This is a genomic window from Kocuria sp. KD4 (genome assembly GCF_011769905.1).
Lineage (GTDB): Bacteria > Actinomycetota > Actinomycetes > Actinomycetales > Micrococcaceae > Kocuria > Kocuria marina.
The window spans coordinates 1,834,336-1,949,678 of sequence record NZ_CP050449.1; the positions used below are offsets into that span (position 1 = coordinate 1,834,336).

General features: G+C 68.5%; 106 protein-coding genes, 2 tRNA genes, 3 rRNA genes, 2 pseudogenes and 1 riboswitch (2 of these 114 only partly in view). Of the genes and pseudogenes, 21 read left to right on the forward strand and 92 right to left on the reverse strand.

What is annotated here, in order from left to right:
- On the forward strand, positions 1–123 hold the end of the coding sequence (locus tag HBK84_RS08230) for a response regulator transcription factor (protein WP_167318633.1). It extends 492 nt beyond the left edge of the window; 123 of the gene's 615 nt are visible here — the last part of the coding sequence; its start codon lies off the left edge, out of view; it ends in the stop codon at positions 121–123.
- A 403-nt stretch (positions 124–526) separates the two neighbouring features.
- Here HBK84_RS08230 and rrf read toward each other — a convergent pair.
- The 10 genes from rrf to HBK84_RS08280 form a co-directional block, all read right to left on the reverse strand.
- Positions 527–643, reverse strand: a 5S ribosomal RNA gene (rrf, locus tag HBK84_RS08235).
- Between the two features lie 212 nt (positions 644–855).
- Positions 856–3,983: ribosomal RNA gene (locus HBK84_RS08240) — 23S ribosomal RNA — on the reverse strand.
- Between the two features lie 437 nt (positions 3,984–4,420).
- A 16S ribosomal RNA gene (locus HBK84_RS08245) occupies positions 4,421–5,952 on the reverse strand.
- The 16S, 23S and 5S rRNA genes sit together here, the layout of an rRNA operon.
- A 624-nt stretch (positions 5,953–6,576) precedes the next feature.
- Positions 6,577–7,884, reverse strand: coding sequence for a tyrosine--tRNA ligase (gene tyrS / locus HBK84_RS08250; protein ID WP_144998790.1), 1,308 nt, complete (start codon positions 7,882–7,884; stop codon positions 6,577–6,579).
- Between the two features lie 13 nt (positions 7,885–7,897).
- Positions 7,898–10,195, reverse strand: coding sequence for an AAA family ATPase (locus tag HBK84_RS08255; RefSeq protein WP_370520521.1), 2,298 nt, complete (start codon positions 10,193–10,195; stop codon positions 7,898–7,900).
- Positions 10,196–10,282: 87 nt separating this feature from the next.
- Entirely contained in the window at positions 10,283–10,810 is a 528-nt protein-coding gene (locus HBK84_RS08260; protein WP_064845919.1) for an adenine phosphoribosyltransferase, read from the reverse strand.
- Between the two features lie 40 nt (positions 10,811–10,850).
- The gene (locus HBK84_RS08265) at positions 10,851–11,561 is read right to left on the reverse strand and encodes a DNA-3-methyladenine glycosylase (protein ID WP_167318635.1); all 711 of its coding nucleotides are present in this window, start codon (positions 11,559–11,561) and stop codon (positions 10,851–10,853) included.
- On the reverse strand, positions 11,558–13,003 hold the full coding sequence (argH, locus tag HBK84_RS08270; protein WP_064845921.1) for an argininosuccinate lyase: 1,446 nt from the start codon (positions 13,001–13,003) through the stop codon (positions 11,558–11,560). The genes HBK84_RS08265 and argH overlap by 4 nt, the downstream gene beginning before the upstream one ends.
- 140 nt (positions 13,004–13,143) lie before the next feature.
- Positions 13,144–14,349 (reverse strand): argininosuccinate synthase, encoded by a 1,206-nt coding sequence (locus tag HBK84_RS08275; protein ID WP_064845922.1) that lies wholly within the window; start codon positions 14,347–14,349, stop codon positions 13,144–13,146.
- Between the two features lie 86 nt (positions 14,350–14,435).
- The gene (locus HBK84_RS08280; protein WP_144998793.1) at positions 14,436–15,950 is read right to left on the reverse strand and encodes a long-chain fatty acid--CoA ligase; all 1,515 of its coding nucleotides are present in this window, start codon (positions 15,948–15,950) and stop codon (positions 14,436–14,438) included.
- A gap of 199 nt (positions 15,951–16,149) precedes the next feature.
- Between HBK84_RS08280 and HBK84_RS08285 the strand changes: the two genes are divergently transcribed.
- Positions 16,150–16,581, forward strand: coding sequence for an ankyrin repeat domain-containing protein (locus tag HBK84_RS08285; RefSeq protein ID WP_085106711.1), 432 nt, complete (start codon positions 16,150–16,152; stop codon positions 16,579–16,581).
- A 109-nt stretch (positions 16,582–16,690) separates the two neighbouring features.
- Here the strand turns inward: HBK84_RS08285 and HBK84_RS08290 are convergent, their stop codons facing one another.
- From HBK84_RS08290 to argC, 6 genes are read right to left on the reverse strand one after another with little or no spacing between them, the layout of a single operon-like run.
- Positions 16,691–17,185, reverse strand: coding sequence for an arginine repressor (locus HBK84_RS08290; RefSeq protein ID WP_064845925.1), 495 nt, complete (start codon positions 17,183–17,185; stop codon positions 16,691–16,693).
- The gene (gene argF / locus HBK84_RS08295; protein ID WP_167318636.1) at positions 17,182–18,153 is read right to left on the reverse strand and encodes an ornithine carbamoyltransferase; all 972 of its coding nucleotides are present in this window, start codon (positions 18,151–18,153) and stop codon (positions 17,182–17,184) included. Before argF ends, HBK84_RS08290 begins: the two co-directional genes overlap by 4 nt.
- 36 nt (positions 18,154–18,189) lie before the next feature.
- Complete coding sequence (locus HBK84_RS08300; RefSeq protein ID WP_167318637.1) at positions 18,190–19,452, reverse strand: acetylornithine transaminase; 1,263 nt, start codon at positions 19,450–19,452, stop codon at positions 18,190–18,192.
- Complete coding sequence (gene argB, locus HBK84_RS08305; RefSeq protein ID WP_085106707.1) at positions 19,449–20,399, reverse strand: acetylglutamate kinase; 951 nt, start codon at positions 20,397–20,399, stop codon at positions 19,449–19,451. Before argB ends, HBK84_RS08300 begins: the two co-directional genes overlap by 4 nt.
- Before the next feature lie 10 nt (positions 20,400–20,409).
- Complete coding sequence (argJ, locus tag HBK84_RS08310; protein ID WP_167318638.1) at positions 20,410–21,615, reverse strand: bifunctional glutamate N-acetyltransferase/amino-acid acetyltransferase ArgJ; 1,206 nt, start codon at positions 21,613–21,615, stop codon at positions 20,410–20,412.
- 44 nt (positions 21,616–21,659) lie between these two features.
- The gene (argC, locus tag HBK84_RS08315; protein ID WP_064845981.1) at positions 21,660–22,709 is read right to left on the reverse strand and encodes an N-acetyl-gamma-glutamyl-phosphate reductase; all 1,050 of its coding nucleotides are present in this window, start codon (positions 22,707–22,709) and stop codon (positions 21,660–21,662) included.
- 204 nt (positions 22,710–22,913) lie between these two features.
- Here argC and HBK84_RS08320 point away from each other — a divergent pair, with 204 nt between their 5' ends.
- The gene (locus HBK84_RS08320; RefSeq protein ID WP_167318639.1) at positions 22,914–23,891 is read left to right on the forward strand and encodes a quinone oxidoreductase; all 978 of its coding nucleotides are present in this window, start codon (positions 22,914–22,916) and stop codon (positions 23,889–23,891) included.
- Between the two features lie 69 nt (positions 23,892–23,960).
- Here the strand turns inward: HBK84_RS08320 and HBK84_RS08325 are convergent, their stop codons facing one another.
- The 8 genes from HBK84_RS08325 to infC all read right to left on the reverse strand — a co-directional run bounded on the left by HBK84_RS08325 (position 23,961) and on the right by infC (position 31,571).
- Positions 23,961–24,572, reverse strand: coding sequence for a hypothetical protein (locus HBK84_RS08325; protein WP_144932657.1), 612 nt, complete (start codon positions 24,570–24,572; stop codon positions 23,961–23,963).
- Positions 24,573–24,603: 31 nt separating this feature from the next.
- Positions 24,604–27,156: a phenylalanine--tRNA ligase subunit beta gene (gene pheT / locus HBK84_RS08330; RefSeq protein WP_167318640.1), complete on the reverse strand. Its 2,553-nt coding sequence runs from the start codon at positions 27,154–27,156 to the stop codon at positions 24,604–24,606.
- A gap of 4 nt (positions 27,157–27,160) precedes the next feature.
- On the reverse strand, positions 27,161–28,219 hold the full coding sequence (gene pheS / locus HBK84_RS08335; RefSeq protein ID WP_064845938.1) for a phenylalanine--tRNA ligase subunit alpha: 1,059 nt from the start codon (positions 28,217–28,219) through the stop codon (positions 27,161–27,163).
- Between the two features lie 149 nt (positions 28,220–28,368).
- On the reverse strand, positions 28,369–28,812 hold the full coding sequence (locus HBK84_RS08340; RefSeq protein ID WP_085106701.1) for a (deoxy)nucleoside triphosphate pyrophosphohydrolase: 444 nt from the start codon (positions 28,810–28,812) through the stop codon (positions 28,369–28,371).
- Positions 28,813–28,860: 48 nt separating this feature from the next.
- Positions 28,861–29,817 carry an RNA methyltransferase gene (locus HBK84_RS08345; protein ID WP_240505629.1) on the reverse strand — a complete coding sequence of 319 codons (957 nt, stop codon included), beginning with the start codon at positions 29,815–29,817 and terminating at the stop codon, positions 28,861–28,863.
- An 8-nt stretch (positions 29,818–29,825) separates the two neighbouring features.
- On the reverse strand, positions 29,826–30,212 hold the full coding sequence (gene rplT / locus HBK84_RS08350; RefSeq protein ID WP_035963276.1) for a 50S ribosomal protein L20: 387 nt from the start codon (positions 30,210–30,212) through the stop codon (positions 29,826–29,828).
- Positions 30,213–30,304: 92 nt separating this feature from the next.
- Complete coding sequence (rpmI, locus tag HBK84_RS08355; RefSeq protein WP_035963278.1) at positions 30,305–30,502, reverse strand: 50S ribosomal protein L35; 198 nt, start codon at positions 30,500–30,502, stop codon at positions 30,305–30,307.
- A gap of 118 nt (positions 30,503–30,620) precedes the next feature.
- Positions 30,621–31,571, reverse strand: coding sequence for a translation initiation factor IF-3 (infC, locus tag HBK84_RS08360; RefSeq protein WP_240505628.1), 951 nt, complete (start codon positions 31,569–31,571; stop codon positions 30,621–30,623).
- A 362-nt stretch (positions 31,572–31,933) separates the two neighbouring features.
- Between infC and HBK84_RS08365 the strand changes: the two genes are divergently transcribed.
- Entirely contained in the window at positions 31,934–32,404 is a 471-nt protein-coding gene (locus HBK84_RS08365; protein ID WP_167318642.1) for a DUF1844 domain-containing protein, read from the forward strand.
- A gap of 116 nt (positions 32,405–32,520) precedes the next feature.
- On the opposite strand, the gene HBK84_RS08370 is transcribed toward HBK84_RS08365, so the two are convergent.
- The 7 genes from HBK84_RS08370 to HBK84_RS08400 form a co-directional block, all read right to left on the reverse strand.
- Entirely contained in the window at positions 32,521–33,357 is an 837-nt protein-coding gene (locus tag HBK84_RS08370) for an SseB family protein (protein WP_167319172.1), read from the reverse strand.
- Positions 33,358–33,466: 109 nt separating this feature from the next.
- Positions 33,467–34,216, reverse strand: coding sequence for a bifunctional 1-(5-phosphoribosyl)-5-((5-phosphoribosylamino)methylideneamino)imidazole-4-carboxamide isomerase/phosphoribosylanthranilate isomerase PriA (priA, locus tag HBK84_RS08375; RefSeq protein ID WP_144998825.1), 750 nt, complete (start codon positions 34,214–34,216; stop codon positions 33,467–33,469).
- 108 nt (positions 34,217–34,324) lie between these two features.
- Positions 34,325–34,486, reverse strand: a complete 162-nt coding sequence (locus tag HBK84_RS08380) for a hypothetical protein (protein WP_167318643.1) — start codon at positions 34,484–34,486, stop codon at positions 34,325–34,327.
- Positions 34,483–35,178: an imidazole glycerol phosphate synthase subunit HisH gene (gene hisH / locus HBK84_RS08385; protein ID WP_085106727.1), complete on the reverse strand. Its 696-nt coding sequence runs from the start codon at positions 35,176–35,178 to the stop codon at positions 34,483–34,485. Before hisH ends, HBK84_RS08380 begins: the two co-directional genes overlap by 4 nt.
- A gap of 17 nt (positions 35,179–35,195) precedes the next feature.
- Positions 35,196–35,813, reverse strand: coding sequence for an imidazoleglycerol-phosphate dehydratase HisB (gene hisB, locus HBK84_RS08390; RefSeq protein WP_085106697.1), 618 nt, complete (start codon positions 35,811–35,813; stop codon positions 35,196–35,198).
- Positions 35,814–35,969: 156 nt separating this feature from the next.
- Positions 35,970–37,073 (reverse strand): histidinol-phosphate transaminase, encoded by a 1,104-nt coding sequence (locus HBK84_RS08395; RefSeq protein ID WP_085106696.1) that lies wholly within the window; start codon positions 37,071–37,073, stop codon positions 35,970–35,972.
- A 151-nt stretch (positions 37,074–37,224) separates the two neighbouring features.
- Positions 37,225–37,656, reverse strand: a complete 432-nt coding sequence (locus HBK84_RS08400; RefSeq protein ID WP_167318644.1) for a LysM peptidoglycan-binding domain-containing protein — start codon at positions 37,654–37,656, stop codon at positions 37,225–37,227.
- Positions 37,657–37,936: 280 nt separating this feature from the next.
- Here HBK84_RS08400 and lexA point away from each other — a divergent pair, with 280 nt between their 5' ends.
- A complete protein-coding gene (gene lexA, locus HBK84_RS08405) occupies positions 37,937–38,710 on the forward strand; it encodes a transcriptional repressor LexA (RefSeq protein WP_206069141.1) in 774 nt (257 codons plus the stop codon).
- An 83-nt stretch (positions 38,711–38,793) separates the two neighbouring features.
- Here lexA and HBK84_RS08410 read toward each other — a convergent pair whose 3' ends face one another.
- A complete protein-coding gene (locus HBK84_RS08410; RefSeq protein ID WP_167318645.1) occupies positions 38,794–40,848 on the reverse strand; it encodes an ATP-dependent DNA helicase in 2,055 nt (684 codons plus the stop codon).
- The gene (gene hflX, locus HBK84_RS08415) at positions 40,845–42,548 is read right to left on the reverse strand and encodes a GTPase HflX (RefSeq protein WP_167318646.1); all 1,704 of its coding nucleotides are present in this window, start codon (positions 42,546–42,548) and stop codon (positions 40,845–40,847) included. The genes HBK84_RS08410 and hflX overlap by 4 nt, the downstream gene beginning before the upstream one ends.
- Before the next feature lie 86 nt (positions 42,549–42,634).
- Here hflX and HBK84_RS08420 point away from each other — a divergent pair, with 86 nt between their 5' ends.
- Entirely contained in the window at positions 42,635–43,252 is a 618-nt protein-coding gene (locus tag HBK84_RS08420; protein WP_167318647.1) for a class I SAM-dependent methyltransferase, read from the forward strand.
- Positions 43,253–43,459: 207 nt separating this feature from the next.
- Here the strand turns inward: HBK84_RS08420 and dapF are convergent, their stop codons facing one another.
- The 17 genes from dapF to rpsO form a co-directional block, all read right to left on the reverse strand.
- Complete coding sequence (gene dapF / locus HBK84_RS08425) at positions 43,460–44,404, reverse strand: diaminopimelate epimerase (protein ID WP_240918907.1); 945 nt, start codon at positions 44,402–44,404, stop codon at positions 43,460–43,462.
- Positions 44,397–45,338, reverse strand: a complete 942-nt coding sequence (miaA, locus tag HBK84_RS08430) for a tRNA (adenosine(37)-N6)-dimethylallyltransferase MiaA (RefSeq protein WP_167318649.1) — start codon at positions 45,336–45,338, stop codon at positions 44,397–44,399. The genes dapF and miaA overlap by 8 nt, the downstream gene beginning before the upstream one ends.
- Before the next feature lie 7 nt (positions 45,339–45,345).
- A complete protein-coding gene (gene miaB / locus HBK84_RS08435) occupies positions 45,346–46,851 on the reverse strand; it encodes a tRNA (N6-isopentenyl adenosine(37)-C2)-methylthiotransferase MiaB (protein ID WP_167319174.1) in 1,506 nt (501 codons plus the stop codon).
- A gap of 74 nt (positions 46,852–46,925) precedes the next feature.
- On the reverse strand, positions 46,926–47,675 hold the full coding sequence (locus tag HBK84_RS08440) for a regulatory protein RecX (RefSeq protein ID WP_167318650.1): 750 nt from the start codon (positions 47,673–47,675) through the stop codon (positions 46,926–46,928).
- A gap of 17 nt (positions 47,676–47,692) precedes the next feature.
- The gene (gene recA / locus HBK84_RS08445) at positions 47,693–48,838 is read right to left on the reverse strand and encodes a recombinase RecA (RefSeq protein WP_167318651.1); all 1,146 of its coding nucleotides are present in this window, start codon (positions 48,836–48,838) and stop codon (positions 47,693–47,695) included.
- Positions 48,839–49,005: 167 nt separating this feature from the next.
- Positions 49,006–49,227 carry a DUF3046 domain-containing protein gene (locus tag HBK84_RS08450; RefSeq protein WP_035963868.1) on the reverse strand — a complete coding sequence of 74 codons (222 nt, stop codon included), beginning with the start codon at positions 49,225–49,227 and terminating at the stop codon, positions 49,006–49,008.
- Positions 49,228–49,388: 161 nt separating this feature from the next.
- Positions 49,389–49,814: a helix-turn-helix domain-containing protein gene (locus tag HBK84_RS08455; RefSeq protein ID WP_064845953.1), complete on the reverse strand. Its 426-nt coding sequence runs from the start codon at positions 49,812–49,814 to the stop codon at positions 49,389–49,391.
- Between the two features lie 149 nt (positions 49,815–49,963).
- Positions 49,964–50,461 (reverse strand): CinA family protein, encoded by a 498-nt coding sequence (locus tag HBK84_RS08460; protein ID WP_240918908.1) that lies wholly within the window; start codon positions 50,459–50,461, stop codon positions 49,964–49,966.
- The gene (gene pgsA, locus HBK84_RS08465) at positions 50,458–51,090 is read right to left on the reverse strand and encodes a CDP-diacylglycerol--glycerol-3-phosphate 3-phosphatidyltransferase (RefSeq protein WP_064845955.1); all 633 of its coding nucleotides are present in this window, start codon (positions 51,088–51,090) and stop codon (positions 50,458–50,460) included. The genes HBK84_RS08460 and pgsA overlap by 4 nt, the downstream gene beginning before the upstream one ends.
- The gene (locus HBK84_RS08470) at positions 51,087–54,026 is read right to left on the reverse strand and encodes a DNA translocase FtsK (RefSeq protein WP_167318653.1); all 2,940 of its coding nucleotides are present in this window, start codon (positions 54,024–54,026) and stop codon (positions 51,087–51,089) included. Before HBK84_RS08470 ends, pgsA begins: the two co-directional genes overlap by 4 nt.
- Before the next feature lie 82 nt (positions 54,027–54,108).
- Entirely contained in the window at positions 54,109–55,803 is a 1,695-nt protein-coding gene (locus HBK84_RS08475; RefSeq protein WP_085106683.1) for a ribonuclease J, read from the reverse strand.
- A gap of 15 nt (positions 55,804–55,818) precedes the next feature.
- Complete coding sequence (dapA, locus tag HBK84_RS08480) at positions 55,819–56,754, reverse strand: 4-hydroxy-tetrahydrodipicolinate synthase (protein WP_167318654.1); 936 nt, start codon at positions 56,752–56,754, stop codon at positions 55,819–55,821.
- A gap of 9 nt (positions 56,755–56,763) precedes the next feature.
- Complete coding sequence (locus HBK84_RS08485) at positions 56,764–57,399, reverse strand: hypothetical protein (RefSeq protein WP_144998838.1); 636 nt, start codon at positions 57,397–57,399, stop codon at positions 56,764–56,766.
- Positions 57,396–58,154: a 4-hydroxy-tetrahydrodipicolinate reductase gene (gene dapB, locus HBK84_RS08490; RefSeq protein WP_167318655.1), complete on the reverse strand. Its 759-nt coding sequence runs from the start codon at positions 58,152–58,154 to the stop codon at positions 57,396–57,398. Before dapB ends, HBK84_RS08485 begins: the two co-directional genes overlap by 4 nt.
- Before the next feature lie 11 nt (positions 58,155–58,165).
- Entirely contained in the window at positions 58,166–59,569 is a 1,404-nt protein-coding gene (locus HBK84_RS08495; RefSeq protein ID WP_167318656.1) for a pitrilysin family protein, read from the reverse strand.
- A 21-nt stretch (positions 59,570–59,590) separates the two neighbouring features.
- Complete coding sequence (locus HBK84_RS08500; protein ID WP_167318657.1) at positions 59,591–61,849, reverse strand: polyribonucleotide nucleotidyltransferase; 2,259 nt, start codon at positions 61,847–61,849, stop codon at positions 59,591–59,593.
- Positions 61,850–62,094: 245 nt separating this feature from the next.
- Positions 62,095–62,364: a 30S ribosomal protein S15 gene (gene rpsO, locus HBK84_RS08505; RefSeq protein WP_035963435.1), complete on the reverse strand. Its 270-nt coding sequence runs from the start codon at positions 62,362–62,364 to the stop codon at positions 62,095–62,097.
- Positions 62,365–62,690: 326 nt separating this feature from the next.
- Here rpsO and HBK84_RS08510 point away from each other — a divergent pair, with 326 nt between their 5' ends.
- From HBK84_RS08510 to HBK84_RS08520, 3 genes are read left to right on the forward strand one after another with little or no spacing between them, the layout of a single operon-like run.
- Positions 62,691–63,149, forward strand: a complete 459-nt coding sequence (locus tag HBK84_RS08510) for an S-ribosylhomocysteine lyase (protein WP_085106677.1) — start codon at positions 62,691–62,693, stop codon at positions 63,147–63,149.
- Positions 63,146–63,922, forward strand: a complete 777-nt coding sequence (locus HBK84_RS08515; RefSeq protein WP_240505625.1) for a 5'-methylthioadenosine/adenosylhomocysteine nucleosidase — start codon at positions 63,146–63,148, stop codon at positions 63,920–63,922. Before HBK84_RS08510 ends, HBK84_RS08515 begins: the two co-directional genes overlap by 4 nt.
- The gene (locus HBK84_RS08520) at positions 63,915–64,787 is read left to right on the forward strand and encodes an aldo/keto reductase (protein WP_064845962.1); all 873 of its coding nucleotides are present in this window, start codon (positions 63,915–63,917) and stop codon (positions 64,785–64,787) included. Before HBK84_RS08515 ends, HBK84_RS08520 begins: the two co-directional genes overlap by 8 nt.
- A gap of 19 nt (positions 64,788–64,806) precedes the next feature.
- Here the strand turns inward: HBK84_RS08520 and HBK84_RS08525 are convergent, their stop codons facing one another.
- The 9 genes from HBK84_RS08525 to rimP all read right to left on the reverse strand — a co-directional run bounded on the left by HBK84_RS08525 (position 64,807) and on the right by rimP (position 73,736).
- On the reverse strand, positions 64,807–65,820 hold the full coding sequence (locus tag HBK84_RS08525; protein WP_167318658.1) for a bifunctional riboflavin kinase/FAD synthetase: 1,014 nt from the start codon (positions 65,818–65,820) through the stop codon (positions 64,807–64,809).
- Positions 65,821–65,868: 48 nt separating this feature from the next.
- Complete coding sequence (locus HBK84_RS08530; protein WP_186317216.1) at positions 65,869–66,339, reverse strand: hypothetical protein; 471 nt, start codon at positions 66,337–66,339, stop codon at positions 65,869–65,871.
- A 41-nt stretch (positions 66,340–66,380) separates the two neighbouring features.
- A complete protein-coding gene (locus HBK84_RS08535) occupies positions 66,381–66,752 on the reverse strand; it encodes a hypothetical protein (protein WP_167318659.1) in 372 nt (123 codons plus the stop codon).
- Entirely contained in the window at positions 66,752–67,993 is a 1,242-nt protein-coding gene (gene truB, locus HBK84_RS08540) for a tRNA pseudouridine(55) synthase TruB (protein ID WP_167318660.1), read from the reverse strand. Before truB ends, HBK84_RS08535 begins: the two co-directional genes overlap by 1 nt.
- Complete coding sequence (gene rbfA / locus HBK84_RS08545) at positions 67,959–68,414, reverse strand: 30S ribosome-binding factor RbfA (protein WP_167318661.1); 456 nt, start codon at positions 68,412–68,414, stop codon at positions 67,959–67,961. Before rbfA ends, truB begins: the two co-directional genes overlap by 35 nt.
- A 217-nt stretch (positions 68,415–68,631) precedes the next feature.
- The gene (gene infB / locus HBK84_RS08550) at positions 68,632–71,547 is read right to left on the reverse strand and encodes a translation initiation factor IF-2 (protein ID WP_167318662.1); all 2,916 of its coding nucleotides are present in this window, start codon (positions 71,545–71,547) and stop codon (positions 68,632–68,634) included.
- Between the two features lie 116 nt (positions 71,548–71,663).
- Positions 71,664–71,996, reverse strand: a complete 333-nt coding sequence (locus tag HBK84_RS08555) for a YlxR family protein (RefSeq protein WP_064845966.1) — start codon at positions 71,994–71,996, stop codon at positions 71,664–71,666.
- 125 nt (positions 71,997–72,121) lie between these two features.
- On the reverse strand, positions 72,122–73,099 hold the full coding sequence (nusA, locus tag HBK84_RS08560; RefSeq protein ID WP_064845967.1) for a transcription termination factor NusA: 978 nt from the start codon (positions 73,097–73,099) through the stop codon (positions 72,122–72,124).
- 145 nt (positions 73,100–73,244) lie between these two features.
- Positions 73,245–73,736 (reverse strand): ribosome maturation factor RimP, encoded by a 492-nt coding sequence (gene rimP / locus HBK84_RS08565; protein ID WP_035963505.1) that lies wholly within the window; start codon positions 73,734–73,736, stop codon positions 73,245–73,247.
- A gap of 96 nt (positions 73,737–73,832) precedes the next feature.
- On the opposite strand from rimP, the gene HBK84_RS08570 reads away from it, so the two are divergent.
- Entirely contained in the window at positions 73,833–74,843 is a 1,011-nt protein-coding gene (locus tag HBK84_RS08570) for a hypothetical protein (protein WP_167318663.1), read from the forward strand.
- Positions 74,844–74,864: 21 nt separating this feature from the next.
- Here the strand turns inward: HBK84_RS08570 and HBK84_RS08575 are convergent, their stop codons facing one another.
- From HBK84_RS08575 to rpsB, 17 genes are all read right to left on the reverse strand, one after another.
- Positions 74,865–75,671, reverse strand: coding sequence for a TSUP family transporter (locus tag HBK84_RS08575; RefSeq protein ID WP_167318664.1), 807 nt, complete (start codon positions 75,669–75,671; stop codon positions 74,865–74,867).
- Positions 75,672–75,692: 21 nt separating this feature from the next.
- The gene (locus HBK84_RS08580) at positions 75,693–77,519 is read right to left on the reverse strand and encodes a proline--tRNA ligase (protein WP_167318665.1); all 1,827 of its coding nucleotides are present in this window, start codon (positions 77,517–77,519) and stop codon (positions 75,693–75,695) included.
- Positions 77,520–77,617: 98 nt separating this feature from the next.
- Positions 77,618–78,478, reverse strand: coding sequence for a GNAT family N-acetyltransferase (locus HBK84_RS08585; protein ID WP_167318666.1), 861 nt, complete (start codon positions 78,476–78,478; stop codon positions 77,618–77,620).
- Entirely contained in the window at positions 78,475–79,641 is a 1,167-nt protein-coding gene (gene ispG / locus HBK84_RS08590) for a flavodoxin-dependent (E)-4-hydroxy-3-methylbut-2-enyl-diphosphate synthase (RefSeq protein ID WP_035963522.1), read from the reverse strand. Before ispG ends, HBK84_RS08585 begins: the two co-directional genes overlap by 4 nt.
- A 175-nt stretch (positions 79,642–79,816) precedes the next feature.
- Positions 79,817–80,473: a methionine ABC transporter permease gene (locus HBK84_RS08595; RefSeq protein WP_035963525.1), complete on the reverse strand. Its 657-nt coding sequence runs from the start codon at positions 80,471–80,473 to the stop codon at positions 79,817–79,819.
- On the reverse strand, positions 80,473–81,525 hold the full coding sequence (locus tag HBK84_RS08600; RefSeq protein WP_167318667.1) for a methionine ABC transporter ATP-binding protein: 1,053 nt from the start codon (positions 81,523–81,525) through the stop codon (positions 80,473–80,475). Before HBK84_RS08600 ends, HBK84_RS08595 begins: the two co-directional genes overlap by 1 nt.
- Positions 81,522–82,406, reverse strand: a complete 885-nt coding sequence (locus tag HBK84_RS08605) for a MetQ/NlpA family ABC transporter substrate-binding protein (RefSeq protein WP_167318668.1) — start codon at positions 82,404–82,406, stop codon at positions 81,522–81,524. The genes HBK84_RS08600 and HBK84_RS08605 overlap by 4 nt, the downstream gene beginning before the upstream one ends.
- A gap of 95 nt (positions 82,407–82,501) precedes the next feature.
- Positions 82,502–82,616, reverse strand: a riboswitch (SAM riboswitch).
- A 53-nt stretch (positions 82,617–82,669) separates the two neighbouring features.
- A complete protein-coding gene (gene dxr, locus HBK84_RS08610; RefSeq protein ID WP_167319175.1) occupies positions 82,670–83,929 on the reverse strand; it encodes a 1-deoxy-D-xylulose-5-phosphate reductoisomerase in 1,260 nt (419 codons plus the stop codon).
- A 162-nt stretch (positions 83,930–84,091) separates the two neighbouring features.
- Positions 84,092–84,355: a GlsB/YeaQ/YmgE family stress response membrane protein gene (locus HBK84_RS08615; RefSeq protein WP_035963529.1), complete on the reverse strand. Its 264-nt coding sequence runs from the start codon at positions 84,353–84,355 to the stop codon at positions 84,092–84,094.
- 161 nt (positions 84,356–84,516) lie between these two features.
- Positions 84,517–86,157, reverse strand: a complete 1,641-nt coding sequence (locus tag HBK84_RS08620) for a cation acetate symporter (RefSeq protein WP_167318669.1) — start codon at positions 86,155–86,157, stop codon at positions 84,517–84,519.
- Positions 86,154–86,543 carry a DUF485 domain-containing protein gene (locus HBK84_RS08625; RefSeq protein ID WP_085106661.1) on the reverse strand — a complete coding sequence of 130 codons (390 nt, stop codon included), beginning with the start codon at positions 86,541–86,543 and terminating at the stop codon, positions 86,154–86,156. The genes HBK84_RS08620 and HBK84_RS08625 overlap by 4 nt, the downstream gene beginning before the upstream one ends.
- A gap of 161 nt (positions 86,544–86,704) precedes the next feature.
- Positions 86,705–87,448, reverse strand: coding sequence for a DivIVA domain-containing protein (locus HBK84_RS08630; RefSeq protein WP_167318670.1), 744 nt, complete (start codon positions 87,446–87,448; stop codon positions 86,705–86,707).
- Positions 87,449–87,533: 85 nt separating this feature from the next.
- The gene (locus HBK84_RS08635; protein ID WP_167318671.1) at positions 87,534–88,508 is read right to left on the reverse strand and encodes a phosphatidate cytidylyltransferase; all 975 of its coding nucleotides are present in this window, start codon (positions 88,506–88,508) and stop codon (positions 87,534–87,536) included.
- The gene (gene frr / locus HBK84_RS08640) at positions 88,508–89,065 is read right to left on the reverse strand and encodes a ribosome recycling factor (protein ID WP_035963538.1); all 558 of its coding nucleotides are present in this window, start codon (positions 89,063–89,065) and stop codon (positions 88,508–88,510) included. The genes HBK84_RS08635 and frr overlap by 1 nt, the downstream gene beginning before the upstream one ends.
- A 119-nt stretch (positions 89,066–89,184) precedes the next feature.
- A complete protein-coding gene (pyrH, locus tag HBK84_RS08645; RefSeq protein ID WP_064845980.1) occupies positions 89,185–89,961 on the reverse strand; it encodes a UMP kinase in 777 nt (258 codons plus the stop codon).
- Between the two features lie 200 nt (positions 89,962–90,161).
- On the reverse strand, positions 90,162–90,992 hold the full coding sequence (tsf, locus tag HBK84_RS08650; protein WP_064846724.1) for a translation elongation factor Ts: 831 nt from the start codon (positions 90,990–90,992) through the stop codon (positions 90,162–90,164).
- A gap of 114 nt (positions 90,993–91,106) precedes the next feature.
- Positions 91,107–91,964: a 30S ribosomal protein S2 gene (gene rpsB / locus HBK84_RS08655; protein ID WP_167318672.1), complete on the reverse strand. Its 858-nt coding sequence runs from the start codon at positions 91,962–91,964 to the stop codon at positions 91,107–91,109.
- A gap of 511 nt (positions 91,965–92,475) precedes the next feature.
- On the opposite strand from rpsB, the gene HBK84_RS08660 reads away from it, so the two are divergent.
- Positions 92,476–92,949, forward strand: coding sequence for a M23 family metallopeptidase (locus HBK84_RS08660; RefSeq protein ID WP_167318673.1), 474 nt, complete (start codon positions 92,476–92,478; stop codon positions 92,947–92,949).
- 30 nt (positions 92,950–92,979) lie between these two features.
- Here the strand turns inward: HBK84_RS08660 and HBK84_RS08665 are convergent.
- The 4 genes from HBK84_RS08665 to HBK84_RS08680 form a co-directional block, all read right to left on the reverse strand.
- A tRNA-Ile gene (locus HBK84_RS08665) sits at positions 92,980–93,053 on the reverse strand.
- Between the two features lie 69 nt (positions 93,054–93,122).
- Positions 93,123–94,277, reverse strand: a complete 1,155-nt coding sequence (locus tag HBK84_RS08670) for a glycosyltransferase (RefSeq protein ID WP_206069142.1) — start codon at positions 94,275–94,277, stop codon at positions 93,123–93,125.
- A 22-nt stretch (positions 94,278–94,299) separates the two neighbouring features.
- Entirely contained in the window at positions 94,300–95,250 is a 951-nt protein-coding gene (locus HBK84_RS08675; RefSeq protein ID WP_167318674.1) for a DMT family transporter, read from the reverse strand.
- Between the two features lie 239 nt (positions 95,251–95,489).
- Positions 95,490–96,401, reverse strand: a complete 912-nt coding sequence (locus HBK84_RS08680) for a phage holin family protein (protein ID WP_167318675.1) — start codon at positions 96,399–96,401, stop codon at positions 95,490–95,492.
- 241 nt (positions 96,402–96,642) lie between these two features.
- On the opposite strand from HBK84_RS08680, the gene HBK84_RS08685 reads away from it, so the two are divergent.
- The 4 genes and pseudogenes from HBK84_RS08685 (at position 96,643) to HBK84_RS08695 (ending at position 98,483) form a co-directional block, all read left to right on the forward strand.
- Positions 96,643–96,936: an amidohydrolase gene (locus HBK84_RS08685; protein WP_144998878.1), complete on the forward strand. Its 294-nt coding sequence runs from the start codon at positions 96,643–96,645 to the stop codon at positions 96,934–96,936.
- A gap of 8 nt (positions 96,937–96,944) precedes the next feature.
- Positions 96,945–97,013, forward strand: a pseudogene (locus tag HBK84_RS13140) (hypothetical protein); the annotation flags it as partial.
- A 77-nt stretch (positions 97,014–97,090) separates the two neighbouring features.
- Positions 97,091–97,591 carry a peptidase dimerization domain-containing protein gene (locus HBK84_RS08690; RefSeq protein WP_240918912.1) on the forward strand — a complete coding sequence of 167 codons (501 nt, stop codon included), beginning with the start codon at positions 97,091–97,093 and terminating at the stop codon, positions 97,589–97,591.
- Positions 97,592–97,718: 127 nt separating this feature from the next.
- Positions 97,719–98,483 (forward strand): hypothetical protein, encoded by a 765-nt coding sequence (locus tag HBK84_RS08695; RefSeq protein ID WP_167318677.1) that lies wholly within the window; start codon positions 97,719–97,721, stop codon positions 98,481–98,483.
- A gap of 21 nt (positions 98,484–98,504) precedes the next feature.
- On the opposite strand, the gene HBK84_RS08700 is transcribed toward HBK84_RS08695, so the two are convergent.
- On the reverse strand, positions 98,505–99,305 hold the full coding sequence (locus HBK84_RS08700) for an ABC transporter ATP-binding protein (RefSeq protein WP_167318678.1): 801 nt from the start codon (positions 99,303–99,305) through the stop codon (positions 98,505–98,507).
- 44 nt (positions 99,306–99,349) lie between these two features.
- Positions 99,350–100,465 (reverse strand): ABC transporter permease, encoded by a 1,116-nt coding sequence (locus HBK84_RS08705; RefSeq protein WP_167318679.1) that lies wholly within the window; start codon positions 100,463–100,465, stop codon positions 99,350–99,352.
- A 358-nt stretch (positions 100,466–100,823) separates the two neighbouring features.
- Here HBK84_RS08705 and HBK84_RS08710 point away from each other — a divergent pair, with 358 nt between their 5' ends.
- Together HBK84_RS08710 and HBK84_RS08715 are read left to right on the forward strand one after the other, a co-directional pair.
- Positions 100,824–102,107: a sensor histidine kinase gene (locus HBK84_RS08710; RefSeq protein ID WP_167318680.1), complete on the forward strand. Its 1,284-nt coding sequence runs from the start codon at positions 100,824–100,826 to the stop codon at positions 102,105–102,107.
- Positions 102,104–102,727, forward strand: a complete 624-nt coding sequence (locus tag HBK84_RS08715) for a response regulator transcription factor (RefSeq protein WP_167318681.1) — start codon at positions 102,104–102,106, stop codon at positions 102,725–102,727. The genes HBK84_RS08710 and HBK84_RS08715 overlap by 4 nt, the downstream gene beginning before the upstream one ends.
- On the opposite strand, the gene HBK84_RS08720 is transcribed toward HBK84_RS08715, so the two are convergent.
- From HBK84_RS08720 to HBK84_RS13145, 3 genes are all read right to left on the reverse strand, one after another.
- On the reverse strand, positions 102,696–103,055 hold the full coding sequence (locus HBK84_RS08720; protein WP_167318682.1) for a hypothetical protein: 360 nt from the start codon (positions 103,053–103,055) through the stop codon (positions 102,696–102,698). The genes HBK84_RS08715 and HBK84_RS08720 overlap by 32 nt on opposite strands.
- 264 nt (positions 103,056–103,319) lie before the next feature.
- Positions 103,320–103,595 carry a hypothetical protein gene (locus HBK84_RS08725; RefSeq protein ID WP_167318683.1) on the reverse strand — a complete coding sequence of 92 codons (276 nt, stop codon included), beginning with the start codon at positions 103,593–103,595 and terminating at the stop codon, positions 103,320–103,322.
- A 252-nt stretch (positions 103,596–103,847) separates the two neighbouring features.
- Complete coding sequence (locus HBK84_RS13145; protein WP_370520523.1) at positions 103,848–104,219, reverse strand: tyrosine-type recombinase/integrase; 372 nt, start codon at positions 104,217–104,219, stop codon at positions 103,848–103,850.
- A gap of 96 nt (positions 104,220–104,315) precedes the next feature.
- Between HBK84_RS13145 and HBK84_RS08730 the strand changes: the two are divergent.
- From HBK84_RS08730 to HBK84_RS08740, 3 genes and pseudogenes are all read left to right on the forward strand, one after another.
- A pseudogene (locus HBK84_RS08730) lies at positions 104,316–105,241 on the forward strand (IS3 family transposase).
- 223 nt (positions 105,242–105,464) lie between these two features.
- Positions 105,465–106,595, forward strand: coding sequence for a hypothetical protein (locus HBK84_RS08735; RefSeq protein WP_167318684.1), 1,131 nt, complete (start codon positions 105,465–105,467; stop codon positions 106,593–106,595).
- Between the two features lie 439 nt (positions 106,596–107,034).
- Positions 107,035–107,181, forward strand: a complete 147-nt coding sequence (locus HBK84_RS08740) for a hypothetical protein (protein WP_167318685.1) — start codon at positions 107,035–107,037, stop codon at positions 107,179–107,181.
- A 1-nt stretch (position 107,182) separates the two neighbouring features.
- Here the strand turns inward: HBK84_RS08740 and HBK84_RS08745 are convergent, their stop codons facing one another.
- Positions 107,183–107,734 carry a hypothetical protein gene (locus HBK84_RS08745; protein WP_167318686.1) on the reverse strand — a complete coding sequence of 184 codons (552 nt, stop codon included), beginning with the start codon at positions 107,732–107,734 and terminating at the stop codon, positions 107,183–107,185.
- A 100-nt stretch (positions 107,735–107,834) separates the two neighbouring features.
- Here HBK84_RS08745 and HBK84_RS08750 point away from each other — a divergent pair, with 100 nt between their 5' ends.
- Positions 107,835–108,251 (forward strand): hypothetical protein, encoded by a 417-nt coding sequence (locus tag HBK84_RS08750; protein ID WP_167318687.1) that lies wholly within the window; start codon positions 107,835–107,837, stop codon positions 108,249–108,251.
- Between the two features lie 97 nt (positions 108,252–108,348).
- Here the strand turns inward: HBK84_RS08750 and HBK84_RS08755 are convergent.
- The 6 genes from HBK84_RS08755 to HBK84_RS08780 form a co-directional block, all read right to left on the reverse strand.
- A tRNA-Asn gene (locus HBK84_RS08755) sits at positions 108,349–108,424 on the reverse strand.
- Between the two features lie 107 nt (positions 108,425–108,531).
- Positions 108,532–110,502 carry a DNA primase gene (gene dnaG / locus HBK84_RS08760; protein ID WP_167318688.1) on the reverse strand — a complete coding sequence of 657 codons (1,971 nt, stop codon included), beginning with the start codon at positions 110,500–110,502 and terminating at the stop codon, positions 108,532–108,534.
- A 199-nt stretch (positions 110,503–110,701) separates the two neighbouring features.
- Entirely contained in the window at positions 110,702–112,081 is a 1,380-nt protein-coding gene (locus tag HBK84_RS08765; protein WP_167318689.1) for an aromatic acid/H+ symport family MFS transporter, read from the reverse strand.
- 120 nt (positions 112,082–112,201) lie between these two features.
- Positions 112,202–113,521 carry a deoxyguanosinetriphosphate triphosphohydrolase gene (locus HBK84_RS08770; protein ID WP_167319177.1) on the reverse strand — a complete coding sequence of 440 codons (1,320 nt, stop codon included), beginning with the start codon at positions 113,519–113,521 and terminating at the stop codon, positions 112,202–112,204.
- Positions 113,522–113,526: 5 nt separating this feature from the next.
- The gene (gene dusB / locus HBK84_RS08775; RefSeq protein WP_064846741.1) at positions 113,527–114,711 is read right to left on the reverse strand and encodes a tRNA dihydrouridine synthase DusB; all 1,185 of its coding nucleotides are present in this window, start codon (positions 114,709–114,711) and stop codon (positions 113,527–113,529) included.
- Positions 114,692–115,343, reverse strand: partial view of a hypothetical protein gene (locus HBK84_RS08780; protein WP_240918913.1) — the 3' portion only. Its footprint extends 200 nt past the window's final position; 652 of the gene's 852 nt are visible here — the last part of the coding sequence; its start codon lies beyond the right edge, outside the window; its stop codon occupies positions 114,692–114,694. The genes dusB and HBK84_RS08780 overlap by 20 nt, the downstream gene beginning before the upstream one ends.

The following is a 115,343-nucleotide window of genomic DNA, read 5'->3' on the forward strand; positions in this document are numbered from 1 at the left end:
GCTGCGGCCCTGCATCTCGCACCGGGAACCGTCCGGAACTACGTCTCCTCCGTCCTGGCCAAGTTGCACGTGTCCACCCGACAAGAGGCCGTGCAGCGGGCATGGGACGAGGGATGGATCTGAGAGTAAGAGGGCGTGACGCTGTCAACTCGCGTCGGGGTGCGGCAGAAGAACCCGATCTAGTGGTGGCCCGAACGAACCCATCGCCGCTGGCGCCAGGGTGAAGCCCACCGTGGCGTTTACAGTGCACGATCTCCTCGCCCAGTGGGACGTGCAGCGTGCCCTTATCCACGGACACTGTCTCGACCTCGCGCACCCTGCCCCGTGGAAGCACCGCCTTGCTGAGCCGAACCTCGCCGCGATGTGGGAGAACTATCGTAAGTGGGATACCGACGGGCGCACTCTATGAACAAAGCCCCCCGAGGAGTATTCCTCGGGGGGCTTGTGTGCGTTCCGGCGTGTTAAATGGTGGGAGGCCGCGCCCCTAAGGGGGTGCGGCCTCGACCACTTCTTTCTTTCATGTTAATCCCGGCGGTGTCTTACTCTCCCACACCCTTCCGAGTGCAGTACCATCAGCGCTGTGGGTCTTAGCTACCGGGTTCGGGATGGGACCGGGCGTTTCCCCCACGCTATAACCACCGGAAACCCTGCCACCAACCCCCACACGGTTACTAACCAGCAACCATGCGTGGGGTGATGAAACCATGGGGTCCCGTGTTTCGTGGACCAAGCTTTATTATATTACCAACCACTACCCCGGCCCACCCATCAGCCCACAGGCTGGGGGGTGGGGGGTTGTTGGTGGTCAACCACATGGTGGACGCGAACATCACATTCTTCGAATGAAGGCTGTGTGTGTAGAAGTCTTCGGTGTATTAGTACCAGTCAGCTCCACGTCTTGCAACGCTTCCACATCTGGCCTATCAACCCAGTCGTCTACTGGGCACCTCACACCCCACAAAGGAGGTCAGGAAATCTCATCTCGGAGCAAGCTTCCCGCTTAGATGCTTTCAGCGGTTATCAATCCCGAACGTAGCTAATCAGCGATGCTCCTGGCGGAACAACTGACATACCAGAGGTTCGTCCGTCCCGGTCCTCTCGTACTAAGGACAGGCCTCCACAAATTTCCAACGCACGCAGCGGATAGGGACCGAACTGTCTCACGACGTTCTGAACCCAGCTCGCGTACCGCTTTAATGGGCGAACAGCCCAACCCTTGGGACCAACTCCAGCCCCAGGATGCGACGAGCCGACATCGAGGTGCCAAACCATGCCGTCGATATGGACTCTTGGGCAAGATCAGCCTGTTATCCCCGAGGTACCTTTTATCCGTTGAGCGACGGCCATTCCACAATGTACCGCCGGATCACTAGTCCCGACTTTCGTCCCTGCTCGAGCTGTCACTCTCACAGTCAAGCTCCCTTGTGCACTTACACTCAACACCTGATTGCCGACCAGGCTGAGGGAACCTTTGGGCGCCTCCGTTACTCTTTAGGAGGCAACCGCCCCAGTTAAACTACCCATCAGGCACTGTCCCTGACCCGGATCACGGGCCGAAGTTAGATATCCAGAGTGACCAGAGTGGTATTTCAACAACGACTCCACCACCACTAGCGTGACGGCTTCACAGTCTCCCACCTATCCTACACAAGCCACACCGAACACCAATACCAAACTATAGTAAAGGTCTCGGGGTCTTTCCGTCCTGCTGCGCGAAACGAGCATCTTTACTCGTACTGCAATTTCGCCGAGTTCATGGTTGAGACAGTAGGGAAGTCGTTACTCCATTCGTGCAGGTCGGAACTTACCCGACAAGGAATTTCGCTACCTTAGGATGGTTATAGTTACCACCGCCGTTTACTGGGGCTTAAATTCTCCGCTTCAACCCCGAAGGGTTTAACGAGTCCTCTTAACCTTCCAGCACCGGGCAGGAGTCAGTCCGTATACATCGTCTTACGACTTCGCACGGACCTGTGTTTTTGATAAACAGTCGCTTCCCTCTAGCCTCTGCGACCCCGACCAGCTCACACCGCGTGGGTGTTCACCAACCAGGGCCCCCCTTCTCCCGAAGTTACGGGGGCATTTTGCCGAGTTCCTTAACCATGATTCTCTCGAACGCCTTAGTATTCTCTACCTGATCACCTGTGTCGGTTTAGGGTACGGGCGACTAGAACCTCACGTCGATGCTTTTCTTGGCAGCATAGGATCACCGAATTCCCTCACCTAAGAGAGTCCCATCACATCTCAGGCCCATGACCCGCGGATTTACCAACGGGTCGCCCTACATGCTTAGACCAGGACAACCATCGCCTGGCTCGGCTACCTTCCTGCGTCACACCTGTTAACACGTTTACCTCCCCGGATCAGGTCCCACGCTCCCCACACACTCCCGTGACCGTAAACGGCCACGGATCGTGATGGTTCGGGTGGTTAGTATCCCCGGTTCGATAGGGTCGGTTCTTCGTCGGTACGGGAATATCAACCCGTTGTCCATCGACTACGCCTGTCGGCCTCGCCTTAGGTCCCGACTCACCCAGGGCAGATTAGCTTGACCCTGGAACCCTTGATCATCCGGCGGACGGGTTTCTCACCCGTCTATCGCTACTCATGCCTGCATTCTCACTCGTTGAGGTTCCACCACTGGGTCACCCCGCAGCTTCACTACCCCAACGACGCTCCCCTACCCACAACACCACCTCAACCACAAACGGCTCGGCTATACGGTGTCATGCCACAACTTCGGCGGTGTACTTGAGCCCCGCTACATTATCGGCGCGGAATCACTTGACCAGTGAGCTATTACGCACTCTTTCAAGGGTGGCTGCTTCTAAGCCAACCTCCTGGTTGTCTAAGCAACTCCACATCCTTTCCCACTTAGCACACGCTTAGGGGCCTTAGTTGATGGTCTGGGCTGTTTCCCTTTCGACTATGAAGCTTATCCCCCACAGTCTCACTGCCACGCTTACACTTCACCGGCATTCGGAGTTTGGTTGACGTCAGTAACCTTGTAGGGCCCATCAGCCATCCAGTAGCTCTACCTCCGGGAAGCAACACGCAACGCTGCACCTAAATGCATTTCGGGGAGAACCAGCTATCACGGAGTTTGATTGGCCTTTCACCCCTACCCACAGCTCATCCCCTCCATTTTCAACTGAAGTGGGTTCGGTCCTCCACGCGCTCTTACACGCGCTTCAACCTGGCCATGGGTAGATCACCCCGCTTCGGGTCTAGATCACGCCACTACACAACGCCCTATTCAGACTCGCTTTCGCTACGACTACCCCACACGGGTTAATCTCGCGACGTAACACTAACTCGCAGGCTCATTCTTCAAAAGGCACGCTGTCACCCCAAAAGGCTCCAACGGCTTGTAAGCACACGGTTTCAGGTACTATTTCACTCCCCTCCCGGGGTACTTTTCACCATTCCCTCACGGTACTGATCCGCTATCGGTCATCAGGAAGTATTCAGGCTTACCAGGTGGTCCTGGCAGATTCACACGAGATTTCACGGGCCCCGTGCTACTCGGGAACAACGTCACACCACGCACACCACGGTTTCGTCTACGGGACTCACACCCCCTACGGTCTGGCACTCACCACCAGTTCGACTACCACAGCGCCACAGCGCCCGGGGTGGCGACCCCGAGAACAACGCATCCCACAACCCCGATCATGCAACCCTCGCCAGGTATCACACACAACCGGTTTAGCCACCATCCGCTTTCGCTCGCCACTACTCACGGAATCACTATTGTTTTCTCTTCCTATGGGTACTGAGATGTTTCACTTCCCCACGTTCCTCCTCGCACCCTATGAATTCAGATACGAGTGACCACGCATGATACGCAGCCGGGTTACCCCATTCGGAGACCCTCGGATCACAGCTCGTTTATCAGCTCCCCGAGGCTTATCGCAGATTTCCACGTCCTTCATCAGCTCCTGATGCCAAGGCATCCACCGTGTGCCCGTAACAACTTCTACGCCACACAACACAAAATAATCATCAAAGAACACACCACACACACCCACCACACCACCACAACCAGGAATCCGAAAACCCCTCGACCGTGATCATCGTGTGACCAGATGCACGCGGCGTCAAAGATGCTCGCGTCCACTATGTAGTTGACAAACAACAACCCACCAACACCACACACCCACCACAATGGATGCGTCAGTGTCCCAGGAAACCAACCAACGTAACTTGTTGATCGACAACCCAACAATGTGCCACCACGAACCCCCACACACACCACCACCAACCATCCAAGCCGGCAGTGTTCCCGTGTGCGTAGTATCCGTGTCCGCTTGCTGATATTCCACCCATGAGCAAAACACCCACCACCGACTCAACGGCGCACCACGATCTCGTGGTCTGTGGGGCCACCAGCCACCCGGCCGGTTAGCGTGCTCCTTAGAAAGGAGGTGATCCAGCCGCACCTTCCGGTACGGCTACCTTGTTACGACTTAGTCCCAATCGCCAGTCCCACCTTCGACGGCTCCCCCCACAAGGGTTAGGCCACCGGCTTCGGGTGTTACCAACTTTCGTGACTTGACGGGCGGTGTGTACAAGGCCCGGGAACGTATTCACCGCAGCGTTGCTGATCTGCGATTACTAGCGACTCCGACTTCACGTGGTCGAGTTGCAGACCACGATCCGAACTGAGACCAGCTTTTTGGGATTAGCTCCACCTCACGGTATCGCAACCCATTGTACTGGCCATTGTAGCATGCGTGAAGCCCAAGACATAAGGGGCATGATGATTTGACGTCATCCCCACCTTCCTCCGAGTTGACCCCGGCAGTCTCCTATGAGTCCCCACCATCACGTGCTGGCAACATAGAACGAGGGTTGCGCTCGTTGCGGGACTTAACCCAACATCTCACGACACGAGCTGACGACAACCATGCACCACCTGTACACCAGCCCCACAAGGAGGAAAACCCATCTCTGAGCCGATCCGGTGTATGTCAAGCCTTGGTAAGGTTCTTCGCGTTGCATCGAATTAATCCGCATGCTCCGCCGCTTGTGCGGGCCCCCGTCAATTCCTTTGAGTTTTAGCCTTGCGGCCGTACTCCCCAGGCGGGGCACTTAATGCGTTAGCTACGGCGCGGAAAACGTGGAATGTCCCCCACACCTAGTGCCCAACGTTTACGGCATGGACTACCAGGGTATCTAATCCTGTTCGCTCCCCATGCTTTCGCTCCTCAGCGTCAGTAACAGCCCAGAGACCTGCCTTCGCCATCGGTGTTCTTCCTGATATCTGCGCATTTCACCGCTACACCAGGAGTTCCAGTCTCCCCTACTGCACTCAAGTCTGCCCGTACCCACTGCACACCCGGGGTTAAGCCCCGGGCTTTCACAGCAGACGCGACAAACCGCCTACGAGCTCTTTACGCCCAATAATTCCGGACAACGCTTGCGCCCTACGTATTACCGCGGCTGCTGGCACGTAGTTAGCCGGCGCTTCTTCTGCACGTACCGTCACTTTCGCTTCTTCCGTGCTGAAAGAGGTTTACAACCCGAAGGCCGTCATCCCTCACGCGGCGTCGCTGCATCAGGCTTGCGCCCATTGTGCAATATTCCCCACTGCTGCCTCCCGTAGGAGTCTGGGCCGTGTCTCAGTCCCAGTGTGGCCGGTCACCCTCTCAGGCCGGCTACCCGTCGTCGCCTTGGTAGGCCATTACCCCACCAACAAGCTGATAGGCCGTGAGCCCATCCACAACCAGTACAAACCCTTTCCACCCCCCACCATGCGACAGGAGGTCATATCCAGTATTAGACCCAGTTTCCCAGGCTTATCCCAGAGTCAAGGGCAGGTTACTCACGTATTACTCACCCGTTCGCCACTCATCCACCCAGTGCAAGCACCAAGCTTCAGCGTTCGACTTGCATGTGTTAAGCACGCCGCCAGCGTTCGTCCTGAGCCAGGATCAAACTCTCCGTCAAAAAACATTCAACAGAAACCACCCCACCACCACACCAAACAGCGCAGCAGAACCAGGGCAGGATCCCAGCTGACACCCAACACCCCCAGGAAACGGGAAAACACCCAGGGGACTGTCAGGCCATCAACCAAAAACAAAAAAACTTTGGTATCAACAAACTAGACACACTATTGAGTTGACAAACAACAAACCACACCACACAGCCCCTCACCAGGGCCACAACGGTCGGTTGTCCGATCGAACCGCTCGGGGCCGATCGACGATTTCGGTAGCTGCCTCTCGGATCGAACCTCTTCGGTCCGCCGCGAAGCGACTCATCAAGCTTAGTTCCGCGTTGCTCGGCGTGTCAACTTGACTGTTCAAGCCGATTCGCTTCGCGCTGCCGAATGCCAGGTAACCATAGCATGAACGAGGTCCGACATGTCGGGCTGATCTTTGCTGGTTACCCCGCGGCTCCGGTTCCTTCTCGGTTCCTCGCCGCGGCGACTCGGAATACATTACACACAAGCCGGGACCGGCGCAAAACGCTGGCCCCGGCTCGCGGGTGCTCCGCCGTGCGGCGGTTCCGGGCGTCCATGCCCGGGGTATGCGACCAGGGGCCCGACGGGGACCCGGTGCCCGACGATCAGCTCCCGACCGTGACGGCTGCCAGGTTCTTCTTGCCCCGGCGCAGCAGTGCGAACCGACCGTGCAGCAGGTCGTCCGCGGTCAGGGTGGCGTCCTCCCCCGAGAGCTTGCGGTTGTTGACGGAAGCACCGCCCTCCTTGAGCGTGCGCCGCGCGGCGGACTTGGATTCCGCGAGGCCCGTGGCCACGAGCAGATCCACCACGGCGTGCTCACCCGGTGCGACCTCCGCGTGGGGCAGCTCTGCCGCGACCGCCGCGAGCGTGTCTTCGTCCAGGTCCTCGAAAGAACCCTTGCCGAACACGGCGGCGGACGCCTCGATCGCCTTGCGCGTGGCCTCGGGCCCGTGCACCAGGGTGTTGACGTCCGAGGCTAGGATCTTCTGGGCCTCACGCCGGAAGGGTTCCTCCTCGGTGAGACGCTGCAGTTCCGCGATCTCCTCGCGAGTGCGGAAGGTGAAGACCTTGAGTCGATCCGCCACGTCCGCGTCCGCGGTGTTGAGCCAGAACTGGTAGAAGGCGTAGGGCGAGGTCAGTTCCGGATCCAGCCAGATGGCATTGCCCTCCGACTTCCCGAACTTGGTGCCGTCCGAGTTGGTGATCAGCGGCGTGCCGATCGCGTGCACCGTGGCGCCCTCGGCCTTGCGCACCAGGTCGGTGCCGGAGGTGAGGTTGCCCCACTGGTCGGAACCGCCGGTCTGCAGGACGCAGTCGTACTGCCGGTACAGGTTGAGGAAGTCCAGTCCCTGCAGGATCTGGTAGCTGAACTCGGTGTAGGAGATCCCCTCTTCCGAGTTCAACCGCTTGGCCACGATGTCCTTCTTGATCATGGTGCCCACGCGGAAGTTCTTGCCGATGTCCCGCAGGAAATCGATCGCGGACAGCTGGGACGTCCAGTCCAGGTTGTTGACCATGCGCGCGGGATTGTCCCCCTCGAAGGACAGGAATCGCTGGACCTGTTCGCGCAGCAGGTTTACCCATTCGGCCACGGTCTCGCGCGAGTTCAGGACGCGTTCCGAGGTCTGCCGCGGATCACCGATCAGCCCGGTGGACCCGCCGACCAGACCGATCGGGTGGTGTCCCGCGAGCTGGAGTCGGCGAAGCAGCAACAACTGCACCAGGTGTCCCAGGTGCAGGGAGGACGCCGTGGGGTCGAACCCGCAGTAATACGTGATGGGACCACCGTCGAGCGTTTCCTGCAGGGCCTCCGCATCCGTGGAGACCTGCACGAGTCCGCGCCAGTTCAGCTCCTCCCACAGGGAGGAGAAGGACGGATCGTTGTGCTGGGTGCTGAGATCGGTGGTTGACACGTGGACTAAGTTATCAGGCCGCCGTGGGGTCCCCGGCGCCCGGTTCCCCGGGTTGCGGGGTGATCCCGTCGGGCAGTCCGTGGGCCGCCACGAGGTACAACCGCTGGGTGGGACGGGTCATGGCCACGTACAGATTTCCCGGGCCCCCGGCGGGGTCGTCCGCGATCTCCGTGGGTTCCACGACCACTACGGAATCGAACTCGAGGCCCTTGGCATCCCACGGGGTGAGCACCATGATCCGCCGGTCCAGGCTGCGCATGCCCGCGGCCACGAGCCCCGGGAAGGCCTCGTCCAGGGCCTTACCCACCGCGGCCAAACGTCCCCCGGGACACACCACTCCCACGAGACCCCCGGCGAGCCGCTCCAGTTCGCGCCGCACCTGCGCCACGATCTCCGCGGCCAGCTCCGCCTCGACGGCCACCGGCACGATCACGGGCGGATCGCCGCCGCGCACCGCCGTGGGATCGGAGACCGCGATCCCCGTAGCCTGCGCGACCCGCACCGCGGCGTCGGCGATCGGTTGCGGGGTGCGGTAGTTGACCGTGAGTTCCTCGAGCGTGAAGCGCTCCCCCACGAACGGCTCGAGCGCCTCGTCCCAGGTCCGGGCCGCCGCCGCGTTCCCCGCCTGGGCGATGTCCCCGACCACCGTGAAGGACTTCAGGGGGCACCGGCGCATGAGCACGCGCCACTGCATGGGCGAGAGTTCCTGCGCCTCGTCCACGACTACGTGCCCGTACGCCCACGTACGGTCCGACGACGCCGCTTCGGCCGCCGTCATCCGGTGCGGCGCCTCAGCGTTGAAAGACGTGAGCTGTTCGACCGTGACGACGCCCTGGGCACCGATGTCCTCGAAACCCTCCGCCATGGCCTCGAGCGCCTTCTGCGCCGATTCCTGGGCCTTGCGCTCCTCGAGCGAACGGTCTCCGCGCACCTTGATACCGGCGGACTCGAAGTCGCCCAGCAGTTCCGCGGCCTCGTCCAGCAGGGCGACGTCGGGTACGGTCAACGGCGCGTCGACGGGCCGCAACAGGCGCGAGACCTGGGCGTCCGAGAGCCGCGGGGCGGCGGAGCGCAGGTAGTGTTCCTTGGTGAACAACTGAGCCACGAGTTGCTGGGGTGTCAAGGGCAACCACAGCAGGTTGAGCGCGATGCGTACCTCTCGGGACTGTCGCAGGTCCTCCTTGAGGTACGAGCGGTCCATCGTGGTCCCGGCCTTCTCGTTGAGCTCGTCCCCGAGGTTCTGGGCGAGCTCCTTGACGATGACCTTCACGAACGTCTCGCGGGCCTCGTTGTGCGGCTTGCCCGTGGCGCGCGCACGCTCCCGGGCCCGGCGCACGAGCGAGGGTTCGAGCCGCACGCGGTGGCCGTCCACGGTGAGCCACTGCGTGCGCTCGGGAACCTTCTCCCGGTCAGCAACGGCACGCTTGATGACGTCCACCATGTGCAGCCCGGACTTCCAACGGGTCACCCAGGGGTCGGTCTCGACCGTGCCGTGCACACCCGGATAGAGGTCCGCGAGGGACGACATCACCACGCCGGTCTCCCCGAGCGCCGGAAGCACGCGTTCGATGTACCACAGGAACGACGACGACGGACCCACGATCAGCACACCCGACTTGGCGAGCCGCTCCCGGTGTTCGTATAACAAGTACGCGGCACGGTGCAGGGCCACGGCGGTCTTGCCGGTACCCGGGCCACCCTGGACCACGCGCACCCCGGACAGCGGGGCGCGAATGATGCGGTCTTGTTCGGCCTGGATGGTGGCGACGATGTCCGTCATACGGCCCGTGCGCTCGGAGTTCAGGGCCGCGATGAGCGCGCCCTCGCCGTGCACAACCTCGGCGTCGGAGACGGCACCCGGATCCAGGACGTCGTCCTCGAGGGCGGTGACGTCCCGCCCGTCCATGATGAGGTGGCGTCGACGCACCAGGTCCATGGGGTTGGCGGCGGTGGCCTGGTAGAAGGCCCCGGCCTCGCGGGCCCGCCAGTCCAGTACGAGCCGGCGGTGGTCCTCCGTGGCCAGTCCGAGCCGGCCCACGTAGTGCCGCTCCCCCTCGGTGGTGTCCAGGCGACCGAAGACCAAACGTTCATCCACCGAGTTGAGTTGGGTGAGGCGGTCCTCGTAATGCGTGGCGAATGCGTCACGTTCGGAGCGCGCCTGGTGTCCCCCGCCGAAGTTCGTGGTCCGGACGCGGCGCAACTCGTCCGCATTGAGTTGCCGCAACTCGTCCAACCGGGCGTAGGCCTCGGCGACGTAGCGCCGTTCCTCCCCCAGTTGCCGGGACACCTCCACGGATGCGGATTCCTCCACGCACTTCACCTCACGCACACTGCCGACGGGTCCGGTCGCTCAACCGGCGATCGTCTATCCTACCGCTCGATCCGCGCGACTCCCCCGTCACACGCGCAACAGTGCGCGCACGCGATGCCCACCCAGTTGGGCCCGGCCGCGCAGCGCAGTCAGCTCCATGATCACGCCGAAACCCGCGACGTTGTACCCGCCGCGCGTCAACAACGACGCCGTGGCACCCAGGGTCCCGCCCGTGGCGAGGACGTCGTCCAGGACCAGGACGCGCGAACCGCGGGGAGCGTCGTCGGTGTGGATCTCCAGGGTGCCCGTGCCGTACTCGAGGTCGTAGGCCTGGGAGATGGTCTCGCGCGGGAGCTTGCCCGCCTTGCGCACCGGGATGATCCCCACCCCGGACGCGTACGCCACGGCCGCGGCGATCATGAATCCGCGCGCCTCCACACCGGCCACGCAGTCGTACTGGCCGCGGAAGGCGTCCACGAGCGCGTCCACGGTGCGCTGGAAACCGTCCCCGTCCGCGAACAGGGGCGTGAGATCGCGGAAGAGCACCCCCGGCTCGGGATGGTCGGGGATCTTGGCGCACAACCGGTCGATCATCTGTTCCACGGATTCAGTCACCGCTCCATCGTATCCGGCGCACCGCGCGGCGGGCGGTGCGCTAGCGCGTGCGGCGGCGTTTGACGGTGGCCTTGCGGTAGGGGGAGACCGTGGGGTCGCCCGGCAGTGCGTAGCGCCACGGGTACGCGTCCGTCCCGCCTTCCCCGGACACGCCCGTCCGGGCCGTCACGACGACGTCGCTCGCGGGGCGTTGCGCCAGGACCAGTCCGGTCCACGTGTCCTCACCGCGCCGTTCGACCTCCTCGCGCGCCCGGGCCACGGGATCGGGGGCGGTGCCGAGATCGGCGAGCGCGGCGCCGTCGTCGTCGCGGGTCAGTGCGAGGGCTTGCGCCACGTTGCCGGGCCCGCGCGCGAGCGAGGCGAAGGCCGGTGCGGAACTGCGGTTCGCGAGCCTACGCTGCGTGGCCACCTCGGAGCCCAGCACGACCTCGCCCGAGCGGATCAGGACACCGCCCCCGACGCCCTCGGGCCGGCACACGAAGTTCACCGCGTGATGCAGCCCGTACGTGAAGTACACGTAGACGTGCCCGGGCGGGCCGAACATCGAGGCGTTGCGCGCCGTGCGACCCCGGTAGGTGTGTGCCCCGGGATCCGGCAGGTCCGAGTCCTGCGGGCCGCCGTAGGCCTCCACCTCGGTCAGCCGCAGCCCCACCGTGCCCCCGGGGCGCGCGCACACGAGGACGGCGCCGAGCAGCCGGGGAGCGACGTCGGGGGCCGGGGCGAGGAGAAGCTCGTGCAGTCCGGCCGTCACGAGACGACGGGCTCGCGCGCGGCGAAGGCGTCCAGCTCCGCGAGCTGCCGTTCGAGCTCGGTGAGCTGTTGGGCGACCGCGTCCGGCGCGGTGCCGCCCTGGGAGTTGCGCGAGGACAGGGAGCCCTCGACCGTGAGCACCTCCCGGACCCCGGGCGTGAGGTGCGGGGAGATCGCTGCGAACTGCTCATCGGTCAGGTCCCACAGCTCGATGCCCTCGTCCTCGCACACGCGCACGGCCTCCCCGGAGACCTCGTGCGCCTCGCGGAACGGGACGCCCTGGCGCACGAGCCACTCGGCGACGTCGGTCGCGAGCGCGAAACCCTGGGGGGCGAGCTCGGCGAGGCGCTGCGTGTGGAACTCGAGGGTCGCCATCATGCCCGTGACGGCGGGCAACAGAACCTCGAGCTGGTCGATCGCGTCGAAGACGGGTTCCTTGTCCTCTTGCAGATCCCGGTTGTACGCGAGCGGCAACCCCTTGAGGGTCGCGAGCAGACCCGCGAGGTCACCGATCAACCGCCCGGCCTTACCGCGCGCGAGTTCCGCGACGTCCGGGTTCTTCTTCTGCGGCATGATCGATGAGCCGGTCGAATAGGCGTCGTCCAGGGTCACGAACGAGAACTCCTTGGTGGCCCACGTGGTCACCTCCTCGCTCATCCGGGAGACGTCCACGGCGGCCATGGCGCACACCCACGCGAACTCCGCGTAGACGTCCCGCGACGCGGTGCCGTCGATCGAGTTGAACACCGCGGAGTCGAAGCCGAGCTCGGCCGCCACGGCATTGGGGTCCAGGCCCAGCGACGATCCCGCGAGCGCGCCCGAACCGTACGGGGACACCGCCGCACGGTTGTCCCAGTCGGCGAGCCGCTGGACGTCCCGCAGTACCGCCCACGCGTGGGCGAGCAGGTGGTGGGACAGCAGCACGGGCTGGGCGTGCTGCAGGTGGGTGCGCCCGGGCATGGGGGCGTACGGGTGGCGCCGCGCCTGCTCCACGAGGGCTCGCACGAGCTCCAGCAGGTTGCGCGCGATGATCGAGGCGTGGTCGCGCAGGTACATCCGACCCAGGGTCGCGATCTGGTCGTTGCGGGAGCGACCTGCGCGCAGCTTGCCGCCCAGGTTCGCCCCGGCGCGCTCGATGAGCCCGCGCTCGAGGCACCCGTGGACGTCCTCGTCCGACGGCGACGGCGCGTACGCCCCGCTGCGCACGTCCGCCTCGAGCCGGTCGAGTGCGTCCAGCATCCCGCTCAACTCGTCCTCGCTCAACAGGCCGGCCGTGTGCAGCACGCGGGCGTGGGCGCGGGACCCCGCGATGTCGTACGGCGCCAGACGCCAATCGAAATCGGTGGACTTGCTCAGCGCGGCGAGGGCGTCCGCGGGCCCGCCCGCGAATCGACCGCCCCACAGGGCGCCCTCGTTGGTTCCGTGCTGCTCGTGCTGGGCCATGATGCTCCTCGTGGACGTCGTGGGACCGTGGATTGCCGGACACTCACCCGGCGTGGGGAACGGCCGGGCTCCAGTCTAGGAGCCCGGCCGTTCGCGATGATGTGGTGATCACCCGCGCACTGGGGCGCGGGAGGCGGATGTCAGCCCTCGGCGAGGCCCTGCTCGCGGCGGGAGGCCACCTTGGAGGACATCCCGAACAGTTCGATGAACCCGCGGGCGTTGGACTGGTCGAAGGAGTCACCCTCGTCGTACGTGGCCAGGTTGAAGTCGTAGAGACCCGTGGACGAACGCCGCCCGGTTACGGTGGCCCGGCCCGCGTGCAACTCCATGCGGATGTCACCGTTGACGTACTTCTGGGTGTCCTCGATGAACACGTCCAAGGACTTCTTCAACGGGGAGAACCACTGGCCGTCGTAGACGAGCTCGGTCCAGCGCTGACCCACGGTCTTCTTGAAGCGGGCCTGCTCGCGCTCGATCGTGACGTTCTCGAGTTCCTTGTGCGCGGCGATCAACGCCATGGCACCCGGGGCCTCGTAGATCTCGCGGGACTTGATGCCCACGAGCCGGTCCTCAACGATGTCGATCCGTCCCACACCCTGGGCACCCGCGCGGCGGTTGAGCTCCTGGATGGCCTGCAGCGGCGTGACGGGCTTGCCGTCGAGCGCCACGGGCACGCCCTGCTCGAACGTGATCACGACCTCGTCCGCGGCGGGCGGGAACGTGGGATCGTCCGTGTAGTCGTAGACGTCCTTGGTGGGCGCGTTCCAGATGTCCTCGAGGAACCCGGTCTCCACCGCGCGGCCCCACACGTTCTGGTCGATCGAGAAGGGGTTCTTCTTGGTCGTGGCGATCGGCAGGTTGTTGTTCTCCGCGTACGTGATGGCCTTCTCACGGGTCAACGCGAGGTCACGTACCGGCGCGATGCACTTGAGTTCGGGACCCAGGGTCTGGATGCCCACCTCGAAGCGCACCTGGTCGTTGCCCTTGCCCGTGCAGCCGTGGGCCACCGTGGTGGCACCGAACTGCTTCGCGGCCTTCACGAGGTGCTTGACGATCACCGGGCGGGAGACGGCCGAGACCAGGGGGTAGGAGTCCATGTAGAGACCGTTGGCCTTCAACGCGGGCATGCAGTACTCGCTCGCGAACTCGTCACGGGCGTCCGCGACGTACGCCTCCACGGCACCGCAGTCCAGGGCGCGCTGACGCACGGTCTCGAGGTCCTCGCCACCCTGTCCGACATCCACGGCCACGGCGATGACCTCGGCACCGGTGGCCTCACCGATCCACCCGATGGCCACGGACGTGTCCAATCCGCCCGAGTAGGCCAATACCACGCGATCACTCACGGTGCTTTCCTCCACAACTGCTCGACGACGCCGACTACGCGGGAGTGCCCCGCGGCTCATGCATGACTATACACAGCAATCAGTATTTATGCATCGAGGGTCAGTTCGCGCTTGAGGATCTTGCCCGTCGGGCCTTTGGGCAGCTCGTCCGTGACGCGGTAGATGCGGGGGTACTTGTACTTGGCCACCCGTTCCTGCACGAACGCGTCCAGCTCTTGCGTGAGCGCCTCGCGGCCCTTGGACTCGAGCACCCCGGACTCGAAGACCACCACGGCCCCGACCTCCTCGCCGTGCTTCTCGCTCGGGACCCCCAGCACCGCGGCCTCCACCACGCCGGGGAACTGGTAGATGGCCTCCTCGACCTCGCGCGGGTACACGTTGTAACCGCCGCGCAGGATCATGTCCTTCTTACGGTCCACGATGAAGAACGCGCCGTCCTCGTCCTCGCGGGCCATGTCACCGGTGTGGAACCAGCCGCCGCGCATCGCGTTCTCGGTGGCTTCGGGCTTGTTCCAGTAGCCCTTCATCACGTACTGCCCGCGCACCACGAGCTCACCGACCTCGTTGGTGGGGACCTGCTGGTCGTCCCCGTCCACCACGCGCAGCTCCGCACCGCGCACGGCCGTGCCGATGGAGCCCGGCTTGCGCTCGTTGCCCGGCTGGTTGAAGCACACCACCGGCGAGGTCTCGGACAGCCCGTACCCCTCGAACACGGTGGTGTTGAAGACCTTCTCGAACTTGACCATGACCTCCACGGGCATGGGGGACCCTCCGGACACGCCGGCACGCAGGTCCACGCCCTCGACGGCCTGCGGGTCCTGGTTGGCCTGGTGCAGCAGGGCCACGTACATGGTGGGGACCCCCGCGAAGATCGTGACACCGTCGCGGCGCAGGATCTCCAGGGCCTTGCCCGGGTGGAAGCGGGGCAGCAGAGTCACGGCCGCACCGCTGCAGATCACGCCGTTGAGCGCCACCGTCTGGCCGAACACGTGGAAGAAGGGCAGCCCACCGAACATCACGTCCCCGTGGTGCAGGTTGAACACCTCGCCGGCGACCTCGGCGTTGGTGAGCAGGTTGTGGTGGGTCAGCTCCGCCCCCTTGGGGCGGCCGGTGGTCCCGGACGTGTAGAGCAGCACGGCCGTGTCCGAGTCCTGACGCTCCACGACGTCACGGTCGGGATCCACACCCTGGAGGCGCTCCACCGTTCCGCGGGCGCTGATGGGCAGCACATTGAGGCCCTCGATCTCCTCGGCCGCCTTCTGGCTGGCCTGCGCCATGTCCTCCCACGCGAGCACGAAGGAGCACCCAGAGTCCTGGAAGTGGTAGGTGAGCTCTCGGGGCGTGAGCAGGGGGTTGAGGGGGACTACGATGCCGCCGGCGCGCAGGATCGCGTAGTACAGCACGGCCATGTGGGGCACGTTGGGCAGCACGAGGGCCACGCGGTCCCCCGGTCGGATGCCGTTGGCCTTGAGCAGCGCCGCGCCGCGGGCGGAGAGATCGTCCAGCTGCCCGTAGGTCATGTGCAGCTCGTCGAGAATGATCGCGGGATCGGACGTGTACTGGGCGGCCGAGGTGGTGAGCAGGGTAGCCAGGTTGGTCATGGGTCCTCCAGAAGACGGTGTGAGTTCTAACACGTGATACTGCCCGTATCGGATATTCGAGTCAAACGTCGACCCCGCCCGGATTCCGCGTGCGACACTAGACAGCGCCGCACGCGACGAGCCCCGGCCGCCGCTCTCCGCAATCCCGTCAATTCGTTCCCGGGCCACGGGCCGTGGCCCCCGCACAGGAGGATCCCCCGTGACCGACCAGCACAGCAACGCGCAGAGCCCCCAATTCACCGAGGCGGAGCTGGCCTACGTCTCATCCCTGTTCGACGCCGCCCGCAACGGCGACACCCAGCTGCTGAGCTCTGCGCTCGACGCCGGGGTGCCGGTCAACCTCACGAACAGCAAGGGGGACACCCTGCTGAACCTGGCGGCGTACCTGGAGCGCGAGGAGACGGTGGCCATGCTGCTCGCCCGCGGCGCGGACACCGAGCGCGTGAGCGACATGGGCTTCACTGCCCTGGTCTGTGCGGTGTTCCGCGGCAACGAGCCCATTGCCCGCGCGCTGCTCGAGGCGGGGGCGGGCCAGGCCACGGGTCACCAGCACGCACAGGACGTGGCCCGCGTCTTCGGCCAGGAGCACCTGCTGCCGCTGCTGGAGAGCTACGAGACGCGCGAGGCCTGAACCGGGCGGACGGCACCTGCTCTTCCAGGGGCTGGGGGCCCACCGCCGGGAGGTGGCACGGGCGCGGACGGCGCGCGGGCGGCGTCGTCCGCGTGCCTGGTGGGCGCGCTCAGCGGGCGAGGTCCAGGAACTTCCGCGCGAGCTGCTCCCCGCCCTGGGGATCCCGGCTGACTACCATGATGGTGTCGTCCCCGGCAATGGTGCCGAGCACCTCGGGGAGCAGCGAGTGGTCGATCGCCGAGGCGAAGTACTGCGCGGCCCCGGGCGGGGTGCGCAGGATCACGAGGTTGGCGCTGCCCTCGGCCGTCACGAGCAGCTCGCGGCACAGTGCGGCGAGCTTGGCGTCGGTGCTCTCGCGGGTGACGCCGCTGGTCGGGGACCGGTCCACCCCCGCCTGGGGAACCGCGTAGACCATGCCCCCGCTCGCGGAGCGCACGCGCACCGCCTCGAGTTCCACGAGGTCCCGGGACAGGGTCGCCTGGGTCACCTGGATGCCGTCCGCCGCGAGCAGTTCGGCCAGTTCGGCCTGCGAGTGGACGTCTCCTCCGGTCACAAGTTCGAGGATCCGGGCCTGGCGCGCCGTCTTGGTCGTGGGGATGCTCACCGTGCCTCCTCCCGGCGCAAGGCGGCGGGCAGGTCCGCGGCCAGTCCCGAGGAATCCAGCAGGAACGTGAGCAGGGCCTTCTGCGCGTGCACCCGGTTCTCGGCCTCGTCCCACACCCGGGACGCGGGGCCGTCGATCACGTCCGCGGCGACCTCGAAGCCGCGGTAGGCGGGCAGGCAGTGCAGGAACACGGCGTCGTCGGCCGCGAGCGCCATGGCCTCGGAGGTCACGGAGTACGGCGTGAAGATCTGCGCGCGCTCGGTTTTCTCGCTCTCCTGGCCCATGGACACCCACGTGTCGGTGACGACGGCGTCCGCGTCCTTCAGCGCCTCTCTCGCGTCCGTGGTCACGAGCACCGAGCCGCCGGTGAGCTCGGCACGTTCGCGGGCCGCGGCGACGACGTCCTCGCGCGGCAGGTAGCCTTCCGGTCCGGCCACGCGCACGTGCATGCCGGCCGTGGCGCAGCCGAGCAGGTAGGAGTTCGCCATGTTGTTGGCGGCGTCCCCCAGGTAAACCAGGGTGCACCCGGCCACGTCCCCGAACTCCTCGCGCAGCGTCAGCAGGTCCGCGAGGATCTGGCACGGGTGGTAGTCGTCGGACAGGGCGTTGATCACCGGGACGTCGCTGAACTCGGCCATCTCCTCGAGCCCGGACTGCGCGTACGTGCGCCACACGATCGCCGCGAGCATCCGGGAGAGCACGCGGGCGCTATCCGCGACGGTTTCCTTGTGGCCCAGCTGGGACTCCCCCGGGTTGATGATCAGCGGGTTGCCGCCCAGGTCGCTCACCCCGGCCGCGAACGAGACGCGGGTGCGGGTGGAGGTCTTGTCGAAGATGATCCCCACGGTCTGCGGACCCGCGAGCGGGCGGCGGGAGAACCGGTCCGCCTTGAGCGCGGCGGCAAGGTCCAGGACCCCGGACTGTTCCTCGGGGGTGAGATCGGTGTCGACCAGGAAGTGACGGGGCACGGGGGATTCTCCTTCGGGTGTGGTGCTGTCCGGGGCTCAGCGGGCGCGGACGGTCTTGAGCACATGCGGCAGGGCCTCGACGAATGTGTCCGCCTGCTCCGCAGTGATGATGAGAGGCGGCGCCAGACGCAGCGTGGTGGGTCCGGTGGCGTTGAGGATGAATCCCGCCTCGCGCGCGGCGGCGACGACGCGCTGGGCCATGGGGTCCCCGGAGGTCCCGGCGTTCTCCGCGTCCTCGGTGTTCTCCGCGACGAGGTCCACGCCGACCAACAGACCGTACTGGCGGACCTCCCCCACGCCGGGAACCTCCCGCAGCCGCTGCGCGAGGTGGGCTCCCACCTCCCGGGCGTTGACGAGCAGGTTCTCGTTCTCGAGGGTCGTGACAGTCGCGAGTCCCGCGGCCATCGCCAGGGGGTTGCCCCCGAACGTGGTGCCGTGCTGACCCGCTCCCAGTAGGGCCGAGACCTCCGGTCCCGCCGTGAGCATGGCCCCCACGGGGAACCCGCCACCGAGCCCCTTGGCGAACGTCACAGCATCCGGGAACTCACCCCGGGGCAGCTGGGCGGTGGCGGCGAGCCACGCGCCGGTGCGGCCCATCCCGGACTGCACCTCGTCCACGATCAGCAGTGCACCGCGCTCCTGCGTGAGCCTGCGGGCCAGTGCCAGGAACCCCTCGGGTAGCCCGTGCACGCCGGCCTCGCCCTGGACGGGTTCTACGATCACCGCACTCACGGTGTCGTCGAGTTCGCGCTCGAGGGCCTCCGCCGTGGCCGGGATGTGGGTGACCCCGGCGGGCAGCGGTTCGAACGGTTCGCGGTAGGCCGCCTTGGCCGTAAGTGACAGGGATCCCATGGTCCGGCCGTGGAACGAGTTCTCGAGTGCGAGCACACGCGTCCGGGGCCGACCCTGCGCGTCCGGGTGCGCGCGGCCGTGGCGGCGCGCGAGCTTGAACGCGGCCTCGTTCGCCTCCGAGCCCGAGTTCGCAAAGAACACGTGGGAGCCCTCGGGCGCCCCCGTGACCTTGAGCAGTTTCTCGGCCAGGTGGATACTGCCCGGGGACGTGAACAGGTTGGAGATGTGCGCAAGGGTTCCCGCTTGCTCCGAGACCGCCCGCACCCACGCGGGGTGCGCGTGGCCCAGGGCGTTCACCGCGATCCCCGCGAGCAGGTCGAGGTACCGCTTGCCGTTGGCATCGGTGACGTGCACGCCCTCGCCCGACACGAGCACGAGTGATGGATCCCCGAACACTCCCAGAAGGTGTTCCTTGTACTCCCCCAGCAGTTCGTCCTGGTTGCTCATGAGTGCTCAACTCCGTCCGGTGTGACCTCTGTGCCGATACCCGTGTCCGTGAAGATCTCCAACAGGGACGAGTGCTCCGTGCGCCCGTCCACGATGCTCGCGCGCGGCACACCGCCGTCCACCGCTCGCAGAGCCGCCCGCATCTTGGGGATCATCCCCGATTCGAGCTCCGGCAGCATCTCACGCAGTTCCGCCGCGGATAGGGACGAGATCAGCGACGAGCGATCCGGCCAGTCCGCGTAGAGCCCCTCGACGTCTGTGAGGGCCACGAACTTCTCCGCGCCCAGGGCCACGGCGACCTCGGCGGCCGCCGTGTCCGCATTGACGTTGAGGACTTGCCCCGTGAGCGCACCCCGCCCCGCGGCGTCGTCGTCCGAATCCGCGAGCTCCGGGGCGATCGAGGCGATGACCGGGATCTTGCCGATGTCCAGCAGCTGCTCGACCGCGACCGTGTTGACGCGCGTGACGGTACCGACGAGACCGAGGTCCAGGGGCGCGCCGTCGGACCCGGTGCGCACGCGGCGCGCCTGCAGCAGCCCCGCGTCCTCGCCGGACATGCCCACCGCGTACGGGCCGTGGGCGTTGATCAGGCCCACGAGTTCCCGCCCCACCTGCCCGGTGAGGACCATGCGGATGACCGACATGGCCTCGGGCGTGGTCACGCGCAGACCGTCCTTGAACTCGGACGGGATGTTCAGGGACTCGAGCATCGCGCTGATCTGCGGGCCGCCGCCGTGGACCACGACCGGGCGGATGCCCACGTGGCGCAGGAAAACCATGTCCTCCGCGAAGGCGCGCCGCAGGTCGTCGTTGATCATGGCGTTGCCGCCGTACTTGAAGACCATGGTGGATCCCGCGTAGCGCTGGATCCACGGCAGGGCCTCCATGAGGGTCTCCGCCTTCGAGCGGGCCGTCTCGTACCTGGTGTTATCGCTGAGTCGTGACATGGTGGGCGCGCTAGCTGGAGTAGGCGCTGTTCTCCTCGACGTAGTTATGGGTGAGGTCGTTGGTCCACACGGTCGCGCTCGCGTCCCCGGCCTTGAGGTCAATGAGGACGTCCACAGCGCGCGACGCCGCGAGGTCCACGCCCTCGCGCGGATCACCGATCGCGCCGTTGCGGCACACCGTCACGCCGTTGATGGTGACGTCGATCCGGTCGGGGTCGAACTGGGCGTCCGTGGTGCCCACCGCCGAGAGCACACGCCCCCAGTTGGGGTCGTTACCGAACACCGCTGTCTTGAACAGGTTGGAGCGGGCCACCGTGCGGGAGACGTCCTCCGCCTCGGTCTCCGTGGCCGCACCCACCGTGGTGATCGCGATGTCGTGGGAGGCGCCCTCCGCGTCCGTGATCAGCTGCTGCGCGAGGCTGTGGCACACCGCGGTCAGTGCGTGCGTGAGCTCCCCCTGATCCGGGCGCTGCGCCGAGGCGCCGGAGGACATCAGGACCACGGTGTCGTTGGTGGACATGCACCCGTCCGAGTCCGCGCGGTTGAACGTGACACGGCACGCCTCCTTCAGGGCGAGCGAGAGCTCCTCCGCGCTCAGGACGGCGTCGGTCGTGAGGACCACGAGCATGGTGGCAAGCCCCGGTGCCAGCATGCCCGCGCCCTTGGCCATGCCGCCCACGCTCCACCCTGCACCGCTCACGCAGGCCTGCTTGGGGACGGTGTCCGTGGTCATGATGGCCTCCGCGGCCTCCGCCGCGGCACGCTGCCCGGGTGCGAGCGCGGCCACGACGGCCGGGACCCCGCCGCGCACGACGTCCATCGGCAGCTGTTCCCCGATCAGCCCGGTGGAGCACACCAGAACCTCCCCTGCTCCGATGCCCAGCTGCCCACCCACCAGCTCGGCGGTCTCGTGCGTGTTCTGGAAGCCCTGCGGGCCGGTGCACGCGTTCGCCCCGCCCGAGTTGAGCACCACCGCGCGGGCACGGCCCTGCCGGATCACCTCGCGGGACCAGTGGACGGGGGCGGCGGCCACGCGATTGCTGGTGAATTGGGCGGCCGCGGCGTCGTCGGGCCCGGTGTTGACCACCAAGGCGAGGTCACGGCCACCCGACTTCTTGAAGCCGGCCACCACGCCAGCGGCGCTGAAACCGGCCGCGGCGCACACGCCGGAGTCGGTGCTCACGGAGACGTCGGGAAAGGGGTTGTGCGAGGACATCGCAGCTCCTGGTTCGGACGGGCGGTCGAGCGGGAACCCGGGATTCACGGTGCCACGCCCTGCGCAGCGAGGCCCGAGGTCTCGGGGAGACCGAGGGCCAGGTTGAGGGACTGCACGGCGGCTCCCGCCGTCCCCTTGGTCAGGTTGTCGATGGCCGCGCTCACCACGAGCCGCCCGGCGTGCGGGTCCACGGCCAGCTGCAGCGCCACGTGGTTCGAGGCCTGCACCGACTTGGTGGTGGGCCACTGCCCCTCGGGCAACAGGTGGACGAACGGCTCGCCGTCGTACGCGGCGCGGTAGGCTTCCCGCACAGCTTCCTCGGTCGTGCCCGGGCGCAGCGCGGCGGTGGCCGTGGTGAGGATGCCGCGGGGCATGGGGGCCAGGGTGGGGGTGAACGAGATCCGCACGCCCTCACCTGCCGCCCATCCCAGCCCCTGTTCGATCTCCGGGGTGTGCCGGTGCCCGCCGCCGACGCCGTACGGGGACATCCCCCCCATCGTCTCGGCACCGAGCAGGTGAGGTTTCAGGGCCTTGCCCGCGCCCGAGGTCCCGGACGCGGACACGATCACGATGTCCTGGGGAGACACCAGTCCCGCCGCCAGCGCGGGTGCCAGCGCGAGCAGCGATCCCGTGGGGTAGCAGCCAGGGACGGCGATCCGGGTGGCGCCGGGCAGGTTCTCTCGCTGCTTGCGGCCGTTCGGGTCCACGAGCAGCTCGGGCAGCCCGTAGGGCCACGTGCCGGCGTGGTCTGAGCCGTAGAACGCTCCCCACGCTTCGGCGGACTCGAGCCGGTGGTCCGCCCCGGCGTCGATCACGACCGTGCCTGCGGGCAGCTGCTCGGCCAGCGCCGCGGACTGACCGTGGGGCAGGGCCAGGAACACGACGTCGTGGCCCGTGAGGTTCTGCGCGGTGGACTCGACGACGTCCCTGTCCGCGAGCGCGTGCAGGTGCGGCTGGAGCGCCCCGAGCTTCTGCCCGGCGGAGGAGTGGGCCGCCACGGTGGCGATCTCGATGTCCGGGTGCCCGCACAGCAGACGGAGCACCTCTCCCCCCGCGTAGCCGGTGGCGCCTGAGACTGCAGCGGTGTAGGTCATGGGCTCCACCATACCGTATTCCTATGCACTCCACTCAATATTTATGCATAACGCGTTCCAAATCTCCGCGCGGATGACCGCCCGCCCCGCCGACCGCCCCGACGTGCACTGCCTTGTGCCGGGAGGTGCCGCAGCGCGAGACTGACGGGAACGCCGTCGTGCCCCTCTGCGAGCACGGCACCCCGCTGCGAGGAGGAACTGACCATGAGCGAGACCACGATGCAGGCGATCGTCGCGCAGGAGCCCGGCGGCCCGGAGGTGCTGCGCCCGGCCGAGGTGCCCGTCCCCGAGCCCGGCCCCCGGGAGGTCCTCGTGCGGACCGAGGCCACCGGTGTGAACTTCATCGAGACCTACCAGCGCTCCGGTGTGTACCCCGTGGACTTCCCGTTCACGGCAGGCTCAGAGGGCACCGGCGAGGTCGTGGCTGTGGGCTCAGAGGTCACCACCGTGCGGACCGGTCAGCGCGTGGCAACCTCCGAGGCCACCCGCACGTACGCGCAGTTCTTCACGGTGGAGGAGGACAAGGCGCTACCCGTGCCGGACGGCATGGACCCTCAGACCGCCGGTGCACTGCCCCTGCAGGGACTCACGGCGCACTACCTGGTGCGGTCCACGTTCCCCGTGCAGCCCGGGCAGACCGCGGTGGTCACGGCGGCCTCCGGCGGTGTGGGCGGGCTCGCCATCCAGCTGCTCAAGCGCATCGGCGCCACCGTGATCGCGCTGACCTCCACCCCGGATAAGGCCGCGACGGCCAAGCGCCTCGGCGCGGACCACGTGCTCGGCTACGAGGGCTTCGCCGAGCGCGTGCGCGAGCTCACGGACGGCCTGGGCGCGGACGTGGTCTATGACTCTGTGGGCCGTACGACCTTCGACGAATCCCTCGCGGCCACCCGCGTGCGCGGGACCACCGTGCTCTTCGGGGGCTCCTCCGGCCAGGTGCCCCCGCTGGACCTGCAGCGGCTCAACAGCTCCGGGGCGCTCTACGTGACCCGCCCGTCCCTGGCTTACTACACGCGGGACCGGGACGAGCGCACGTGGCGCTGGTGCGAGCTCATGGACGCCGTGACCTCCGGGGGCCTCGAGGTCCGGGTGGGCGCCACGTACCCGCTCGGCGACGCCGCCGCCGCGCACCGCGACCTCGAATCCCGCGGCACGCAGGGGAAGCTCCTGCTGCTGCCGTGAGACGACACCGCCCCGTGGGTCCGGGAGCCCACGGGGCGGTGCGCCACCGGCTTGTGCCGGAGCGGAGATCTAGGTACCTGCCCGCACCCCGCGGTGCACGCGGCGCGCACCCCAGGCCGTGAGGCCGATGCAGAACAGCGCGCCCATCCCGAGTGCCGCGACGCGGACCCGCTGGCCGGTGACCATCGAGTCCGTCACCCCGCTGTCCCCGTAGGAGCCGGGCTCGCCCGTCTCCACGACCGTCAGGTGACCGTTCTGCTCCGCGAGCAGGGCGTCCACCTCCCGCGGGAAGTCGGAGTCCTGGACACCCGTCTGGGTGCCGCGGAACGTGATCTGGTTCCCCTCGGTCTTCTTGACGGGATCGTCGAGCCGGTTGTCGAACGGGTAGCGTTCGGTCAGCTCGTTCTTGGGCATGATGCCCGCGTAGATCCCGTTGTAGTCCTGGGTCACGAGGTCCTTGGTGAGCGTCTGGTACGTCCCGGAGACGACCATCGACTCCCCCGCCCACTCCTCCAGCCGGGAGGCCTTGTCGAAGGACAACGCCGAGGCCAACCCCAGCGCCAGGGTCACGACTGCCCCCAGCAGCACGATGAGGACGATCCACCATCCTCGGGCACCACCGGGTCGTGTCTCCTGGTCGTGCTCGTCGAAATCGATGAGTTCCTGGGTGTCGTGGCTCACGGTATGACTTCTCCTGGCTGGTGGGGGGTGATCAGCTTCGGATCTCAGCGCCGTGCTCCCTGTGGGCCGCATCCACCGCGTTCTCACGGGCCTGGGAGGCCTCGTCCGCGGTGAGGGTGCGGTCCGCGGCCCGGAACCGCAGGGCGATCGCCACGGACTTCTTGCCCTCGGGGATGCCCTTGCCCGCATACACGTCGAAGACCTCGGATGCTTCGAGCAACTCGCCCGCTCCCCGACGCACCGTGGTCAGCAGGTCCGCCGCGGGGACGCTCGCGTCCACCACGAGTGCGACATCCTGGGTGGCCGCGGGGTAGCCCGAGATCACCTGGGCGGTGACCGCCGAGGCCTCACGATCGAGCAGCGCGGACAGGTCGAGTTCCACGGCGCACGTGCGCTCGGGCAGACCCTGGGCCGCGACGAGCTTGGGGTGCAGCTCTCCCGCCATACCGATCACGGCGCCGTCCTGAGTGCTCAGCTGCGCGGTGCGCCCGGGGTGGAACGCGTGATGCGAGCCCTGGGTGACCCTCAGCTCCACGCCCACGCTGCGTGCGGCGAGCACGGCGATGTCGAGCGCGTCCTGCCAGTCCAGGGTGCGCGGCGCAACCCACGGGCCTGCAGCGGCGTCGTGCCCCGTGAGCACCGCGGCGAGCCTGCGCGGCTGGTCGGGGACGGCGGCGTCGAGCCGTTCGAGCTCCGGAGCGGCCGGGCGCACGCCGAGCGGCGGGATGGGCTGGGTGTCCGGGGTGTAGCCGTCCGCGAGGAACACGTGGCCCATCTCGTAGAGGGCTAGGTCCCGCAGCCCGCGCGAGTGGTTGCGCTTGAGCACCTCGAGCAGCCCGGGCAGGATGCTCACCCGCAGCAGGGACTGGGCCTCGCTGATGGGGTTCGCGAGCTTGATCGACGCCACGTGCTCACCGTCCGCGCTGCCCCACAGGTCGTTGTCCGCCTGGGACACGAACGGGTAGCTGAGCACCTCGGTGAGCCCGGCGGCCGCCAGCGTGTTGGCCACGCGGCGTCGTGCGGCCTGCGAGCGCGTGAAGCCGCGCCCGGGAGGCGCCACGGGGAGGCGATCGGGGATCTTGTCGTAGCCGTCCAGACGCGCGACCTCCTCGACGAGGTCCTCCTTCTCGAGCAGATCCGGGCGCCACGACGGCGGGACCACGGTCCAGCCGTCCGCGGTCTCCGTGACCTCGGCGCCGATGGCCACGAGGCTGCGCTCGACGACCTCTGGAGAGTAGTCCACTCCAACGCGCGCCGCAGGGTAGCCCGCGGGCAGCTCGATCGCGGCGGGGCGGTCCGTGTGGTCCACGTCCGTGACCCGCCCGAAGTCCGTGCCGCCGGCCAGCTCCACGAGGAGGTCGACGACGCGCTGCGCAGCAACCGGCGCGAGCTGCGGGTCCACGCCGCGCTCGTATCGCTTGGACGCCTCCGAGGGAAGCTTGTGTCGGCGGGCGGTGCGGGCGATCGAGACCTCGTCGAAGCGCGCGGCCTCCACGAGCACGCGCGTGGTGTTCTCCCCGACCTCGGTCGCGGCACCGCCCATGACGCCGGCGAGGCCCACGGGACCGGACTCGTCCGCGATCACGAGGTCCTCGGTGTTCAGCTCACGGGACTTGTCGTCCAGCGTGGTCAGTTTCTCGCCGGCCCGCGCACGGCGCACGGTAATCCCGCCCTGCAGGGTGTCCGCGTCGTAGTTATGGATCGGCTGGCCGTACTCGAGCATCACGTAGTTGGAGATGTCCACGGGCAGGCTCAGGGAGCGGATCCCGGCCAGGCGCAACCGCGACACGAGCCACTGCGGGGACGGGATGGATGGATCCACGTTCTCCACGATGCGCACCGCGAAGCGGTTGCACCCGGCGCGGCCGTGGATCGGGGCGTCGTCGGACACGGTCACGGGGAACCCGTCCTCGGTGGACGCGGGCACCCGCGGCGCGAGCTCCGCCACGGGATCCGTGAACGGTGCGCGCACCGCGTGGCAGTACTCGCGGGCGATCCCGCGGATCGAGAACGCGTACCCGCGGTCCGGGGTCACGTTGACCTCCGCCGCCGAGTCGTAGAGACCCAGCAGCTCCAGGGCGTCGGAGCCGATCTCGGGGTCCAACCCGATCCGAGACAGCACCAGGATGCCGTCGTGGTCGTCGCCAATGCCGAGCTCGCGCACGGAGGCGATCATGCCTGCCGAGATGTGGCCGTAGGTCTTGCGCGCGGAGATCCTGAAGTCACCCGGCAGCACCGCACCCGGAAGGGCGACGACCACCTTGTCACCCACCGAGAAGTTGTGGGCACCGCAAATGATTCCCTGGACGCCCGAGGGGTCGATGCCCTTGCCCGTCAGCGTCTGCTCATGGCCCTCCGGCACCACGCGCACGGAGCACCAGTTCACGGTCTTGCCGTTGGAGTGGGTCTCGGGCTCCATGGAGAGCACCTGGCCCACCACGATCGGACCGGAGAGGGAGTCGGAGGGGCGGTGGACGTCCTCCTCCTCAAGACCCACCTTCACGAGGGTGGCCAGGACGTCCTCCGCGGTGGCGTCCTCGGGAACGGGCGCGTACTCGCGCAGCCATGACAAAGGAACTCGCATTGCTCTAGATCTCCATCCCGAAGTGTTCGCTGAAACGGACGTCGCCCTCGACCATGTCGTGCATGTCCGGGACGTTGTTGCGGAACATCAGGGTCCGCTCGATGCCCATGCCGAACGCGAACCCCGAGTAGCGCTCGGGGTCGATCCCCGCGGCCCGCAGCACGTTGGGGTGCATCATGCCGCAGCCACCCCACTCAATCCACCGCGGTCCGCCCTTGGCGGTGGGGTGCCACACGTCCAGCTCCGCGGAGGGTTCGGTAAAGGGGAAGTAGTTGGGCCGCAACCGGATCGCGGCCTCCGGGCCGAACATGGTGCGCGCGAAGTGGGTGAGGGTGCCCTTGAGGTCCGCCATGGACAGCCCTTCGTCCACGGCGATGCCCTCCACCTGGTGGAACACCGGGGTGTGAGTCGCGTCCAGTTCATCCGTGCGGTAGGTCTTGCCCGGGCACACCACATACACCGGCAGCTCGCGCTCCAGCAGCGAGCGCATCTGCACGGGTGAGGTGTGGGTGCGCAGCACCAGGTGTGACGACGGCGGGTCCACGAAGAACGTGTCCTGCATCTGCCGCGCCGGGTGGTCCGGCTTGAAGTTCAGCGAGTCGAAGTTGAACCACTCGTGCTCGAGCTCCGGTCCCTCCGCGACCTCCCAACCCATACCCACGAAGATGTCCCCGATGTGGTCCATCAGGTTGGTCAGGGGGTGCCGTCCGCCCAGCCGGCGACGCCGCGTGGCCGCCGTGACGTCCACCGCTTCCTCCACGAGGATGCGGGCATCCCTCTCCTCCTCGAGCACGGTGGCGCGTGCCGCGAGTGCCTTGTTCACGCGTCCGCGGGCCTGCCCCACCAGTTTGCCCGCGGTGGCCTTGGCGGCCTTGTCCAGCCCACCGATCGCACGGTTGGCCAGCGCCAGCGGGGATTTCTCCCCCGTGTGGGCCAGGCGAACGGTCTTCAGCTCGGAGAGGTCGGCGGCGGCCTCGATCTCACGCAGTGCGTGCTCGAGGGCGGCCGTCACCCCGGCCTCGTCGGTGGGGTCCACCGCGGCGGACGGTGTGGTCTCGGACATGGTTTCTCGCGTTCCTACTGGCGGACGGTGTTCTCACTAGCTCGCTCTCCCGGTGGGTGAGCCGCTTTTCGTGCAAATGCCCGCAGCGTGGCCGGTGCGGGCAGGGTCAGTCTAGTGGAGGACCCATGGCGTCCGCTGACCCGGCGGGGTCATGGGGCGAGCTGTCCCAGCAATGCCCGCACGATCGGAAGGTCCGCCGGGATCCACGGCAAGGCCAGTACGGCGTCGGGGTCGCTCGACGGAACCCACCGCACGGCCAGGTGATCGGTGCCCACCACGGGTGTATCCGCAGTGGTTCCGGTCCACACTCGCATCGCGGCCTTCTCGGACAGTGGCCATCCCTGAGCATGGGGGCCTGAGATTTCAGCCAGAAGCTCCACCCGCACCGACAGCTCCTCCGCGCATTCGCGCACGAGTGCGTCCTCGGCGCTCTCCTCCGGTTCCTGCTTGCCGCCCGGGAATTCCCACAGCCCGCGCAATGTCTCGGGGTAGGCGCGCTGGGCGGCGAGGAACGCGGTGGGGTGATGTGCGTCGTCGAGCAGGGCCGCCCCGACCACCTGGGTCCGGAAGCGCGCGGGGAGATCGGAAGTCATGGTGTTCAGTGTGTCACCGACAATTCGGACAGCGCGGAGAGAGAAGCGTCAGTGATCGAAAATCCGGCGCTGGGCTTGCGCCGATGCATACAGGCACACGGTCGCAGCGGTGGCCACGTTGAGCGATTCGGCGGCCCCGTACAGCGGCACCGCCACAGACAGATCCGCGGCCGCGACCTCCGCTTCCGACAGTCCCTGCGCCTCATTACCGAACAGCCACGCGGTGGGCTGCTCGAGGGGATACGCCACGTCCCCCGAAGAAATGCCCGCGGCGCGCAGCACCGCGGCGTCGGCCAGCTCGGAGACCGTCATGGAGGCATAACCGTCCGCGGCGAGCACACCCATGCCGTGCTCACGAGCCACCGCGACGACCTCGGCGAGTTCCATGCCCGTGAACACCGGGACGTGGAACAGCGACCCCGCAGAGGAGCGCACGGATTTCGGGTTGAACGGGTCCACGGTGCCGGGAGTGCACAGCACGGCATCTGCGCCGGCGGCGTCCGCGGTACGGATCACGGTGCCGGCGTTACCCGGGTCCTGCACCCGGACCAGCATGCCCACCAGGCGTGCGGCACCGAGGGCGCGAGCGACGTCGTCAGAGGAGCCCGACGCCTCAGACGCGTCCAAAGCAGAGGAAGGGAAGCGGCACACCGCCAGCATCCCCTGCGGCGTGACCGCATCGGTCATGGCCGCGAGTACCTCCGGGGTGACCGCCCGGACGAACACGTCACCGCGGTCGGCGACCGCGGCAAGATCCGCAGCGATCCCCGGGTGCCGGTCGAGTTCCTGCAGGGTCACGTACACGGCGTCGAGCCGCGGCAGCCCGGGAGCGGGGAGATCCGCGAGCGCGAGACGGACCGCCTCGCGCACGTTCTGCGGGCCCTCGGCGCGGAACAATCCGCGCTTGGAACGCATCGAGCGCCTGGTCAACGCGGCCACGTCCTTGACCCGATCGGCTCGGGGGTTGGACAGCAACCGGTCTTCCAGGCGCTCGACGAACGTCACAGCGGCACTCAGGCGGCGGTGCGGGGCGCGGAGGTGTCCTCCGGCAGGGCGTCCTTGGCCACGCGGACCAGGGTCGCGAACGCGTTCTCGTCGCTCACGGCCAGCTCGGCCAGCATGCGACGGTCCACCTCGACCTCAGCGGCCTTCAGGCCCTGGATGAAGCGGTTGTAGGTCAGACCATTCGCGCGGGCGGCGGCGTTGATGCGCTGGATCCACAGCCGACGGAAGTCGCCCTTCTTCTTGCGACGGTCGTTGTAGGAGTAGGTGTACGAGTGGAGCATCTGCTCCTTGGCCTTGCGGTACAACCGGGACCGCTGACCGCGGTAGCCCGAGGCCTTCTCCAGAACTTCACGACGCTTCTTGTGGGCATTGACCGCCCGCTTCACACGTGCCACGTGCGTACTCCTAACGATTCGGTTCCGACCCCTGCCGGAACATGACTACCCGCCGCGCAAACGCGGCGCTGACGAAATGGAAGAGGAAGGGCCTACTTGGCCAGCATCCGCTTGATGGCCTTGGCCTCACCCGGGGTGGAGACGATCTGGTCGCCCGCGAGACGGCGGGTCAGACGCGAGGACTTGTGTTCCAGGTAGTGGCGGCGGTTGGCCTGCTGGCGCTTGACCTTGCCCGAACCGGTGAGCTTGAAACGCTTCTTGGCACCGCTGTGGGTCTTCATCTTCGGCATGGTGACCGTCTCCTTTTACATCGACCGGTGGGGCACACCGGTGGGTCGCGGCACACGGCCGCGACCACGCTGGTGTCGGGCGATCACACGCCCAACGCTGTCAATTCCTGTGCCGCGATTACTTCTTGGCGGGCCCGGGCTTGGGAGCCCCAGGCTTCGGCGCCGCGGGCTTGGCCGCCGCGCTCGGCGTGGCGGGTGCGGGCTTCGCGCTCGGCTTCGCGCTTGCAGCGGGCTTGGGGCTCGCTGCGGGCTTGGGTGACGACGTCGATGCGGTACCCGCCTGCGCCGCCGCCGGCTTGGCCGCTGCGACCTTGGCGTCCGCGGTGGCCTGCTGTGCAGAAGCCTCGGGCTGCGCCGGAGCCTGGGTGGCTTCGGTACCGGACGCCGACGCCACGGTCTCCTGGACCTTGTCCTCCGCCGCGATGGGAGCGCTCTGCGAGCTCTCCGCCTGCACGGTGGCCGCCTGACGCAGTTCCGCCGGGAACGCGTCCCCGATGGACTGGGTCACGGACTCGGCAGTAGAGGTGTCCACCCGCTGCTTGCGCTGGTTCTCGGACTGCGACGTCTCCCGCTGCTTCTGCTTGCGGGCCTCGGCCCGAGCCTCCGCTTTGTTCTTGAGCGGACCGATGACCATGACCATGTTGCGACCGTCCACGCGGGGCGCGGTCTCCACGACACCGACCTCGGCGACGTCTTCCGCGAGCCGCTCGAGCAGGCGCACACCCATCGCGGGGCGCTGCTGCTCACGACCGCGGAACTGGATCATGGCCTTGACCTTGTCCCCCGCGGAGAGGAAGCGCTTGGCGTGACCCACCTTGGTCTCGTAGTCGTGCGTGTCGATCTTCAACCGGAAACGCACTTCCTTGAGCACCGTGTTGGCCTGGTTCTTGCGCGCTTCACGAGCCTTGACCGCAGCTTCGTACTTGTACTTGCCGAAGTCCATGAGCTTGGCCACGGGGGGCTTGGCGTTGGGTGCGACCTCGACCAGATCGAGATCCGATTCTCGGGCCAGCCGCAGCGCGTCCTGCACGCGAACGATGCCGACCTGCTCGCCGCCAGGTCCGACCAAGCGGACTTCCGGGACACGGATTCTGTCATTGATACGTGGATCGCTAATGCCAAGCTCCTGAGTTCGTGGGTTTCCCCGTGGTTGGGTCCTGGACCACAACGAAAAACCTCCGCTGCGGCACGCGCGAGCGGAGGTGAGAACCACACAGAGACCGAGATGACACGACCGTCATGAAAACGGCGTGGTTGTTCGGTCACGAACCCGGGCACCTGGTGCCGAGTGATCGCGTCACTCGGCGGGCGGCGGCGGGTGGGAGTCATCTCCGCTTGCACACTGTCCACCAATATAACCCATCCGGGGGCGCCGGGGCCAGTCGGGCGACGGCCCCGCACCGGGCAATACCGCTGTTCTACAGTGGTCCCATGTCCGAGCAGCCGCGCTCCGAGCGCTTCGAATTCACCGACACCGCATCGTTCCAGGGTCCCACCCACGGTCACGACACCGCCCACGACCACGGCTCCTCCGATCCCGGTGCACTGCCCGACGAGACCCTCGCCGAGGTGAACAACCAGATGCGTGACATCGCCGAGGTCCCCGCAGTCGAGGTCATCACGACCGCCGCGGTCCATCTAATGAGCGCCGCCGCCGTGAAGTGCGGTCTGGCCGCCGAGGAGAACGCCGAGGAACTCAAGGATCTGGACGAGGCGCGCAAGCTCATCATCGCCCTGGCAGGTCTGATCACCGCGGCCGCTCCCGAGATCGGCTCCCAGCACGCGGGCCCGTTACGCGACGGTCTCAAGTCGTTGCAGCTCGCGTTCCGCGAGGCCTCCCCGTTCCCGGACGCTCCCGGCGCCGGGCCCGGCGAGAAGTTCACGGGCCCGGTCTACGGCTGAGCGTCGATCCCGTTGAAGCCCTTTTAAGGAACGCGGCGCGCGACCGGTGGTCGTGCGCCGCGTTCCTCTTGGTGACGTCAGACGGCGACGTCACGCTGTGATCTCATGCAGTGACCTCACGCGGTGAGCCGGACCTCGATCGAATCCACCGCCTCCGCCATGACGGGCTGGGCCGCGAGCTGCTGCTGGTAGTGCCCCACTGCTGCCTGCACCTCGTCGGCGGACAGCCCCACCCGCAGCTGCAGGGTGACCGTGAGCTCCGGGCCCTCGCCCCCACCGCGTAACGCGGCGCCGCCGGACCGCGCGGCATTCACACCGCGACCCGGGCCGGCGAGCGCCGCCACGATCTCCGAGCGCCCGAGTGCCGCGCGCGTGACGGCGTCGTCCACCGCGACATCCCGGTACGACGGCGTCCACTCGTGTCCCTGCGCCACGGCCCACAGGGCGGGGCGCCGGACCACGAAGGCCGGATCCGTCCCCGGATCCACGACAAGCAGCGCGGAGCCGTCTTGCACCGCGGACAGCGCGGCGCGGCGGATGTCCGCGGCGACCGGTCGGGCCCGGGAGTTCCATGCGGTCAGTGCATTGGTGGACGTGAACACCGGCAGGGCCTTGCGGCCGTCGGCGGCCTGCAAGCTCACGAGGGCCATGTCCGCTTCCTTGTCGGAGACCAGACCGTCCTCGGTGATGTGGGACTGGGACACCTGCGCCACGATGGGCACGAACACCCGGATCCCGGCGAGCGCGGCCACGACCTCCTCCTCGCCCACTGTCCCCGCGCGCCATGCGTCAAGTGCGCAGGCGACATTCGGGTCCGCGGTGCCGGGGTCGTCGGGAAACTGGTGGGTGTGGCTCGTACCCTCCCCCAAATTGCGACCCTCCCACGACTGACCGCCGGTGTCTGTGGGGCCACCGGCCGAGCGCAGCTGGGCGGCGATGTGCGCGGGAAGGATGCGAGCGCCGTCGGCCCCGGAAACGCGTGCGCTGGGGCCGGAAACGTCGTGGTCACCGCGCCCGGAGGGCGGGTGCGCTTCGCGTCCGGGCCCGCGATCCGCGCGGTGCTCAGGCACTCGGGCGACCGGCGACGTCCAGGGCCTGCGCAAGCGTGAACTTGCCGGCGTAGAGTGCCTTGCCCACGATCGCGCCCTCGATGCCGGCGGGGACGAGCTCGCGCAGCGCGGCGAGGTCCTCGAGGGACGAAATCCCGCCCGAGGCCACCACGGGCTTGTCCGTGCGGCGGGCGACCTCGGCCAGCAGCTCGGTGTTGGGCCCGCGCAGCGTGCCGTCCTTGGTCACGTCGGTGACCACGTACCGCGCGCAGCCGTCGGCCTCGAGGCGCTCCAGCACCTCCCACAGGTCGCCGCCGTCCTTGGTCCAGCCGCGCGCGGCGAGCGTGGTGCCGCGCACGTCCAAACCCACGGCGATCCTGTCCCCGTGCTCGGCGATCACGCGATGCGTCCACTCGGGGTTCTCGAGCGCCGCCGTGCCCAGGTTAATGCGCGCGGGGTCCAGGGACAGGACGCGCTCGAGGGACTCGTCGTCCCGGATCCCGCCGGACATCTCGATCTTGAGGTCGAGGTGCGCGGCGACCCGGCGCAGGACGTCGATGTTGTCACCGCGACCGAACGCGGCATCGAGGTCCACGAGGTGCAACCATTCGGCGCCCGCGTCCTGCCACGCGAGGGCGGCCTCGAGCGGATCGCCGTAGCCGGTCTCGGAGCCGGCCTCCCCCTGGACCAGGCGCACGGCCTGGCCCCCTTGCACGTCCACCGCGGGCAGCAGTTCCAAACGGCGTTCGGTGGTCTCGCTCATGTCTCTCCTCACGTGACGCCCGCGGGCGCCGTGGTGGTCCGGTGGTTGATTGGATTGTCGCGGTGCGGCGCGCGCCCCGTACCCGTTGACGACGGCACTACGCCCGGTTCACACGCTCGTGAACCACGAGTAGCCCCCATAGCCGATCAACACGAGGGCCACCAACGCGAGCAACACCACACTCCACAGCGGCTTGCGCTGCTGATGGAAGGAGATCGCCCCGCCCACGAAGAACGCCCCCGCCACGAGCAGCAGCACCGATGCGGTCATGCCGGGACCCCCGAACCCGGTGCGGGGATTCGCCCGGCCATGCGTCCGGTGCGCGGCAGCGTGGACAGCCAGTTGCGCAGCAGGGCGATCCCCGCCGCGGAGGACTTCTCGGGGTGGAACTGCGTGGCGCTCAACGGACCGTTCTCCACTGCGGCCACGAAAGGCGCCCCGTGCTCGGACCAGGTGACGCCCGGGGGCACCATGTGCTCGATGCTCTGGTCGAATTCCCACTCCCGCACCCCGTAGGAGTGCACAAAGTAGAACCGCTCGTCCTCAATGCCGCGGAACAGTACCGAGCCCTCCGGCGGGCGCACCTCATTCCAGCCCATGTGCGGGACCACCGGAGCGTCGAGGCGTTCCACGGTCCCCGGCCACTGTGCCAGTCCCTCGGACTCGTGACCGTGTTCCACGCCGCGGTCGAACATGACCTGTAGGCCCACGCAGATCCCCAGCACCGGACGGCCACCGCTCAACCGGCGATCGATGAGCCGCGGGGCGTCCACCGCGCGCAATCCCTCCATGACGGCTGCGAAGGCTCCCACGCCAGGGACCACGAGACCGTCCGCGTCCATGACGTCGCGCGGATCGGCGCTCAGCACCACCCGCGCGCCGGCCTCCTCGAGGGCGCGCACGGCAGAGCGCACATTGCCTGCGCCGTAGTCCAGGACGACAACGCTCGGCGCCTCCGTCATGTTCTGTTCCGCCCCGCTCACAGGGCGCCCTTGGTGGACGGGACCACGCCGGCCATGCGGGCGTCGGGCTCCACGGCTTCGCGTAACGCCCGCGCAAGCGCCTTGAACTGGGCCTCGGCGATGTGGTGCGGATCACGGCCGCGGATCACTTCCACGTGCAGGCACAACTGGGCGTGGTAGGCCAGGGACTCGAAGACGTGGCGGGTCATCGACCCGGTGAAGTGACCACCGATCAAGTGGTATTGCTGGCCCTCCGGTTCACCCGTGTGCACCACGTAGGGCCGCCCGGACACGTCCACCACGGCGGACGCGAGTGCCTCGTCGAGCGGCACGGTGGCCTGCCCGAAACGGCGGATCCCCCGCTTGTCCCCGAGTCCCTGGCGCAGCGCATCACCCAGGACGATCGCTGTGTCCTCGACCGTGTGGTGGACGTCGATGTCCGTGTCCCCGTGGGCATGGATGTCCAGGTCGATCAGGGAGTGCTTGGACAGTGCCGTGAGCATGTGGTTGTAGAACGGCACCGTGGTCTCGATCGAGGACGTACCCGTCCCGTCCAGGTCCAGGCTCACGCGCACGGTGGATTCACTGGTCACGCGTTCCACCGTGGCGGTGCGGTGGTTCTCGACTGCGCTCATGAAAGACGACATCTCCTCGGGGACGGCGCCCGGCGACGGCTCGGCGGGCGGGTCCAGTCTAGATGGCTGGGGTGGGACCATGGGGCCGCGGCCCGACCGGTCCCACGGTTCGAGACGAGCCGGGCCGGCTCAGAATCTTGGTCCGGACGGTCCGGCTCAGGACCGGGCGAGGTAGGACTCCACGGCCTCGAGGAACGCGGTGGTCTCCGCTTCCGTCCCGGCGGTGACCCGTAGGTGGCCGGGGATCCCCACGTCCCGTACGAGGACGCCCTGGTCGAGCAGACCCTGCCACATGGCGTGGGCGTCCCCGCCGCACTCGAAGAACACGAAGTTGGAATCGGATTCGGCGGGGGTCAGGCCCAGTCGCTTGAGCTCGTCCACGATCCGGTCGCGCTGCAGTTTGATGTCCTCGACCGTGCCGAGCAGTGTTTCGTGGTGTTCGAGTGCGGCCAGTGCGGTCGCCTGGGTCACCGAGGACAGGTGGTACGGCAAGCGCACCAGGCGGATAGCGTCCGCAACGGAGCGGTCCGCGGCGAAGTATCCGAGCCGTGCACCCGCTAACGCGAACGCCTTGCTCATGGTGCGCGTGACGATGAGCCGGGGACGGCCGGGAAGCAGGGTCAGCGCCGAGGGGGTTCCGAAGCGCGCGAACTCGGCGTAGGCCTCGTCCACGACGACGATGGTGTTGCGGTCCTCCCCCGCCTCGTACACGGCCTCGACGACGTCCAGTCCGAGCGCGGTTCCGGTGGGGTTGTTGGGCGAGCACAGGAACACGATGTTCGGGGCGTGCTCGCCCACCTGGCGAGCCGCCGACTCCGCGGACAGGGAGAAGTCCGCGGCCCTCTCCCCGGCGATGAACCGCGTGCCGGTCCCGAGGGCGAGCAACGGGTACATCGAGTACGTGGGGACGAAGCTCAGCACGGAGCGCTCCGGCCCACCGAAGGCCTGCAGGATCTGCTGCAGGATCTCGTTGGACCCGTTGGCGGCCCACAGGTTGTCCTCGGTCAGCTCGTGACCCAGATAGGACGCTAGGGCGGTCCGCAGATTGGTGAAGTCCCGGTCCGGGTAGCGGTTCAGGGACGCCGCGGTATCGGTGACGCGCCGCGTGACGGCCCGAACCACGGGCTCGGGAACCGGATGGGTGTTCTCGTTGGTGTTCAGTGCGACACGGACTTCCAGCTGGGGAGCACCGTAGGGAGACAGGCCCCGCAGGTCGTCGCGCAGCGGAAGGGCTTCGAGGGAATCATCACGAGAATTCACCAGACCAGTCTATGGACTCGGCGCATATCCGGTCACACGACGTCTCACGGTGTGTCGATTCCCGGACCAGTCGTGACACCGCCCGGAGCTTGTCGGCGCACCAGGAGTCGCTCACTTGGCACCGACGGATCACGTCACCGACGGGTCACCGTCAGCGGGACGGGACCTCCAGGACCTGACCGGTGTGCAGGGTGGAGGACGTCAGACCGTTGAGCTCGGCGATGTCGTTCATGACCTCGCGGGTGTCCCGCTGCGGGTCCGCGACGGCGGCGATCTCCCATAGGGTCTGGTCCGCCTGCACCGTGACACTGTGGGTCACGGGCGCCCCCGCCGGTTCCGTGGATGCCTTGACCGTGGGCGGCAGCAGGAAGACGGCGGCGACCACCAACAGGGCCGCCGCTCCCGTGACGAAGGGCAGTCCGATCAGGAAGAACCGGCCGCGGCGGGTGAGCTGCAGCGGCGAGTGAGCGGCGCGCGGGGCGGCCTGGACGGACGCGGCACGGGCCGACGTACGAGCGCGCACGGCGGCGGAGGACGCAGCCGTGGCGGAACGAACGGATAGCGACAAGGTGAGAGCGGTCATGGCTACCTCCTGGTGATCTGACCGGATCCACCCGAAGGTGGCGGTGTTCGAACGCGGAGCGTACTTAGAACACATTTTCGAATCTCTACCAACAGTTCTAGCACGGGTGTACGAATGCTGTCGAGGACCTTTTCGAACACATATTTGAACCCGGGGACGCGCGCGGGTTAAGCTCGAGGTCACACAGGAGTTAGTTGACCCCACGTCTCCGACACGCATAAGCGGCCTCCGCGGCCCACCGCAGGGTGTGCACAGCGTGGACGGTGAAAGGACCCCGCACGTGAGCACTTCTTCCCCGAATCAGCAGGCGTCCGACCGACGCTCGCGCACGCTCACCCCTCGACAAGCACGGATCCTCGGTGCCGTGCAGCACTGCATCACCACGCGCGGCTACCCGCCGTCCATGCGTGAGATCGGTGACACCGTGGGTCTGGCGTCCCTGTCCAGCGTGACCCATCAGCTCGGCCAGCTCGAGAAGTGGGGCTACCTGCGCCGGGATCCGCGCCGACCCCGCGCCATGGAGGTCCTGCGCCCGTTGAGCGCGGAGGAACTCGACCGCCACCTGGGGCCGGCCGACGAGCCCGCGGGTTCCGTGGAGTCCTTGGCGACCCGCGCATCGGGCGCCGCGTCCCCCGCGGTGCACACCATGGGCGACCTGCCCGCCGCGGACGACGACGACGCCATGGTCCCCGTACCGCTCGTGGGGCGCATCGCCGCCGGTGGCCCCATCACCGCCGAACAATCGGTCGAGGAGGTCTACTCCCTGCCACGGCAGTTCGTGGGTCACGGCCAGTTGTTCATGCTCAAGGTCTCCGGGGACTCCATGATCGACGCAGCCATCTGCGACGGCGACTGGGTCGTGGTGCGCCAACAGAACTCCGCGCAGAACGGGGACGTCGTGGCTGCCCTGCTGGACGACGAAGCGACCGTCAAGACCTTCCGCCAGCGCGACGGCCACACGTGGCTGCTGCCCCAGAACACCCGCTACGAACCCATCCTGGGTGATCACGCGACCGTGATGGGAAAGGTCGTCTCGGTCTTCCGCTCCCTGTAGCTCGCCCTCCGAACGGTTCCGGGAACCGCGCGTCGCGTCACGCGGGACGGCACCACGGACGTGAGCACAGCGACGTCGAACGCTCAGGAGCGCGCCAATCGCTCTAACGCCCCGAGAACGGTCGAGCGGTCCGTGGTGGGCCACAGCGGCGGGAGGGACCGGGCCAGGAAGGACCCGTAGCGCGCCGTGGCGAGCCGCGAGTCCAGCACGGCGACGACGCCCTTGTCCCCGCTCGCACGGATCAGTCGGCCGGCGCCCTGCGCCAGGCGCACCGCGGCGTGAGTGGCCGAGACCGACATGAACCCGTTGCCGCCTGCCCGTTCGGCCGCGCGTGTGCGGGCGGTGCCCAGGGGATCGTCCGGGCGCGGGAACGGGATCCGGTCGATCACGACCAGTCGGCACGATTGCCCCGGCACGTCCACTCCCTGCCACAGGCTCATGGTTCCGAACAGGCTCGCTGAGGGATCGTCGGTGAATTCCTTGACCAGGGACGGCAGGGAGGCGTCCCCCTGGCACAGGATGGGCAGCTCTGTACGATCGCGCAGCGCCTCCGCCGCGTCCTCCGCGGCCCGGCGGGACGAGAACAGACCGAGCGCGCCGCCGCCCGAGGCCTCGAGCAGCCCGAGCAGTTCCTCGAGTTGCTCTTCCGAGACGCCACGGCCGGGTTTCGCGAGGTGCTTGGCCACGTAGAGGATGCCCTGGCGGCGGTAGTCGAAGGGGCTGCCCACGTCCACGCCCCGCCACGCGGGGGACCCCGGGCCCTGCAGGCCGAGAGCCCCGGCCGTGGACGAGAACGATGACCCCACGGCCAGGGTCGCCGAGGTCAGCACGACCGTGCGCCCGTCGAACAACCCCTCCCGCAGGGGCCCCGCGACGCTGAGCGGCGCGATGTTCAGGGTCGCCGGTTCCCCTTCGGACGCTCCCACGTATCCCTCGGTGGGCGACCAGCGACCCACGCGGGAGATCCACAGGACGTCATGGGCGGTGTCCGCCGACAGCATGCGCTCGGCGGTGTCCAGCAGCTCGGACAACCGTGAGCGGGCCGCGTGACGTGCCGCGTCCTCGCCCTTGGAATCGCCCTTGGTTTCACTGAGCCCCGTGCGCGCGGCATCCTGAACGCCACCGACCGCGTAGACCTGCTCCTCGGTGAAGCCTCGCGGCAACAGTCCGGACGGGTCGGGGTCGAAGGCGAGATCGAAGGCCTGCGCGGCCTTCTCGAGTGCATCGCTCGACGCCGCGGTGTGCTTGCGCACGGCCGTGGCCGCCGCTCGTACCGCGGCGGCGGACAGCGACGCGGTCACGGCACCCGTGACCCGGTCCCGCAGCTCATGGGCCTCGTCAACGATCACGACGTCGTGCTCGGGCAGGACCGCGAGCCCCTCGAACGCGTTGATCGCGAGCAGCGCGTGGTTGGTGATCACCACGTCCGCCTCGCCGGCCTCGGCCCGGGCGCGCTCGGCGAAGCATTCCTCCACGAGGGGGCACTTGCGCCCCAGGCACTCCTTGGCGGTCACGGAGACCTGCCGCCACGCGGCGTCCGTGACACCCGGCTGGACGTCGTCCCGGTCCCCGGTCTCGGTGGTCTCGACCCATTCCCGCAACCGCAGCACCTGCTGGGCCAAGCCACCGAGGGGGCGATCCGCGCCCCCTGCGGCGGGTCCCGAACCGGGGACGTCGAACAGGGCGCCGTCGTCGTCCGGGTAGCCGCCCTCGACCTTGTGCAGGCACGCGTAGTTGGAGCGGCCCTTGAGCAGCGCGACGACGGGGCGGTCGTCCAGTTCGTCCTCGAGCGCGTCGAGCAAGCGGGGGACGTCCCGGCCCGTGATCTGGGACTGCAGGGCCAGCGTGGCCGTGGCCACGACCACGGGCTTGTCCGCGGTGCGGGCGTGGCGCAGGGCCGGGACGAGGTATGCGAGCGACTTACCCGTACCGGTCCCTGCCTGGACCAACAGATGCCGGCCGGTCTCGAGGGCCTCGGCGACCTTGGCCGCCATGAACCGCTGTCCCTCCCGACGCTGCCCGCCCAGCGCGGTCACGGCGGAGTCGAGGAGCTCGAGCGTGTCCACCGCGCCGGGCAGCGTTTCGGGGCGGACGTCCGAGAGGTCGTGCCCCGCTTCGTCGACGAACGATGCGCTCATGCTCCGGCGGGATCCTCCGCGGTGGGCGAGGCGGCCGGGCTCCCGGGCTCCGCCACGCGGTAGGGCGCGAGTTCGCCCACGAGTTCCTCGCGAACGCGCACACGCAACCGCGTGCCCTCGGGAGTGTGTTCCGTGCGCAGGATCTCGGCGTCCTGGGCGTGCAGCCGGGAGACCACCTCGCCGTGAACGTAGGGCACGAGCAGTTCCATGTCGTGGTTGGGGCGCGGAATAGCGGAGGAGATCAACCGCTGCAATTCCTCGATGCCCTCTCCCGTGCGCGCCGACACGGCCACCGACGGGTGCTCGTGATTGCGCAAACGACCCAGCACCACGGGATCCGCGATGTCGGCCTTGTTCAGGGCCACGATCTCTGGGATGTCATTGGCCCCCACGTCCGTGAGGACGTCCCGCACGGCCTTGAGCTGACCCTCCGGATCCGGGTGGGAGGCATCCACTACGTGCACGATGACGTCCGCGTCCGCGACCTCTTCCAGGGTGGAGCGGAAGGCCTCGACCAACTGGGTGGGCAGCGAGCGCACGAAGCCCACGGTGTCCGCGAGCGTGTAGCCGATCCCGTCCGGGGTCTCGGCCTTGCGCACCGTGGGATCCAGCGTGGCGAACAGCGCGTTCTCCACGAGGACCCCGGCATCCGTCAACCGGTTGAGCAGGGACGACTTACCCGCGTTGGTGTACCCCGCGATCGCGACCGAGGGCACGGAATGACGCTTGCGGTTGAGTCGCTTGGTCTCACGCGCCGGCTTCATGGCCGCGATCTCCCGACGCAACTTGGCCATGCGCTGGCGGATCCGGCGCCGGTCCAGTTCGATCTTGGTCTCACCGGGACCACGGCTACCGATGCCCTCACCCGAGGCCGCACGGCCACCGGCCTGCCGGGACAGCGACTCACCCCAACCACGCAGACGCGGGAGCATGTACTCGAGCTGCGCCAGCTCCACCTGCGCCTTGCCCTCCTTGGACTTGGCGTGCTGGGCGAAGATGTCCAGGATGAGGCCCGTGCGGTCGATGACCTTGACCTTCACGACGTCCTCGAGAGCACGACGCTGCGACGGCGCGAGCTCGGCATCCACGATGACGGTGTCCGCACCGGCCGCGGCCACCACGTCCTTGAGTTCCAGGGCCTTGCCCGAGCCAAGGTACGTGCCGGGGTCCGGGGTCACGCGCCGCTGCAGCAGACCGTCCATGACCTCGGAACCGGCGGTCTCCGCGAGCGCCGCGAGCTCACGCAGCGAGTTCTCCGCATCGGCCAGGGTCCCGCTCGAGAACAGACCCGCCAGGACGACGCGCTCGAGCCGCAGCTGCCGGTACTCGACCTCGGTGACGTCCTCGAGCTCGGTGGACAGTCCGGCGACACGGCGCAGCGCGTGACGTTCGGCGAGGTCCTGCTGATCGCCGTCGGATTCGACGTGGACGTGGTCCTCGTCCGCGAGCTCACGGGCGCGGCCCAGGTGATCGTGTCCGCCGCCCGCGGCGTATGACGCGGCGTGGTCGCGGGCGCCGTGGACGCCCCGTTCATCGTCGACAACGTCCTGACCGGCGTCGTGGACGTGGGTGGGTTCGGAGCGTGTGCGCGCACGGGCCAGGACACGCGAGACGACGTCCTCCAGTTCCGGTCCGGTCAGTTCCGCGGAGTGTCCGGGCTGCTTCGGAGCGGGATTCTGGTGCTGGTGAGATTGCGTCATATTTCCTTGATCTGTGGCTGGAGACGGTTGACCAAGTCTAGCGCCGGGCACTGACACGACGGGCGGGGGCACTAGCATGTGGAGCCATGGCCCCCGAGAATCCCGCGCAGCATTACTTCGTGTCCGACCCGTCCGTCGCGGAGAAACCGCGGCGGATCACCGTGGAGCTGCGGGGCCGCACCGTGGACGTGGGGACGGCCGCGGGGGTCTTCTCCCCCTCGGACCTGGACAAGGGAACCGCCGCGCTGCTGCGCAACGTGCCCGATCCGCACGGGCGGAACCTGCTCGACATCGGGTGCGGGTGGGGGCCGATCACCCTGGCCCTCGCGCTCGCTGCACCGAGTGCCACGGTCACCGCGGTGGACGTCAACGAACGCAGCCTGCGTCTGACTGCGGCAAACGCGCGGGAGCTGGGTCTCACGGGCGTGGAGACCCATCGGCCCGAAGACGTACCCGCGGATCGTACGTTCGACACCATCTGGTCCAACCCGCCGATCCGCGTGGGGAAGCAGGAACTACACGACATCCTCATGATGTGGCTCCCCCGCCTCGCGCCCGGTGGTACGGCGTGGCTCGTGGTACAGAAGAACCTGGGTGGGGACTCACTGCAGCGCTGGCTCGCGGCCACCCTGGGTGAGGGGTATTGCGTGGACCGGGCCGCAACCGATAAAGGCTTCCGCGTCATCACCGTCCAGCGCGCCTGAGGCGCGCGGAGGCACGCATGCCGGGCCGGGAACCGGGGTCGTGTGTACGGCGTTGGAACCTATACCCCCGGGCGTTGGGTCGGAAACAGCAGCCAGGGGTGCCGCTCGGGGAGCCGGCGCGCAGCGTCGTCGTCGGACGATGCATGCAACAGGGCCGCGCGGCGAGGCCCTCCCGACTCAGCCCACCACGGCACGAACGCGACCGACTCAGACGAGCTCGGCGGTGGCCACCACGCGCACCGGACCCGTGAGGACGACATGCTCGGTGCCGTCCGGGGCGGGCACGAATGTCACGGACAGCACGCCCCCGGGGACGCGCACGAACCAGCGGTCCGGGGAGTCGGGACCGCCCCAGAACCGGGTGGCCGCCGCGGCCGCGCACGCGCCCGTGCCGCACGAGTACGTCTCGCCGACACCCCGTTCGTGGACGCGCATCTCGAGGCGACCGAACTCGGAATCGCCGTCGTCCGAGGGCACCACGAACTCCACGTTGGTCCCCTCGGGAGGGGTGGGTTCCACGACGGGCGCGGTGTGTAGGTCCAGCCCGTCCAACTTCTCGCCCTCGGACAGGGCCACGACCGTGTGGGGATTGCCCATGCTGATGGACACCCCCGGGCGCGGGACCGTGAGGCCCTCCGCATTCACGAGGCAATCCGAACCGCGCTCGCGCGCGGCATCCCCATCCTCGAAGCTCCACGGACCCATGTCCACGGCGTAGCCGTCGGACGTACGCCCCACGGTGCGCATCCCCGCGCGCGTGCCGATGCGCAGTTGGGAACCGCGCGGGAGGCTCACGAGCCCCTCGCGCACGAGGTGGTCCACGAACACCCGCACCCCGTTACCGCACATCTGCGCCACGGAACCGTCCCCGTTGCGGTAGTCCATGAACCACTCGACGTCCGGGTGCGCTTCGGCGAGCTCGCCGGCATCGGCCACGTGCTCGGTGCGCACGGCGCGGATCAGGCCGTCACCGCCCAGCCCGAGGTGTCGGTCGCACACCGCCGCGACCGTGTCCGGTGAGACGTCCAGGGTGCCGTCCCGGTCCGTGAAGACCACGAAGTCGTTTCCCGTGCCGTGCGCCTTGGTCACGCGCACGCCCGCCAGTTCCTGCCAGTTCACGCTGCCTACCGTCCCCTCGGTCGTGTCAGTCATCGCCGCCATCATACTGAGCCCGGACGACGTCCATTGCCCGTTCCGGCAGCGCGGACGGTCCCGCGGGGTCGTCCGCGCGCAACCAGTGCACGCGAGGATCCGCCCGGAACCACGTGCGCTGGCGCTTCACGAACCTGCGGGTGGCGGTCACGGTCTCGTCCCGGGCGCGCTCGAGCGTACTCGTGCCGTCGAGCACCGCGAGCAACTGGGGGTACCCCAGGGCCTTCCCGGCGGTGGGGCTCTTGCGCAGCCCCCGGGCCGCGAGCGCTCGTACCTCGTCCAGCCACCCCCGCTCAAGCATGGTGTCCACGCGGCGGGCCACCCGCTCGTTAAGCACGTCCCGCTCCATGGCGAGACCGATCTGCACCGTGGGCCGCACGTACCGGCGCTCGGGCATGAACGACGTGAAGGGCCGTCCGGTCAGCCGATGCACCTCGATCGCCCGGACCAGTCTGCGGTCGTCCTTGACCGTGGCCGCCGATTCGGGATCCACGTCCGCGAGCCGCTGCAGCATGCGGGCGTGCCCGTGCTCGTGCAGCTCGGCTTCGACCCGCGCTCGCAGCTGCGGATCGGTTCCGGGGAATTCGATGTGGTCGAGCACCGCGCGCACGTACAGTCCCGAGCCGCCCACGAGGACGGGCACGTTGCCGCGTTCCTCGATCTCGGCGATGACGGTGCGAGCGCGAGTCTGGAACGCGGCGACCGACGCTTCCTCGTGCAGGTCCAAGATGTCGAGCAGGTGGTGCGGCACTCCCCCGCGTTCCTCCGGGGGCAGCTTGGCGGTCCCGATGTCCATGCCCCGGTAGAACTGCAGGGCGTCCGCGTTGACGATCTCCCCGCCCACGCGCTGGGCGATCGCGATCCCGAGGTCCGACTTCCCGGTCCCCGTGGGCCCCACGACCGCCACGACCGGGCGTTGTGTCCCCCGGGTCATACCGTGCTCAGGGCTTCCGCAGCGACGGCATGCCCAGCCCCACGGCGGCGGGTTTGCCCGACGACGACGGCGCACCACACGATTCCGCCTGAGCGGCCTCCCACGCATCCCCGCCGTGGGAGCGCCGTACGCTGTACTCGTTCGCGTCCCGCGGGTCCGCGAGCAGGTGGTACGTGGCGGCCCCGGTCACCGGAACCGTGACGAAATCTCCCGGGCGCGGTTGTGCGGCTCCGTCCGGGACACTGAAGTGCACGAGCCGCTGATCCGGGCCCCGCCCGCTCAGTCGGTGCGTGGCTTCCGATTTACGGCCCGATTGGGCGCTCACGAGCACCTCCGTGCGCGCGCCCACGAGCTCGCGGTTCAACTCCGCGCTGATCCGGTCCTGCAGGGCGGTCAACCGTTCGAAGCGTTCCTGCACCACGGGGGCGGGGACCTGGTTCGCCATCTCCCCGGCGGGAGTGCCCGGGCGCACCGAATACTGGAAGGTGAACGCGGAGGAGAACCGGGAGGCCTCCACGACGTCCAGGGTGTCCTGGAAGTCCTGCTCGGTCTCCCCTGGGAAGCCCACGATGATGTCGGTGGTGATCGCGGCGTGCGGGATCCGCTCACGCACCCGGTCCAGGATGCCCAGGAACTTCTTGGAACGGTACGAGCGCCGCATGTCCTTGAGGATCCGGTCCGAACCGGACTGCAGCGGCATGTGCAACTGAGGCATCACGTTGGGGGTCTCCGCCATGGCATCGATCACGTCGTCCGTGAAGGCCGCGGGGTGCGGACTCGTGAAGCGCACCCGCTCCAACCCCTGGATGTCCCCGCAGGCGCGCAGCAGTTTGGCGAACGCCCCGCGGTCACCGAACTCCACGCCGTACGAGTTCACGTTCTGCCCCAGCAGGGTCACTTCCACCGCACCGGAGTCCACGAGCGCCTGGACTTCGGCGAGGATGTCCCCGGGACGGCGGTCCTTCTCCTTGCCGCGCAGTTGGGGGACGATGCAGAACGTACACGTGTTGTTGCACCCCACCGAGATGGACACCCACCCCGCATAGGCCTGTTCCCGCTTGGTCGGCAGTGCCGACGGGAACGTCTCGAGGGCTTCCAGGATTTCCACCTGGGCCTGCTCGTTGTGCCGAGCGCGTTCCAGCAGGACCGGCAGGGACCCGATGTTGTGGGTCCCGAAGACCACGTCCACCCACGGGGCCTTATCGACGATGGTGGCGCGGTCCTTCTGGGCGAGGCAGCCGCCCACCGCGATCTGCAACCGTTCGTTGCGCCGCTTGACGGGGGCCAGCTGACCCAGCTGGCCGTACAGCTTGTTGTCCGCGTTCTCTCGGACGGCACACGTGTTGAACACGACCAGGTCCGGATCACGGTTCACCGCGGGAACGTATCCGGCGCTCTCGAGCAGTCCCGTGATGCGCTCGGAGTCGTGGGCGTTCATCTGGCATCCGAGAGTGCGCACTTCGTAGGCGGGTGCATCGGTGGCGATCACGGGTTCCTGCACGGCATGGGGCATCTGAGTCACCTCACCATTTTAGGGACGCGGTCAAATTGCTGGAACTCGGCCGTCCACGGCCAAAGGGGCACCGATCAGGGCGTGTCCCACACATGGGCGCCGTCCGGATCCGGCCGATCGCGCCCGCCCACTGTGGACCCGCCCGCGGCGTACTCATCTCCCGAGGACCCGTCTCCCGGGAACCCGTCTGCGGAGAACTCGTCACCGGCGAACTCCTCCGATTCGAACTCCTCCGCCGAGGACTCCAGCGCGCCCAGCTCCTCCTTGACCACGGCGAACGCGAGTCCCGGCGGATACCCCTTGCGTCCGAGCATGCTCACGAGCCTGCGGGTCAGCCGGTCGCGTTCCTTGCGGTCCGACGGGTCCAAGGAGGCGGGCAACTTCTTGCGCACGAGGACGTGGGCGTCCCGCAGTTCGTCGTGGTCGGAACGCTGTTCAAGGGCCTCGTCCGCGATCTCACCCGTGATCCCGCGCTGCGCGAGTTCCCGGCGCAGAGCCGAGCGGGACAACCGGCGGGTCTCGGCGCGGGACCTGACGAACATCCCCGCGTAGGCCCGGTCGTCCACGAGGTTCACTTCCTCGAACCGGTCGAGCACCTCCCGGGCGACGTCCTCGGGGACGTTGCGGTCCGCGAGTTTGTCCTCGAGCTGGCGCCGCGACTTGGCCGATGCGCTCAACTGGCGCAGGACGATCGCGCGGGCGACCTCGCGGGGATCGGCCTCCGCCTCACCCGGTGACTCCGCGGACGCGGGCGGCGCCGCCGGGCCCCAATGGGAATCGGAGGCCCGGCGGCGCCGGGAGCTATAGCGTTCGGACTCAGTCATGAAGGGACGGCGTCAGCTCAGAATGCCGGAAGTTCGGTCTCGTCCTTGGCCGGTGCGAACGGGGCATCCGGATCCAGGTCCTGGGGATCGTCGCCGAACCCCTCCGTGTCCTGGGAGGCCTGGTCCGGGTCCTCGCTGATCCCGAGCTTGACCAGGATCTTGCGTTCGATCTCCTGGGCGAGTTCTGGGTTGTCCTTGAGGAAGCGGCGCGAGTTCTCCTTGCCCTGGCCGAGCTGGTCCCCCTCGTAGGTGAACCACGCACCGGACTTCTTCACGATGCCGTGTTCCACGCCCATGTCGATCAGGCCGCCCTCGATGGAGATGCCCTGACCGTAGAGGATGTCGAACTCGGCCTGCTTGAAGGGCGGGGCCATCTTGTTCTTGACGATCTTGGCGCGGGTGCGGTTACCCACGGGGTTCGCACCGTCCTTGAGGGTCTCGATCCGGCGGACGTCCACGCGCACGGAGGCGTAGAACTTCAGCGCCTTACCACCCGTGGTGGTCTCCGGGGAGCCGAAGAACACGCCGATCTTCTCGCGCAGCTGGTTGATGAAGATCGCGGTGGTGTTGGTGTGGGACAACCGACCCGTGATCTTACGCAGAGCCTGGGACATCAACCGGGCTTGCAGACCCACGTGGCTGTCGCCCATTTCGCCCTCGATCTCCGCCTTAGGCACGAGGGCCGCCACGGAGTCGATCACGATGATGTCGATGGAGCCCGAACCCACGAGCATGTCCATGATCTCGAGCGCCTGCTCACCGGTGTCCGGCTGGGACACCAGCAGGTTGTCCGTGTCCACACCGAGCTTCTCGGCGTAGACCGGGTCCAGCGCGTGCTCGGCGTCGATGAAGGCGGCGATCCCGCCGGCCTTCTGGACGCTGGCCACGGCGTGCAGGGCCACGGTGGTCTTACCCGAGGATTCCGGGCCGTAGATCTCCACGACACGGCCGCGGGGGAACCCGCCGATACCCAGTGCGACGTCCAGCGCGATGGAACCGGTGGGGATGGTCTCAATCTTGCTGGCGGGGCGATCCCCCAGCCGCATGACCGATCCCTTGCCATAATTCTTGTCGATCTGGGACAGGACGGTGTCCAGTGCCTTCTGACGATCGGATCCGGCCACCTGAGAGGGTGCCGGTGCGCCCTTGGACTTGGCTGCCATGTTTCACCTCGGTTCTCGGGGGCCGGGGCGGCCCTGTCGATGTCTTCGCGTTCCACGGTACAAAGGGGGTCCGACAGCCATAAGCGACCGGACGGGTTGTGGAGCGCGCGTGAGCTCATTCGAATATACCTTCGAAGACGGCGTGGCGCACGCCGCCCACGGCGAACTCAGCGCCGGGGCGGTTGATCGGGACCCCACCACCGGGACTCGGGGATCTCCTGGGCGCGGCACACCGCGAACCACACCGTCTTGGGGTCCGTCCCGGACTCGAGGGCCTCCGCGGCCGTGCGCTCACCCAACTCGGTTAAAACGAGATCCCGAGCGAGAACCCGGCTGTACGCCGCCCCGAATTCGTGGGACATCAGGTCCCAGAACGCACTGACTCGCATGAACAACTTCTCCTCGGTATCGACGCTGCATAGATCCGCTAACTCTCCACGCTGTGCGGACCCCACGGTGCTGCAACGAGCAACGGACCCGCCCACCGGGCGGGTCCGTTCGTTGGTCTGGTGGACCGCGGCCGACTCGGCCGCAGCGAGCGGGGTCTGACTCAGTGCGCGCCGGCGGCGGTGCCACCGCGCAACTGACGCATCTCCCGCGTGAACTCCTCCGTGAGCTCGGACGGCACGGTGTCAGGGATGAACGTGCCCTCGGCGTAGGCGAGACGATCCGCGACCTCGCGCAGCATCTGGGACATGGGGATGTCCAGTGCCGCACAGATGGACGCGAGCAATTCGGAGGAGGCTTCCTTTTGTCCTCGCTCCACCTCGCTCAGGTACCCCAGCGAGACGCGGGCACTGTGCGAGACCTCGCGCAGTGTCCGGCCCTGACGCTGGCGGACGTTGCGCAGCACCTCGCCTATCTCCTGACGCAGGACACCGACCTTGACATCATTGGTTTTCCCGTGAGCTTCATCGGACACACCCACGTCCTTCCAACGGACAACACCATTGACAGACACGGGTTGCTTCGTCATGTGAATTGCTTCTCCTCGTACGAATTGACGGGGCCTTCTGCATCGCTGACGACGCAGTGGTCGAGGCCTCTTGAGCCCATCGGGCTCAACCTCTGATATCCATAACGGGCTTACGTGTTCGATTGTTCCCGCTCGGCGGCCTAAAAACACTAGGCGTTGGCTGGGAATGAGATTTGAGTCGTCAATGCGTCAAGCGCGCGGCCCACGGTGGCTTGCCGGATCTCGGCCCGGTCACCGCTGAGATCCAAACGCTCCACCCGCTCCACACCCGGACCCGCGATCCCCACGAAGGCGGTTCCCACGGGGTGTCCGTCGTGCGGTTCCGGCCCGGCGACCCCGGTGGTGGACACGGCCCAGTCCACGCCCAGGCGCTCGCGCGCACCGCGGGCCATGGCCACCGCGACCTGCGGGTCCACCGCGCCGCGTTCCTCGAGCAGCTCGTGGGACACACCCAGCACGCGTTCCTTGACGGCGTGCGAGTAGCTCACGACCGCTCCCTCGAAACACGCCGAGGCACCCGCCACGGTCACGATCGCGGATGCGAGCGCGCCCCCGGTGAGAGATTCGGCCGTGCCCACCGTGACCCCGCGAGCGACGGCGCGGCGCACGAGCTCCGCGGCGTCGTACCCCGGCCGGTTCTCTGTCACGCCGCATCCCCGCGCACGGCCCGGTTGCGCAACTGCACGGCCTTGATCACGTAGTCGATGCCCGTGATCACGGTGGCGAGCAACGCGAGCGCGGTGAGCACCCATGCGAACCACAGCCACCACTGCCCCACGAAGGGGGTGAGCGGCAGCAGCAGGGCGATCAGCGCCGCGGTCTGCAGGACGGTCTTGGTCTTGCCGCCCTTGGACGCGGCCATCACGCCGTAGCGGATCACCACGAATCGCATGAGCGTGATGCCCCACTCGCGCACCAGGATCACGATCGTGACCCACCACCACAGCTCCCCGAGCATGGATAGCACCACGAACGCGGCACCCGTGAGCAGTTTGTCCGCGATGGGATCGGCGATCTTGCCGAAACTCGTGATGAGGTTGCGCGCCCGGGCGATGTCCCCGTCGAGCTTGTCCGTGAGCATCGCGAGCCCGAACGTGACCACGGCGGCCCAGCGCATGCCCATGGAGTCCTGGCCGTGGGTCCCCCCGGCCACCAGGAACCACACGAAGAACGGGACCATCACGATCCGCAGTGCCGTCAGGGCATTCGGCAGGTTCCAGTTGGAGGCGTTGGGGGCGGGCGCCCCGGGCGCCGCCGCGCCGTCGTTAACCGTCATCGTCCCGTCAACTCCCATGCATCCTCGGATTGGTCGGACCCGTCGTGGTAGTCGTGGGCCACGTTCGACAGCGACGCCGCCACGAGGTCCTCGCCGGACGCCGACGCCGCGAGCGCACCGTCTGCGGCGGCCGGTGTACTCTGCGCGGGTGGTTCCTCGCCGCGGATCAGGGCGAGGGTCGCGGCGAGGTCATCCGGCTTGACGAGGACGTCACGTGCCTTGGACCCCTCGGACGCCCCGACCACGCCGCGTGACTCGAGCAGGTCCATGAGCCGCCCGGCCTTCGCGAAACCCACGCGCAGCTTGCGCTGGAGCATGGACGTGGACCCGAACTGCGTGGTGATGATCAGCTCGGCGGCCTGCAGCAGGACGTCGAGGTCGTCCCCGATGTCCTCGTCGATCGTCTTCTTGGGCGCTTCCTGCACGACGTCGTCGCGGTAGTGCGTGCTCATCTGCGACTTCACGTGCTCCACGACCTTGTGGATCTCCGACTCGGAGACCCACGCGCCCTGCACACGCATGGGCTTGGACGCGCCCATGGGCAGGAACAGGGCGTCACCCTGGCCGATCAGCTTCTCCGCGCCGGGCTGGTCCAGCACCACGCGGGAGTCGGTGACCGAGGACGTCGCGAACGCCATCCGGGACGGGACGTTGGCCTTGATCAGACCGGTCACGACGTCCACCGAGGGCCGCTGCGTGGCGAGCACGAGGTGGATGCCTGCGGCACGCGCGAGCTGGGTGATCCGCACGATCGCGTCCTCGACGTCCCGCGGGGCCACCATCATGAGGTCCGCGAGCTCGTCCACGATCACGAGCAGGTACGGGTAGGGGCGGATGGTGCGCTTGGACCCGGGTTCGGGTTGCACCTTCCCGTTGCGCACGGCCTTGTTGAAGTCGTCGATGTGCTTGTACCCGAAGTGGGAGAGGTCGTCGTAGCGCGCATCCATCTCCCGCACGACCCACTGCAGGGCCTCGGCGGCCTTCTTGGGGTTGGTGATGATCGGGGTGATCAGGTGCGGCACGCCCTCGTACGCGGTGAGTTCCACACGCTTGGGGTCCACCATGACCAGGCGCACCTCGTCCGGGGTGGAGCGCATGAGGATCGAGACGATCATGGAGTTCACGAACGAGGACTTACCCGCACCGGTAGCACCGGCCACGAGCATGTGCGGCATCTTGGCGAGATTCGCGAGCACGAAGCCGCCCTCCACGTCCTTGCCCACGCCCATGATCATGGGGTGTTCGGACGCCCGGGCCTTCTGCGAGCGCAGCACGTCCCCCAGCGCCACGGTCTCACGATCCGTGTTGGGGATCTCGATGCCGATCGCGGACTTGCCCGGGATGGGCGAGAGGATCCGTACGTCCGCAGACGCCACCGCGTACGCGATGTTCTTGGACAGCGCCGTGACGCGCTCCACCTTGGTCCCGGAGCCCAGTTCGATCTCGTAGCGCGTGACCGTGGGCCCGCGCGAGAAGCCGGTGACCTCGGCGTCCACCTTGAACTGTTCGAGCACGCTCGTGAGCGCCCGGACCACCTGGTCGTTCGCCTCGGAGCGTTCCTTGGCGGGCGGGCCCTGCACGAGGTCCGCCACGGGCGGGAGGCTGTAGGCGACGTCGCCCTGCAGCTTGAGCTGCTCGGAGCGGGCCGGGATGGGGGTCGCGGGCGTGTGGGTGCGGGGCTGGGCGTCATCGTCCACCTTGAGGGCGGGCGCGTCCGACGCCGCCGCGGTGTCCGCCGAGGGCGCGATCCCCTGCTCCTCGCGTAATTTCTGGGCGGCGCGCTGGGACTTGGTGGGACGCTTCTCGCCGGGGCGCAAGGCGGCCTCCGGGTTCGGGATCGCGTCGGTGTCCTGGACCTCGGACGCCGCGGTGGAGCCCGCCGCCTGCGCGGCGTCGCGCACGGAGGAGGACCCACCGGCAGAACCCCGGCGCGCGGAGCGCTCCGCGTGCGAGCCGACGTCGAACACGCTCGTCGATCCCGCGTCCCGTGCCTCGCGGCGGTTGGCCTCGCCCACGACAGCGCGCTCGAACGCCTCGTCACCGTCGTAGCGTTCCAGCTCGTGGCGCTGCTTGCGTCGCTCGGAGCGCCGGGAGCGCTTCTCGCGTGTGGGCCGGGTGGGATCGAGGTAGGAGCGGTCGTGCGCGGGATCGGTGACGTCGGTCGCGCGGGGCTCGTACTGGCCCGTGAGACGGCGGTAGAGCTCGCGCAAGCGCGGCCCGATCTCCCCCACGGGCGTGGCGGTCATGACGAGCACGGCCAACGCCGCGAGCAGCACGAACACCGCGAGCGCGCCCCATCGGGTGATCAGGGCCGCCAACGGGTCCGCGGCCAGGAAGCCCACGAAACCACCCGCGCGCCACACGGCGTCGAACCCGTCACCCAGACCGGGCGCGCCGCCCAGCAGGTGCGCGGTGCCCGCGCCGGCGACGGACAGCGCGAGCAGACCGATCGCGATGCGGTTGTTGGCCTGCGTGGCCTCGGGGTGACGGAAGACGCGGATCGCGAAGAAGAAGCAGAAGATGGGCAGCACGAGGGCCATGAACCCGAAGGTCCCGCCCACGATCGCGTGCACCCAGGACGCGGGGATCGCCACGAGCGCGAGGTCCACGCCGCGCAGGTTCCACCACTCGACCGCGGCGATCACGACGGCGAGCACGAGCCACACGAGCGCACCACCGTCGCGGCGCTGTTCGGGAGCCATGTCCGTGCGCACGGTCCCCACGCGGCGCACCGCGGCCCCCACCACGTGTCCGGCGCCGGACCACGCGTTGACCACCCCGTGCAGGGCGGTGGAACCGGCCGAGGGCCCCGTGGATCCGGAGCGTGCGGATGTGGACCGTGCGGGGGCCTTCTTGCCGTTCTTAGGGGAACGCGCGGAACTCGAGGACCTGCCGGAGGCCTTCGAGGAGCGCGCGGGGGAAGTTCGAGACGCCATGCCCCCAGGGTACCCGGACGCGCAGCGGCCCGCCCGGAGTCGGATCCGGGCGGGCCGCTGCGCAGTGCGGTGGTTCGGGGCGTCAGGCCTCGACGACCACGGGCACAATCATGGGCTTGCGCCGCAGCTTGCGGGAGACCCACGAGCCCACGGTGCGCCGCACGATCTGCTGCAACTGGTGGGTCGTGTGGTTTTTGCCGCTCTCGCCGAGCGCGTCCTCGAGGGCCGCGGAGATCCGGGGGCGGATCTCGTTGAACACGGTGTCCTCCTCGGCCACGCCGCGCGCGTGGATGTCCGGGCCGGAGACGATCTTGCCGGTGTCCCGGTTGACCACGGTGATCACGGAGATGAAGCCCTCCTCACCGAGGGTCATGCGGTCCTTGAGGTCCGCGTCCGTGATCTCACCCACGGAGGAGCCGTCCACGTAGATGAACCCGCACTCCACCTGCCCGGTGATCTTGGCCGCGCCGGAATGCATGTCCACCACGGTGCCGTTCTCCGCGAGCAGCACGTGGTCCGCGGGGACGCCGGTTTCCTGGGCCAGGTTGCCGTTGGCGATCAGGTGCCGGATCTCGCCGTGGACCGGCATGACGTACTCGGGTTCCACGATGTTGTAGCAGTACAGCAACTCGCCCGCCCCGGCGTGACCCGAGACGTGGACCTTGGCGTTGCCCTTGTGCACCACCTCCGCGCCCAGGCGCATGAGCCCGTTGATCACGCGGAACACGGAGTTCTCGTTGCCCGGGATCAGGGAGGACGCCAGGATCACGGTGTCCCCCGCGTTGACCTGGACCTTGTGGTCCCCGTTGGCCATGCGGGACAGCGCGGCCATGGGCTCACCCTGGGAACCGGTGCACATGATGACGATCTGGTCGTCCCGGTAGTCGCCCACCTTCTTCTGGTCCACGAGCACGTTGGGCGGCACGTCCAGGTACCCGAGCTTCTCGGCGATCGCCATGTTGCGGATCATGGATCGGCCCATCAGGACGACCTTGCGACCACTGGCCACGGCGGCGTCGAGCACCTGCTGCACGCGGTGGACGTGGGAGGAGAACGACGCCACGATGACGCGCTGCTTGGCGCGGGCGACCACGTCTGCGAGCACGGGACCGATGGCCTTCTCGGACGCGATGAACCCGGGAACCTCGGCGTTGGTGGAGTCCGTGAGGAACAGGTCCACACCCTCCTCGCCCAGGCGGGCGAAGTGACGCAGGTCCGTGATCCGCCCGTCCAGGGGCAGCTGGTCCATCTTGAAGTCACCGGTGTGCAGCACGGTCCCGGCCTTGGTGCGCAGGAACACTGCCAGGGCGTCCGGGATGGAGTGGTTCACGGCCACGAATTCGCACTCGAACTCACCGAGGCGCTCCACCTGGCCCTCGCGCACGGCCATGGTGAAGGGCTTGATCCGGTGCTCCTGCAGCTTGGCCTCGATCAACGCGAGCGTGAGCTGCGAGCCCAGGATGGGGATGTCCGGGCGGCGCTTGAGCAGGTACGGGACCGCGCCGATGTGGTCCTCGTGCCCGTGGGTGAGCACGATCGCGACGATGTCGTCGAGGCGCTCACGGATGTGGTTGATGTCCGGCAGGATCAGGTCCACGCCGGGCTGGGTTTCCTCGGGGAACAGGACACCGCAGTCGACCACGAGCAGCTGCCCGTTGATCTCGAACACGGTCATGTTCCGACCGACCTCGCCCAGACCGCCCAGGGGGATGACTCGCAGGGTGTCCTTCGCGAGTGCCGACGGTTCGGAGAGGTCGGTGGTGTTCCAATGGGTCATGAGACCCCTTTCATCTCAGGTGGTCAGCGTGTCAGCGATGACCGACGTGCTCAGGTCCGAGCGGATCTGCTCCAGCTCGGCCTGTGTGGGTGTCACGTGCGGCAAGCGCACCGTGTTGTTCGGCAGGCGGCCCTGCCAATGAAGAATGGTCTTCGCGGCCACGGCCCCGGGGATCCGGGTCATGGTGGCACGCACGAGCGGCAACAACTCCTCGTTGAGCCGCTGCGCGGTCTCGAGGTCCCCCGCCAGGGAGGCGTCCACGAGTTGGCGGTAGCGCGGGGTGTCGATGTGGGTGGTCACACCCACGAGCCCGGACGCGCCGAGCGCGATCCACGGGAGGGTGAGACCGTCGTCGCCGGAGTAGAAGAGCAGGTCCGTCTCGGCCATGACCCGGGCGGCGGCCATGAAGTCCGCCTTGGCGTCCTTGACGGCCACGATGTTCGGGTGGGAGGCCAGGGAGATCATGGTCTCGGGCTCGATCGGGATCCCCGAGCGCCCGGGGATGTCGTACACCATGACGGGCGTGTCCACGGAGTCCGCAAGCGAACGGAAGTGCGCCTCGACCCCCGCCTGGCTGGGCTTGTTGTAGTACGGGGTGACGATCAGCAGGCCGTCCATCCCGATCTTCTGCGCCTCGAGGCACAGGAAGCGAGAGTGCTCGGTGTCGTTCGAACCGGTCCCCGCGAGCAGCGGTACGCGCCCGCCCACGGCATCCTTGACGGCACGGAAGACCGAAAGGTTCTCCTGGTCGGTCATAGTGGAGTACTCACCGGTGGTGCCGCACACCACCAGACCGTCACAACCGTCGTCCACGAGTTGCTCGGCGAGGCGACCCGTGGCCTCGAGATCCACCGAGCCGTCGTCGTGGAAGACCGTGACCATGGCGGTGAGCAGGGACCCGAACATGGGCGCGGACCGCTGCGTCCGCGCAGGTGCGCTGTCGTGTGTCATATCCACAGGTTACCGCCCAGAGCGGGCGAGCACCGTTTCCGGATCCGTCCCCCGATGTAGGGCTATGGCGGTGCGCATGGACCTGCGGGCCCGCCGGCCGTCGCCGCTCGCGGAGTACGCGAGGCTCAGTCGGTACCACCCGCCCCAGTCTGCGGGGAACGCCTCGACCTCGCGGCGCACGACGTCGAAGTGCTCGTCCGCGGCGGCCCGCACGTACCGTCCGGACGGGGTCCTCGGCAGATCGTCCGCGGGAAGCTCACCGCGCGCGGCGAGTTCCCGGCCGAGGCGTTCTGTGCGGGCGCCGAAGACGATCTCGCGCACCATGGCCCACGTGCCCACCGCGGGGATCACGAGCATGGCCACGCCCAGCAGGGTGGGCAGCCAGCCCCCCGTGCCGAGCAACAGGACCGCCCGGTGGAAGGCCAAGGCGAGGTACAGGGCCAGCAGCCCGATCATGAGCGCGGCCAGGATACGACCCTTCGCACCCACCTCGAGCACGGTGAATACCGCGGCGAACGCGAACATGGCGACGAGCCAGATCTTGGAGCCCACGGAGATCGGCAGGATAAGCACCGTGATCACGAGCAGCACGATCACGGCCGTGGCCCACCAGCGCAGACCGGAGAAGGAACGGGCGCGGCTCACAGCCCCAGGTCCATGTAGCCGTCCAAGCCGTGGGTCAGCCCCGGGTGCTTCGCGACCGAGCGCACGCCCAACAGCACACCCGTCATGAAGGACACGCGGTCGAAGGAATCGTGGCGCACGGTCAGCTGCTCCCCCGTGTTGCCCAGCAGGGTCTCCTGGTGGGCCACGAGCCCGCGTAACCGCACCGAGTGCACGTGCACACCGTCCAGGTCCGCACCGCGTGCGCCGTGCGGATCGGATTCCGTGGCATCCGGCGACGGCGCCACACCGGCCCGTTCGCGCGCGGCGGCCACGAGCGCGGCGGTTCGCGCCGCGGTACCGGACGGGGCGTCGAGCTTCTGGGGGTGGTGCAGCTCCACGATCTCCACGGACTCGAAGAACGCCGCGGCCATCTCGGAGAACTTCATGGCGAGCACCGCACCCACCGCGAAATTGGGGGCGATCAGCACACCCGTGTCCGGGGAATCGGCGAGCCACGACTCGAGCTCGGCCAGAGTGGCGTCGTCCCAGCCCGTGGTCCCCACGACCGCGTGGATACCGTGTTCCACGGCGAAGCGCACGTTCTCCCGCGTGGCGCTCGGGACCGTTAGGTCCACGATCACCTGCGCGCCGGAGCTCACGATCTCCTGCAGGTCGTCACTGCGACCGAGGGCCGCGACGAGTTCCATGTCCGAGGCGTCCGTGATGGCCTTCACTGCCTCGGAGCCCATGCGTCCGTTGCGGCCCAGTACGGCCACCTTGATCTGCTCGTTCATGTGATCCCGCCTCATTCCTGGTTCTGCTCGACGTGCGGCCCCACCACGGTGCGCACCGTGGCGTCCGCGGATAATTGCGCGGCCAGTGTCTGCACGTCCTCGGACGTCACGGCGCGGATGCGCCGCAGGGACTCGTCCACGTCCATGAAGATGCCCGTCTTCAGTTCCGCGGACCCCAGCCGGGACATCCGTGACCCTGTGTCCTCGAGGGCGAGGACCGTGGCACCGCTGAGTTGGCCCTCGACCTTCGCGAGTTCTGCCGCATCCATCCCGTCCTGGGCGAGCCGGTCCAGCTCGGCGCGCATGAGCTCGCTGACCTGGTCCACGCGCTCGCCCGTGCACCCCGCGTACATCCCGAAGAACCCGGCGTCCGAGTAGGAGCCCGAGAAGGAGAACGTGGAGTACGCGAGCCCCTTCTGCTCCCGGATGGTGTGGAACAACCGCGAGGACATCCCGCCACCCAGGGCGGCGTTGAGCACGGTCATCGCGAAGCGACGCTCGTCCCCCGACTGCAGTCCGGCGCCGCCCAGCACCACGTGGGCCTGCTCGACCGGGCGCTCGAACGTGTGGGTCCCCACCAGGGGCGTCAGCTGCGCCGGCGAGGAGTCCCGCCGGGCACCGGCGTGACCGGTCGCGTCCGGGTCCCAGCCCGCGCGGGCCAAGGACTCGCGCACGAGTTCGACGACGCGGTCGTGGTCGAGACCCCCGGCCACCGTGACCACGAGGTTCTCGGGGCGGTAGGAGCCGCGGTAGTGCTGCCACACCGCGTCACGGGTCACGGAGCGGATCTCCTCGGGGGTGCCCGCGATGGGCCGCGCGAGCGCGGACCCGTGGAGCACCTCGGCGTTGAACTGTTCGAACGCGAAGTCCGTGGGATCGTCCCGGTCCATGGCGATCTCCTCGAGGATCACACCGCGTTCGCGGTCGAACTCCTCGGGGTCCAGGACGGCACCGGTGAACATGTCCGCGAGCACGTCCACCGCCATGGGCAACTGCTCGGAGAGCACCCGTGCGTGGTAGCACGTGTGTTCGTGGGCCGTGAACGCGTTGGACTCCCCGCCCACGCGGTCGAAGGCCTCCGCGATCTCGAGCGAACTGCGCCGGGAGGTGCCCTTGAACAGCAGGTGCTCCAGGAAGTGCGTGGAACCGAGCATGCCCGGGGCCTCGTCACGCGAGCCCAGGCTCACCCAGAACCCCACGGACACCGAACGCTGCCCGGGCATCTTCTCGGTGAGCACCCTGGTCCCGCACGGCAGGACGGTGCGCATGATCACGGCGCCCTCGGCGTCGTCGTGCACCACGTGGGTGAAGCCCGGCGCCTGCGCCGTGGCCGAATAGGCCCGAAGGCGGGCGGCCCCGCCGGAGACGTGCTCCGCGGGATCGCCCGCCCTCAGGGGAAGGTGAACAACTGTCATCTAGTAACGAACACCCTCTGCTCAGTTCTCGTCGTCGGAGGACTCGGCCGGGGCCTCGGACTCGGCCACGACGGGCGCGAGGGACAGCTTGCCGCGGTCGTCCACCTTGGTGATCTCCACCTGGACCTTCTGGCCCACGGACACGACGTCGTCGACCTCGTTGACACGCTTGCTGTCGTTGAGCTTGCGCATCTCGGAGATGTGGAGCAGACCATCCTTGCCCGGGGTCAGGGACACGAACGCACCGAACGTGGTGGTCTTGACCACGGTGCCCAGGTAGCGCTCGCCCACCTCGGGGACCTGCGGGTTGGCGATCGCGTTGATCGCCGAGCGCGCGGCCTCCGCGGAGGGGCCGTCCGTGGCGCCGATGTACACGGTGCCGTCGTCCTCGATGGAGATGTCGGTGCCGGTGTCCTCCTGGATCTGGTTGATCATCTTGCCCTTGGGGCCGATCACCTCACCGATCTTGGACACGGGCACGTTCACCGAGATCACGCGCGGCGCGAACTCGCTCATCTCGTCCGGGGCGTCGATCGCGGAGGTCAGCACGTCCAGGATGTAGAGCCGGGCCTCGCGCGCCTGAGTCAGGGCCGAGGCCAGGACCGAGGCGGGGATACCGTCCAGCTTGGTGTCCAGCTGGATCGCGGTCACGAACTCGGACGTACCGGCGACCTTGAAGTCCATATCACCCAGCGCGTCCTCCGCACCGAGGATGTCGGTCAGGGCCGCGTACTGGACCTCGCCGTTGACGGTGTCGGAGACCAGGCCCATGGCGATACCGGCCACGGGAGCCCGTAGCGGCACACCGGCGTTGTACAGCGACAACGTGGACGCGCACACGGAACCCATGGACGTGGAGCCGTTGGAGCCCAGCGCCTCGGAGACCTGACGGATCGCGTACGGGAACTCCTCCCGGGAGGGCAGCACGGGCGTGATCGCACGCTCGGCGAGCGCGCCGTGACCGATCTCGCGGCGCTTGGGCGAACCCACGCGGCCGGTCTCACCCGTGGAGTACGGAGGGAAGTTGTAGTGGTGGATGTAACGCTTGTGCTTGACCGGGGCCAGCGAGTCGATCTGCTGCTCCAGCTTGAGCATGTTCAGCGTGGTGACACCCATGATCTGGGTCTCGCCGCGCTCGAACAGCGCGGAACCGTGCACGCGCGGGAGCACGTCCACCTCGGCGCTGAGCTGACGGATGTCCGTGAGACCGCGGCCGTCGATGCGCACCTTGTCCTTGAGGATGCGCTGGCGCACGGTCTGCTTGGTCAGGGCCTGGTAGGCACCGTTGACCTCGTCCGCGCGGCCCTCGAAGGCCTTGCCCTCGCCCGTGAGCTCGGCCAGCGTGGACTGGTGCAGTTCGTCGGTCGCGGCCTCGCGCTCCTGCTTGCCGGCGATCGAGTAGACCTCCGCCATGCGCTCGCCCACGAAGTCCTTGACGGCCCCGGCGGCGTCGTCCCCGTACCCGCCGAAGCGAGGCAGGTCCAGCTCGGGCTTGGCGGTGCGGGAGGCGAGATCCGCCTGGGCGTCGCACAGGGCCTTGATGAACGGCTTGGAGGCCTCGAGGCCCTCGGCCACGAGCTCCTCGGTCGGTGCAACCGCGCCCTGGCCCTTGATGAGCTCCCAGGCGTTGTCGGTGGCCTCGGCCTCGACCATCATGATCGCGACGTCCGAGCCGCCGTCCTTGGTGCTCACCACGCGGCCGGCCACGGCCATGTCGAACACGGCGTTCTCCAGCTGCGAGTGCTTAGGGAACGCGATCCACTGATGGGAACCGTTCTCCTGGGCCATGAGCGCCATGCGCACGCCGCCCACGGGGCCCTGGAAGGGCAGCCCGGACAGGGTCGTGGACATGGACGCGGCGTTGATCGCCACGGTGTTGTAGATCTCGTCCGGGGCGATGGACATGACGGTCACGACCACCTGCACCTCGTTGCGCAGGCCCTTGCCGAACGCGGGGCGCAGCGGGCGGTCGATCAGACGGCACGTGAGGATCGCGTCCGTGGACGGGCGACCCTCACGGCGGAAGAACGAACCGGGGATGCGACCCGCGGCGTACATCCGCTCCTCGACGTCCACCGTGAGCGGGAAGAAGTCGAAGCCCTCCCGCGGGTGCTTGCCCACGGCCGTGGCCGAGAGCATGGAGGTCTCTTCGTCGATGTAGACCATGGCCGAACCCGCGGCCTGGCGGGCGAGTCGGCCGGTTTCGAAGCGCACGACGCGCTTGCCGTACGAGCCGTTGTCGATAACGGCTTCTGCACTCTGGATTTCGGGACCCTCCAAGGGTCACCTCCGTTTCTTCGTGGTGCGCGATCCGCGCGACACACCGGTCTTCGATCGAGGCGCTCGCAGCGCGTGAGCGTTGCGAAGGCCACTGTCGAGGACCGCGACATGCAGCGCGGTCACGCCATGACGTGATTTCTCGTTGGATTGTCCGGACACGCGGTCCGGGTGGCGGTGTTCGTCACGAACAGCGCCGGTTGCGGCGGTTCCCCGCGCTCCGACAGGGGCACGGGGAACCGGTCACATCACTTGCGCAGGCCGAGGCGCTCGATGAGCGCACGGTAGCGGGCGATGTCGGTGCGACGCAGGTAGTCCAGCATGCGACGACGCCGTCCCACCAGGGCCATGAGGCCACGGCGGGTGTGGTGGTCGTGCTTGTGCATCTTCAGGTGCTCGGTCAGATCGGAGATCCGACGGGACAGCACCGCGATCTGCACCTCGGGCGAACCGGTGTCACCCTCGTGCGTCGCGTACTCGGTGATGATCTGGTTCTTGATCGTGGCATCCAGGGCCATGTGTAACTCCTCGAGTCAGTACCGTGACCGCCCGGTGCGTGAGATTCTCGCCCGGGGTCCGGGAGCGAGCTCCCGGGGTCGGACCGCCACGGACCGCAGTCAGACCAGCGTCCATCCTAACCGATCATCCGCCGGGGCACCGTAAGGGCCGTCACCACTCGGCGGACGACGGCGCGGCGCACCGCTGCAGGGCCCCGCACCCCCACGGTGCGGCAGCGCCGTCGCAATCCCGCGGGAGGGCCAGCGCCGTCCAACGGGAGCGACGTCGCCGCCCCTCGGGAGCGCCCCGGACGTGCGAAGCGGGACCGACCTGGAACAATGGGGGCATGCAGAAGATGAACGTCGAATCATTCAACCTGGACCACCGCAGCGTAGCCGCCCCCTACGTGCGGATCGCGGATCGGAAGGAACTGCCGGGTGGTGACACCCTCGTGAAGTACGACGTCCGCTTCACCCAGCCCAACGAGGCGCACCTGGAGATGCCGGCAGTACACTCGATCGAGCACCTCACCGCGGAGCACATGCGCAATCACACGGATGCCCTGATCGACTTCTCCCCCATGGGCTGCCAGACCGGTTTCTACGCGCTCATGCTGGGAGTGGAGACCGAGGAGTTCGAGCGCCTGCTCGAGCGCACGTTCCGGGACATCCTCGAGGCGGACGAAGTCCCGGCCGCGAACGAGGTGCAGTGCGGCTGGGGCGCCAACCACAGCCTCGAGGCCGCCCAGGACGCGGTGCGCGGATTCCTGGCCGAACGCGAGCACTGGGACGAGGTCACGCGGTGACGGACGACGCCGCACGGTTCGCCGCGTGCGTGGGCGCACCGGCCGTCGTGGTCGCCATGGCGGAGGAGGCCGAACCGTTCCTCGCGGACGCCGACTCCCGCTGCGAGAACCCCCATGTGATCGGCGGTGCCGAGCTGTACGCCGTCGAGGCCGCGGGGCGCCCCGTGCTCGTGGTGCGCACCGGGATCGGATTGGTCAATGCCGCGTCGACCCTGAGCGCGATGCTGGAACGGTTCGAACCGAGCGCCGTGATCTCCGCCGGTTCCGCCGGGGGCCTGCGCGCGGACGTCAACGTGGGTGACCTGGTGATCGGCACCGAGTTCCGCTACGCGGACGCGGACGCGACCGCCTTCGGGTACGAACCGGGACAGGTGCCCGGGATGCCCCCGGCCTTCGCGGCGTCGTCGGAGCTCGTCGCGGCCGCGAGCAGCCTCGCGGCCGCAGAGGGCTACGCCGCGTGGCGCGGGACGATGCTCTCGGGCGGCGCGTTCGTCACGGCGCGCAACGTGGGGGCGACCCGCGAGGTGTTCCCCGAGGCCCTGAGCACGGACATGGAGACCACGGCGCTCGCGCACGTGTGCCACGACCGTGGCGTGCCCTTCCTGGCCGTGCGCGCGATCTCGGACCTGTGCGGTCCCGCCGCGGACCAGCAGTTCCACATGGAACTGGACATCGTGGCCCGGATCAGCGCCCAGGCCGTGACCGAACTGCTCGGCGGGCTTCCGCCCGTCCAGCCACCCACACGTCGAGGAGAAAGAGGAACGCATGAGTGACGACAAGACCAAGGACCTGAAGGACGCCGCCCCGGACGTCGCCAAGCACGTGCTGCGCGACGGTCACGAGATCCCCCAGCTGGGGTTCGGCACGTACCCCATGGACGACGCCGAGGCCGAGGCCCTGATCCCCGAGGCCGTGTGGCGCGGCTACCGGCTCATCGACACCGCGGTGAACTACGGCAACGAACGCGGCGTGGGCCTCGGTGTGCGCTATTGCGACATCCCCCGCTCGGACCTGTTCCTCACGTCCAAGCTCCCAGGCCGGGACCACGGTACGGACAGCGTGCGGCGGTCACTCGAGGGCACGCTCGAACGGCTCGGCACGGACTACCTGGACCTCTACCTGATCCATTGGCCCAACCCCAGTGTGGACCGGTACGTGGACACGTGGCGCGCCATGATGGCCGCGCGCGACGAGGGCCTCATCCGCTCGATCGGTGTGTCCAACTTCCTGCCCGAGCACCTCCTGCGCCTGGAGCGGGAGACCGGGGAGATGCCCGTGGTCAACCAAGTGGAGCTGCACCCGCAGTACCAGCAAGAGACCCTGCGGGCGTTCCACGAGGAGCACAAGATCCTCACCGAGGCGTGGTCCCCGCTGGGGCGCAAGACGGACCTCCTGCAGGACCCGTGGCTCGTGGAGATCGCACGCAAGGTGGGACGCACCCCGGCCCAGGTGGCGCTGCGCTGGCACGTGCAGTCGAGCATCGTGGCGATCCCCAAGTCCTCGAACACCGAGCGCATGGCGGAGAACATCGACGTGTTCGAGTGGGAACTCACGGACGAGCAGATGGAACGGGTGCGCATGCTGCACACCGGCATCAGCGGTTCGGGGTTCGACCCCTCCGTGCACGAGGAGATGTGATCAGCCCCACCGGGTGAGCTCAGTCGGTCCCGCGCGCCTGTTCCCGCAGGATGTCGCGGGACCGATTCACGTCGTCGCGCATCTGGGACACGAGCGCGTCGATCCCCCGGTAGGCCACCATCCCGCGCAGGCGTTCCACGAATTCGACCACCACGGTCTGCCCGTAGAGGTCGAAGTCCTCCACGGCCTCGTCCGGGCGGTCGATCACGTGGGCCTCGACCTGGCGGTTCACACCGTCGAACGTGGGATTCGACCCCACGGAGATCGCCGTGGGCCAGCGGGTGCCGTCCTGGTCCACGAGCCAGCCCGCGTAGACCCCGTCCGCCGGGATGAACCCCGTGGCCTCGGGTGCCAGGTTGGCCGTGGGGAAGCCCAGTTCACGCCCGCGTGCGGCCCCGTGCACCACTTCCCCGCGCATGCGGTGGTGCCGGCCGAGCAGTTTGGCAGCACCGCGGATGTCCCCCGCCTCGAGGCACGAGCGCACCCACGTGGACGAGCAGCGACGGTCGTCGCTCCAGCCCACCAGACCGTTGAGTGCATCCGAGTCCTCGGGGACCAGACCCGCGACGTCGTCCACGACCTCGACCTCGAAGCCGTGTTCACGGCCGAGCTTCCTGATCACCGGCAGGTCCCCCGTGTTGTCACGCCCGAGCCGGACGTCCGACCCGATCACGAGACACACCGCGCCCAGCGGTTTCACGAGGTAGTCGACCACGAACTCCTCGGGGCTCAGCTCGGAGAACTCGAGGCTGTACGGCAGCACGAGGACGGCGTCCACACCTGTGGCCTCGAGGGCGTCGAGCTTGTCCTCGAGACCCATGATAAGTCCAGGGTGAGATTCGGGCCGGTGCACGAGAGCCGGGTGCGGATCGAAGGTCACGACCACGGAGCGGGCCTCGAGACGCCGGGAGGTCTCGAGCAGCCGCGCGAACACGTGTTGATGACCGCGGTGGACACCGTCGAAGTTGCCGATGCTCACCACGGAGGGACCGAATCCCGGGGTGACCTCGTCCAGGCTTCTCCAGCGAATCACTGTTCTCCTTGATGTCTTCTGCGTGGTCAGGGTGTGTGCGGGCGACGTCTAGAGCCTACCGCTCCGCCGGGAGGGCCGTGTCAGCCACAACCACACGAGCCCTACGATCGGGAGCACGAGCGGCACGTAGCCGTAACCGGCACCGAAGTGGGACCACACGCTCGCCTTGGGGAACAACTGCGGTTCCAGGACACTGAGCAGGCCCACGCCCAGCACACCCACGAGCTCCACGACCACGGCCACCGTGGCGACCCTGTGCCAGCCCGGACCGGACTTGGCCAAGGCGATCGTCGCCAGGACGTAGATCGCGGCGGAGATCGTGGACAGGATGATCGCGAGCGGGGCCGCGGAGAACTCGGTGGCGAGCTGGTAGAGCGAGCGCACCCCCGCGGAGAGCGAGAAGACGGCGTACACCACGATCAGCAGCCGCCCGAACCCCGAGTTCTTCCGGTCGGATCCCGCGCGGGGCCCTGACCGCCCGAAACGGTTCTGCAGCGTGGTGCGTGAGGGCTCAGCCATGCTCGTCCTTCCCCCGGCGGCCCGTCCCGGCCGCTGCGGCGTCACTGGTAGTAGTAGATGAAGTTCATGCGGTAGACCATCACGGCCACCACGGGACCGGCGGCGGCCAGGATGAGGGTGGACCACCGCGAGCGTTCCACGAGGGACCACACGAATGTCCCCGCGGGGATCAGCAGCGCCGTGAGCAAGTAGCCCCAGTACTCGAGCAGGCTCCCGGAGGGATCCGGACCCAGCACGGGCAGGAACACCGAGCCCACCGCGTAGACCAGCAGGAACGCCTCGAGCACGAGCACGGAACCCTGGGAAAAGTCGTCCGGCGCACGGCCGCGCGTGGCCTGCACGAGGCAGATCACGCACGAGAGCGCACCCAGGACCACCGATGCCCAGAACCACCCGTCATAACCCCACAGCATCAGTCGTGCGTCCGTTCCGTTCGCTTGGTTCCGTCCTGTCCCGCTCCGGGGTCGCCCGCCCCGGGTTTTTCCACGCCTGTATCATCCGGCGCCGCGGCAGCCGTGAACGTCACCCCCGCTGCTATGCCTAGCACCGACGTCGTGTATCGGCGGTCGGCGGGGCCGCGGTCCTCGGCGAGGGCCACGAGTGTCCCGTCCGGTGCGAAGCACGCAACGGGCAGCCCCGCCCGGAATCCCCCGGCCGGCTCGGATCCCGACGCCGCGACGTCGCCGGCGGATGCGGTGTCACCGGCTCCTGCCCCGCAACGAGACGCGGCGCCGTCGACCTGCGAAGCGCCGCCAGGATGAACCTGCGTCGCGGCGATCCTGCGCCCGTGCGACAGGTCCGTGGCCTCCCGGGCGGTGAGGTCGCGCACGGGGAACAGTCCGCGCGCGGCGTCGTCGATCGGCAGCGTCGAGACCGTGCCGCCGGCGCGCACCTGCTCCGTGAGCTCGTCGAGCGTGTGCGACTGCTCGAGCGTGAACGACCCCACGCGCGTGCGCCGCAGCGCCGTGAGGTGCCCGCCCACGCCCAGGGCCTCCCCGAGGTCGCGCGCGAGGGCGCGGATGTACGTCCCGGAGGAGCACGTCACGGTCGCATCGACATCCACCGCGGTGGGCTCAGCGTCGGTCGGCTCGCGGGAGATCCCGTGCACCGTGAACTCGTGGACGGTGACCGGTCGCGCGGGCAGCTCCACGTCCTCGCCCTTGCGCACGCGGGCGTACGAGCGCTGCCCGCCCACCTTGATCGCGCTGACCGCGGACGGGACCTGCTGGATCTCACCGGTCAGCTCGGCGACCGCGGCCAGGACGGCGTCATCGGTGAGCGCGGCGAGCCGCTCGGGCGCGGCCGTGCTCGTGACGTCCCCCTCGGCGTCGTCGGTCACGGTCGCGGCACCCAGGCGGATGCTCGCCCGGTACGTCTTGTCCGTGCCCGTGACGTAGGTCAGCAGCTTGGTGGCCTTCTCGACCCCCACGACCAGCACGCCCGACGCCGCGGGGTCCAGCGTGCCCGCGTGACCCACCTTGCGGGTCCCCGCGAGGCGGCGCATGCGCGAGACGACGTCGTGCGAGGTCCAGCCGAGCGGTTTGTCCACGACGACGAGCCCGGCCACCCTCGGGAGCGAGGGTGCCGGGCTCGGGATTTCCTGGCGATCGGTCACCGGGTCAGTCCCGCGACCGGCTCTCGGGGGCTTCGTCATCCGCGTCGGACGTGCGGTAGGCGTCCTCCCCTGCGGCGTACTGAGCGCCCTGGGCCTGTTCAGCCACCTGGGCGTCCTTCTCACGCGCGGTGCGCAGCAGCGACTCGAGACGTGCGGCGTCCGCGGGGATCTCGTCCGCGACGAAGGTGAGCGTGGGGGTCAGGCGAGCGGTGATGTTCTTCCCGACCTCGGAGCGCAGGATGCCCTTGGCGGACTCGAGGGCCCGCGCGGTGTCCTGCCGCTGGGTCTCATCCCCGTAGACGGTGTAGTACACGGTGGCGTGCTGCAGGTCGTTGGTGACCCGCGCGTCCGTGACGGTCACGAAACCCACCCGGGGGTCCTTGATCCTGCGTTCGAGCGCCTGGGCCACGATCACCTTGATGCGATCGGCCAGTCGAGCGGCGCGGGCGGCGTCGGCCATGGTGGTACTCCTCGTGTCCGGGCAACGCCGGGGCGTTGCACTGTGCGGGGGTGGTGCGCCGTGACGCGCCACCCGGTGCGATCCGCCCATCACGGAACGGATCGCGGTGCGGGCGGAGTACCCGCGTGATCTCGTGGGAATCACACGGGCACCCGGACCCGCTGTCACGTGGTCGCGGCCGGTGCGCTCGCGTGAGTGCACCGGCCGCGGGGACCCGTCAGTCGCGCGGCTTCTCGCGCATCTCCCAGGTCTCGATGAGGTCGCCCTCGCGGATGTCGTTGAAGGAACCGAGTCCGATACCGCACTCGTAACCCTCGCGCACCTCGGTGGCGTCGTCCTTGAACCGGCGCAGCGAATCGATGGTGAGGTTGTCCTGCACCACGTTGCCGTCGCGCACCAGGCGGGCCTTGCCGTTGCGGCGCACCACACCCTTGGTGATGTACGCACCGGCGATGTTGCCCCACTTGGACGAGCGGAAGACCTCGCGGATCTCGGCGGTACCGAGCTCCACCTCCTCGTACTCCGGCTTGAGCATGCCCTTGAGCGCGCTCTCGACCTCGTCGATCGCGTTGTAGATCACGGAGTAGAACTTCATCTCCACGCCCTCGCGCTCGGCCAGGTCCGTCACGCGCTCGGCGGGACGAACGTTGAAGCCGATGATCACGGCGTTGTCCACCGTGGCCAGGTTGACGTCGTTCTGGGTGATCGCGCCCACGCCGCGGTGGATGACCCGCAGCTGGACCTCTTCGCCCACGTCGATCTTGAGCAGCGAGTCCTCGAGCGCCTCCACGGCACCGGACACGTCACCCTTGATGATGAGGTTGAGGGTGTCGATCTTGCCCTCGGCCACGGCCTCGTCGAAGGACTCGAGCGTGATCCGCTTGCGGCGCTTGGCGAGTTGAGCATTGCGGTCCGCGGCCTCACGCTTCTCGGCGATCTGACGCGCGGTGCGCTCCTCCTGGGTGGCCAGGAACGTGTCACCCGCGCGCGGCACGGAGGACAGACCCAGCACCTGCACCGGGCGGGACGGCAGCGCCGCCTCCACGGTACGGCCCATCTCGTCGAACATGGCACGCACGCGACCGTACGCGGCACCGGCCACGATCGAATCGCCCACGGTGAGCGTGCCGGACTGGACCAGCACGGTGCACACCGCGCCGCGCCCCTTGTCCAGGTTGGCTTCGATGGCGACGCCGCGGGCGTTCTTGTCCGGGTTCGCCTGCAGTTCCAGAGCGCCGTCCGCCGTGAGCACGATGGCGTCCAGCAGGTCGTCGATGTGCAGGTTCTCACGGGCGGAGACGTCCACGAACATGGTGTCGCCGCCGTACTCCTCGGGCACCAGGCCGTACTCGGTGAGCTGACCGCGGATCTTCTCCGGGTTGGCGTCCGGCTTGTCGACCTTGTTCACGGCGACCACGATCGGCACGTTCGCCGCCTGGGCGTGGTTGAGCGCCTCGACGGTCTGCGGCATCACGCCGTCGTCCGCGGCGACCACGAGCACGGCGATGTCCGTGACCTGTGCACCACGAGCACGCATCGCGGTGAACGCCTCGTGACCCGGGGTGTCGATGAACGTGATGAGCCGTTCCTGACCGTCCACCTCGGTGGAGATCTGGTACGCACCGATGTGCTGGGTGATGCCGCCGGCCTCACCCTCGATCACCTTGGTGTTACGGATCGCGTCCAGCAGGCGGGTCTTACCGTGGTCCACGTGACCCATGACGGTGACCACCGGCGGGCGCGGTGCCAGGACGTCCTCGCCCTCAGCCTCCAGTTCCGCCTCAAGGTCGATGTCGAAGGACTCGAGCAGCTCGCGCTCCTCGTCCTCCGGGGAGACCACCTGGATCTGGTAACCGAGCTCGGCACCCAGCAGCTGGAAGGTGTCCTCGTCCAGGGACTGGGTCTGCGTGGCCATCTCACCCAGGTGGATGAGCACGGTCACGAGCGACGCCGGGTTCGCGTTGATCTTCTCCGCGAAGTCCATGAGCGAGGCACCGCGGCGCAGCCGCACCACAGTGCTGCCGTCGCCGTGAGGAACCGACACGCCGCCGACGGCGGGTGCGCTCATCTGCTCAAGCTCCTGGCGCTTCGCCCGCTTCGACTTGCGGTGCTTGCCGCGGGCACCACCGCGACCGAAGGCACCCTGCGTGCCACCGCGGCCACCGCGGCCGCGGAAACCACCGCCACCGGTACCACCGCCGCCGGCGCCACCACCGCGGCGGGGTCCCCCACCGGGTGCCGGGCGGCTACCGATCGGGGCCACACCCGTGGTATGACCGGGCATCATGTTCGGCGAGGGGCGGGGTCCACCGGGACGGGGGCCGCCCTGACCCGTTCGCGGTGCACCCGTACGGGGCGCACCGGGACGCGGGCCACCCTGGCCCGCCTGAGCGGGACGGGGGCCACCCGGACGGGGACCGCCGGGACGGGGTCCGCCCTGACCGGCATTGCTCGAACGCATCCCCTGCTGGGACGCGAACGGGTTGTTACCGGGACGCGGTGCTCCGGGCTTGGCCGAGCGCTGCTGGCCGGGGCGCGGCGCACGCTGACCACCGTCGGAACCGCGGCCCATGCCCTGCTGGGACGCGAACGGGTTGTTCCCCGGACGCGGTGCGGACTGACCCGGCTTGGCACTACCGGGCTTGGGGGCGTTGGCACGGGGGCCCGGGGTCGCCGCACTGCGCGGCGTGGCCGAGTCGGAGGCAGCGGGCTTGGAGGCAGCGGGCTTCGCAACCGGGGTCTCGGAGGCCTGGGGCTCGGACGCCGACTTCGCGGGAGCCTTGGGGGCACCCGGGGTCGGCGCGGCGGATCCGGCAGCGGGCTTGGCAGGGGCGTCGGAACCGGCGGGCTTGGGCTGGACCCTGCCCCCGGGCTTGGGCGCGGAGGACTTCTCCGCGGGCTTCCTGGCGCCCTGCTGCGCGGGCTTGCCGGAGTTGCCCCCGGCGGGGTTCTTGGACTGCGCGGCGGAATCGCCGCCGGCGGGGTACGCCGAACGCAGCTTCTTGGCCACGGGCGGTTCCACCGTAGAGGACGCTCCGCGAACGAATTCGCCGAGTTCCTGAAGTTTGGAAATAGCTTCCTTGGACGTGATTCCGAGCTCTTTCGCGAGCTCGTGGACACGGGGCTTGGCCACTGTTCTCCTGTCTCGGTCCGCACCGAAACAGGTACGAACCGCTTATTTTCCGTTGACGTGGCCACCGGACGCACACGTGCGTCCCGCGTGGCCGCGGGTTGAGTACTCGAAGGCACTCATCGGCCGGCACTCATCGGTTTTCCATGGGCTTCTGACTCGCTTTCCTGGTGTTCGTCCTCCTGCACCGGCAGGAGGACGCGCAGCTGTTGCTCGAGGTCGTCCGTGGTCACGGCGGTACGGAACGAGCGATGGAACGCCCGTTTGCGCACCGCGGTGGCAACGCACTGCCGGGTGGCGTGCACCCAGGCTCCTCGGCCTCCCGCTCGGCGGTGAAGATCCGCCACGACCCGGGGGCCCTGCGGTGTGTCCTCCATCGTCACGCGGACGAGTTGATCAGGGGGGCTCACCTCTCGGCACCCCACACAGGTACGAAGACTGTTGACGCTCATCCCCGCTCCTCATGACCCGTCGTCCGGTTTTCAGGCGGCACGGAACCGCGCGGAAGGACGATGGTCGACCTGATCAGAGCAAAGTCTAGCGCGCCGCGCGGGATTCCCCCGAATCCTGGGGATGTTCAGCGATCCGTCGCGCGGGATTCGGGGACGATGTCGATGCGCCACCCCGTGAGCCGCGCGGCCAGGCGGGCGTTCTGCCCCTCCTTGCCGATCGCGAGGGACAGCTGGGCGTCCGGGACGACGGCGCGCGCGGAACGGGCACCCTCGTCCAGCACGTTCACCCGGGACACCCGTGCCGGGGACAGGGCGTTGCCGATGAACCGGGCGGGATCGTCCGAGTAGTCGATGATGTCGATCTTCTCGTCTCCGAGCTCGTTCATCACCGCGCGCACGCGCGAACCCATGTCACCGATGCACGCGCCCTTGGCGTTGGCCCCGGGGCGCTTGGCGGCCACGGCCATCTTCGTGCGGTGCCCGGCCTCGCGCGCCAGGGTCACGATCTCCACGGAACCGTCCGCGATCTCGGGGACCTCCATCTCGAACAGTCGGCGCACCAGATCCGGGTGGGAGCGGGACAGCGTGATGGACGGGCCCTTGAACCCGCGCTTGGCCTCCACGACGAACGCGCGGATCCGCTGACCGTGCTCGTAGCGCTCCCCGGGGACCTGCTCGTGCGGCGGCAGCAGTCCCTCCACGGTGCCCAGGTTCACCTGGACCATCTTGGGGTTGTTGCCCTGCTGGATCTGACCGGAGACGAGTTCCCCCTCGCGGCCCTTGAAGTGACCCAGGACGTTGTCGTCCTCGACGTCGCGCAGTTTCTGCAGGATGACCTGGCGCGCGGTCGCGGCGGCGATACGACCGAAACCGGACGGGGTGTCGTCGAACTCGCCCACCCGCTCGTCGTTCTCGTCCAGCTCGGGAGCCCAGATGGTCACGTGTCCGCTGCGACGATCGACCTCGGCACGGGCGCCGTTGATGGCCCCCGGCGAGCGCATGTACGCGAGCAGCAGGGCCTGTTCGATCGTGGGGATCAGCACGTCCACGGGGATGTCGCGCTCGCGTTCCAGCAAGCGCAGGGTGCTCATGTCGATGTCCATGTGTCCGGCCTTCCTTCGCACCACGCGGGGGTTCCGCACCGTATTCGGGGCCGAGAACCAAACAGCGCGCCGCACGCGGGGTGCGGAGCGCTGCTGCATGGGTCTGTCTCGTGTTCTTCCGGCTATCGTACATCCCGCGGGGACGTCAGATCTCCACCTCCACCTTGGCACCGCGCACGTCCGCGTAGGCCACGCGCTCGGGGTCCAGGTACTTCACCGGCATTCCCTTCTTGGGTTGGTGCCAGCGCTGGACCACGGCGTGGTCCTCGTGCGCCTCGAGCAGCCGCGCCGAGTAGCGCTCCCCCTCCGCGGGCCGGATCCGCACGAGGTGACCCACGCTGCGCCGCCAGTGCCGCGGCGTCTCCAGGTCGCGCGTGGCCCCCGGCGAGGACACCTCGAGTTCGTACGGCGGGCCGGGCACGGGGTCGTCGCGGTCCAGGGCGTCGGAGACCTGCCGCGCCACCTCCGCCACGCGGTCCAGGCTCAGAGAGTCCGTACCGTCCGGCAGGTCCACGAGCACACGCAGCATCCGGTTCCCGCCTTGGCCCGTGAACTCGCACTGCTCCAGGAAGAGCCCGGCGGCCTCGACCACCGGTTCCACGCTCGCGCGGATGCGCGTCTCGTCCACTGTCGTCATGTCCGTCCTCCTCGTGCGGCTCGCGGGGTCACCGCGCCGCGTTCGTCCTGCGTGCTGCTCCCTATCATGGAACAGACCCGTCCCCCGGAGGAATTCGTGAGTTCTCGCCCGCCCGCACCCCCCGCCAGCGCCTGGCGCGTCCTGGCCGTGGCGCTCACCCTGGTCCTGGTGCTCGTGCTCGCCGCGGGTTTGTGGGCTCATTGGCGTTCGTTGTCCGACGACGACGCCGCACGCCTCGGCGCGCGCGCGACCGTCGCCTCCGTGCGCACGGACCTGCACCCCGATCCCTCGGTCCTTCCCGACGCCGTCCTGGCGGATCAGGAGGCCGCGTTCGGTCCGGCGGCAACTCCCTCCCAGGCCCGCCACCTCGAGGCACGCGGTACCGGGGCCCCGCCGAGTTCACTGGCCGACGCCGCAGCCTGGCTCGAGGACGTCGCCAGGACCTCGCCGAACGGGGAGCTAGCGGCCACCGCCGCGAGCGTCGCGGCGTCGTGGTGGGCGGCGGAGCCACCGCCGGCTGGCGCGGACCCCACCGCACGCCGAACAGAAGAGAGCGAGGCGGGTTCGGGGGCCGGTTCCCCCGCAACGTCGGACGGATCCGCAGGGGAACGGGACGGTGACGGCCCTGTCAGCGGAGCGGCATCGAAAGTACCCACCGAGGAAGGGGACGGCGGGGACACCGACGACGACGCGGCGTCGTCGTGCGAACCTGCGCAGCTCGCGGCGGTCACGGCCCTGGACCGTGCGCGGTTCACCGCCGAGGCGGCCGCTGCGCGGATCCCGGCCGACGCCGCACAGAGGGGCACCATGGACGCGGTCACGGACACGCTCGATGCCACGCTGCGTGAGCCGGCGGTGACTCCGATGTTGTCGTGCGATCCCGCACCCGTCGCGGGCGGTCACGTCCTGCCCGCCGGCTTCGCGGAGGACCCCACCCGAGCGGTGGGCGGGACACTGCGCGAGGCGAGCGCCGCGCTCGTGTCCGCCGTGGGGGCGTCGTCGCCCGAGGACCGGGACTGGCTGCTCACGGGGCTGCTGGAGACGGCCGTCGCAGCGCAGCACCTGGACCCCGCACACCCGGTGCCCGCCCTGCTGGGGAGGGAATGACGCACGCAGCGCACGCGCCGGTCAGCGACCCGTGAGGATGTCCAACCCCAGCTTGGCGATCAACACCGTGACCACCGTGAAGAAGACCACGCGGATGAACGCGCTGCCCCGGGCCACCGCGGTGCGTGCGCCGATGTAACCCCCGGCCATGTTGCTAAGCCCGAGCACGAGACCCAGCCCCCACAGGACGGAACCGTGCGCGGCGAAGACCGCGATGGCGCCGATGTTCGTGGCCAGGTTGACGATCTTGGCCTTCGCGCTCGCCGCGAGGAAGCTGTAGCCCAGTAACGATACGAGCCCGATGATCAGGAACGACCCCGTTCCCGGGCCCATGACGCCGTCGTAGAAACCGATCAAGGCGCCTAGCGCGACAGCCAGCCCGTAGTGCCGCGCGCCGGTGTGTCGCAGCGCGGTCAGCTGACCCATGGATGGCTTGGCCACCGTGAACACGAGCACGGCGATCAGCGCGAGCACGATGATCGGCTTGAACACCGCGGCCGGGAGTGCGGCGGCCGCGGCCGCACCCGCCCCCGACGCGACGAGGGCCACGACGGCCATGGGCAGCGCGGTGCGCAGGTCCGGGTGGACGCGACGGTAGAACGTCACCGCGGACGTGGTCGTGCCGAAGACCGAGCCCATCTTGTTCGTCGCGAGCGCCTGGACCGGGGTGATGCCCGGGATCAGCAGCATCACGGGCAGTTGGAGCAACCCTCCACCGCCCACCACGGCGTCGATGAACCCCGCGGCGAAACCCGTGAGCACCAGCAGCACGACGAAGCCGGAGGCGGCGGAGTCCAGACCGGATCCCGCGAGGGCGGACAGGTCCATGACGGAACACCCGGGCCGGGACTACAGGGTGTCGTCCGCGGGGGTGTCCGATCCGCGCAGTTCGGCGGTGAGTTCGGCAACCACGTCCTCGCGTGCGATGTCCCGGGACTGCCCGCTGCGGCGGTCCTTGAGCTCGAGCATCCCGTCCTTGAGCCCGCGGCCCACCACGAGCACGGTGGGTACGCCCAGCAGCTCGGCGTCGCCGAACTTCACACCCGGGGAGACCTTGGGACGGTCGTCGAACAGGACGCTGATCCCGGTGTCCTCGAGGTGCGCGACGATCTCCTCCGCGGCCTCGAGCACCTCCGTGCCCTTGCCCGTGGCGACCACGTGGACGTCCGCGGGGCTGAGGTCGCGCGGCCACAACAGGCCCTTGTCGTCGTGGTAGAACTCCGCCACGGCCGCGAGCGCGCGGGTCACGCCCACACCGTAGGAGCCCATGGTCACGGTCACGAGCTTGCCGTTGCTGTCCAGCACCCTGAGCCCGAGGGCATCGGCGTACTTGCGCCCGAGCTGGAAGACGTGGCCCATCTCCATGCCACGCGCGATCTCGAGGGGCCCGGAACCGTCCGGTGCGGGGTCCCCGTCACGCACGGTGCAAGCCTCGAGGGTGCCGTCCCACGTGAAGTCGCGCTCGGCGACCAGGTGGTAGACGTGGGTCTCGGCCACGTTCGCGCCGGTGATCCACGAGGTGCCCGGCACCACGCGAGGGTCCACGAAGTACGGGATGCCCGTGCGGGACTCGGAACCGAGCAGGGCGTCGTCGCGGCTCAGACCCGGACCGATGTAGCCCTTGACGAGTTCGGGCACGGCACGCAGCTCGTCCTCGGTCGCGGCGGCGACCTCGAGTTCACCGCCCTGTCCGAGGGCCTCACCGATCCCGGCTTCCACGCGCTTGAGGTCCACGTCGCGGTCCCCGGGAACGCCCAGGGCCACGAGCTGACGCTTACCACCGGGCAACGAGACGGACAGCACGACGTTCTTGAGCGTGTCCGCGGCGGTCCACGGCTCGCCTTCGCGGGGGTGCAACTCGTTGGAGCGCTCCACAAGCGTCTCGATCGTGGGGCTCGCGGGGGTGCGGTGCACTTGGGCCGCGGGAGCGTCCACGTAGTCGATCGGCTCCGGGACCACCGTCGTCACGGCCTCCACGTTCGCGGCGTAGCCTCCAGCTGAGCGCACGAAGGTGTCCTCACCCACGGACGAGGGGTGCATGAACTCCTCGGACCGGGATCCGCCCATGGCCCCCGAGGTCGCGGACACGGCCACGACCGGCAGGCCGAGGCGTTCGAAGATCCGCACGTACGCCGCGCGGTGCTTGGCGTAGGACTCGTCCAACCCCGCGTCGTCGATGTCGAACGAGTAGGAGTCCTTCATGATGAACTCCCGCCCGCGCAGCAGACCCGCGCGGGGGCGGGCTTCGTCCCGGTACTTGGTCTGGATCTGGTACAGCGAGACCGGGAGGTCCTTGTAGGACGAGTAAAGATCCTTCACGAGCAGCGTGAACATCTCCTCGTGCGTGGGCGCGAGCAGGTAGTCCGCGCCCTTGCGGTCCTGCAGCCGGAAGAGGTTCTCACCGTACTCGGTCCAGCGGTTGGTGGCCTCGTAGGGTTCGCGCGGCAACAGCGCCGGGAAGTGCACCTCCTGGGCGCCGATCGCGTTCATCTCCTCGCGCACGATCCGCTCGACCTTTCCCAGGACGTTCAGCCCCAGGGGCAACCACGTGTAGATCCCGGGCGCCGCGCGGCGGATGTACCCGGCGCGCACCAGGAGCTTGTGGCTGTCCACGTCTGCGTCCACGGGGTCTTCGCGCAGCGTGCGCAGGAACAAGGAACTCAGGCGAAGGGGCATGAAGGGATCCTATCCACCCGTGAAGGGATCGATCGAAGCGGCGGGTATCCCCGCGAGTCTATCGCTGCGCGGCACCGGCGCACGCCGGGCCCGGGGGCTCACAGGAGGACCGTGGCGAAATCCTCGTGCCGCCGGAAACCCACTCGGCGGTATGTGGCCAGGGCGGGTGCGTTGAACGAGTTCACGTAGAGGCTCACAGTCGGGACGTACTGCCGGGCGAGCGCCACGGTCGCGGCCATACACGGCACGGCCAGTCCCCTCCCCCGGTGCTTGGGGTCCACCCACACGCCCTGGATCTGGCACACGGACCCGTGCAGCGACCCGATGTCCGCCTTGAAGATCACGGTGCCGTGCTCGTCGGTGAGCACCGCGGTCCTGCGATCGCGCACGAGGGAGCGCACTCGCTGGCGGTAACCCTCCGCCCCGGTGGTGAAGGGGGAGTACCCCACTTCCTCGGTGAACATGGCCGCGGCCGCGGGCAGCACGCGAGGGAAGTCCTCGTCCTGCGCCCATCGCACATCGCGGGCGGGCCCCGTGAACAACTCGGGTGCGGGATCACGGTCCATCACGAGCAGCGGTTGCACGGGACGGACGTCGAAGGGTTCGGGCCACGTGTCCCGCAATCGTTCCCACAGTCCGAGCACGGGATCGGCGGGACCGAAGAACGAGGCGAAGCGGGGCCCGCCGCGGGCCAGGACGTCCGCGACGAGGTCCGTCCCGGTCTGGTCGAGCACCACGGGGACCACGTTGGTTCCCGCCCAGCACGCGCCCACGAGCTCGCCGGAGGAGTCCGCCACACCGATCACGGGCGGCTGCCGCCGACCGCGGGCGGCCCGGATCCGGGCCACGTGCGCCGCGACGAACACCCCGGACACCGCGTGCCGCGCCAGCAGGCGGTCCAGTGCCGACTGGTTCACGGCGGCGGGTGAGAGCACCCGCGGGGCGCGGCGCAGGCTCACCCGGCGGTCACGACCGGCGCGCCCTCGACCGGCTGGCCGTTCTCGTCCAATTCCATGCTCTCGGCCATCTCGTTGGCCTGGGCGAGCAGGGTCTCCACGATCTGGTCCTCGGGAACGGTCTTGATGACCTCACCGCGCACGAAGATCTGGCCCTTACCGTTGCCCGAGGCCACGCCCAGGTCCGCTTCGCGGGCTTCCCCCGGGCCGTTGACGACGCAGCCCATCACGGCCACGCGCAGCGGCACGGTCAGGTGGGCCAGGCCCTCGTTGACCTCCTCGGCGAGCTTGTAGACGTCCACCTGCGCGCGCCCGCACGAGGGGCACGAGACGATCTCGAGCTTGCGCGGGCGCAGCCCAAGCGACTGCAGGATCTGATTGCCCACCTTGACCTCTTCGACCGGAGGCGCGGACAGGGACACGCGGATGGTATCCCCGATGCCCTGACCGAGCAGGATGCCGAAGGCGGTCGCGGACTTGACCGTGCCCTGCAGGGCCGGGCCGGCCTCCGTGACACCCAGGTGCAGCGGCCAGTCCCCGCGCTCGGCGAGCAACTGGTAGGCGCGCACCATGGTCACGGGGTCGTTGTGCTTGACGGAGATCTTGAAGTCGTGGAAGTCGTGCTCCTCGAACAGCGAGGCCTCCCACACGGCGGACTCCACGAGCGCCTCCGGGGTGGCCTTGCCGTACTTCTGCAGCAGGCGCTTGTCCAGGGAGCCCGCGTTCACGCCGATCCGGATGGACACGCCCGCGGCCTCCGCCGCACGGGAGATGCCCTCGATCTGGTCGTCGAACTTGCGGATGTTGCCCGGGTTCACGCGCACACCGGCGCACCCGGCGTCGATCGCGGCGTAGACGTACTTGGGCTGGAAGTGGATGTCCGCGATCACCGGGATCGGGGACTTCATGGCGATGATGGGCAGGGCGTCGGCGTCGTCCTGGGACGGGCACGCCACGCGCACGATGTCGCAACCGGCGGCGTTGAGCTCGGCGATCTGCTGCAGCGTGGCGTTGATGTCCGTGGTGGGGGTCGTGGTCATCGACTGGACGCTGATCGGGTGCTCCGACCCCACACCCACCGAACCCACCTGGATCTGGCGGGTCTTGCGCCGGGGCGAGAGCACCGGTTGGGGCGCGGCGGGCATACCGAGATTGACCGAGGTCACGAATTGCCTCCCAAGGAAGTGGCGTCCGGGGCCCGTGACGCGCGCCCCGCGATGTTGCACTGTCCATTGTGCCCCACTCCTCCCACGTGCTACAGCCGCACGTGATGCGCCGAACACGACGCCGCCCCCGGAATGTTCCGGGGGCGGCGTCGCCATGGTACGGGGCGCGTGAGCGTCAGCGGCGCATGATCCTGCGCGCGAGCCAATTGCCGAAGAACTGCACGAGCTGGACCAGGATGATGATCACGATCACCGCGGCCCACGTGACCTGGTCGTTGAAGCGCTGATAGCCCAGGCGCAACGCGAAGTCACCCAGACCGCCGGCACCGATCGCACCGGCCATCGCGGACATGTCCGTGATGCCGATGACCAGGAACGTGTACCCCAGCACGAGCGGGCCGAGCGCCTCCGGCAGGATCACCGTGGTGATGATCTTCCAGCGTGAGACCCCCATGGACCGCGCGGCCTCGATCACCCCGGGATCCACCGTCATGAGGTTCTGCTCCACGATGCGGGCCACCGCGAACGTAGCGCCGATGGTCATGGTGAAGATCGCGGCGTTGGGGCCCAGGCGCGTGCCCACGACCGATTCCGTGACCTGACCCAGGGCGGCCAGCAGGATGATGAACGGGATGGGACGCACGAAGTTCACCAAAAGGTTCAGCGCGGTGAACAGTGGACCGTTCTCCAGGATGCTGCCCCGCCGGGTCACGTAGAGCCCCATACCCACGGCCAGGCCGATGAGCCCGGCCAGCACGAGGGTCACGGAGACCATATACAGCGTCTGCCCGGTTGCGTCCAGCAACTGCGGGCCCAGAGCAGACCACTCCATCACTCACTCACCTCCCGCACCGTGGTGACGGCGCGCAGACTCTCGACGGCGCGGTCCACGGACTCGTCCGAACCGGTCAGGGACAGCGTGAGCGTTCCGAAGGACTGTGACTGCAGGATGGAGATCCCCCCGAAGGCGATGTTGAAGCTGACACCGTCACGGGCGGCGTCCGAGAGCACGTCCCCGATCCGGTTCTGGTCGGTGACGTCCACCAGCACGAGCCGCCCGGGGTGTTCCCGGCGCAGCTTCTCGATCTCGTCCGCGCGCGGCACGGTGCGCATGACCGAGGAGACGAACTTGCGCGTGGTCTGCGCCCGCGGGTGGGCGAAGACCTCCGCGGTGGTCCCGGTCTCCACCACACGACCGCTGTCCATCACGGCCACGCGGTCCGCGGTGGCCCGCACCACGTCCATCTCGTGGGTGATCAACACGATGGTGATCCCCAGCTCACGGTTGACGCGCTTGAGCAGACCCAGGACCTCCTGGGTGGTCTCCGGGTCCAACGCCGAGGTGGACTCGTCTGCGAGCAGCAGTTCGGGATTGCTCGCGAGCGCGCGGGCGATCCCCACGCGCTGCTTCTGACCACCCGAGAGCTGCTCGGGGTAGTTCCCGGCGCGCTCGGTCAAGCCCACGAACTCCAACAGTTCCGCGACCCGCGCCTTGCGTTCCTCGGGCTTCCACCCGGCACGCTTGAGCGGGTAATCGATGTTGCCCGCCACGGTGCGTGACGTGAACAGGTTGAACTGCTGGAAGATCATCCCGATCTTGCGGCGGATGGGCGCCAGCTGGGATTCGCTGCGCCCGTCCACACGGTTACCGGCGACCTCGAGCGCCCCGGACGAAATGGGTTCCAGGCCGTTGATCAGCCGCACGAGGGTGGACTTGCCCGCCCCCGAGTAGCCGATCACCGCGAAGATCTCACCGCGGCGGATGTCCAGGTCCACGGAGTCCACCGCGGTCACGGTGCGCGGGCGGCGTTTGGACCCCGTGACGAAGACCTTGCTCACGTCCCGGAAACTGACCAGGGTGTCCGCCGTGGCGGACGGGCTCACTTGGTCTGCTCCTTGAGGTCCTGCGAGTAGCGGGCCAGCAAGTCCTTGAGCTCCTGCTGATCCACCTTGGTGGGCACCGCGGTGCCCTTGGTCTCGGTCTTCTCCGCGTCCTGGACCTTGTCGTCGTAGTAGAAGCTCGCGACCTTCTTCAGGGTCTCGTTGTCCGCGTTCGCCTCGGTCGCGGCGAAGAGGTTGTCGTACACCTTGGCGCTGTCCGCGGTGGGATCGTCCTGAGCCAGCGCGGACTTGGGATCGATGTTCGCGCGGTCCAGGAAGTCGTTGTTGACCACGGAGGCGGCCACGGAGTCCATGGACAGCACGGTCTGCTCGGCGGAGACCGGGCGGACCGTGACCTTGGACTTGGCGGTGTCGATGTCCTGCTCGGTGGGGGCGATCGTGTCCTTGGTGAACTCCACGAGACCCTGCTGGTGCAAGAGGTTCAGGGCGCGGGACAGGTTGATCGAGTCGTTCGGCACGGCGATCTCGTCACCCTGCTTGAAGTCACCCACGGATTTCACGCTCTTGGAGTACAGCCCCAGCGGGAAGATGGACGTGGAGCCCACGGGAGTGATGGTGTCCCCGGCGTTGTTGTTGTAATCGGCGAGGTACGCGATGTGCTGGAACCAGTTCATGTCGATGTCACCGCTCTTCAGAGCGGGGTTCGGCTGGCTGTAGTCACTGAAGTCCACGTACTCGACCGTGATGTCGTTGTCCGCGGCGACCTGCTTCAACGCTTCCTGCACAGGGGTCGAGCCCACGATCCCGACGGTGATCTTGCCGTCCGCGGCCGGGTCCGAGTTTTCGGAGCCGCCGCCGCACGCGGTGAGGGTGAGGCCCAGGGTGGTGGCCAACACGACGGGAATCAAACGCTTGGTTCGCATGATCATGCCTTTCCAGGGGTCTGTGACGGGGACTCGCGGGGCGAACAGTCCCCCCTGGATGAGGGCACAGGGACGGGTACGTGCTGATTTCCGGGGAACCGCACTTGCCGTGATCTGTTGCAACCGCGACCGGATGGTCATCTGGGGCACCCCGCTACGGGAGAGGGTTGCCGTCCGGCCAGCCAGAGCTACGCGCCGGATCTCGTCATCCACCCGGAATTCTAGCATGGCCCTGCCATGGGCCGACGACCGCCGGAAGGGCCCTATGCCATCCCGGCGATACGTTCGTCCGCGCGGGCCCGGGCCCACTCCTCCGCCCCCAGGACGTCCTCAAGGGTGGGCCGCGTGACGCCGTCGTGATCCTCCAGCACACGCTCGACCATGTCCACGATCTGCGTGAAGCCGAGCGCCCCGCGGTGGAACGCGTGCACGGCCTGCTCGTTGGCGGCGTTGAACACCGCGGGCCACGTCCCGCCGCGCGAACCCGCGTGCTTCATGAGCTCCACGGCGGGGAACACCTGCGAATCGAGCGGTTCGAACGTCCACTGTGCGGCCCGGGTCCAGTCGCACCCCGCGGCGGCACCGGTCACGCGGTGGGGCCAGCCGATTCCGAGCGCGATGGGCAGGCGCATGTCCGGCGGGGACGCCTGCGCCAGGGTGGATCCGTCCACGAACTCCACCATGGAGTGCACGACCGATTGCGGATGCACCGTGACGTCGATCCGGTCCAGGGGGACGTCGAACAGTAGGCTCGCCTCGAGCACCTCCAGTGCCTTGTTGACCATGGTCGCGGAGTTCGTGGTGACCATGACCCCCATGTCCCACGTGGGGTGCTGCAGGGCCTGTTCGGGTGTCACGCGCGTGAGCTGCTCGCGCGTCATGCCGCGGAACGGTCCGCCGGACGCCGTGAGCACGAGCCGGCGCACCTCGGAGGCCGTCCCGGAGCGCAGGGCCTGGGCGATCGCCGAGTGTTCGGAGTCCACGGGGATCAGCGCGTCCTCGAGGCCCGTGTCCGCCGCGGCGCGCAACACGAGCGGACCGCCCGCGATCAGGGACTCCTTGTTCGCGAGCGCCACCCGCCGACCCGCTCCCAGCGCCGCCAGGGTGGGTGCGAGCCCGATGCTCCCGGTGATTCCGTTCAACACGAGGTCCGAACCCTCCCACTGCGCGATCCGGGTTGCAGCGTCCGGCCCGTACAGGACCTCGGGTGCCGCCGACGACGCCGCGCGTGACCGGTCCGCGATCAGCTCACGCAACCGGGCGGCGTCGTCCGCCGTACCGCTCGTGCCCACCGCACGGACACCGAACGTCACGGCCTGCTGAGCGAGCAGCTCGAGGTGACCCGCGCCCGCGGCGAGCGCCACGACCTCGAAGGGCTCGTGGGTGGCATCCGAGACGGGCCGGCGCAGCCCCGCGGCCTCGGACACGACGTCGAGCGCCTGCGTCCCGATGGATCCCGTGGACCCCAGGATCACGAGGCGCCGGGGGGCCTGCCGGGTGGCGGAGTCAAGATCGGGGGTCATGCCGGTGGAGGAAGTCATGACCCCAGTATCGCGTGAGCGCCGCACCCCGCACGCACGACACCGAGCACACGACTCCGGACGCACGACACGGGAGATACGACAAGGGCGCCACCCGGAGGTGACGCCCTTGTGTGGAAGTCCCGTTCAGGACCCGCGGGTGATTCAGCGACGGCGGCCGACGACGGCGCCGTAGATGAGCAGCACGATGATCGCGCCGATCACGGACGTGATGATCGTGCCGATGCTGAAGCTGTTGATCCCGTCGCTCAGGCCGGGGATGAAGCTACCCAGCCAGCCGCCCAGGAAGGCCCCCACGATGCCGAGGATGATGGTGACGATGATCCCGCCACCCTGCTTGCCCGGAAGGATCAGCTTGGCGAGCGCGCCGGCGATCAGACCGAGGATGATCCAGCTAATGATGCCCATTTCTCCACCTCTGGTTCTCGTTGTGCGCGTTTGCGGTGTTCCGCAACCGCATGTGGTCAGCGAACTGGTTCACAGTGTAGTACCAGACACCAACGCTACACGGGCCGCCGCGTCCGGATGAAACCGGACACGGCGGCCGTGTCAAGGGGCGGTGAACCGGGTCAGTGCGAGACGGCCTTCTCCGCTCCCACTCCCGTGAGGGAACGCACTTCCATCTCGGACTGCTTGCGCGGGTCCTCCGGCCGGCGCTCGCTGAGCGAGCCCAGGAAACCGAGCAGGAAGGACGCCGGGATCGAGATGATGCCGGGGTTGGACAGCGGGTAGAACGCGAAGTCCACGGTGGGGATCATGGAGGTCTCCGATCCGGACATCACCGGGGAGAAGATAATGAGCACCACGGAGATGATCAGCCCGCCGTACATGGACAATACCGCGCCGCGCGTGGTGAAGCGCTTCCAGTAGAGCGAGTAGAGGATGGTGGGCAGGTTGGCGGAGGCCGCTACCGCGAAGGCGAGGGCCACGAGGAACGCCACGTTTTGACCCTGCGCGCCAATGCCGCCGGCGACCGAGATCAGGCCGATGACCACCACGGTGGTCTTGGCCACGCGCAGTTCCTGACGCGGGTCCGAGGTGCCCTTCTTGATCACGGACGTGTAGATGTCGTGTGCGAATGACGCGGAGGCCGTGATGGCCAGACCGGCGACCACGGCGAGGATCGTGGCGAACGCGACCGCCGCAATCAGACCCATGAGGATGGACCCGCCGAGTTCGTACGCGAGCAACGGAGCCGCCGAGTTCACACCACCAGGCGCGCCCTTGATCCGGTCCGCACCGATCAGCGCGGCCGCACCGAACCCGAGCACCAGGGTGAAGAGGTAGAACAGGCCGATCAGAGTGATCGCCCAAACCACGGACTTGCGGGCCTCCTTGGCGGTGGGCACCGTGTAGAAGCGCATGAGCACGTGCGGCAGGCCGGCGGCACCCAGGACGAGGGCCAGACCCAGCGAGATGAAGTCCAGCTTGGAGATCTCGCTCACGCCGTACTTCAGCCCGGGATCGAGCATCGCGGGGTTGTTGTTCGTCTCCACGGCCGCGCCGAGCATGGTCGAGAAATTGAACCCGAACAAGGCCAGGATCCACACGGTCATCACGGCCACGCCGGATACGAGCAGGCACGCCTTGATGATTTGCACCCATGTGGTGCCCTTCATGCCGCCCACGAGCACGTAGACGATCATGATGACGCCCACGATCACGATCACCAGGGACTGCCCGGCCCGGGAGCCGATCCCCAGCAGCAGGGACACCAGGGCCCCCGCCCCGGCCATTTGCGCCAGGAGGTAGAAGAACGTCACGGCCAGGGTTGAGATGGACGCCGCGACCCGCACGGGCCTCTGCCGCAATCGGAACGACAGCACGTCCGCCATGGTGAACTTGCCGGTGTTGCGCAGCGGCTCGGCGATCAGTAGCAGGGCCACGAGCCACGCGACGAAGAAGCCGATCGAGTACAGGAACCCGTCGTAGCCCTGCAGGGCGATCGCGCCCACGATGCCCAGGAACGACGCCGCGGAGAGGTAGTCACCCGCGATGGCCAGACCGTTCTGGGTCCCGGAGAACGAGCGCCCACCCGCGTAGTAGTCCGCGGCCGTGGCGGTGGACTTGGACGCCCGGATCACGACCACGAGCGTCACGAGCACGAACGCCAGGAAGATCGAGATATTGATCGCGGGGTTACCCACGGTGGACGTGGCGGTCTCCGCCAGGTGCACCGCGGGTGTCGAGAGGGCGGGGACGGCGATCATGGCCGGGCCTCCTGGTGGTCGTCGGCCCGGTGGCCGGAAGTGGATTCGAGGTCCTCACGCAACGCGGTGGCCTGCGGATCGAGCTTGCGGTTGGCGAAGCTCACGTACGCGGCGGTGATCCCGAATGTGGTGACGAACTGCAGCAGACCCAGGATCAGACCCAGGTTGACGTTGCCCACGACCCGCGTGGACATGAAGCCCGGCGCGTAGATGGCGAGGACCACGTAGAGCAGGTACCAGACCAGGAACGCGATGGCCAGGGGGAAGACGAAGGATCGGTGGGTCGAGCGCAGCCGTTGGAACTCGTGCGAACGCTGGACCGCGGGGAAGTCGATGCCCTGGGTTGCCGTGGAACCGTTGGGGTCGACAGGGGGCGTGGACGCCATGTGTGCCTCCTTGTGTGATGGTCACCACAGTACGCACTGTGTATCCAATGACACAAGACATGTCCGTCACAACGTCGAAAAACGCCTGAAATCCGCGGTCTGGTTAGCCCACCTTATAATTTTGATCGATCTGTGTATACATTCGGCGTCATGGCGCGCCGCTACGGCCGCATGGCCAGGACAAACTCCACGGCCCGGTCCAGAAACGCGTCCACCTGTTGTTCCTCGTAGCTGCGCTGACCCTGGGCGGATCGAAAGACCGCCGTCCTCACGAGCCGCGGGTCCACCTCGGGTTCACCGCGCAACGCGTCCATGAGCCGGTCGCACAGCACGTCCACGTCCGCCGCCGCGTAACCCAGCGTGCGGTGCGAACTCGGCCGGCGGAAGCGTTCACCGTGCGGGCGGTTGAGCCGCCCCAGCAACAGCCCGGCCAACAGCTCCAGGTGCTCCTCCCAGCGCCGGGCGCCGTGCTCGGCCACGAACGCGGCCTTCTCGCGCGCGAACAGCTCGTCCTCCACGGCGTCCAGATGGGCATCCACCGCTCCGGGGTCGTAACCGCCCTTGACGCGGTCGAACACGCGCTCGCGCACCTGCCGGCTGCCCAGCCGACGACGCCGCTGCGCCGCCTCCGCGCTCTCGGGTTCACGGTCCGCGTCGGTCGCCCCGGCGGTGTCCGCGGACGCAGCAGAGTCCTCGGCGGTGACGGGGTCCTTGACATCGGCCGGGTCAACGACCGGCTCAGCGACCGTCCCGGGGCCCGCGACCGGGTCCGCGTGGCCACCGGGGGCGGTCGGCGTCGTCGTATGCATGACCGCGGCGAGGCGGTCCAGGAAGTCGTCCACCTGGGCGGGGTCGTAACCCCAGGCCCGCTCGCCGAGGCGATCGAAACGTTGCTGAGTAGTCATACCCGCCCTTTCGCGGCCGGGACGCAACCCGCGAGGGGCGGCGTCCGTGCGTCCCGGGCGCGCGGGCGGTCGGCCCGCGACCGCGTCACCCCAGGACGGTGAACAGTTCGAAGATCACGTAGCCGGTGATCACGGCGAAGACGATGGAGTCGATGCGATCCATCACTCCGCCGTGACCAGGCAGCAGGGTCCCCATGTCCTTGATCCCGATCTCCCGCTTGATCATGGACTCGGAGAAGTCGCCCACGGTGGCCACGACGACGATCGCGACCGCCAGGACCGCGCCCTGCCACCACGGCATCTCCACGAGGAAAAGCGCGCACAGCACGCCCACGACCACGGCACCGCCCACGGATCCACCGAAACCCTCCCACGACTTCTTGGGAGAGATCTTGGGTGCCATGGGGTGTTTGCCCCATACGACCCCCACCGCGTAGCCGAAGGTATCGGAGCTGACGGCCAGCAGGATGATCGTGAGGACCTTGTGGGGTCCGTCCGGGGAATGGTAGAGCAGCACCGCCGTACTCAGCAGGAACGAGGCCCACACGAGCGCGAACACCGAGCCCATGATGGACAGCATCATCCCCTGCTTGGGCCCGAAGGCCCGCCACACCACCACGAGCGTCACGGCGAGCACGAGCGCCATGGACAGCGCCTCCGCCCCGCCGAAGAACGCCGCGAGCGGCATGAGCACCGCTGCGATCACCGCGGGGACCTGCGGGATCTGCACGCCCTTGTAGGTCAGTGACCGCGCGATCTCCCACACCCCGATACCCGCCGCGGTCCCGGCCAGCAGGGCCAGTACGAGCGGGACGAAGAACAGTCCCGTGACGAGCGCGCCGATGAGCACGACGGCCACGGCCACGGCGGCCGGGAGGTTACGGCCCGCCCGCGAGGGGGCCTTGTGCTCGGTGCTGCGCTGTAAGGGGCGGGTGAGGACCTGCCGCAGCGAGCCCGTGGTGACCAGGGGGTCGTGCGCCCGCCCCTGCTCCCCCGCCGGGGCGGGAGACGGCTGGCGGGTGTCGCGGTGCGGGGAGCCGGGGGAATCAGCCGATGCCATCAGGCGCCGAGCAGTTCGGCTTCCTTGTTCTTAAGCAGATCGTCGATCTGGTCGATGTGTTTCTTGGTCGCAGCGTCCAGGTCCTTCTCGCCGCGCTTGCCGTCGTCCTCGCCGACCTCACCGTCCTTGACGAGCTTCTCGATGGCCTCCTTAGCGTGGCGGCGCACGTTGCGCACGGACACCCGGCCCTCTTCCGCCTTGTTCGAGACGATCTTCACGTACTCCTTGCGGCGCTCCTCGGTGAGCTCGGGCATGACCACGCGAATCACGTTGCCGTCGTTGGCGGGGTTCGCGCCGATGTCCGAGTCCCGCAGGGCCTTCTCGATGTCGTTGAGAGCGCTGCGGTCGTAGGGGGTGATCAGCAGGGTGCGGGCCTCGGGGGTCTGGAACGACGCGAGCTGCTGCAGCGGGGTGGGCGTGCCGTAGTACTCCACGAGCAGGCTCGAGAACAGCGCCGGGTTGGCCCGGCCGGTACGAACCGTGGAGAAGTCCGTCTTGGCGGCGTCCACCGCCTTACCCATCTTGGTCGTGGCATCCGAGAGGACATCTGAAATCACGGGTGTTTCTCCTTATGAGCTGGCCGGCCGGCGGTACTGACGCCGGTGGCGACGGTTCGTTCTCCCCACTCTAACGGGCAGGGGGTGGCTGGTCGCGCGATGCGACGGCCCGCGAGACCTTACGGGGTGACCAGGGTCCCGATCTCCTCGCCCAGCACCGCGCGGGTCACGTTGCCCGCGCCCTCCATGCCGAACACGCGCATGGTCACGTTGTTGTCGCGGCACAGCGCGAACGCGGTCTGGTCCATCACGCGGATGTCCCGCGCGATTGCCTGGTCGTATGTGAGGCTCGCGAGACGCTGCGCGTCCGGGTCCTTACGCGGGTCCGCGGTGTAGACGCCGTCCACACCGTTCTTGGCCATGAGGACCTCGCTCGCGTGCACCTCCAGGGCGCGCTGCGCGGCCACGGTGTCCGTGGAGAAGTAGGGCAGGCCCGCACCCGCACCGAAGATCACCACGCGGTCCTTCTCCATGTGGCGGATCGCACGGCGGGGGATGTAGGTCTCCGCGACCTGCTCCATCTTGATGGCGGACTGCACGCGCGTGTCCACGCCGCACTGCTCCAGGAAGTCCTGCAGCGCCAGGCAGTTCATCACGGTGCCCAGCATGCCCATGTAGTCGGCGCGCGAACGGTCCATCCCGGCCTGGGAGAGCTCCGCGCCGCGGAAGAAGTTGCCGCCACCGACCACCACGGAGGTCTCCACGCGGCCCACGGTCGCGGCGATCTGTTCGGCGATCTCACGCACCACCGAGGTGTCCACGCCCACGCTGCCGCCACCGAAGACCTCGCCCGAGAGCTTGAGCAGGACCCTGCGACGTGCCGGTTCGGTGCGCCGCAGCTGCCGGTCCCCGCCGAGGGCCTCGTCCTGGGGTTCCGATTCGATGATGCTGGGCATGGATCCTCCCGGGGGCCGATTCGTGGTCATGAGGCGGCCCGCCCGTGGCAGACCGCCCTCCAGCATACAGAAGCGGCGGGGCACCCCCGGTCCCCCAGTGGTGCCCCGCCGCGTCAGTGCGGGACGCGCGACGGTCTCCCGTCGAGACGTCGCTGTGGGCCTCACGTGCTCGGCGCACGCGGGACCCCGCGAACGGGTGCTCAGGCCCCCACGCGGAACCGCGCGAACGCGGTGGCGGTGGCGCCGGCCTCGGACAGCACCTGGCCCACGGACTTCTTGGCGTCCTTGGCGAAGTCCTGGTCCACGAGCACGACGTCCTTGTAGTAGCCCTTCAGGCGACCCTGGACGATGTTCGGGATGATCTTCTCGGGCTTGCCCTCGTTGCGAGCGGTTTCCTCCGCGACGCGCTTCTCGTTCTCCACGGTCTCCGCGGGGACGTCCTCCTCGGAGAGGAAGGACGGGGACATCGCGGCGATGTGCACGGCAACGTCGTGCGCGGCGGTCTCGGCGTCAGCACCGGACACGGCCAGCAGGACACCCACCTGGGCGGGCAGGTCCTTGGAGGTCTTGTGCAGGTACACGGCCACGTGGTCACCGGCCACACGGGCCACACGACGCACGACGACCTTCTCGCCCAACAGCGCACCGGTCTCGGTCACGAGATCGGAGATGGTCTTGCCGTCCGCCTGGGCGGCCAGCAGGGACTCGAGGTCCGCGGCGTCGGAGGCCACGGCGGCGTCGAGCACCTTGTTGCCGAACTCCACGAACGGGGCGGACTTGGCCACGAAGTCGGTCTCGGAGTTGACCTCGACCATGTAGCCCACGTTGTTCTCGGTGCGGGCCACAATGATGCCCTCGGCGGTCGAGCGACCCTCGCGCTTGGTCACACCCTTGAGGCCCTTGACGCGGATGATCTCCTGGGCCTTCTGGGCGTCACCGTCGGCCTCGTCCAGGGCCTTCTTGACGTCCAGCATCCCGGCACCCGTGCGCTCGCGCAGGGCCTTGATGTCGGCAGCGGTGTAGTTCGCCATGTGAACTCCTCTGTTGTCGGTTCGTCCGTGCCGGGCGCCTCAGGACGTCCGGCACGGTTCCGGTCACCACGATGGGTCACCGGGAAGAATGGAAGGTGAACTCGCTCACCGGCCTCACTCGGCGGCGGGGGCGTCCTTCTGCTCGGTCTCGGCGGGCTGCTCGGCGGCGGGCGCGGTCTGCTCGGCCGGGGCCGCCTGCTCGGTGGTCTGCTCGTTGTGCTGTTCCAGCAGCTCGCGCTCCCACTCGGCCATGGGCTCCTCGGCGGCGTTGGACTTGCCGTTGTTGCGCTCCATAAGGCCCTCGGCCACGGCGTCGGCGATCACGCGGGTGAGCAATGAGACGGAGCGGATGGAGTCGTCGTTACCCGGGATCGGGAACGCGACCTCGTCCGGATCGCAGTTGGTGTCGAGGATCGCGACGATCGGCACGCCGAGCTTCTGCGCCTCGTCCACCGCGAGATGCTCCTTCTTGGTGTCCACGATCCAGACCAGGGACGGGGTCTTGGTGAGGTTGCGGATGCCGCCGAGCGTGCGCTCCAGCTTCTCCTTCTCGCGGCGCAGCAGCAGCAATTCCTTCTTGGTGTACTGCGAGCCCGCGACGTCGTCGAAGTCGACCTCTTCCAGTTCCTTCATGCGGTCGATCCGCTTGGAGACCGTCTGGAAGTTGGTGAGCATGCCACCGAGCCAACGGTGGTTCACGTAGGGCATGCCCACGCGGGTCGCCTGCTCGGCGATCGCTTCCTGCGCCTGCTTCTTGGTGCCGACGAAGAGGATGGTTCCGCCGTGGGCCACGGTCGACTTGACGGCCTCGTAGGCCTTGTCGATGAAGCCCAGCGACTGCTGCAGGTCGATGATGTAGATGCCGTTGCGCTCGGTGAAGATGAAGCGCTTCATCTTCGGGTTCCAGCGACGGGTCTGGTGGCCGAAGTGGACGCCGTTGTCGAGCATCTGGCGCATGGTAACGACAGGCATGTCGTCTCCTCATGAATAATGGACGGCCCGCGGGCCGTCTCGGTGTTTACGGTTGTCGACCGGCCGTGCCGGTCCCTGGCGCGATTCGTGAGTCCTACTCGTGGAGCAGGCTCCCGTGGTTCCATACCGCGACCACCCGGTAACCGGGGCCTCGGACCGAGGACCACGCACCCGGGCGGACCATGTCCGCCGTGGGTTCCCTCGCGCGCGAAGTCAGCCATCCCGCATTGGCGCGCACCCGCGAGCGGGCACGGTGAACCAATGGCAGAGTGACTGCACCCTGTAGGATACAGCATCGCGCGGCGTCCTCGCTCCACATCGGAGCGCCTCCCCGCCCCTTCGGACCGGGCTGCCGCACGCTGTCGTCATGTGTTCCTCCGGTCACGACGACGCCGCCCCACCCATTCCTCCTCGCCCACCCGTTCCAACGGTCCCACCCATTCCCGTGCACCCGCCGTTTCCCGCACGCCCGCCCGGACGGTCCCCGCACCACGCCGTGTACTGCGCTGTGATGGCCGCGGTCCTCGCGCTTGGCTCGCTGCTGGCCCACCCCGCGGCGTGGGCCTCTCCCGACTGGGCCTGGCCCGTGTCCCCGCGCCCGTCGGTGAGCCGGCATTTCGAGGCTCCCGCACAGAAGTGGCTGCCCGGCCACCGGGGTGTGGATCTACACGCTCCCCCGGGCACACCGATACGTGCACCGCAGGACGGGGTCGTGAGTTTCGTGGGTGTCGTCGTGGACCGGGAGGTCCTCACGGTGGAGCATGGCGAGGGGCACAAGTCCTCATTCGAGCCGGTGTCCTCGTCCGTGCGAGTAGGTGACCGGGTGACCCGGGGACAGGTGATCGCCAACGTGGCCACTCCCGGCCACGGCCCGGGCGGGGATACGGTGCACTGGGGTGTGCGGGAGAACGGGGAGTACGTGAACCCGTTGCAATTCGTGGCGGACCTGCGGCCGTCGGTGTTGTTGCCGGTCCCCGGTGAGTGAGACCACAGTGAGCCAGCGTGGCATGTTTTGTAGGGCGGGTGGGGCTTGAACCCACGACCAAAGGATTATGAGTCCTCTGCTCTGACCAGCTGAGCTACCGCCCCCTGTGCGACCGCGAACGGATGTCGAGGTCGCCGCCCTACGCTACCGCATGCGCGGCGCCGCAGGGACCGTCACGCCTCCCCGCCGGTGTAGAGCCGCTCGAACGTATCCAGTGTCTTGGCGAAGGAGTGGCGGGACACCATGTCCCGGCTGCGCTCGCCCATGGCCCGCCGTTGTTCGGGCGGGGCATCGAGGACCAGTTGCAGCTTGGTCGCGAGGTCCCCGGGATTGCCCGGGGAGAAGAGGTACCCGTTGCGTCCCTCGTCCGCGAGGTGGGGCAGCGCGCGGGCGTTGGCGAGCACCACGGGGGTCGAGGCGCTCATGGCCTCGAGCGTCACGAGGGACTGCAGTTCCGCTGTCCCGGGCTGGCAGAACACGTCCGCGCGGAGGTAGGCCGTGCGTAGCTGCTCGTCCGTGAGGAACCCCAGGAAGTGGACCCGGTCCGCGACACCGTGTTCGTGTGCGAGTTTCACGAGCCGGTCCAGCTGTTCCCCCTCCCCCACGATCTCGGCGTGGACGTTCTTCTCCCGCGGGATCAGGGCCACGGCCTCGATGAGTTCGTCCACGTTCTTCTCCACGGCCAGGCGTCCGCAGAACAGTACGATCGGGTGGTCCGGGTGCTCGATCTGCTCCCCCGCGGCGGCTTCGTAGTCACCGACCTGGATCCCGTTGGACACCGCGATCACCCGATCGGGGACACCGTTGTCGACCATGGTGCGCACCGCGAGCGGCGTGGGTGCGGTGATGACGTCGCAGCGGCCGTACACGCGGGCGATGTCCCACCACGAGACCTTGCGGTAGCCGCGCACGAACCACTGCGGGAACGGCAGGAACGGCTCGATGTTCTCGGGGATGAAGTGATTGGTCCCCACGACCCGGACACCACGGCGCACGGCCTCACGGACCACGAGTCGGCCCAGGATGTAGTGGCACTGGACGTGGACCACGTCCGGGCGGACGTCGTCGAACAACCGCGCGACCTCCCGCACGATCTCCCACGGGAAGCACAACCGGAAGTAGGGGTGGGTGAACGCGTGGTGGGAGCGGAATCGGTGCTCGGTCACCCCGGCGTCGTCCATGATCCGGGAGGGGCCGCTCGTGGGCATGGGTGCTGCGACGTGGACCTCGTGACCCCGCTCCAGCATGCCGCGCGCGAGGCGGCGGGCGAACTGCGCGGAACCGTTGATGTCGGGCGGATAGGTCTCAGCGGTGATCAGTATTCTCAAGGCCTTGTGTTCCGTAGGGGGATCAGCGATCGGTGGCGCGTTCGGTTCGTCGGGGTGTCGCCGTGTCTGCAACCGCCCCGCTGGTCACCGCGTCCTGCTGGGCGCGTGCGGCCGCCCGGCGTTGCAGGACCTCGGGGTGGTGTCGCGAGAGCACGACCACGCCGACTATAGCAACGAGACCCGCGAGCCCCATGGCCGTGCCGAGTGCCCCGGTGAAGGAGTCACCGGCCTCTCCCAGGACCACGAGACCCAGGGCCACACCCACCATGGGGTCCACCACGGTGAGCCCGGCGATCACGAGATCCGGTGGTCCGCACGAGTACGCGCACTGCACCATCCACCCGCCCAGCGCGGCGGCGACCACGATCATGAGCACGCTGGTCCACCGGATGTCCGCGAACCCGCTGGACGTGATGGTGGTGGCGGTCAACCGGACGAGCACGGCCACGAAGCCGTAGAGGAGCCCCGCTCCCAAGACGTAGAACATGCTGATCCGGTGCCGGCGCACGAATAGCTCGCACACACCGATGAGCACCACGAGGCCCACGAGCAGGGCGACCACCGTGTTCTCGGCACGCGTTCCGGGTACTTGGGTGGGATCCGTCCCGATCACGGCGCACACCACGAACGTGGCTCCACCCACGCTGCACAGGGCTACGGCGAGCCACGTGCGACGGTTGATGATCAGGTGGCGGTGCCGGGCGTGCAACAGCGTGGTGATGACGAGTGCGATCACCCCGATGGGCTGCACCACGGTCACGGTCGCAAGCGAGAGCGCCGCGACGTTCAGCACCGTTCCGAGGCCCAGCAGCGCGAGTCCGCTGAGCCAGCGTAGATTGCGCACGAGGGGCCACAGCCCCCGCGGCGTCAACGGTCCCTCGGTGTGCCCGGTGACCGCCACGGATTGCGTCTGCGTACCGAGCGCGAGGCACACCGCCGAGCTCAGTGCCAGAGCCACCGCGATCCACTGCATCACCGATTCATCACGTCCTCCGTCACGGTCTCATCGTAGAGCTCGGGGGCGCGGCGGGCCTGGGAGTTCACCGCATGTTCGCACCGGGGCACGAGGGATCCCATACCGCCGGATGAGACGCACCGGAGCCGGAGGAGTCGCGCACCCGAGTACGCCCCCGGACACGGTGGAGGCCGGGTCGCGACGATGGCGACCCGGCCTCCGGCACGGCTGGCGACTCACGCGAGCCGCGCACCCGATTACTTCTTGAGCAGCTTGCGCAGGAACACCAGGAACGCGGACCCGGCGGCCACAGCGACCGCGAGGGGCTGCCAGCGCTCGCTCAGGACGTCCTGGGCGGACGTGGAACCGGCGGGACGGACCCCCTGGGAGCCCCCCTTGGACGCAAAGGTCTGCTTGACCGACTCCTGGGTCTGGGTGAACGTGCGCTGGGTGCGGTCCACGAAGCCCTGCGTGGCGGCCTGGACGGAATCGGCGCGGTTCTGGGCGTCGTCGCGCAAGCTCTTGAGGTGCTCGCGGCGCAGCTTGAGGCGGTGGCGCAACTGCTCCTCGGTGGGCTTGACGGGCTTGACCTGGTTGAGGTCGTTGGCCGCCTCCTCCTTCTCCCGCTGCTTCTTCTGTTCGGCCTCGTTCACCTCACGCTGGACACGGCCCTCGTTGTACGCGGAGCCCTCCTTGACCACACCGACGTCGTAGCGCAGCCCGAAGAGGGCCTTCTCGGGCATGAGCGGCAACGCGCTCTTGATCTTGGCGACCCCGATCAGCGCGAGCACGGCCAGGATGATGAGGAACAGCAGCGCGAGCAACAGCGCGGCCAGCCACGCGGGCATCACGTGGGACAGGCCCGCGATGGCGGCACCGATCAGGGCAATGACGGCGAGCCCCAGGAACACGAGACCGACCACCGCGAGCGCGGCGCCCACGCCCACCTTGATGCCCTTCTCCTTGAGCTCCAGGAACGCGAGCTGGGCCTCATCTTTGAGCTGCTTGGGGAGCAATCGGGTGAAGACCTTGACGACGTCCATGATGGACGCGGCACCCGGCTTCGTGGTGGTGCGAGTTCTTGCCCCGGACGTGTGTCCTGTGTGGCCGGATGAATGCCCGGTGCTGCCGGACGAGTGACCGCTGTTGGGGTCCGCTGCATGGCTCATGCCGCCTCCGATGAGTACGTGGTGGTGCTGAACGGTTGATCTGATTTCAAAATACCATTCGGCCGCGCGCCCAGCGGGCAGGGACGGGCGCGACACCTCGGGCGTGACGGGGCTCGGAGCAGGTCAACCACGGGGGGCTGTGGAAAACTGAAATCGTTCATTGAAAGCAGATTCCTCCACATAAGTCAACATTATGAGCTATTCAAAATCACGCATGATTCACCAAAGATCTTATTGTTGGGTGATTTCTTCGAGAGGGTTCACGGCCCCGCAGATCGAGGCTCCCGCGTCCGACGTCATCGACTGGCGCCGCCACATCCACGCCCACCCGGAGCTGTCCTACAAGGAGCACGCGACATCCGACTTCGTGGTGGAGAAACTCACGAGCTTTGGCCTCTTCCCCGAGCGCCCCACCGAGACCTCGGTGACGGTACTGATCCAGGGCCGGGGGCCGGGTAGGACAGTGGCGTTGCGCGCGGACCTGGACGCCCTGCCTTTGCAGAGGAGACCGGGGACTCGTTCGCCTCCACGGTGAACGGTGTCATGCACGCGTGCGGTCATGACACCCACACGGCCATGCTGCTGGGCACGGCCCGGGTGCTGAGCGGCCTCACGGACAGTTTCGACGGCGCCGTCACGCTGATTTTCCAGCACGCAGAGGAGACTCCCCGGGCGGCGCCAAGGAGCTCGTGGGTCAGGGCGTGCTCGAGGGCGTGGACGCGATCTTCGGGGTGCACATGGCGAACCAGGCCACCGGCACGATCTCCGCGCGCAAGGGTGTCACCTCCACCGTGGCGGGCGGCTTCTTCGCGACTATCAAGGGCCAGGGTTCCCACGCTCCCATGCCGCAGAACTGTGCGGACCCGGTGCTGGTCGCCGCGCAGATCACGGTCGCGCTGAACACGATCGTCTCCCGCAGCGTGGCCCCCGACCACATGAACGTGGTCAACGTGGGCATGATCTGGGCGGGCGGAGCCCCCGACGTCATCCCGGACACCGCCCGGATCGGCGTATCCATGCGTACGGTCGCGGACGAGGACTGGGAGGTCCTCGGGTCCCGCGCGACCGACATCGTGGAGGAAACGTGCGCCGCCTACGGTGCCACGGCCACGTTCGAATGGGCGGACGGCTACCCCGTGATCGTCAACGACGACGACGTCGCGCAGATCGGCTACGACGCCGCGGTGTAGGCCCTGGGCGAGGACAAAGTCTCCTGGGGCCCGGGCACGTCCGCCTCCGACGACTTCCGCCGGGATCGGCATGATCCTGGTGTACGGGGTCCTCTCCCCGTTCGTGGTCGTGCGCGACCTCCGGTAGATGTACTTCCTGCTGGCCGTCCTGCTCGTGGTCGCCACGCTCATGTTCGTCACATTCGTCCCGGCGGCGCCGGAGCTGCCGGGCGACGGCGCGGCGTCGTCCTCTGCCGCTGCAGGCACGGAGGAGGGTGCCAACTCGAGTGCGAAGAAGGACGTCTCGATCCTCGACGCCTGGAAGAATCGCAACTCCCTGGTGCTGGGGCTGTGCCTGCTGCTCAACAACCTGGTGGGCGTGGGGCTGCTGACGTGGCTCGCCACGATGTACTCGCAACAGTTCTGGATCACCCCTGCCGGGTGGCAGTACATGGTCGTGATCCTCGGTTACGGGCTCTCGCTGTGGGTCGCCACCTCCACCGGGCCCGGCGTAGTGAAGAAGTGGTTCGAGAACAACGAGAAGGTGTTCATGCTGATCATGTCCGTGATCGGCGCGGAGCTCATGATCGTGGCCGTGATCATCCCCAATCTGTGGGGCTCCGCGTTCGCGGCCATCAACACCGGGGCGTTCGTGGGCGGCATGACGCAGGGCGCGCTGATCGGCGCCGTCGTGGACGCCGGGGGGTACACGACCGCGTTCGTGGTACTGGGTGCACTGCTCGTGCTCGGTGGTCTCGCTCCGTTCCTGCTCCGGGAACCCCGCACCCCGCTCGATCCGCAGGGTCCGCGCGCGACGGGGCCCGATGCAGACGCGACGACACCCCCGGGCGAACCCCACGCGGGCGTGGACGCGGCCGCGGGCACCACGGGCCGACCCGACTCCCGGCGATGAGCCCCGCCGGGAGAGGGCCCGTCAGGCCACGGTGGCAGCGGCGCGACCGCTCGCCGTCGTGGCCTGTTCCGTGTCCAGGTGACCGTCCTGCATGCTCACGCATGCGTCCGCGAGGGGGACGAACTCGGTGTCGTACGTGACCACGAGGGACGCCAGGCCGAAGGTGTGGGTCAGATCCGCGAGCAGTTCCATGACGCTGTGGGACCGCGCGTGGTCCAGCGCCGCGGTGGGCTCGTCCACGAGCAGCAGGTGCGGCCTATTCATGAGCGCCCGGGCGATGTTGACGCGCTGACGCTGCCCACCCGAGAGCTGATGGGGGCGGCGGTCCGCGCAGTTCTCGAGCCCCACCTGTGCGAGCAGTTCGCCCGCCCGAGCGCGGGCCCGCGCAAGCTCCTTGCCCCTGGCCCCGGCCACGTGCGCGGCGAGTACGAGTTGTTCGCGGGTGGTCAGCGAGGCCAGGAGATTGGGTTGCTGGAACACCATGCCCGTGTGCTCCCGGCGGACCCCGGCGAGTTCGCGTTCGGGGAGCTCCTCGAGCCGACGGCCCGCCACGGACACCGAGCCGGAACTCGGGCGGACCAACCCGGCGGCCACGGCGAGCAGCGAGGACTTGCCGGACCCGGACGGGCCCACGAGCGCCGTCATGGTGCCCGCGGCCAGCTCGAGGGACACACGGTCCAGAGCTCGCACCGTGCGGGGTTCGCCCTGCTCGTCCGTGCCGTCCGGGTACTCCAGGCAGAGGTCGGTCACCCGGAGGGCGTGATCGTCGGTCGAGTACTCATGCGGCCCGTCCGGGCGTGTCGCTGCGGTGTGGTTGTCCATGGGGTCTCCTGCGCGGTGACGGGGGTGACGATCGGAATGCATGCTCAGTTGCCTCCCAGGGCGATCATCGGATCCACGGTGGACACGCGGCGCACGGCGAGCACGGACCCGATCAGTCCCAGCGCCAGGACACCGGCCACGGGCAGCGCCATGGTCGTAGCGCTCAGCACGAACGGGACCACGGACCCGGCGAGCGCACCGCCGGCGATCCCCAGGCCGCCGCCCACGAGCACGCCGATCGTGAGCACCACGACGGCCTGGAGCAGGGAATCCCGCACCACGTAACCACGGCTCGCGCCGAGAGCGCGCAGCACAGCAATGTCCCGGGTGCGCTGGATGGTCCACACGGTCAGGAAGGAGATCACCACCAGGGCGCTGATGCCGTAGAGGAAGCCCTGCATCATGCGCAGCGAGCCCTGCTCCGACTCGTAGGCGGGCAGCGCCGCGAAGGCGTCCCCGGTGTCCATGGCCACGGTTGCGGTGCGCTCCGTGACCCCCTCGGGCACGGTGTCCGTGGTAAGGGCCAGGGCGGTGGCCTGCTCGGGGTCGTCGGTGTGGGCCACGGCGGGAAAGTCCCCCATGCTGAGCCACACGACCGGCACGTGGCTGTAGTACTCGTCCGCCACGACCCCGGTGACCTTCAGGGACGTGCCGGCCAGGGTCACCGCGTCCCCCACGCCCACGGTCATCTCGCGAGCCAGCGTCTCACTGAGCACGACGGTGCCGTCCTGTGGGTGGGTGACCCCGTTGACGGCGCTCAGGCCGGGCGCGAGCCGCGAGCCAGGTTCGAGCGCGACACCGGCCACGGAGGTGGCCGACGCGGCGTCGGCGGAGGAGTTCGCCCCGTCCCCAGCCCGCGCGGTGGTCTGCACGAGGCCGAGCCGCTCCACGTGGTGCGCGCCCACGGTGTCACGCCACGCGCGCGTTTCGTCCGCGGTGATCCGGGACGTCGTGAAGGACGGGTCGGACGCGTCCCCCGCCGGGGCGCTGAGCACGAACCGCTGCGCCTGCAACCGTTCCAGGGCCGAGGTGTTCTGGTGGCCCAGCCCGTTGGTCAACCCGGTGAGCAGTACGAGTAACAGCGTGATCAGGGCCACGACGGTCGCGAGCAACGCGAACCGCCCCTTGGCGAACGTGATGTCCCGTAGGGACAGGTACATGGTGATCTCCGATGGGTCGAGAAACTGTTCCCCTCAAGCCTCGCGGGACGCGGCCGCCGGCGGATCGCCCCGCGGGTGGAGACCGTCCCGCCCCTCGGGGGATGCCGCTCTCAACCAATCGGTTGACCCGCCACTCGCGTCACATGCGTAGCATGGCGGGAGACCCGGCCGTGCCGTGCGCGCTGCTCGCCGATGGCGGCATCCGCCCGATCGCCGCGCGGCGATCGGGACGCTGCGTCTTGGTCGGGGCACCGCACTCGTGCGACCGCGCCCGGGACTCGGGCAGGACGACGACGCCGTCCCCGGCACACCGCTCCGACCAACCAGTCCACCGCACGACCCGGAAAGGAGCCCCCGAGTGCGCGAGGACCTCTCCACCCCCGCCGTGCTGAGCGCCCTGCGGGTCACGTTGCACGTGAGCTTCGCGGCGCTGTTGGTGCTCGCCGCCGTGCGCGCGGTGCTGCACCTGAGCCGGGCCCCTGGCGGCGGGTCGATGATCGCCGTCGTCCTGGGACTGAGCGTGCTGCTCGCGGCGGTCTACCTCGCGGGGACCCTGGTGGAGAACCGTGTGGCACGGGGTCGTGCGAGCCGGGAATCCCTGCGGTGGGGTCCCGGGTGGCTCGGTCTCATCGCGGCGCTGTGGGCCGCGCTGGCCCTGCTGAGCCCGGACTTCTCGTGGGTCGCGTTCCCCCTGTTCTTCCTGTGCCCCGTGGTACTGCCCACCGCGGCGGCGCTGGTCGCGATCATGGTGCTCACCGGCGTCGTGGTGCTCTCCCAGTACCTACATGCCGCCCCGGGAGCGTTCACGGCGGGAATGGCGCTCGGACCCGCGATCGGTGCGATCGTCGCGCTGCTCGTGAGCTTCGGGTACCGCGCACTGTACGAGGACACCCGCCGCCACGTGCGCGCGATCCGCGATCTCGAATCCACGCGAGCCGAGCTGGCGCGCCAGGAACGGGACGCGGGGACCATGGCCGAGCGCGACCGGTTGTCCCGCGAAATCCACGACACCCTGGCCCAGGGGCTGACCTCGATCGTGCTAGTCTCACGGGCCGCACAGCGCTCGCTGGAGCGCGCCGAGCTCGACGCGGCCCGCGCGCAACTGGCCACGATCGAGGACACGGCCGCGGCCGACCTCGCGGAGGCGCGTCGGTTCGTACGGGACCTCGCCGCGCCGGCACCGGGTGACTCCCTGCCCGCCGTCCTCGCGGAGGTGTGTCACCGCACCCGGGAGGCGGCCCGCGCCGTGGGCGCGCCGCTCACGTGCGAGTTCACGGTGGAAGGTGCCGTCCCCGAACTGCCCGCCCCGCAGCGCACCCTGTTCGTGAGGGCAGCGCAGTCCACCCTCGCGAACGTGACCTCGCACGCGCGGGCGTCACGCGCCGTCGTGACCCTCGCGGGCTGGGACGACGCCGTGACGCTGGACGTCGTGGACGACGGCGCGGGCTTCAGACCGCGTTCCGCCGCCAACGACGCACGCAACGACAGCTTCGGACTGGCCCACCTGCGACGCCGCGCGCACGAGCTCGGGGCCGTCCTGACCGTGGAGTCCGAACCCGGCGCCGGAACGGCCGTGAACCTGCGGTTGCCCCTGCCCGCGCCCGAAGCCACCCGCCCCCTGCCGAATGGAGATTCGTCATGACCACCCGCGTATTGCTCGTGGACGATCATCCCGTGGTGCGCGCCGGGCTGCGCGCGGTGCTCGAATCGGTGGGTGACATCGTGGTCGGCGCCGAGGCGCCGGACGGACGCGTGGCGCTCGAGATGCTGTCCCGCGCGGGCGGCTCCGTGGACGTGGTGGTCATGGACCTGCAGATGGGTTCCGGGATGGGCGGGCTGGACGCGACCCGGCGCATTGTCGCGGCGGGCGGGCCCCCGGTGCTGATCCTCACGACCTACGACACCCAGGCGGACATCGTCGCCGCGCTCGAGGCCGGCGCGACCGGTTACCTCCTCAAGGACTCGCAGCCCGAGACCATCGGTGCTGCCGTGCACGACGCCGCCGCGGGCCGCCCCGTGCTGTCCCCCTCCGTCACGGCGCGGCTCATGCAGCGGGTGCGTTCCCCCGGCACGTCGCTGAGCGCGCGGGAGATCGAGATCCTGCGCGGGCTCGCCACGGGCGCGTCCAACAGGGCCCTGGCCAAGGAATTGTTCATCTCGAAAGCCACCGTGAAGACGCACCTTGTACACATCTACGACAAGCTCGGGGTGGACAACCGGACGGCGGCGGTCAACCGTGCGCGGGAAGAACACCTGATCTGACGGATGCGATCACGGCGGCGATCCGCTCGGGGTGATCCACCATGACGAAGTGACCGCTGCGTCGCAACACGATCGTGTGCACGGGCGCTTCCCGGGACAGGTAGGTGGCCCGGGCGAGCACATGGCGCACCCACCGGGTGACCCCGATCCGCGGCAGCCGTCCGTTCGCGGCCACCACCAGGACGTCCAGGTCCGGGTCCAGGGGCGTGTGGGCGGCCAGTTCCCGCAACCGGTTCATGCACGCCACGTAGCCCGCGAGTTCCCGCAGGGACCCCATGAGGAAGTTCGGGGATGCCAGATCCACGCGCAGCTGCGGCCACGAACGCATGAGGCGTCCGCGTCCGGGCACGAGTCGCCCGGCCACGACGGGGCCCACCACACGCCACGCCGGAGCAGCACACGATGACCGGCTCGGAGCCCGCATCGAGGATCCGCACGGGGCCGCCCATAACTTCGCGGGTGCTGACATGATCCCCGATGCCCGACGGCTCGGAACCGTTGTTCTTTTCGTTGCGAGTTCCCGTGCGCGCAACCGCTGGGCGACGGGCACACCGGCCGCGGCGATGAGCCACACCGCGTTTGCGGGAGGTCATCACTTCGCGGGCCCGTCCGTTTCTCGCGTACCGTTCGGGAGAGCGCGCCACAGGGTCCGCAGCCGCGCAGAGGAGAACGCCGTCACCCCGGCGAGCACCACCCCGACCTCTGCGTCCACGGTTCGCAGCACGGTGGCCCCGGGGAGGTCCGCGACGACGTACTCGGACACGAAGGACGTCAACGGGTGCAGTTCCCGGTTCACGAGCGGATAGAGGACCCACACCGAGTACAACAGCGCCGCTACGGCGCACAATCGGCGAGAAGCCAGAGTCACGGAACCGGGTCACCCGCCTGAGTCGTGGGCCGCACATATGGGACAGCCGCCGAGTCTACTAGGCGGCGGCTCCCGGAGGCGGGTGCCGCCCTGGATACGACGGAGGCCCCCTTCCGTACTGGAAGAGGGCCTCCGTGGTGGCTCCCCCGACTGGACTCGAACCAGTAACCCTTCGATATGGTTCTAGCGATTGTAGACCCCTAGGGTTCTGCGGAATCTCGCAGAAAACGGCCATATGGAGGTCACTAGAAGTCACGCAATGTCACCTGAATGTGTGCCCGTAGTGTGCCCTCCGAAAGCCGGCCGAACCCAGATCTTCATCCGCGCCCTGGAGTAGGGGCGCTGGAGCCGGTCCACATAGTGGGCCTCGGTGATGCGCGTGGAGGAGTGCCCCAGCTGCGCGGAAGCCGCGCGCAAGTCGTCGGCGGCGAGCACCGTCGCCACGGTAGAGCGCAAGTGGTGCAGCTGCACATGTTCGAAGCCGGGCACGCGCACTTGGCGCCACGCCGTTCCCATGTTCTGCGGCTCTAGGAGCCCACCTGTCTCCGAGGCTAGGACGTAGCCGGTGCGCTCGGACGCGGGCATCCAAGACCGCATCTCTACAGCCATCTGGGACTGCTGCATGGGTTGGTGACATCTGATCTGTGACGCTGTGAGGTGTCACTGGAAGGATGAGCACCGTGCCCAAACCCTTACCCCCAGGAGTTCCGCGACGATGTCGTGAACGTCGCCCGCGACCGTGAACCCGGCCAGACCATCAAGCAGATCGCTTCGGACTTCGGGATCGCCGAGTCCTGCCTACGCAACTGGATGCGCCAGGCCGATGTCGAGGCCGGTCCTGGGCCCGGAACAACCGCGGCCGAAAATGCCGAACTGCGCGAGGCGAAGAAGCAAATCCGGTTGCTCGAGCAAAAGAACGAGATGCTGCGCCGGGCCGCTGCCTATCTGTCCCAGGCGAACCTGCCGAGAAAAGGAGGTACCCGCTCGTCCGCGAGCTGGCCGATGACGGGATCCCCGTCACGGTGACGTGCCGGGTCCTCAAGATCGCCCGCCAGCCGTACTACCGGTGGCTGCAGGCGCCCGTGACCGCCTCCTACCCGACCGCGGCGCACCGCGCGAACGCGCTGTTCGGCGCACACCGGGACGACCCGGAGTTCGGGTATCGGTACCTGCACGAAGAGGCCGCCGAGGGCAAGCTCTACCTCTGCGCGGTCAAGGACGTCTACTCCAACCAGATCGTGGGCTACTCGATCGACTCGCGGATGAAGTCACGGCTGGCGGTCGCGGCGCTGAATAGCGCCGTGGCCAGGCGAGGTGACGTGACCGGCTGCGTGCTACACACCGACCAAGGATCCCAATTTCGCAGCCGTAAGCATGTCCACGCGCTAGGCTGCCACAGCATGCTCGGATCGATGAGACGGGTCGGCGCGGCCGGTGATAATGCCGCGATGGAGAGCTTCTTCACGTTGCTGCAGAACAACGTGCTGGACCGCCGCCCCTGGGCCACCCGACAGGAGTTACGAATCGCGATCATCACCTGGATCGAGAGGACCTACCACCGTCGGCGCCGACAGACAGCCCTGGGCCGATTGACCCCCATTGAATACGAGACCATCATGACCACAGTCGCCGCTCAGACAGCCTGACCCACCCTGTCACCTATCAGTGCATCAGTCCCCCTGACGCAGCCCTCGGCCGTTGCCTTGCCCGGTTCTCTGGGGGTGAGCCTGCCCCCCCCGAGGAAGGCAGGCCGCCCGCAGCTTTCTTAGTCGTCATGTTGCTGAACCGTACTGGAGTTGGTCGCTGGTACCCCAGACACACTGAGGTACATGAGTTCACGGTGAAGGCTGTGTCGGAAACAATGACGGCATGGGAACGCACGCGTGGCGCAACTGGCGGGCTAGCCTCCAGCCAACGACGGAGATACCTGCCCGTTACGAGGACGCTATTTATTCTGATGCTCGCTTTCTCGGCGAGAGGCTCGAGTTGGGGCCGTACACCATCTTGCCGACCTTCGCGAGCACCGCCCCCATGCCAGTGGCCCTGGTGCTCCGATGTGAGATGCGCAGGTCCTTGGAGCCGGGTCTCATCGACCACGCGACCGGCAAGCTGCTCCCGGCGGACTCCAGCGGCTACCACGGCGGCACGGTGTCCGATGAACTCGCCGCCCTGCTCTCCTTGGCGTTGGGCGTGAGGTGCCGTGCCGGAGGCACGGTCCGGGTGTGGGGCTTGCCCGACGACGACCCCGCCGGCTACCCGATGGAGCTGGACCGCCAGCACCTTAGTCGACCCGGGCCGCCGGGCCTGGAAGTCCTGCCCAACGTGGTCCGGCAGGTCGAGTTCGCGGACGCCTCGGACCTGCTCTCGACCTTCCCCCATCTGGGTTCTGAGGATGCCTCCGCCCTTGCCCGAGCAGCGCGACTGTACGCCAACGCCTTGTGGTGGGCCAACGAGGACACGAACTTTGCCTGGCTGCAGATGGTGGGAGCCGTGGAAGCCGCGGCCGCCCGCCGCAACGAGGCCGGGCAGCAGCCTCTCGGCACCTTGGAGGAGCTCCAGCCCCGCCTGTGGGAGGCGCTGGACGGAGCGCCGAAAGAGAATAAGCAAAAGGTCGCGGAACTTGTGGTGCGGCAATCTAGTGCCACCCGAAAGTTCTTGGGTTTCGTGGAACACTTCGCCCCACACGCGCCGCAACCGCGCCCCGCCTTCGGCCTGGACTGGACGCGCTTGCGCCAACACCTGAGGATCATCTACGACCACCGCTCCCGGGCGCTGCACGACGGCCGGCCATTTCCCCACCCGATGCTCGACAAACCCATACAGGGACCGGACGGACAGCCCAGTGAGGTGCCTGTGGGCATGTCCGCAGCGGCCAAGGGCAGCTCATGGCTGGCGAAAGAGATGCCGATGTTGCTGCACACCTTCGAGTACATCGCCCGAGGAGCCTTGCTTAACTGGTGGCACGATCTCGCACCTGTCGTGAAGAGCCAGCCCTCATAATACGGGCGCTTCGTACCCTTTCTGACTACGTACGGACGGCGACACCCCTTCTCCGACTCCTTGGGAGCGCCCATGTCGTCCACCGTCCAGCCGCGTGGTCCCGGCTGCCTGCCGGTCCTGCTCCTCGCCGCCGTCCCTCTGGGGACCTTCCTCTACGACGGGCCGCGCCTGGCACCCGCCGGCGGCCTGCTCGTCGGCCTCGCCCGATGGGTCAGCTGGGCCTTCTGGCTTACGGCCACCCTCGCCTCCCTAGTGGTGGCGCAGCCGCTGGGTTGGCTGCTGCTGGGGTTCTTCGTCTTGTCTGTCCACCCGCGTCGAATCCTCGTCGCGAGGGTAGGTTTCAGCCCTCGCCTGCGTGACTCCGCGCTCGTCCTGTGGCGTCTCGGCGGCCGGTCGGTGGCTCGTGGCGGCCACAGCCGCCACCGTTGTCGCTGCGCCCATGGTCACCCTCCTCGACGCCTCCTGGGATGTTGCGCTGGCCCTCCAGGCCGGTGCCGTGATCGTACTGCTGGTGCTCTCCACCGTCTCGGCGTGGCGCTACGCGGACCGGGCGCGGAACGCCCTCGACGTCGAGGGTCCGGAGTAGGTCAGGACTTCTCGAGGTGCGCCTGGACCCGGCGCGCGAAGATGTCTGACGCCTCATCGTAGACCGTGAGGCGATCCTTCTGCTTCGCCGCGTTGTCGGAGGACAGTGCGAGGTCCTGCAGTTCTCGCGCCGGTATGACGAGCCCGGGTGCCAGCAGGCGGAACTCGATGACGACGCGGTTCATCTTCCGGTTCGCCGCGGCGGCCTGTTCGGTATTAAGCCGCAGTTGCTCCGGTATGGATTGCTCGAGCACCCGAGCCTCTTGGGCGGAGTGGAGGTCCTTCGTGCGCTTGAGGCGCTCCACCTCGGCCTCATAGTGGTACTGCGCGGATAACGCCGACACCATGTCCAATCCCGCTTCGATCAGGTCCACGGCCGCCTCCTGCACCGCGTGTCGGCGTTCACCCTCCCGCTGCCGTTCCTCCACGGTGTGGTCCCGGCGCAGCCCGGCCACGTAGTTCAGCACAGCCGTGGTGACGGCGGACGCCACCACGGCGGCTGCGGCGATCACCGCGGCCCAGGTCTGCGGACTCAACGAGGCGACTTCATCCATAAGGCGCATACTCCCATGACCCCGACTCCGGGCTGCAGGTGTGTTATCTGGGCTGGCGTGTCGGCGGCATCCACCGCCGCGGCGGAGTGAAAATGGGGTTATGTCTTGGACCTGGCTCGCAGCCCTCGTGCCCTTCTTCTCCGCCATCGTGGGGGCCGCGGTCGGCGGCCTGGTTGTCCACCGGACCGCGCTGGCACGGGATGCGCGCAACGAACAGCGGGCCCGGCGGGTCGAGCATCTGATCTCCGCCTATCAGCGCCTGTCCGCGGCCTCCAACCGCGAAGGCAACCTCACCCCCGAACAGGCAGCTGATCTCGAGGCCGCACTCAGCGAAGTGATGCTGCTGGGACAGCGCACCGAGATCGGGGCCGCCCGCGCCTTCATGGTCACCTTTGCCACGGAAGGGGGCGCAGAGCTGGATCCGCTGCTGATAGCTCTGCGCTCGAGCCTACGTGAGGAACTCGGGCTGGACCCGACGCCGTTGCCCAATCCCTACAGCATCCGCCTGTTGCCCTGAAGCCTGTGAGAGAAGGGCAAACCGTGCCCTATCCGTGCCCGCAGCCGGGTATGAAACAGCCCCTCACCGGTGTTTTTCCTGGCGAAGGGCTGTTTGGTGGCTCCCCCGACTGGACTCGAACCAGTAACCCTTCGATTAACAGTCGAATGCTCTGCCAATTGAGCTACGGGGGAATGTACGCACTGCTGCGCAACGAGACGATACTTTACCGCCCCGTCGCGGCTTCCTCAAATCGAATCCCCGCCACCACCCGCAAGCGCCACACCCCTCTGAGTCGGGGTCACACCCCGGTGAGGCTGCGCCGCTGCAGTTCGAGGTCCAGCAGTTCGCGGTTGAGCTGTTGGTACAGCTCGGGTTCTCGTTGCGCGTTCAACCGGTTGAGGTGAGCCAGCTTGTCCGACTTCGCCCGGTTGATGTGCATCTCCACGAGCGAGGTGAGCACGCCCACCGCGTAGTTGCGCATTTGTTGCTCGGTGGCCGCGGGTAGCGGCGTGACGGACAGTTGTGCGAGGTAGCCGTGCAGCGGTTCGGGCAGGTGGGCGCGCACGTGTTCGAGCCACGCGCGACCGCCCTCACCGTGATAGTCCTCGTCCGCGCGGGCGGCCACCACGGCATCGTGCAAGACCTGGTGCACCCGGTACGTCATGCCGGCGGAATCGAAATGCTCCCAGTAGCCGTCCGGCACGAGGTCCGGGAGCTGGAGCACCACTTCGAGCGCCTCCCGTTCCATCCGGGACACGGGCTCGCGCGGATCCGGCAGCTCGGGCGCCTCGGGCCGGTGGTTCTCACCGGGGGCCGAGCCGGGCCCGGAGACAGGCCCCGAGCCATGCCTCGATCCGGCCGAGTCACCGCGGTGGCCACGAGCATCCGGACGGTCCGGGGTCGACCCCTGACCGCGCCCCCGCCCCGATTCTCCCCGGCCGTTCTCACTGCGGGAGGCGGCGTCGACGGCGCGCAGCACCTCGTCCGTCTCGATCCCCAGCCACCCGGACAGCTCCCGCGCGTACGCGGGGCGCAGGGCGGGGTCACGGATCCCGGCCACGATCGGGGCGCACGCCCGCATGGCGCGGAGCCGACCCTCGAGGCTGTTGACGTCGTACTCGCGGATCGTGGCTTTCAAGGCGAACTCGAACAGCGGGGTGCGGGACTCCACGAGATCACGCACGGCCACGTCCCCGCGGGTCAGGCGCAGGTCACACGGATCCATCCCGTGGGGCTCGACCGCCACGTAGGTCTGGGCCACGAACCGCTGGTCCTCCTGGAAGGCGCGCAGCGCGGCCTTCTGTCCGGCGGCGTCGCCGTCGAACGTGAACACGACCTCTCCCCCGGCGGAGTCGTCCGAGAGGAACCGGCGCACGATCTTGATGTGGTCCGCGCCGAACGCGGTGCCGCACGTGGCCACCGCCGTGGTGATCCCGGCCAGGTGGCACGCCATGACGTCCGTGTACCCCTCCACGACCACGACCTGTTTGGTCTTGGCGATCGGCCGTTTGGCCAGGTCAATGCCGTAGAGCACCTGGGACTTCTTGTAGAGCTGGGTCTCGGGGGTGTTGAGGTACTTGGGGCCGGGGTCGTCGTCGTAGAGCTTGCGTGCCCCGAACCCGATGACCTCCCCCGCGACCGCGCGGATGGGCCAGATCAGCCGCCCCCGGAACCGGTCGTAGAGTCCGCGGTTGCCCTCCGAGACCATGCCGGTGAGCTTGAGTTCCTGGTCCGTGAACCCGTGATTGCGCAGGTGCTGCAACAGGTGGGACCACCCCTGCGGTGCGTAGCCGATCCCGTAGGTGCGAGCGGCGTCGTGATCGAAACCTCGCTCCCCCAGGAACCGCTGGGCCGCGGCGGCCTGCCGGGTGTAGAGGTTGCGTTGGAAGAACTCCGCGGCCACCTTGTGTGCGTCGAGCAACCGCTGTCGACGCCCTACTTCCTCCCGGTTGGGTGCGGAACCCTGCTCGTAGTGCAGCTCGTACCCGATTCGGGCGGCCAACCGTTCCACGGTCTCCGAGAACGGCGTGTGGTCCATTTCCATGAGGAAGGAGATGACGTCCCCGGACTCGTCGCACCCGAAGCAGTGGTACGTGCCCAGTTGGGGGCGCACGTGGAAGGACGGCGTGCGTTCGTCGTGGAAGGGGCAGAGTCCCTTGTACGAACCGATGCCCGCGGGCTTGAGGGTCACGTACTGTTCCACGACCTCGCGGAGGTCCGTGCGCGCACGGACCTCGTCGATGTCTTCACGCTTGATCAGTCCGGCCACTCGGCCAGTTTAGGCACCCCGTCAAACCGGATCGCGCACTCGTCACGGATGTGCAGCGGCCCCCGCACGGTGCGCTCGTGGCGCAGCGTGCGGGAGCCGATGCAGCGGACCGGAACGACTGGTTAACGGGCCCGCGAGGACACGCGATGACTCCGGCCACGGCGTCACCGAACGGTCCCGCGACGAACAGGGCGCGGGGTCAGCGAGCCGCCGGGGCATCGTCGTTCCCGCCGACCACCATGCGGCGGTCCGGGGCACCCACGGTCTTGGACCCAACCATGGCCAGGCTGCCCAGGGCACCGACCGCGGCGAACGCGAAGAACCCCCACGGGTACGCGAGCCCGGCACCCAACAGCGTGCCGCCCACGATGGGACCGCTGATCGCGCCGAGACGCCCCACCCCGGCGGACATGCCCAGGGCGGTCGCGCGCACGCGCGGCGGGTGGTTGGTCGCGGTGAACGCGTACACGAGCACCTGGGAAGAGAACACGAAGCACCCGGTCAGGAACACCATGACGTAGATCCCGGCCACGGGCAGCCGGATCGCGAGGGCCGCGAGCAGCACGGCCGAGGCCGCGAACCACATGATGCTCGCGATGCGGGGGGTAATCCGGTCCGCCACGCGGCCACCGATCCACAGCCCCACCACGGCGCCCACGTTGAGGATGAGCAGGAAGCCCAGCGCGTTGCCGAGGTCGTAGTCCGCGGCGCGCATGATCTGCGGCAACCACGTGTTGAGCCCGTACACGAGCAGCAGACCCATGAAGGACGCGATCCAGATCACCACGGAGTTGCGCGCGTACGTGCCGCTCAACAGTAGGGCCGCGCCCTTCTTCTCGGCCCCCACCTGGGCCGACGGCGCTGCGGCACCGCGCGCGCCCGAGGCCGCGGGGGCGGCGTCGCCGATCTCCAAGGGCACGTTGTAGTGCGTGGCCACCCGGCGGGCATCCTCGAGGCGGCCCTTGGACGCGAGGTAGGACGGGGACTCGGGCAGGAACACGAGCATGAGCGGTACGAGGATCAGGGCGGGCAGCGCGCCCGCGATGAACATGGTGTGCCACGTGAAGTGGGACAGCACCCAGATCGCGAGCGCCGCGGTGAGCACGGCACCCACGTGGTAGCCGGTCATCATGACCGTGGTGGCGTGGGAGCCGCGGCCGGGGCGGGAGAACTCGGTGACCATGGAGATGCCGGTGGGCAGGCAACCGCCCAGGCCCAGGCCCGCGAGGAAGCGCAGGATGCCGAACCACAGGACGGTCGGGGCGAACGCGGCGGCGAACGTGAGCACCGAGAACACGATCACGGCGCCGATGAGCATCTTGCGCCGGCCCCAGCGGTCCGTGAGGTAGCCCATGCCCAGGGCGCCGACCATCATGCCGAACAGACCGGCGGTCGCGACCGCGGTGGCCTCACCGGTGGTCATCCCCCACGCCTGGTCCGCGAGCAGGGCGGGCATGACGGCGCCGAGCACCACGGCGTCGAAACCGTCGAGCAGCACCGCGATCCAACACAGCGGAGCCACCCAGGCGGCGGATTTCAGGACGAGCCCACGCGATGGGGCGGCGGTTTCGGCACTCACGGGATCACTTCCGGTCGTGGGGAGGGAACACGGTGATCTTAGTCTCACGCGGACGTGACGCACCCGATTTTCCCGATCAACGGGACGCGATGTGGGGCACAGAATCGATGCCGCCGGACCTCACCAGAGCGGCTTGTCCCCCGTGCGCCAGTTGGTGCCCCGGATCCGGTCGTGCAGCGCGACCGCGGAGCGGTCCGTGAGGCACGCGATCTGATCGACCACGAGCCGCAACCGGGCGGCTTCACTGCCGGGACCGTCCCCCAGGGCACGCCAGTCCGCGGCAAACTCGGGCGCCAGGAACCGCCCATCCGTCTGCATCAGGGCGTCGACGAGGATCGTGAGGATTTCGTGCTGGTTGTCGTAGAGGGGCAGGGCGTCCCGCACGGTCATCACGAACGCGGTCGCGATGCCCTTGAGCACCCCGATCTCGAGCTCCGTCTCGCGCGGGACCACGAGGGACGCCCGGTACCGGGTGAGCCGGTCGTCCCCGGCCACGTCCCGGGTGGCCTCGACCGCGGACATCGCGAACCGGCCGATCAACTGGCTCGTCATGTTCTTCAGTCGTGCCAGATCCGCGCGTGTCCCGTGCAGACGGGGAATCCACACGGATGAGGACTCGAGCCGGGACAGCGCGGCGTCGAGCTCGTCCTCCGTGGCCGCGGGCAGATACCAGCTGCGGGTGCACTCGATGACCCGGTGACGGTGCGCGGGTTGTGTGAGGTTCTCGAGCTGCAGGGCGTGGGCCGCGACCGCGTCCTCGACGTCGTGGACGCTGTAGGAAATGTCATCCGCGAGATCCATGACCTGGGCCTCGATGCACTTGCGTCCGGGCACCGCGCCCGCACGGAACCACTCGAACACAGGCAGGTCGTCCTCGTAGGCTCCGAACTTGCGGTTGGGGCGCCCGTCCGGCCGGGGCGGGGCGTCCGCCGCGCTCCACGGGTACTTGCACGTGGCGTCGAGTGTCGCGCGGGTGAGGTTGAGCCCCGCGGGCTCCCCCGACGGCGCGATGATCTTGGGCTCGAGCCGCACGAGCAGGCGCAGGGTCTGGGCATTACCCTCGAAGCCCCCGATTCCGCGGGTCAGCTGCGCGAGCGCCGTCTCACCGTTGTGCCCGAACGGCGGGTGACCGAGGTCGTGGGACAGGCACGCGGCGTCCACGACGTCCGGATCGCACCCGAGCGCCTTGCCCAGCTCGCGCCCGATCTGGGCGACCTCGAGCGAATGGGTGAGCCGGTTGCGCACGAAGTCGTCCGACTGCGGCGAGACCACCTGGGTCTTGGCCGCGAGCCTTCGCAGCGCGGAACTGTGCAGCACGCGCGCGCGGTCCCGCTCGAAGTGGCTGCGATGGCGGTTGTGGTGGTTCTCGACGACGAACCGCTCGGTGTCGGTGTGCTCGTAGTCCGGGGGCAGGATCGCCAGACAGTCGGGGGTGTGCAGTGGGATCAGCCTCCCGAGACGTCGAGCTCGGCGGCCGCGAGACCCAGCCGTTCGGCGTCGCCCAGGATGCGGGAGTCGAGCCAGCCGTCCGGCAGGTGGGGCTTCTTGGGCGAGCCCGCCCGGCCCCGAGGCCCTTCGACGTCCGCGCCCGGGTAGGGGGCATCCAGGTCGAGTTCGTCGAGCAGTTCGCGCAGCGCGGCGAGTGTGGGCACCTGCGCCATGCGGGCGCGTAACTGCCCGCCCACCGGGTACCCCTTGAAGTACCAGGACACGTGCTTGCGGATCTCGCGGCAGCCCTTGAGTTCGTCCCCGAACTCCTGGGTGAGCAGCTCGGCGTGGCGGTACACGGTCTCCGCGACCTTGCGCACACCCGGCCGGTAGCGGCGCGGGCTGCCCTCGAAGGCTGCCTGCAGGTCCCCGAACAGCCACGGCCGGCCCTGACAGCCCCGACCCACGACGACGCCGTCCACGCCCGTGTGCTCGACCATGCGCACCGCGTCCTCCGCGGAGAAGATGTCCCCGTTGCCCAGCACGGGGATGTCCGGGAGGGCCTCGCGCAGCCGCGCGATCGCATCCCAGTCGGCGTGGCCCGAATAGTGTTGTTCGAGGGTGCGCCCGTGCAGGGCCACCGCGGCGATCCCCTCATCGCGGGCCATGCGCCCGGCATCCAGGAAGGTCTGGTGTTCGCCGTCGATGCCGATGCGCATCTTCACCGTCACGGGGATCTCCCCGGCCTCGCGCACCGCCGTGCGGATGATCGCGCGGAACAGGTCGGTCTTCCACGGCAGGGCGGAACCACCACCGCGCTTGGTGACCTTGGGCACGGGGCACCCGAAGTTGAGGTCGATGTGGTCCGCGCGATCCTCCTGCGCGACCATCCGCACGGCCTTGCCCACGTTCACGGCGTCCACACCGTAGATCTGGATGGATCTCGGGGTCTCGTGGGGGTCGTGGTCGATGATCCGCAGGGACTCGGGGCGGCGTTCCACGAGTGCCCGCGCCGTGACCATCTCGGTCACGTATAGTCCCCCGCCGTACTCCCGACACAGGGTGCGGAAGGACTTGTTCGTGACCCCGGCCATCGGCGCCAGGACCACGGGTACGTCCACGGTCAGCCGGCCCAGCTGTAGGGGTTTCAAGTTCAACACGGCCGGTTCACGGTCCGCGGTCTCAGTCGTCTCGGTGCTCATCGTGGGCCATTGTCTCATTCGTCCGCTGCCCGGCGTCGCGGTCGGTGCGCGCGGACGCGTCCACCTGCTCGAGTCGCATCGCGAGCTTGAACGCGCGCACCTGCTTGTCCCTGCGACCCAGGGTCTTGTACACCGCGCCCAGGTCCCGCAGGCACTGCACCCACTCGCGGGTGTGGGCCTCCGGCTCGGGCAGCGCGGGGTAGAGGTTGCTTGCGGTGTGGAGGGCGTGGGCAACGTCGTTCCAGGCCATCATCCCCTCGGCGAGCGCCGCGAGCCCTTTCCAGCACATGATCTGCCCGGCCACGTCCCCGCGCGCTTCGCAGCCCGCGAGCACGGTCTCGTAGTGCTCGGCCGCGAGTTTGCGCCGCCCGGCCGCTTGCGCCGCGGTGGCCAGGTGGGACACCCAGCGCAGGTCCTCCCGCGTGACGAAGCCCGCACCGTCCCCGGCGGGTCGCGCCGGATCCACCCCCGCCGCCGCGGCCCCCTCCTGGAACTCGCGGTACGCGTCCCACGGGCGCCCGGCCAGCAACAACACGTCCCCGAGGTTCTCGAGGCACTGCACCCGCGCTCCCAGGGATCGCGCCGACCGCGGCGCGCGCTTGTACTGGGTCGCGGCCAGTCGGTAGTGGTGT

Bases quoted from the DNA above. Each gene is read 5' to 3' on its own strand.
- argH (WP_064845921.1), bottom strand. From the start codon at position 13,003: ATGGCCCAGCACGAGCAGCACGGAACCAACGAGGGCGCCCTGTGGGGC.
- HBK84_RS08280 (WP_144998793.1), bottom strand. From the start codon at position 15,950: ATGACCAACCTGGCTACCCTGCTCACCACCTCGGCCGCCCAGTACACG.
- HBK84_RS08300 (WP_167318637.1), bottom strand. From the start codon at position 19,452: ATGAGCAACCAGGACGAACTGCTGGGGGAGTACAAGGAACACCTTCTG.
- argB (WP_085106707.1), bottom strand. From the start codon at position 20,399: ATGTCACGACTCAGCGATAACACCAGGTACGAGACGGCCCGCTCGAAG.
- argJ (WP_167318638.1), bottom strand. From the start codon at position 21,615: ATGTCCTCGCACAACCCCTTTCCCGACGTCTCCGTGAGCACCGACTCC.
- argC (WP_064845981.1), bottom strand. From the start codon at position 22,709: ATGACCTACACCGCTGCAGTCTCAGGCGCCACCGGCTACGCGGGGGGA.
- HBK84_RS08320 (WP_167318639.1), top strand. From the start codon at position 22,914: ATGAGCGAGACCACGATGCAGGCGATCGTCGCGCAGGAGCCCGGCGGC.
- pheT (WP_167318640.1), bottom strand. From the start codon at position 27,156: ATGCGAGTTCCTTTGTCATGGCTGCGCGAGTACGCGCCCGTTCCCGAG.
- pheS (WP_064845938.1), bottom strand. From the start codon at position 28,219: ATGTCCGAGACCACACCGTCCGCCGCGGTGGACCCCACCGACGAGGCC.
- HBK84_RS08340 (WP_085106701.1), bottom strand. From the start codon at position 28,812: ATGACTTCCGATCTCCCCGCGCGCTTCCGGACCCAGGTGGTCGGGGCG.
- rpmI (WP_035963278.1), bottom strand. From the start codon at position 30,502: ATGCCGAAGATGAAGACCCACAGCGGTGCCAAGAAGCGTTTCAAGCTC.
- HBK84_RS08365 (WP_167318642.1), top strand. From the start codon at position 31,934: ATGTCCGAGCAGCCGCGCTCCGAGCGCTTCGAATTCACCGACACCGCA.
- priA (WP_144998825.1), bottom strand. From the start codon at position 34,216: ATGAGCGAGACCACCGAACGCCGTTTGGAACTGCTGCCCGCGGTGGAC.
- HBK84_RS08380 (WP_167318643.1), bottom strand. From the start codon at position 34,486: ATGACCGCATCGGTGCTGCTGCTCGTGGCGGGGGCGTTCTTCGTGGGC.
- hisH (WP_085106727.1), bottom strand. From the start codon at position 35,178: ATGACGGAGGCGCCGAGCGTTGTCGTCCTGGACTACGGCGCAGGCAAT.
- hisB (WP_085106697.1), bottom strand. From the start codon at position 35,813: ATGAGCGCAGTCGAGAACCACCGCACCGCCACGGTGGAACGCGTGACC.
- HBK84_RS08400 (WP_167318644.1), bottom strand. From the start codon at position 37,656: ATGACCGCTCTCACCTTGTCGCTATCCGTTCGTTCCGCCACGGCTGCG.
- HBK84_RS08410 (WP_167318645.1), bottom strand. From the start codon at position 40,848: ATGAGCGCATCGTTCGTCGACGAAGCGGGGCACGACCTCTCGGACGTC.
- hflX (WP_167318646.1), bottom strand. From the start codon at position 42,548: ATGACGCAATCTCACCAGCACCAGAATCCCGCTCCGAAGCAGCCCGGA.
- HBK84_RS08420 (WP_167318647.1), top strand. From the start codon at position 42,635: ATGGCCCCCGAGAATCCCGCGCAGCATTACTTCGTGTCCGACCCGTCC.
- dapF (WP_240918907.1), bottom strand. From the start codon at position 44,404: ATGACTGACACGACCGAGGGGACGGTAGGCAGCGTGAACTGGCAGGAA.
- miaA (WP_167318649.1), bottom strand. From the start codon at position 45,338: ATGACCCGGGGGACACAACGCCCGGTCGTGGCGGTCGTGGGGCCCACG.
- miaB (WP_167319174.1), bottom strand. From the start codon at position 46,851: ATGCCCCATGCCGTGCAGGAACCCGTGATCGCCACCGATGCACCCGCC.
- HBK84_RS08440 (WP_167318650.1), bottom strand. From the start codon at position 47,675: ATGACTGAGTCCGAACGCTATAGCTCCCGGCGCCGCCGGGCCTCCGAT.
- recA (WP_167318651.1), bottom strand. From the start codon at position 48,838: ATGGCAGCCAAGTCCAAGGGCGCACCGGCACCCTCTCAGGTGGCCGGA.
- HBK84_RS08450 (WP_035963868.1), bottom strand. From the start codon at position 49,227: ATGCGAGTCAGTGCGTTCTGGGACCTGATGTCCCACGAATTCGGGGCG.
- HBK84_RS08455 (WP_064845953.1), bottom strand. From the start codon at position 49,814: ATGACGAAGCAACCCGTGTCTGTCAATGGTGTTGTCCGTTGGAAGGAC.
- pgsA (WP_064845955.1), bottom strand. From the start codon at position 51,090: ATGACGGTTAACGACGGCGCGGCGGCGCCCGGGGCGCCCGCCCCCAAC.
- HBK84_RS08470 (WP_167318653.1), bottom strand. From the start codon at position 54,026: ATGGCGTCTCGAACTTCCCCCGCGCGCTCCTCGAAGGCCTCCGGCAGG.
- HBK84_RS08475 (WP_085106683.1), bottom strand. From the start codon at position 55,803: ATGACCCATTGGAACACCACCGACCTCTCCGAACCGTCGGCACTCGCG.
- dapA (WP_167318654.1), bottom strand. From the start codon at position 56,754: ATGACACACGACAGCGCACCTGCGCGGACGCAGCGGTCCGCGCCCATG.
- dapB (WP_167318655.1), bottom strand. From the start codon at position 58,154: ATGAACGAGCAGATCAAGGTGGCCGTACTGGGCCGCAACGGACGCATG.
- HBK84_RS08495 (WP_167318656.1), bottom strand. From the start codon at position 59,569: ATGACAGTTGTTCACCTTCCCCTGAGGGCGGGCGATCCCGCGGAGCAC.
- rpsO (WP_035963435.1), bottom strand. From the start codon at position 62,364: ATGGCCCTGGATGCCACGATCAAGAACCAGATCATCACCGAGTACGCG.
- HBK84_RS08510 (WP_085106677.1), top strand. From the start codon at position 62,691: ATGCAGAAGATGAACGTCGAATCATTCAACCTGGACCACCGCAGCGTA.
- HBK84_RS08520 (WP_064845962.1), top strand. From the start codon at position 63,915: ATGAGTGACGACAAGACCAAGGACCTGAAGGACGCCGCCCCGGACGTC.
- HBK84_RS08530 (WP_186317216.1), bottom strand. From the start codon at position 66,339: ATGGCTGAGCCCTCACGCACCACGCTGCAGAACCGTTTCGGGCGGTCA.
- HBK84_RS08535 (WP_167318659.1), bottom strand. From the start codon at position 66,752: ATGCTGTGGGGTTATGACGGGTGGTTCTGGGCATCGGTGGTCCTGGGT.
- truB (WP_167318660.1), bottom strand. From the start codon at position 67,993: ATGACGAAGCCCCCGAGAGCCGGTCGCGGGACTGACCCGGTGACCGAT.
- rbfA (WP_167318661.1), bottom strand. From the start codon at position 68,414: ATGGCCGACGCCGCCCGCGCCGCTCGACTGGCCGATCGCATCAAGGTG.
- HBK84_RS08555 (WP_064845966.1), bottom strand. From the start codon at position 71,996: ATGAGCGTCAACAGTCTTCGTACCTGTGTGGGGTGCCGAGAGGTGAGC.
- nusA (WP_064845967.1), bottom strand. From the start codon at position 73,099: ATGGACATCGACATGAGCACCCTGCGCTTGCTGGAACGCGAGCGCGAC.
- rimP (WP_035963505.1), bottom strand. From the start codon at position 73,736: ATGACGACAGTGGACGAGACGCGCATCCGCGCGAGCGTGGAACCGGTG.
- HBK84_RS08575 (WP_167318664.1), bottom strand. From the start codon at position 75,671: ATGGACCTGTCCGCCCTCGCGGGATCCGGTCTGGACTCCGCCGCCTCC.
- HBK84_RS08580 (WP_167318665.1), bottom strand. From the start codon at position 77,519: ATGCCCCTTCGCCTGAGTTCCTTGTTCCTGCGCACGCTGCGCGAAGAC.
- HBK84_RS08595 (WP_035963525.1), bottom strand. From the start codon at position 80,473: ATGGAGTGGTCTGCTCTGGGCCCGCAGTTGCTGGACGCAACCGGGCAG.
- HBK84_RS08605 (WP_167318668.1), bottom strand. From the start codon at position 82,406: ATGCGAACCAAGCGTTTGATTCCCGTCGTGTTGGCCACCACCCTGGGC.
- dxr (WP_167319175.1), bottom strand. From the start codon at position 83,929: ATGACCCCCGATCTTGACTCCGCCACCCGGCAGGCCCCCCGGCGCCTC.
- HBK84_RS08615 (WP_035963529.1), bottom strand. From the start codon at position 84,355: ATGGGCATCATTAGCTGGATCATCCTCGGTCTGATCGCCGGCGCGCTC.
- HBK84_RS08620 (WP_167318669.1), bottom strand. From the start codon at position 86,157: ATGATCGCCGTCCCCGCCCTCTCGACACCCGCGGTGCACCTGGCGGAG.
- HBK84_RS08625 (WP_085106661.1), bottom strand. From the start codon at position 86,543: ATGGCGTCCACGCCCCCTGTCGACCCCAACGGTTCCACGGCAACCCAG.
- HBK84_RS08630 (WP_167318670.1), bottom strand. From the start codon at position 87,448: ATGACTACTCAGCAACGTTTCGATCGCCTCGGCGAGCGGGCCTGGGGT.
- HBK84_RS08635 (WP_167318671.1), bottom strand. From the start codon at position 88,508: ATGGCATCGGCTGATTCCCCCGGCTCCCCGCACCGCGACACCCGCCAG.
- pyrH (WP_064845980.1), bottom strand. From the start codon at position 89,961: ATGCCCAGCATCATCGAATCGGAACCCCAGGACGAGGCCCTCGGCGGG.
- tsf (WP_064846724.1), bottom strand. From the start codon at position 90,992: ATGGCGAACTACACCGCTGCCGACATCAAGGCCCTGCGCGAGCGCACG.
- rpsB (WP_167318672.1), bottom strand. From the start codon at position 91,964: ATGCCTGTCGTTACCATGCGCCAGATGCTCGACAACGGCGTCCACTTC.
- HBK84_RS08660 (WP_167318673.1), top strand. From the start codon at position 92,476: ATGGCCGCGGTCCTCGCGCTTGGCTCGCTGCTGGCCCACCCCGCGGCG.
- HBK84_RS08675 (WP_167318674.1), bottom strand. From the start codon at position 95,250: ATGCAGTGGATCGCGGTGGCTCTGGCACTGAGCTCGGCGGTGTGCCTC.
- HBK84_RS08680 (WP_167318675.1), bottom strand. From the start codon at position 96,401: ATGAGCCATGCAGCGGACCCCAACAGCGGTCACTCGTCCGGCAGCACC.
- HBK84_RS08695 (WP_167318677.1), top strand. From the start codon at position 97,719: ATGTACTTCCTGCTGGCCGTCCTGCTCGTGGTCGCCACGCTCATGTTC.
- HBK84_RS08700 (WP_167318678.1), bottom strand. From the start codon at position 99,305: ATGGACAACCACACCGCAGCGACACGCCCGGACGGGCCGCATGAGTAC.
- HBK84_RS08705 (WP_167318679.1), bottom strand. From the start codon at position 100,465: ATGTACCTGTCCCTACGGGACATCACGTTCGCCAAGGGGCGGTTCGCG.
- HBK84_RS08715 (WP_167318681.1), top strand. From the start codon at position 102,104: ATGACCACCCGCGTATTGCTCGTGGACGATCATCCCGTGGTGCGCGCC.
- HBK84_RS08720 (WP_167318682.1), bottom strand. From the start codon at position 103,055: ATGCGTTCGTGGCCGCAGCTGCGCGTGGATCTGGCATCCCCGAACTTC.
- HBK84_RS13145 (WP_370520523.1), bottom strand. From the start codon at position 104,219: ATGCAGCAGTCCCAGATGGCTGTAGAGATGCGGTCTTGGATGCCCGCG.
- HBK84_RS08735 (WP_167318684.1), top strand. From the start codon at position 105,465: ATGGGAACGCACGCGTGGCGCAACTGGCGGGCTAGCCTCCAGCCAACG.
- HBK84_RS08740 (WP_167318685.1), top strand. From the start codon at position 107,035: ATGGTCACCCTCCTCGACGCCTCCTGGGATGTTGCGCTGGCCCTCCAG.
- HBK84_RS08745 (WP_167318686.1), bottom strand. From the start codon at position 107,734: ATGGATGAAGTCGCCTCGTTGAGTCCGCAGACCTGGGCCGCGGTGATC.
- HBK84_RS08750 (WP_167318687.1), top strand. From the start codon at position 107,835: ATGTCTTGGACCTGGCTCGCAGCCCTCGTGCCCTTCTTCTCCGCCATC.
- dusB (WP_064846741.1), bottom strand. From the start codon at position 114,711: ATGAGCACCGAGACGACTGAGACCGCGGACCGTGAACCGGCCGTGTTG.